112 protein-coding genes, 1 tRNA gene and 1 riboswitch (2 of these 114 running past the window's edge) are annotated in these 111,320 nt (G+C 65.8%); of the genes, 57 read left to right on the top strand and 56 right to left on the bottom strand.

The window, feature by feature from the left end; genetic code table 11:
- The 6 genes from J2T07_RS16115 to J2T07_RS16090 form a co-directional block, all read right to left on the bottom strand.
- Positions 1-730, bottom strand: the 5' portion of a protein-coding gene (locus J2T07_RS16115) for a hypothetical protein (RefSeq protein WP_306851205.1). The gene continues 416 nt to the left of window position 1, outside the view; 730 of the gene's 1,146 nt are visible here — the first part of the coding sequence; its start codon is at positions 728-730; the stop codon falls past the left edge of the window.
- A complete protein-coding gene (locus J2T07_RS16110) occupies positions 718-1,683 on the bottom strand; it encodes a hypothetical protein (protein WP_306851204.1) in 966 nt (321 codons plus the stop codon). Before J2T07_RS16110 ends, J2T07_RS16115 begins: the two co-directional genes overlap by 13 nt.
- Positions 1,680-2,804, bottom strand: a complete 1,125-nt coding sequence (locus J2T07_RS16105) for a hypothetical protein (RefSeq protein WP_306851203.1) — start codon at positions 2,802-2,804, stop codon at positions 1,680-1,682. Before J2T07_RS16105 ends, J2T07_RS16110 begins: the two co-directional genes overlap by 4 nt.
- Before the next feature lie 143 nt (positions 2,805-2,947).
- Complete coding sequence (locus J2T07_RS16100) at positions 2,948-3,667, bottom strand: pseudouridine synthase (protein ID WP_306851201.1); 720 nt, start codon at positions 3,665-3,667, stop codon at positions 2,948-2,950.
- 4 nt (positions 3,668-3,671) lie between these two features.
- Positions 3,672-4,445, bottom strand: coding sequence for an ABC transporter permease (locus tag J2T07_RS16095; protein ID WP_306851199.1), 774 nt, complete (start codon positions 4,443-4,445; stop codon positions 3,672-3,674).
- Positions 4,442-5,374 (bottom strand): ABC transporter ATP-binding protein, encoded by a 933-nt coding sequence (locus J2T07_RS16090; RefSeq protein WP_306851198.1) that lies wholly within the window; start codon positions 5,372-5,374, stop codon positions 4,442-4,444. Before J2T07_RS16090 ends, J2T07_RS16095 begins: the two co-directional genes overlap by 4 nt.
- Before the next feature lie 82 nt (positions 5,375-5,456).
- Here J2T07_RS16090 and J2T07_RS16085 point away from each other — a divergent pair, with 82 nt between their 5' ends.
- Positions 5,457-6,203: an FAD-binding oxidoreductase gene (locus tag J2T07_RS16085; protein ID WP_306851197.1), complete on the top strand. Its 747-nt coding sequence runs from the start codon at positions 5,457-5,459 to the stop codon at positions 6,201-6,203.
- 43 nt (positions 6,204-6,246) lie between these two features.
- Complete coding sequence (locus J2T07_RS16080; protein ID WP_306851196.1) at positions 6,247-7,527, top strand: flavohemoglobin expression-modulating QEGLA motif protein; 1,281 nt, start codon at positions 6,247-6,249, stop codon at positions 7,525-7,527.
- Positions 7,528-7,535: 8 nt separating this feature from the next.
- Here the strand turns inward: J2T07_RS16080 and J2T07_RS16075 are convergent, their stop codons facing one another.
- Positions 7,536-9,533, bottom strand: coding sequence for a reprolysin-like metallopeptidase (locus J2T07_RS16075; RefSeq protein ID WP_306851195.1), 1,998 nt, complete (start codon positions 9,531-9,533; stop codon positions 7,536-7,538).
- 95 nt (positions 9,534-9,628) lie between these two features.
- Positions 9,629-11,512 carry a reprolysin-like metallopeptidase gene (locus J2T07_RS16070; protein ID WP_306851193.1) on the bottom strand — a complete coding sequence of 628 codons (1,884 nt, stop codon included), beginning with the start codon at positions 11,510-11,512 and terminating at the stop codon, positions 9,629-9,631.
- 224 nt (positions 11,513-11,736) lie between these two features.
- Here J2T07_RS16070 and J2T07_RS16065 point away from each other — a divergent pair, with 224 nt between their 5' ends.
- The 3 genes from J2T07_RS16065 (at position 11,737) to J2T07_RS16055 (ending at position 17,540) form a co-directional block, all read left to right on the top strand.
- Complete coding sequence (locus J2T07_RS16065) at positions 11,737-14,037, top strand: NADP-dependent malic enzyme (protein ID WP_306851191.1); 2,301 nt, start codon at positions 11,737-11,739, stop codon at positions 14,035-14,037.
- A 354-nt stretch (positions 14,038-14,391) separates the two neighbouring features.
- Positions 14,392-17,085 (top strand): pyruvate dehydrogenase (acetyl-transferring), homodimeric type, encoded by a 2,694-nt coding sequence (gene aceE, locus J2T07_RS16060; RefSeq protein WP_306851189.1) that lies wholly within the window; start codon positions 14,392-14,394, stop codon positions 17,083-17,085.
- 122 nt (positions 17,086-17,207) lie between these two features.
- Complete coding sequence (locus tag J2T07_RS16055) at positions 17,208-17,540, top strand: DUF4377 domain-containing protein (protein ID WP_306851187.1); 333 nt, start codon at positions 17,208-17,210, stop codon at positions 17,538-17,540.
- Positions 17,541-17,661: 121 nt separating this feature from the next.
- On the opposite strand, the gene J2T07_RS16050 is transcribed toward J2T07_RS16055, so the two are convergent.
- The 4 genes from J2T07_RS16050 to J2T07_RS16035 all read right to left on the bottom strand — a co-directional run bounded on the left by J2T07_RS16050 (position 17,662) and on the right by J2T07_RS16035 (position 21,488).
- Entirely contained in the window at positions 17,662-17,991 is a 330-nt protein-coding gene (locus tag J2T07_RS16050) for a hypothetical protein (protein WP_306851185.1), read from the bottom strand.
- Between the two features lie 95 nt (positions 17,992-18,086).
- The gene (locus J2T07_RS16045; RefSeq protein WP_306851183.1) at positions 18,087-18,770 is read right to left on the bottom strand and encodes a glutathione S-transferase; all 684 of its coding nucleotides are present in this window, start codon (positions 18,768-18,770) and stop codon (positions 18,087-18,089) included.
- A gap of 92 nt (positions 18,771-18,862) precedes the next feature.
- The gene (locus J2T07_RS16040; protein ID WP_306851181.1) at positions 18,863-20,167 is read right to left on the bottom strand and encodes a thioredoxin family protein; all 1,305 of its coding nucleotides are present in this window, start codon (positions 20,165-20,167) and stop codon (positions 18,863-18,865) included.
- A 61-nt stretch (positions 20,168-20,228) separates the two neighbouring features.
- Positions 20,229-21,488 (bottom strand): MFS transporter, encoded by a 1,260-nt coding sequence (locus tag J2T07_RS16035; protein WP_306851178.1) that lies wholly within the window; start codon positions 21,486-21,488, stop codon positions 20,229-20,231.
- Positions 21,489-21,584: 96 nt separating this feature from the next.
- On the opposite strand from J2T07_RS16035, the gene J2T07_RS16030 reads away from it, so the two are divergent.
- Positions 21,585-22,298, top strand: a complete 714-nt coding sequence (locus J2T07_RS16030; protein WP_306851176.1) for a hypothetical protein — start codon at positions 21,585-21,587, stop codon at positions 22,296-22,298.
- Positions 22,299-22,300: 2 nt separating this feature from the next.
- On the opposite strand, the gene J2T07_RS16025 is transcribed toward J2T07_RS16030, so the two are convergent.
- Positions 22,301-23,122 (bottom strand): ferritin-like domain-containing protein, encoded by an 822-nt coding sequence (locus J2T07_RS16025; protein WP_306851174.1) that lies wholly within the window; start codon positions 23,120-23,122, stop codon positions 22,301-22,303.
- A gap of 72 nt (positions 23,123-23,194) precedes the next feature.
- A complete protein-coding gene (locus J2T07_RS16020; RefSeq protein WP_306851173.1) occupies positions 23,195-23,608 on the bottom strand; it encodes a universal stress protein in 414 nt (137 codons plus the stop codon).
- A 190-nt stretch (positions 23,609-23,798) separates the two neighbouring features.
- Here J2T07_RS16020 and J2T07_RS16015 point away from each other — a divergent pair, with 190 nt between their 5' ends.
- The 5 genes from J2T07_RS16015 to J2T07_RS15995 all read left to right on the top strand — a co-directional run bounded on the left by J2T07_RS16015 (position 23,799) and on the right by J2T07_RS15995 (position 26,762).
- Positions 23,799-24,248 (top strand): hypothetical protein, encoded by a 450-nt coding sequence (locus J2T07_RS16015; protein ID WP_306851171.1) that lies wholly within the window; start codon positions 23,799-23,801, stop codon positions 24,246-24,248.
- Positions 24,249-24,379: 131 nt separating this feature from the next.
- Positions 24,380-24,904: a peroxiredoxin gene (locus J2T07_RS16010; RefSeq protein ID WP_306851169.1), complete on the top strand. Its 525-nt coding sequence runs from the start codon at positions 24,380-24,382 to the stop codon at positions 24,902-24,904.
- Between the two features lie 2 nt (positions 24,905-24,906).
- Entirely contained in the window at positions 24,907-25,449 is a 543-nt protein-coding gene (locus J2T07_RS16005; protein WP_306851167.1) for a hypothetical protein, read from the top strand.
- A 58-nt stretch (positions 25,450-25,507) separates the two neighbouring features.
- Complete coding sequence (locus tag J2T07_RS16000; RefSeq protein ID WP_306851166.1) at positions 25,508-26,260, top strand: DUF2884 family protein; 753 nt, start codon at positions 25,508-25,510, stop codon at positions 26,258-26,260.
- 67 nt (positions 26,261-26,327) lie between these two features.
- A complete protein-coding gene (locus J2T07_RS15995) occupies positions 26,328-26,762 on the top strand; it encodes a PA2169 family four-helix-bundle protein (RefSeq protein ID WP_306851164.1) in 435 nt (144 codons plus the stop codon).
- Positions 26,763-26,774: 12 nt separating this feature from the next.
- Here J2T07_RS15995 and J2T07_RS15990 read toward each other — a convergent pair whose 3' ends face one another.
- Both J2T07_RS15990 and J2T07_RS15985 read right to left on the bottom strand, forming a co-directional pair.
- Complete coding sequence (locus J2T07_RS15990) at positions 26,775-26,996, bottom strand: hypothetical protein (protein WP_306851162.1); 222 nt, start codon at positions 26,994-26,996, stop codon at positions 26,775-26,777.
- Positions 26,997-27,088: 92 nt separating this feature from the next.
- On the bottom strand, positions 27,089-29,854 hold the full coding sequence (locus J2T07_RS15985; protein WP_306851160.1) for an ATP-binding protein: 2,766 nt from the start codon (positions 29,852-29,854) through the stop codon (positions 27,089-27,091).
- Between the two features lie 332 nt (positions 29,855-30,186).
- Between J2T07_RS15985 and J2T07_RS15980 the strand changes: the two genes are divergently transcribed.
- Positions 30,187-30,864 (top strand): response regulator, encoded by a 678-nt coding sequence (locus J2T07_RS15980; RefSeq protein ID WP_306851158.1) that lies wholly within the window; start codon positions 30,187-30,189, stop codon positions 30,862-30,864.
- 118 nt (positions 30,865-30,982) lie between these two features.
- A complete protein-coding gene (locus tag J2T07_RS15975; protein WP_306851156.1) occupies positions 30,983-31,810 on the top strand; it encodes a DUF2884 family protein in 828 nt (275 codons plus the stop codon).
- Between the two features lie 7 nt (positions 31,811-31,817).
- On the opposite strand, the gene J2T07_RS15970 is transcribed toward J2T07_RS15975, so the two are convergent.
- Together J2T07_RS15970 and J2T07_RS15965 are read right to left on the bottom strand one after the other, a co-directional pair.
- A complete protein-coding gene (locus tag J2T07_RS15970; RefSeq protein ID WP_306851154.1) occupies positions 31,818-32,768 on the bottom strand; it encodes a D-2-hydroxyacid dehydrogenase family protein in 951 nt (316 codons plus the stop codon).
- Between the two features lie 14 nt (positions 32,769-32,782).
- Positions 32,783-33,169 (bottom strand): VOC family protein, encoded by a 387-nt coding sequence (locus J2T07_RS15965; protein WP_306851261.1) that lies wholly within the window; start codon positions 33,167-33,169, stop codon positions 32,783-32,785.
- Positions 33,170-33,394: 225 nt separating this feature from the next.
- Here J2T07_RS15965 and J2T07_RS15960 point away from each other — a divergent pair, with 225 nt between their 5' ends.
- From J2T07_RS15960 to J2T07_RS15945, 4 genes are read left to right on the top strand one after another with little or no spacing between them, the layout of a single operon-like run.
- Positions 33,395-33,991 (top strand): anthranilate synthase component II, encoded by a 597-nt coding sequence (locus J2T07_RS15960; RefSeq protein WP_306851152.1) that lies wholly within the window; start codon positions 33,395-33,397, stop codon positions 33,989-33,991.
- A 16-nt stretch (positions 33,992-34,007) separates the two neighbouring features.
- Positions 34,008-35,039 (top strand): anthranilate phosphoribosyltransferase, encoded by a 1,032-nt coding sequence (trpD, locus tag J2T07_RS15955; RefSeq protein WP_306851150.1) that lies wholly within the window; start codon positions 34,008-34,010, stop codon positions 35,037-35,039.
- A 50-nt stretch (positions 35,040-35,089) separates the two neighbouring features.
- Positions 35,090-35,935 carry an indole-3-glycerol phosphate synthase TrpC gene (gene trpC, locus J2T07_RS15950; RefSeq protein ID WP_306851148.1) on the top strand — a complete coding sequence of 282 codons (846 nt, stop codon included), beginning with the start codon at positions 35,090-35,092 and terminating at the stop codon, positions 35,933-35,935.
- 4 nt (positions 35,936-35,939) lie between these two features.
- Positions 35,940-36,647, top strand: a complete 708-nt coding sequence (locus tag J2T07_RS15945; protein ID WP_306851147.1) for an HAD family hydrolase — start codon at positions 35,940-35,942, stop codon at positions 36,645-36,647.
- Here the strand turns inward: J2T07_RS15945 and J2T07_RS15940 are convergent.
- The gene (locus tag J2T07_RS15940; RefSeq protein ID WP_306851146.1) at positions 36,644-37,390 is read right to left on the bottom strand and encodes a sulfite exporter TauE/SafE family protein; all 747 of its coding nucleotides are present in this window, start codon (positions 37,388-37,390) and stop codon (positions 36,644-36,646) included. The genes J2T07_RS15945 and J2T07_RS15940 overlap by 4 nt on opposite strands.
- A gap of 138 nt (positions 37,391-37,528) precedes the next feature.
- Here J2T07_RS15940 and J2T07_RS15935 point away from each other — a divergent pair, with 138 nt between their 5' ends.
- Complete coding sequence (locus J2T07_RS15935) at positions 37,529-38,479, top strand: bifunctional helix-turn-helix transcriptional regulator/GNAT family N-acetyltransferase (protein ID WP_306851145.1); 951 nt, start codon at positions 37,529-37,531, stop codon at positions 38,477-38,479.
- 15 nt (positions 38,480-38,494) lie between these two features.
- On the opposite strand, the gene crp is transcribed toward J2T07_RS15935, so the two are convergent.
- Positions 38,495-39,190: a cAMP-activated global transcriptional regulator CRP gene (gene crp, locus J2T07_RS15930; protein ID WP_306851143.1), complete on the bottom strand. Its 696-nt coding sequence runs from the start codon at positions 39,188-39,190 to the stop codon at positions 38,495-38,497.
- A gap of 337 nt (positions 39,191-39,527) precedes the next feature.
- Between crp and speD the strand changes: the two genes are divergently transcribed.
- Positions 39,528-40,313: an adenosylmethionine decarboxylase gene (speD, locus tag J2T07_RS15925; RefSeq protein WP_089981013.1), complete on the top strand. Its 786-nt coding sequence runs from the start codon at positions 39,528-39,530 to the stop codon at positions 40,311-40,313.
- Positions 40,314-40,540: 227 nt separating this feature from the next.
- Here the strand turns inward: speD and coq7 are convergent, their stop codons facing one another.
- A complete protein-coding gene (coq7, locus tag J2T07_RS15920; protein ID WP_306851141.1) occupies positions 40,541-41,182 on the bottom strand; it encodes a 2-polyprenyl-3-methyl-6-methoxy-1,4-benzoquinone monooxygenase in 642 nt (213 codons plus the stop codon).
- Positions 41,183-41,448: 266 nt separating this feature from the next.
- Between coq7 and rplM the strand changes: the two genes are divergently transcribed.
- From rplM to J2T07_RS15900, 4 genes are all read left to right on the top strand, one after another.
- Positions 41,449-41,877: a 50S ribosomal protein L13 gene (rplM, locus tag J2T07_RS15915; RefSeq protein WP_306851138.1), complete on the top strand. Its 429-nt coding sequence runs from the start codon at positions 41,449-41,451 to the stop codon at positions 41,875-41,877.
- 9 nt (positions 41,878-41,886) lie between these two features.
- A complete protein-coding gene (gene rpsI / locus J2T07_RS15910) occupies positions 41,887-42,279 on the top strand; it encodes a 30S ribosomal protein S9 (RefSeq protein WP_306851136.1) in 393 nt (130 codons plus the stop codon).
- Positions 42,280-42,336: 57 nt separating this feature from the next.
- Positions 42,337-42,410, top strand: a tRNA-Gln gene (locus tag J2T07_RS15905).
- 213 nt (positions 42,411-42,623) lie between these two features.
- A complete protein-coding gene (locus tag J2T07_RS15900) occupies positions 42,624-43,112 on the top strand; it encodes a hypothetical protein (RefSeq protein WP_306851134.1) in 489 nt (162 codons plus the stop codon).
- Between the two features lie 54 nt (positions 43,113-43,166).
- On the opposite strand, the gene J2T07_RS15895 is transcribed toward J2T07_RS15900, so the two are convergent.
- Both J2T07_RS15895 and J2T07_RS15890 read right to left on the bottom strand, forming a co-directional pair.
- Complete coding sequence (locus J2T07_RS15895) at positions 43,167-43,541, bottom strand: hypothetical protein (protein ID WP_306851132.1); 375 nt, start codon at positions 43,539-43,541, stop codon at positions 43,167-43,169.
- Positions 43,542-43,550: 9 nt separating this feature from the next.
- Positions 43,551-46,832 carry a winged helix-turn-helix domain-containing protein gene (locus J2T07_RS15890; RefSeq protein WP_306851130.1) on the bottom strand — a complete coding sequence of 1,094 codons (3,282 nt, stop codon included), beginning with the start codon at positions 46,830-46,832 and terminating at the stop codon, positions 43,551-43,553.
- Positions 46,833-47,053: 221 nt separating this feature from the next.
- On the opposite strand from J2T07_RS15890, the gene J2T07_RS15885 reads away from it, so the two are divergent.
- Positions 47,054-47,701 (top strand): response regulator, encoded by a 648-nt coding sequence (locus tag J2T07_RS15885; protein ID WP_306851128.1) that lies wholly within the window; start codon positions 47,054-47,056, stop codon positions 47,699-47,701.
- A gap of 34 nt (positions 47,702-47,735) precedes the next feature.
- Here J2T07_RS15885 and J2T07_RS15880 read toward each other — a convergent pair whose 3' ends face one another.
- Positions 47,736-49,613: a hypothetical protein gene (locus J2T07_RS15880; RefSeq protein WP_306851126.1), complete on the bottom strand. Its 1,878-nt coding sequence runs from the start codon at positions 49,611-49,613 to the stop codon at positions 47,736-47,738.
- Between the two features lie 211 nt (positions 49,614-49,824).
- Here J2T07_RS15880 and J2T07_RS15875 point away from each other — a divergent pair, with 211 nt between their 5' ends.
- The 10 genes from J2T07_RS15875 (at position 49,825) to J2T07_RS15830 (ending at position 54,287) form a co-directional block, all read left to right on the top strand.
- On the top strand, positions 49,825-50,385 hold the full coding sequence (locus J2T07_RS15875; protein ID WP_306851124.1) for a glycoside hydrolase family 108 protein: 561 nt from the start codon (positions 49,825-49,827) through the stop codon (positions 50,383-50,385).
- A 3-nt stretch (positions 50,386-50,388) separates the two neighbouring features.
- On the top strand, positions 50,389-50,922 hold the full coding sequence (locus tag J2T07_RS15870) for a DUF2589 domain-containing protein (RefSeq protein WP_306851122.1): 534 nt from the start codon (positions 50,389-50,391) through the stop codon (positions 50,920-50,922).
- A 73-nt stretch (positions 50,923-50,995) separates the two neighbouring features.
- Positions 50,996-51,637, top strand: coding sequence for a DUF2589 domain-containing protein (locus J2T07_RS15865; RefSeq protein ID WP_306851120.1), 642 nt, complete (start codon positions 50,996-50,998; stop codon positions 51,635-51,637).
- A gap of 69 nt (positions 51,638-51,706) precedes the next feature.
- Positions 51,707-51,967, top strand: a complete 261-nt coding sequence (locus J2T07_RS15860) for a hypothetical protein (protein WP_306851118.1) — start codon at positions 51,707-51,709, stop codon at positions 51,965-51,967.
- Positions 51,968-51,976: 9 nt separating this feature from the next.
- Entirely contained in the window at positions 51,977-52,426 is a 450-nt protein-coding gene (locus J2T07_RS15855) for a hypothetical protein (protein ID WP_306851116.1), read from the top strand.
- The gene (locus J2T07_RS15850) at positions 52,423-52,587 is read left to right on the top strand and encodes a hypothetical protein (RefSeq protein WP_306851115.1); all 165 of its coding nucleotides are present in this window, start codon (positions 52,423-52,425) and stop codon (positions 52,585-52,587) included. The genes J2T07_RS15855 and J2T07_RS15850 overlap by 4 nt, the downstream gene beginning before the upstream one ends.
- A 13-nt stretch (positions 52,588-52,600) precedes the next feature.
- The gene (locus J2T07_RS15845) at positions 52,601-53,011 is read left to right on the top strand and encodes a hypothetical protein (protein ID WP_306851114.1); all 411 of its coding nucleotides are present in this window, start codon (positions 52,601-52,603) and stop codon (positions 53,009-53,011) included.
- Positions 53,012-53,020: 9 nt separating this feature from the next.
- Entirely contained in the window at positions 53,021-53,347 is a 327-nt protein-coding gene (locus J2T07_RS15840) for a hypothetical protein (protein ID WP_306851113.1), read from the top strand.
- Positions 53,344-53,640: a hypothetical protein gene (locus J2T07_RS15835; protein ID WP_306851111.1), complete on the top strand. Its 297-nt coding sequence runs from the start codon at positions 53,344-53,346 to the stop codon at positions 53,638-53,640. The genes J2T07_RS15840 and J2T07_RS15835 overlap by 4 nt, the downstream gene beginning before the upstream one ends.
- A 194-nt stretch (positions 53,641-53,834) precedes the next feature.
- Positions 53,835-54,287, top strand: coding sequence for a hypothetical protein (locus J2T07_RS15830; protein WP_306851108.1), 453 nt, complete (start codon positions 53,835-53,837; stop codon positions 54,285-54,287).
- A 50-nt stretch (positions 54,288-54,337) separates the two neighbouring features.
- Here J2T07_RS15830 and J2T07_RS15825 read toward each other — a convergent pair whose 3' ends face one another.
- The 3 genes from J2T07_RS15825 to J2T07_RS15815 form a co-directional block, all read right to left on the bottom strand.
- Positions 54,338-55,273, bottom strand: coding sequence for an MASE1 domain-containing protein (locus J2T07_RS15825; RefSeq protein WP_306851106.1), 936 nt, complete (start codon positions 55,271-55,273; stop codon positions 54,338-54,340).
- 204 nt (positions 55,274-55,477) lie between these two features.
- Positions 55,478-56,119, bottom strand: a complete 642-nt coding sequence (locus tag J2T07_RS15820; RefSeq protein ID WP_306851104.1) for a DUF1109 domain-containing protein — start codon at positions 56,117-56,119, stop codon at positions 55,478-55,480.
- Complete coding sequence (locus J2T07_RS15815; RefSeq protein ID WP_306851102.1) at positions 56,116-56,700, bottom strand: sigma-70 family RNA polymerase sigma factor; 585 nt, start codon at positions 56,698-56,700, stop codon at positions 56,116-56,118. Before J2T07_RS15815 ends, J2T07_RS15820 begins: the two co-directional genes overlap by 4 nt.
- A gap of 361 nt (positions 56,701-57,061) precedes the next feature.
- Between J2T07_RS15815 and J2T07_RS15810 the strand changes: the two genes are divergently transcribed.
- The 10 genes from J2T07_RS15810 (at position 57,062) to pnuC (ending at position 65,470) form a co-directional block, all read left to right on the top strand.
- Positions 57,062-57,340 (top strand): BufA1 family periplasmic bufferin-type metallophore, encoded by a 279-nt coding sequence (locus J2T07_RS15810; RefSeq protein WP_306851100.1) that lies wholly within the window; start codon positions 57,062-57,064, stop codon positions 57,338-57,340.
- A gap of 6 nt (positions 57,341-57,346) precedes the next feature.
- The gene (bufB, locus tag J2T07_RS15805; protein ID WP_306851098.1) at positions 57,347-58,183 is read left to right on the top strand and encodes an MNIO family bufferin maturase; all 837 of its coding nucleotides are present in this window, start codon (positions 57,347-57,349) and stop codon (positions 58,181-58,183) included.
- Positions 58,180-58,914 carry a DNA-binding domain-containing protein gene (locus J2T07_RS15800; RefSeq protein WP_306851096.1) on the top strand — a complete coding sequence of 245 codons (735 nt, stop codon included), beginning with the start codon at positions 58,180-58,182 and terminating at the stop codon, positions 58,912-58,914. Before bufB (J2T07_RS15805) ends, J2T07_RS15800 begins: the two co-directional genes overlap by 4 nt.
- Positions 58,915-58,923: 9 nt before the next feature.
- Complete coding sequence (locus J2T07_RS15795; protein ID WP_306851095.1) at positions 58,924-59,394, top strand: DoxX family protein; 471 nt, start codon at positions 58,924-58,926, stop codon at positions 59,392-59,394.
- Positions 59,395-59,483: 89 nt separating this feature from the next.
- The gene (bufA2, locus tag J2T07_RS15790) at positions 59,484-59,753 is read left to right on the top strand and encodes a BufA2 family periplasmic bufferin-type metallophore (protein WP_306851094.1); all 270 of its coding nucleotides are present in this window, start codon (positions 59,484-59,486) and stop codon (positions 59,751-59,753) included.
- Between the two features lie 59 nt (positions 59,754-59,812).
- Positions 59,813-60,655, top strand: a complete 843-nt coding sequence (bufB, locus tag J2T07_RS15785; RefSeq protein WP_306851093.1) for an MNIO family bufferin maturase — start codon at positions 59,813-59,815, stop codon at positions 60,653-60,655.
- On the top strand, positions 60,652-61,386 hold the full coding sequence (locus J2T07_RS15780; RefSeq protein WP_306851092.1) for a DNA-binding domain-containing protein: 735 nt from the start codon (positions 60,652-60,654) through the stop codon (positions 61,384-61,386). The genes bufB (J2T07_RS15785) and J2T07_RS15780 overlap by 4 nt, the downstream gene beginning before the upstream one ends.
- A gap of 20 nt (positions 61,387-61,406) precedes the next feature.
- Positions 61,407-62,540, top strand: a complete 1,134-nt coding sequence (locus J2T07_RS15775) for a phosphotransferase enzyme family protein (RefSeq protein ID WP_306851091.1) — start codon at positions 61,407-61,409, stop codon at positions 62,538-62,540.
- Between the two features lie 21 nt (positions 62,541-62,561).
- Positions 62,562-62,658, top strand: a riboswitch (TPP riboswitch).
- A 57-nt stretch (positions 62,659-62,715) separates the two neighbouring features.
- Complete coding sequence (locus J2T07_RS15770; protein ID WP_306851090.1) at positions 62,716-64,899, top strand: TonB-dependent siderophore receptor; 2,184 nt, start codon at positions 62,716-62,718, stop codon at positions 64,897-64,899.
- Positions 64,889-65,470, top strand: coding sequence for a nicotinamide riboside transporter PnuC (gene pnuC / locus J2T07_RS15765; protein ID WP_306851089.1), 582 nt, complete (start codon positions 64,889-64,891; stop codon positions 65,468-65,470). The genes J2T07_RS15770 and pnuC overlap by 11 nt, the downstream gene beginning before the upstream one ends.
- A 16-nt stretch (positions 65,471-65,486) precedes the next feature.
- Here the strand turns inward: pnuC and J2T07_RS15760 are convergent, their stop codons facing one another.
- Positions 65,487-66,401, bottom strand: a complete 915-nt coding sequence (locus tag J2T07_RS15760) for a LysR family transcriptional regulator (protein ID WP_306851088.1) — start codon at positions 66,399-66,401, stop codon at positions 65,487-65,489.
- A 106-nt stretch (positions 66,402-66,507) separates the two neighbouring features.
- Here J2T07_RS15760 and J2T07_RS15755 point away from each other — a divergent pair, with 106 nt between their 5' ends.
- Positions 66,508-67,566, top strand: a complete 1,059-nt coding sequence (locus tag J2T07_RS15755) for an aldo/keto reductase (RefSeq protein ID WP_306851087.1) — start codon at positions 66,508-66,510, stop codon at positions 67,564-67,566.
- Between the two features lie 208 nt (positions 67,567-67,774).
- On the opposite strand, the gene J2T07_RS15750 is transcribed toward J2T07_RS15755, so the two are convergent.
- The 6 genes from J2T07_RS15750 to J2T07_RS15725 form a co-directional block, all read right to left on the bottom strand.
- Entirely contained in the window at positions 67,775-68,695 is a 921-nt protein-coding gene (locus tag J2T07_RS15750) for a hypothetical protein (RefSeq protein WP_306851084.1), read from the bottom strand.
- A gap of 65 nt (positions 68,696-68,760) precedes the next feature.
- On the bottom strand, positions 68,761-69,843 hold the full coding sequence (locus tag J2T07_RS15745) for a DNA topoisomerase IB (RefSeq protein WP_306851082.1): 1,083 nt from the start codon (positions 69,841-69,843) through the stop codon (positions 68,761-68,763).
- Positions 69,844-69,891: 48 nt separating this feature from the next.
- Positions 69,892-71,061 (bottom strand): class I SAM-dependent rRNA methyltransferase, encoded by a 1,170-nt coding sequence (locus J2T07_RS15740; protein ID WP_306851080.1) that lies wholly within the window; start codon positions 71,059-71,061, stop codon positions 69,892-69,894.
- 19 nt (positions 71,062-71,080) lie between these two features.
- Entirely contained in the window at positions 71,081-71,524 is a 444-nt protein-coding gene (locus tag J2T07_RS15735) for a hypothetical protein (RefSeq protein ID WP_306851078.1), read from the bottom strand.
- Positions 71,525-71,541: 17 nt separating this feature from the next.
- On the bottom strand, positions 71,542-72,486 hold the full coding sequence (locus J2T07_RS15730; RefSeq protein WP_306851076.1) for a serine/threonine protein kinase: 945 nt from the start codon (positions 72,484-72,486) through the stop codon (positions 71,542-71,544).
- Entirely contained in the window at positions 72,483-72,935 is a 453-nt protein-coding gene (locus tag J2T07_RS15725) for a hotdog fold thioesterase (protein ID WP_306851074.1), read from the bottom strand. The genes J2T07_RS15730 and J2T07_RS15725 overlap by 4 nt, the downstream gene beginning before the upstream one ends.
- Between J2T07_RS15725 and J2T07_RS15720 the strand changes: the two genes are divergently transcribed.
- Complete coding sequence (locus tag J2T07_RS15720) at positions 72,928-74,040, top strand: 2Fe-2S iron-sulfur cluster-binding protein (protein ID WP_306851072.1); 1,113 nt, start codon at positions 72,928-72,930, stop codon at positions 74,038-74,040. The genes J2T07_RS15725 and J2T07_RS15720 overlap by 8 nt on opposite strands.
- Here J2T07_RS15720 and J2T07_RS15715 read toward each other — a convergent pair whose 3' ends face one another.
- From J2T07_RS15715 to J2T07_RS15705, 3 genes are read right to left on the bottom strand one after another with little or no spacing between them, the layout of a single operon-like run.
- Entirely contained in the window at positions 74,041-74,487 is a 447-nt protein-coding gene (locus J2T07_RS15715) for a rhodanese-like domain-containing protein (protein ID WP_306851070.1), read from the bottom strand.
- A gap of 46 nt (positions 74,488-74,533) precedes the next feature.
- A complete protein-coding gene (locus J2T07_RS15710; RefSeq protein ID WP_306851068.1) occupies positions 74,534-74,947 on the bottom strand; it encodes a hypothetical protein in 414 nt (137 codons plus the stop codon).
- 29 nt (positions 74,948-74,976) lie between these two features.
- Positions 74,977-75,420 (bottom strand): YiiD C-terminal domain-containing protein, encoded by a 444-nt coding sequence (locus J2T07_RS15705; protein WP_306851066.1) that lies wholly within the window; start codon positions 75,418-75,420, stop codon positions 74,977-74,979.
- Between the two features lie 144 nt (positions 75,421-75,564).
- On the opposite strand from J2T07_RS15705, the gene J2T07_RS15700 reads away from it, so the two are divergent.
- The 3 genes from J2T07_RS15700 to J2T07_RS15690 are packed head-to-tail and all read left to right on the top strand — an operon-like array spanning position 75,565 to position 78,771.
- Positions 75,565-76,335: a uroporphyrinogen-III synthase gene (locus J2T07_RS15700; protein ID WP_306851064.1), complete on the top strand. Its 771-nt coding sequence runs from the start codon at positions 75,565-75,567 to the stop codon at positions 76,333-76,335.
- Positions 76,336-76,381: 46 nt separating this feature from the next.
- Complete coding sequence (locus J2T07_RS15695; RefSeq protein ID WP_306851062.1) at positions 76,382-77,518, top strand: uroporphyrinogen-III C-methyltransferase; 1,137 nt, start codon at positions 76,382-76,384, stop codon at positions 77,516-77,518.
- Positions 77,515-78,771, top strand: coding sequence for a heme biosynthesis protein HemY (locus J2T07_RS15690; protein WP_306851060.1), 1,257 nt, complete (start codon positions 77,515-77,517; stop codon positions 78,769-78,771). The genes J2T07_RS15695 and J2T07_RS15690 overlap by 4 nt, the downstream gene beginning before the upstream one ends.
- On the opposite strand, the gene J2T07_RS15685 is transcribed toward J2T07_RS15690, so the two are convergent.
- The 6 genes from J2T07_RS15685 to polA form a co-directional block, all read right to left on the bottom strand.
- Entirely contained in the window at positions 78,772-79,959 is a 1,188-nt protein-coding gene (locus tag J2T07_RS15685; protein ID WP_306851058.1) for a M35 family metallo-endopeptidase, read from the bottom strand.
- A 231-nt stretch (positions 79,960-80,190) separates the two neighbouring features.
- Complete coding sequence (locus J2T07_RS15680; RefSeq protein ID WP_306851056.1) at positions 80,191-81,327, bottom strand: hypothetical protein; 1,137 nt, start codon at positions 81,325-81,327, stop codon at positions 80,191-80,193.
- Positions 81,324-83,039, bottom strand: a complete 1,716-nt coding sequence (locus tag J2T07_RS15675; RefSeq protein WP_306851054.1) for an Hsp70 family protein — start codon at positions 83,037-83,039, stop codon at positions 81,324-81,326. Before J2T07_RS15675 ends, J2T07_RS15680 begins: the two co-directional genes overlap by 4 nt.
- 49 nt (positions 83,040-83,088) lie before the next feature.
- Positions 83,089-85,296, bottom strand: a complete 2,208-nt coding sequence (gene uvrD, locus J2T07_RS15670; protein WP_306851052.1) for a DNA helicase II — start codon at positions 85,294-85,296, stop codon at positions 83,089-83,091.
- Positions 85,297-85,341: 45 nt separating this feature from the next.
- Positions 85,342-85,560 carry a hypothetical protein gene (locus J2T07_RS15665; protein WP_306851050.1) on the bottom strand — a complete coding sequence of 73 codons (219 nt, stop codon included), beginning with the start codon at positions 85,558-85,560 and terminating at the stop codon, positions 85,342-85,344.
- Between the two features lie 348 nt (positions 85,561-85,908).
- A complete protein-coding gene (gene polA / locus J2T07_RS15660) occupies positions 85,909-88,653 on the bottom strand; it encodes a DNA polymerase I (protein ID WP_306851048.1) in 2,745 nt (914 codons plus the stop codon).
- 84 nt (positions 88,654-88,737) lie between these two features.
- Here polA and J2T07_RS15655 point away from each other — a divergent pair, with 84 nt between their 5' ends.
- Positions 88,738-89,274 (top strand): DUF2782 domain-containing protein, encoded by a 537-nt coding sequence (locus J2T07_RS15655; protein WP_306851046.1) that lies wholly within the window; start codon positions 88,738-88,740, stop codon positions 89,272-89,274.
- A 121-nt stretch (positions 89,275-89,395) separates the two neighbouring features.
- On the opposite strand, the gene J2T07_RS15650 is transcribed toward J2T07_RS15655, so the two are convergent.
- Together J2T07_RS15650 and J2T07_RS15645 are read right to left on the bottom strand one after the other, a co-directional pair.
- Positions 89,396-90,094: a glutathione S-transferase gene (locus J2T07_RS15650; protein ID WP_306851044.1), complete on the bottom strand. Its 699-nt coding sequence runs from the start codon at positions 90,092-90,094 to the stop codon at positions 89,396-89,398.
- Positions 90,095-90,139: 45 nt separating this feature from the next.
- Positions 90,140-91,030, bottom strand: a complete 891-nt coding sequence (locus tag J2T07_RS15645; RefSeq protein ID WP_306851042.1) for a LysR family transcriptional regulator — start codon at positions 91,028-91,030, stop codon at positions 90,140-90,142.
- A 96-nt stretch (positions 91,031-91,126) separates the two neighbouring features.
- Here J2T07_RS15645 and J2T07_RS15640 point away from each other — a divergent pair, with 96 nt between their 5' ends.
- Positions 91,127-92,125, top strand: a complete 999-nt coding sequence (locus J2T07_RS15640) for a bile acid:sodium symporter family protein (RefSeq protein ID WP_306851040.1) — start codon at positions 91,127-91,129, stop codon at positions 92,123-92,125.
- 108 nt (positions 92,126-92,233) lie between these two features.
- On the opposite strand, the gene purH is transcribed toward J2T07_RS15640, so the two are convergent.
- From purH to J2T07_RS15625, 3 genes are all read right to left on the bottom strand, one after another.
- Positions 92,234-93,823 carry a bifunctional phosphoribosylaminoimidazolecarboxamide formyltransferase/IMP cyclohydrolase gene (gene purH, locus J2T07_RS15635; protein WP_306851038.1) on the bottom strand — a complete coding sequence of 530 codons (1,590 nt, stop codon included), beginning with the start codon at positions 93,821-93,823 and terminating at the stop codon, positions 92,234-92,236.
- A 71-nt stretch (positions 93,824-93,894) separates the two neighbouring features.
- A complete protein-coding gene (locus tag J2T07_RS15630; protein ID WP_306851037.1) occupies positions 93,895-94,128 on the bottom strand; it encodes a helix-turn-helix domain-containing protein in 234 nt (77 codons plus the stop codon).
- 225 nt (positions 94,129-94,353) lie between these two features.
- Positions 94,354-95,175, bottom strand: a complete 822-nt coding sequence (locus J2T07_RS15625) for a zinc-ribbon and DUF3426 domain-containing protein (protein WP_306851035.1) — start codon at positions 95,173-95,175, stop codon at positions 94,354-94,356.
- Positions 95,176-95,254: 79 nt separating this feature from the next.
- Here J2T07_RS15625 and prmA point away from each other — a divergent pair, with 79 nt between their 5' ends.
- Positions 95,255-96,154 carry a 50S ribosomal protein L11 methyltransferase gene (gene prmA, locus J2T07_RS15620; protein ID WP_306851033.1) on the top strand — a complete coding sequence of 300 codons (900 nt, stop codon included), beginning with the start codon at positions 95,255-95,257 and terminating at the stop codon, positions 96,152-96,154.
- Positions 96,155-96,311: 157 nt separating this feature from the next.
- Here the strand turns inward: prmA and accC are convergent, their stop codons facing one another.
- The 7 genes from accC to cutA all read right to left on the bottom strand — a co-directional run bounded on the left by accC (position 96,312) and on the right by cutA (position 102,688).
- Positions 96,312-97,673 carry an acetyl-CoA carboxylase biotin carboxylase subunit gene (gene accC, locus J2T07_RS15615; RefSeq protein WP_306851030.1) on the bottom strand — a complete coding sequence of 454 codons (1,362 nt, stop codon included), beginning with the start codon at positions 97,671-97,673 and terminating at the stop codon, positions 96,312-96,314.
- 11 nt (positions 97,674-97,684) lie between these two features.
- Complete coding sequence (gene accB / locus J2T07_RS15610) at positions 97,685-98,143, bottom strand: acetyl-CoA carboxylase biotin carboxyl carrier protein (RefSeq protein ID WP_306851028.1); 459 nt, start codon at positions 98,141-98,143, stop codon at positions 97,685-97,687.
- Positions 98,144-98,198: 55 nt separating this feature from the next.
- A complete protein-coding gene (gene aroQ, locus J2T07_RS15605) occupies positions 98,199-98,648 on the bottom strand; it encodes a type II 3-dehydroquinate dehydratase (protein ID WP_306851026.1) in 450 nt (149 codons plus the stop codon).
- A 324-nt stretch (positions 98,649-98,972) separates the two neighbouring features.
- The gene (locus tag J2T07_RS15600; RefSeq protein WP_306851025.1) at positions 98,973-99,527 is read right to left on the bottom strand and encodes a DUF1415 domain-containing protein; all 555 of its coding nucleotides are present in this window, start codon (positions 99,525-99,527) and stop codon (positions 98,973-98,975) included.
- 17 nt (positions 99,528-99,544) lie between these two features.
- On the bottom strand, positions 99,545-100,078 hold the full coding sequence (locus J2T07_RS15595) for a TlpA family protein disulfide reductase (RefSeq protein ID WP_306851024.1): 534 nt from the start codon (positions 100,076-100,078) through the stop codon (positions 99,545-99,547).
- The gene (locus J2T07_RS15590) at positions 100,075-102,294 is read right to left on the bottom strand and encodes a protein-disulfide reductase DsbD family protein (RefSeq protein WP_306851023.1); all 2,220 of its coding nucleotides are present in this window, start codon (positions 102,292-102,294) and stop codon (positions 100,075-100,077) included. The genes J2T07_RS15595 and J2T07_RS15590 overlap by 4 nt, the downstream gene beginning before the upstream one ends.
- A 70-nt stretch (positions 102,295-102,364) precedes the next feature.
- Positions 102,365-102,688 (bottom strand): divalent-cation tolerance protein CutA, encoded by a 324-nt coding sequence (gene cutA, locus J2T07_RS15585; RefSeq protein ID WP_306851022.1) that lies wholly within the window; start codon positions 102,686-102,688, stop codon positions 102,365-102,367.
- A gap of 185 nt (positions 102,689-102,873) precedes the next feature.
- Here cutA and J2T07_RS15580 point away from each other — a divergent pair, with 185 nt between their 5' ends.
- Both J2T07_RS15580 and groL read left to right on the top strand, forming a co-directional pair.
- Positions 102,874-103,167 carry a co-chaperone GroES gene (locus J2T07_RS15580; protein ID WP_036110126.1) on the top strand — a complete coding sequence of 98 codons (294 nt, stop codon included), beginning with the start codon at positions 102,874-102,876 and terminating at the stop codon, positions 103,165-103,167.
- Positions 103,168-103,228: 61 nt separating this feature from the next.
- Positions 103,229-104,872: a chaperonin GroEL gene (gene groL / locus J2T07_RS15575; RefSeq protein WP_306851021.1), complete on the top strand. Its 1,644-nt coding sequence runs from the start codon at positions 103,229-103,231 to the stop codon at positions 104,870-104,872.
- Between the two features lie 271 nt (positions 104,873-105,143).
- Here groL and J2T07_RS15570 read toward each other — a convergent pair whose 3' ends face one another.
- The gene (locus tag J2T07_RS15570; protein ID WP_306851020.1) at positions 105,144-107,036 is read right to left on the bottom strand and encodes an LTA synthase family protein; all 1,893 of its coding nucleotides are present in this window, start codon (positions 107,034-107,036) and stop codon (positions 105,144-105,146) included.
- Positions 107,037-107,214: 178 nt separating this feature from the next.
- Between J2T07_RS15570 and glnE the strand changes: the two genes are divergently transcribed.
- From glnE to J2T07_RS15555, 3 genes are all read left to right on the top strand, one after another.
- Complete coding sequence (glnE, locus tag J2T07_RS15565; protein ID WP_306851019.1) at positions 107,215-110,103, top strand: bifunctional [glutamate--ammonia ligase]-adenylyl-L-tyrosine phosphorylase/[glutamate--ammonia-ligase] adenylyltransferase; 2,889 nt, start codon at positions 107,215-107,217, stop codon at positions 110,101-110,103.
- A 49-nt stretch (positions 110,104-110,152) separates the two neighbouring features.
- Positions 110,153-111,085 carry a nucleoside hydrolase gene (locus tag J2T07_RS15560; protein WP_306851018.1) on the top strand — a complete coding sequence of 311 codons (933 nt, stop codon included), beginning with the start codon at positions 110,153-110,155 and terminating at the stop codon, positions 111,083-111,085.
- Between the two features lie 161 nt (positions 111,086-111,246).
- A protein-coding gene (locus J2T07_RS15555) for a type B 50S ribosomal protein L31 (RefSeq protein WP_306851017.1) crosses the window boundary here: on the top strand, positions 111,247-111,320 show its start. Its footprint extends 172 nt past the window's final position; the window shows 74 of its 246 coding nt (coding positions 1-74); its start codon is at positions 111,247-111,249; the stop codon falls past the right edge of the window.

Here is a 111,320-nt window from a genome sequence, read left to right as displayed (position 1 = left end):
ACGCCCTCAGCCCATGGGAGGCCTTCCCGCCCACGCGCCAATGAACGAGGCGCTGCTGGACGAGGGCTGACACATAGCCCAGGTCGTATTCGGTGACTTCATCGAAGTGGCGTGCCTGCATGATGCGCCCGAAGACATCGGGATCCACGTTCAACGCGACCCGTCGCTCTTCCGGCGTCTCCGCCAACTGGCGACGAAGGATCTGCAGGCCCACGGCGTAGCCAGCTCCCTTCGTGGAATGGCTGTATCCGGTCAGGTCGAGCACATGCCAGAAGATATCGGGATCGACATCGGCCTTCGTGGCGCTGGCCGAGGCGAAATCGTCGCGATACCCGGGTTTGATATCGATATCGATGCCGGGCCGGGCGCGCGTCATGCCAAGGTCCCACTGCATCACGGCGAGGGCCTGGTGGGAGGTGAGGGGGCCACCCGGGATACGCTCCAGAAGCCCGGCCCATTCCACGTCGTTCGTGAATGCGGGCTCGGCGATGAGGTCGCTGTAGGGCGATGCCGGCTCCACGAGCATCTGGCGGACGAATGCGGCATTGGAGTGCGCCAGGGCGTCGGCGGCACCAAGGCGCGCGATACGTTCACGCTGGAGATGTGACAGGACATCGACGTGGGCCGTCGTCGCCACGCACTCCATCGCGGCCAGGCACAGTGCCGCGATGAACGCCCTGCACAACCCCCTCCTCTGCGGGACGGATACGGGCCACATCATGGGACGCACGGATCGTGTTCCGGTTCATCGACGGCCAGTGCCTCCTGTTCGATCCTGTCCAGGTCGCCGAGCGCCGACCGTCGTTGCTCACGCATGACCGCGTGGTGCGAAGGATTGAGGATCGCCTTGGCATAGGCCTTCCGCATGGCGAGGAAGTTGCTCGACACCGCCCTGCTTCTTTGAATGGCGGTAGCCCCGTCACCAGCCACCGATCCCGTCCCCGGTTCGATCAATTGATAGATGGTTCCCTCGGCGTCGAAGAGCCGGGCAAACGTATCGATCACTTCGCGACACGATTCGCAGACGGTCTTGCTGACATAGCCGGTCACCCGGCCGCCCTTTGGCACGATTTTCTTCTCGATGTCGTCCTCGATGCGGCGCAGCGTCTTGAGCTCCGCGTCCCACGAGTGGTCCATGCTGTCGACGACGCTGGCTTCCAGGCGGGACGTGCTTTCCGGAAGCTTCCGAGCTCGCAGGTCGAGCCCGGTTTCAATGGGATAATATTTCGCCTCCGCGGCATCCATCGCTATGTCGTCGGCTTCGATGATACCGATGGCATCACCTGAATCTGTCGCCGAGGATTCGTTGCCGGAGGCGGAAGATGCGGACTTCTTGGACGCCCTGTCGAAAATCGTCTTCAGGGAATGACCACTGCGACCGTGGTAGACACGTGTCACCGTCTTGCCGGCTTTCTCATAGCTGTATTCGATGCGTGCGACCGTCGCGCCCTGGACCTTGCTTCTAAGCAGGGCGAAGGTCTTGCTCAAGGGGGGCGAGGGAGTGAAGTCGATGACGGCCTTTCCGAGTGCATCGGTAAAATCGTTGGCTTCCCGTTCGAGAAGCGCGGCGACATTGCCCTCGCCGGTTTCGATCGCGATGCTGCCGGCGCAGGTGGTCCAGGAAGAAAAGGCCAGGGCCGCCGCGACCAGGAACGATCTGGTGTGGATAGTGTTTTTCATCATCGGTCGATCCTGCAGGTAAGGCGGGTGGAACGGTTCGCTGCAAGCTCGGCATCGGCCTCGTCGAGGGCACCGATGCCGACGAGGTCTTCGGCGACGACAGCCTCGACGACTTCGATGAAGGAGACGACGTCGACCCACGCCAGGACACCGGCGATCAGGCGCATGATCGGCGAGGATGTCGTGTGGCCGCGGCGGTGGAGGATCGCCTCCTCCTGCCGCAGCTCGCGCCGGTACCATGCCTGGACGGCGCGGTCGGTGGCGGCGATGAAACACAGCGGTTGGTGGTATTCCATTTCCGCGGGATGCCTCGGCAGCCAAGGCAGTGGCCGATCTGCTGTGCAGAAGCCTTGCGCGTTGGCATAGCCTGCCTGGTCGGCATAGGCGGCGGCCGTGCGTGCGACACGATAGGCGGCAGGAAGCGCGTGGCGGCTGTCGGCATCCGTCACCGTGCCATTTCGACGTATTTCGTAGCGCAGGATGTCCTGCAAGTAGCGTTTGTCGTGTTCGGTTATCCGCCCTGGGTGGCTCTGCGCCATGTAGCGCTGAAGGACATCGGGCTTGATCGCCCGACGGCCATAATCCGCCGGGTCGTACGCCTTCATCTGGTCGCGGAGAATCTGCAACGCGACGGCGTATCCGGCGGCGATCGTCTTCATCGAGCCATTCATGTCTGCCGCTTGCCAGAAGATGTCGGGATCTATCCCGGCCTTGCGTGCGTTCGCCGCCACCTCGCGGCCGCGATAAGCGGCGATGGCCTGGTCGTCGATGAGGACGTCGACGCCCGGCAGGGCCTTGCTGAGGCCGGACTGCCATTTCAATGCGTCGAGTGCGGTGCGCGATAACGTGGCGGGATCACTTGGCAAGCCATCCAGGAAGAGGGTCCACCAGATTTCGTTGGTAATGGCGGGAGTCTCGCTGGGCTCGGCGTAGAACGAGGTGGGATCGTCGGCCAGCTGGCTGAGGAACGCATGCGTCGTATGGCCGAAGGCGCGTTCCGCCCCCAGGTGCTGGCTACGGAAACGAACCAGTTCCCGGTAGATATCGATGTCGCGGGAGTCGCCGGCGGTCGCGGCGATGGGAACGAGACCGGCGAGGAACGCCAGTCGGAGGTGTGACTTCATGTCGGGGGAGAGTCCTTGTCGAAACGCTGCTCGCCGTGGGGATCGGCGGTTGCAGTATCGGGCAAGGGTCCCGTGTCGTTATGTCGGTGGAAGCCGTAGGCCTGGGCGGGACTTGTACGTGTCTCGATCCCGGCCGCCGCCGATCACCATTGTGTGCGTTGCGGTAAAAGGCCGCGAAGTTCGACCTCGGTCAGGTTTCGCCACTGCCCCGGCTTCAGGTGGCCGAGCTTCACATTGATGACGCGCACACGGCGCAGCTGGGTCACGCGATAGCCGAACTCGGCGGCCATCAGCCGTATCTGCCGGTTGAGGCCCTGCGTGAGAATGATCGCGAAGCCGAACTTCGCGATCTTCCGGACCTTGCAGGGCCGGGTCATCTGGCCGTGGATACGCACGCCCTTGGCCATCCCCTTCAGGAATTCCTCGGTGACGGCTTTGTTGACCGCTACCAGGTACTCCTTCTCATGGTGATTCTCCGCGCGCAGGATCTCATTGACGATGTCGCCGTTGCTGGTCAGCAGGATCAGCCCTTCCGAATCCTTGTCGAGCCGCCCGATGGGAAAGATGCGCTGCGGATGATCGACGAAGTCGACGATGTTGCCGTCGACCGTGGTGTCCGTCGTGCAGGTGATTCCCACGGGTTTGTTCAAGGCGATATACACGCCGCGGCTCTTGACGGGGCTGGCGACGAGGGTGCGCGCCACCACCACTTCACCGTCCACCTTCACGACATCGCCATCGAGCGCCTTGGCGCCCATGCCGACGATCTCGTCGTTGATCGTGACGCGGCCGGCGACGAGCAGTTCGTCGGCCTCGCGGCGCGAACAGATTCCCGCTTCGCTGATGTACTTGTTGACCCGCATGCGCTTAGGAGCGCAGGCCCACGCCGCGGCTGAGCAGTCGCAGCGCGATCGCGGACAGGCCTACGACGAACACGAGCATCACCACGAAGGCCGTGACGATGGGTACGTCGCTGACGCCAAGCACGCCGAAGCGGAAGGCGTTGACCATGTACAGGATGGGGTTGACCAGCGAGATGCTGCGCCACGGTTCGCCGAGCAGGTCCACCGAGTAGAACACGCCGCCAAGGTAGGTCAGGGGTGTGAGCACGAAGGTCGGCACCAGGGCGATGTCGTCGAACTTCTTGGCGAACACGGCGTTGACGAAGCCGGCGAGCGAGAACACGGTGGCGCCCAGCACGACCGAGACGAAAGTGGTGATGGGATGGGCCACGTGCAGGTCGGTGAAGAACAGCGCTATGACCAGCACGAGGGCGCCGACGATGACGCCGCGGGTGACGGCACCGATCACGTAGCCGAGCAGGATCACCCAGTTGGGCATCGGCGATACCAGCATTTCCTCCACGAAGCGGCCGAACTTGGCACCGAAGAACGACGAGGAGATGTTGCCGTAGCTATTGGTGATGATGCTCATCATGACCAGGCCGGGCACGATGTATTGCATATAGGTGAAGCCATGCATCTGGCCGATGCGGCTGCCGATCAGCTTGCCGAAGATGACGAAGTACAGCGTCATCGTGATGGCTGGCGGAATCAGGGTCTGGGTCCAGATGCGCATGATGCGCATGATTTCGCGGCGGACGATGGTGCCCAGGGCGACGAGGTTGGCCGAGCCGCTCATGCCGCGTTCTCCCTGCCGTGCTCGACCAGACGGACGAACAGTTCCTCGAGGCGGTTGGTCTTGTTGCGCATGGAAGTGACGGTGACGCCGTGCGTCGACAGCGCGGCGAACAGGGAGTTGAGATCGTGCGCCCGGGACATTTCGGCTTCGATGGTGTGGTCGTCCATGCCGCGCAGCACGACGCCAGGCAGGACCGGAAGCGAGGTGGGTACGCTCGACACGTCGAGAACGAAGGTTTCCACATCGAGCGTGGCGAGCAGGCTCTTCATGGTGGTGTTCTGCACGATGCGTCCATGGTCGATGATCGCGATGTTGCGGCAAAGCTGTTCCGCTTCCTCGAGATAGTGCGTGGTGAGGATCACGGTCGTGCCGGCGGCGTTGATGCCGCTGACGAACTGCCACATCGAGCGGCGGATCTCGATATCGACGCCCGCCGTCGGCTCGTCGAGGATCAGCAGCTTCGGCTCGTTCATCATGGCGCGGGCGATCATCAGGCGGCGCTTCATACCGCCGGAAAGCATCCGCGCCTGGTGATGCGCCTTGTCCCACAGGCGGAGCTCCTTCAGGTACTTCTCTGCGCGGACCGACGCTTCGGCACGGCCGATGCCGTAGAACCCGGCCTGGTTCACGCAGATATCGAAGGGTTTCTCGAACTGGTTGAAATTGATCTCCTGGGGAACCAGGCCGATCAGCCGCATGGCCTCGCTGCGGTTCTTGTGGATGGACACCCCAAAGACCTCGGCATCGCCCGACGAGGCGTTCACGAGGGAGGAGAGGATGCCGATCAGGGTCGACTTGCCGGCGCCGTTGGGGCCGAGCAGGGCGAAGAAATCGCCCGGCTGGACGGTGAGGGAGATACCCTTGAGGGCTTCCACGCCGTTGCCGTAGGTCTTGCGTAAATCGTTGACGTGTAATGCGGGAGTGGTCATGGGCTGCGCCGGGATGACAAGCCGCCTATTATACCGGGCTTTGCCGGGCCGCCTCGTTCCCCGGCGTCAACAGAGACTTTCCATGGCCGAACAATTCCAGCTCCGCCTCGCCGACAGCTTCATGCTCGCGCCCACCGTGCGGCACCTGTCCTTCGAGCGGGTGGATGGCCAGCCGCTGGCCTTCGTACCGGGCCAGTTCCTGCAGGTGCACTTCCACTACGACGACGGCAAACCGACCAAACGCAGCTATTCGGTCGGTACGGTGGGCGACGGCAGCGGCCCGGTGGAGCGGATCGAGATTGCGGTGAGCTATGTCGATGGAGGCGCCGCGACCAAGCTGCTGGGCGAGCTGGAGCAGGGCGGCACGATCGATGCCAGCGGCCCGTACGGCCGTTTTTGCCTGATGGAGGCGGACCGGAACCAGCGCTATATCCTGATCGCGACCGGTACCGGCGTGACCCCGTACCGTGCCATGTTGCCCCAGATGGAGGCCCTGATGGCCAGCCGGGGCTGCCGGTTCATGCTCCTCTACGGTGCACGCAACGAAGGGGAGCTGCTTTATGGGGAGGAGTTCGAGGCCTTCGCCCGGACCCACGAGGGCTTCACCTTCCACCCGTGCCTGTCGCGCGGCGCCCGGCCGAATCCACGACCGCACGACCGCCTGGGCTATGTGCAGGACATGCTGGCCGAACTGGAGCCGTCCGGTGAAACCGACATCGCCTACCTCTGCGGCAATCCGAACATGGTCGATGCCGCATTCGCCGCCCTCAAGGAGCACGGACTGGCCGTCCAGCAGATCCGTCGCGAAAAATACATTTCGTCGCGTTGATCCGGTGCGGCCGGGCAGGTCGATCGGCCTATAATCCGGGCCCATGCATGCTCACGCCGCCCCATCCCACCTTTCGGCCGAGATGCGGCGCTACGCGGCGCTCGACCAGCGCCTTCTCGCCGCGGTCCGTGCCATTCGCATCCTGGCCACGATCTCCTGGCCCGCTTCGGTGGAAGAGCGCCTGATCGCGGAGTTCGGTGCCGGGCGCCTGTCGATCCCCGACATTCGCTACCGCCCGCCGGATCTCGGCGAAACCCGGGCGGAACTCGAGGCGATCGAGGCGGAGGTCGACGAGGACCATCCGATCGCCGAATACCTGCGGCGCACGGTTGAATCCTGGCGGATCGCCACCCTCATGCTGGACGCGGCCGGCACGAACGGCGTGACCGAAGCCTCCATTGCCCTCTACGGCAAGCCCGGGGACGCCATTCCGGGCAGCAACCGGAGCAACCTGGACGCCGCCCGGTACTTCGTGAACCTGGCGGACGAACTGGGTGCGGACCTGGACACGGAAGATGCAACCGGCAGCATTCCCGCCGAGGAATTGCGGCAGGACATGTCGGAGCGGCTGGATGCCTTCTTCGCTCCGGGTACCATTTCCGTGGAAGTCGATCCCGAGCTCACGGCGAAGGCCGCGGCGGGTGCCACGCGGATTCGTCTTCGTGGGGGCGTGCGTTTCACCGAATACGATCGCCATCAGTTGCTGGCGCACGAGGCCTTCGTTCATTCACTGACCGCGTTGAACGGACGCGAGCAACCGGTGCTCGCGTCGCTGGCGCGTACATCGCCACGAGTGACGGCGACGCAGGAAGGGCTGGCTGTCTTTGCCGAGTTGATGTCGGGAGCGATCGACATATCGCGATTGAAACGCATCAGCCTGCGCATCCTCGCTATCGACATGGCACTCAACGGTGCCGATTTCGTCGACGTGTTCCGCTACTTCCGCGATTGCGGGCAAAACGTGGCGGACAGTTTCCATTCGACGCAACGTGTCTTCCGTGGCGTGCCGCTCACGGGTGGATCGGCGTTCGCCAAGGACAATGTGTATCTGAGTGGCTTGCTCGCGGTGCACACGTTCTTCCGCTGGGCGCTGCGCCAGCGACGCCTGGATCTCCTGCGCAACCTGTTCGCAGGAAAGCTCGCGTTGCATGATGTCATGAGTCTCGAAGCGCACTTCGAAAGCGGAGACATCGTTGCACCGCGTTACCTGCCACCATGGATGCAACACGTGCACGGGCTCGCCGGAAAACTCGCTTTCTCGCTGTTCGTGAATCATATCCACATGGCTGGCGTCGAGGCCGAGGAAATCTCCCTCGGCCTTTGATGTCCGGACTAGCGGAGGGTGAGTTCGCCGGGAGACAGGGCGAAGAACCGGCCATCGGCGCAGCCTACGCGCAAGCGTGCGTGGCGTGACGTGGGCACGCTGTCGGGTACCGTGATGGTCGCACGGCCCTTGTTCGGGACCTCGTCCGCCAGCGATACATCCAGGAAGTTACGCCCTCCATCCAGAGAGAGGTCGATCTGCACCCGGCTGCACGAGACCGGGGCGCCGACGGTGCCGGCGACTTCCCATCGAACCTGCCGTGCCTTGCCACGTTGAAGAATGGCGCCCGCCTTCGGCAAGGTCACCTCGAACGGCTTGCCGGTATCGACGACGCGTACGGTGCGATCCGCGGAGACGACATGGGAGCGGAAATCCCGGTTGTCCCTGGCAGTCAGGCGGAAGCGGAGCTCGCGCGAGGTCTCGGGAAACGCGTCACCGCGTCCGACAGGTTCCTCGCCGAGCAGGACGGACATCGAAGGAAAGGTCTGCTCACCTTCCGTATGCGGCATTCGTGAGCGGAACAACGGCCCGGAGCCTGTATCCGCAAGGGTATCTTCCGTCTCCTGCATGTCGCCGAGGTCCGTTTGCTCGAAGGTGTAGGTCATACGCGCTGCCGGGTCGGCGAACCGGGCCAGCCCCGTGAGCCGGAACGGCGTGCGTGCAGGTACGACCAGCGGGCGGTGCCAGCCCTGGGTATCCAGCAAGGGCGCGGGCGACGTGTTCACGCGGGCCTTGGCACAAGCCCCCCCGGTACTTGCGAGCCATGACTGGACCTGATCGATGCTGGTGCCATGGAAGTACGGGTCGCTGCGCGGTTGGAGGTCGTGCGCGCCGCAAATGCCGGCGTATCCCATCACGGTCGAGCCGCTGCCAGGAGCGACGGCGCTGCCCTCGTCACGTGCATCCTTGTTGCAACCATTGAACGTATGCCTTGCGCCGAACTGGTGGCCGAGTTCGTGGGCGACGAAGTCCACGTGGAAGGCATCCTCGAAGGGGCGCGTGCTCCCCGTCATGCCCGCTGCCTTCGAGTGCTGGCGTTCCGCATGCTTCCCTGACCATGACTGGCAGGTATTGCCGATGGCCCCGGCCACCCCGGCGTCCCGTTGACCGTCCATGACATGCCCGACATCGAAGGCGTCCTTGCCGATCAGATCTTCGACGACCTTCACGTTGTGCAGTGCCATCTTCCAGTCGTTTCCGGCCACCTTGGAGAAGGGATCGGCATGGGCTTCGGTGAACACGAGCCGGTCGTTTCCCTCGGTGAGCACGAGGTGCACGCCGAGGTCGTTCTCGAAAATTTCGTTGATCCGGTTGACGGTGCGGACGATGCCGGCAAGCCCGTCTTCCACCGTGCCGCCCATGTGTTTCGTGTAGGAATGGGTGGCCGACATCGCGATGCGGAACGTACGCAGGACGGCGGTGGCGCTACCCCGGGCTGTGGCCGCCTGCGGCAAAGCTGCGGCGGCGTCGATCATGTCGTCATGCTCGTGTCTCTGGGTCGCTGGCGCGTCGGCACGTCGGAAGACGATATGCGACCGAGCCGACGAGCGCCCCGAATGCCTCCCCGCCGCTTCCGGCTGGACCATCCAGTCGCCCTCGCGGTCGCGGACCGAGGCGTATAGCCCGTCGGCTGTGATGTCGAGTCGTACCCGGCGGCCGTCGTCGTCGTGGCCCTTCAGGCTGCCAAGCGCGGGAAAACGCGCCGCGAGCCCGGGCGGCAGCACGGCGGAGTCTTCGAGTTCGAAGTCGGTCGTGCCGCCGCCCGGCAAGGGCAGTGCAACGACACGCCGGGCGGAGCCGCGCGATGCGCGGGTGCTCTCGGCCAGTGTGTGGGCGTCCAATGTGACACGCCGGAATTTCGCGGGCTGCATGGTTGCGTTGCGCGTGGTGCTGGCGGCGAGCGGTGTCGCGGCGTCGCTCCACAGTTCGCGCGCCAGGGCATCGTCGACGGCGACGGTAGCCAAGAGGGCGGTGATGGCGAGGGGTAGGGGGCGGTACTTGCGCATGGGGAATCCTTTCGGGGAGGCACTCGACGTCGTGGGGCGACTCATGAGACCTGATTGCCACCCCGCGATCTGTAGGCCGATTCCTGTCCGGCGCGTCAGTGGCTTGCGATACGCCGGATGGCGAAGGGCCGAGGCGAGACGGCGAAGAACGGGCGCCAGTCACAGCTCACCCGCAGGCGGGCTCGCTCGCTGGCTGCATCCGGCGGCAACGCGATCCATGCCTCACCATCGTTCGGTTCGTCGACGGCGAGTGCGGGCGTCAGCCATGTGCGGCCGTCGTCGAGCGAGAGATCGATCGATACGAAGTGGCAGGAAACCGGCGCCAGATCCGTGTCGGCGGCATCCCAGCGCAGGGCCATGGATCTCCCAGCGAATGCGGCTTGCGACGAGCCGTCGTCGAGTACCGCGAACGGCCTGCCGGTATCGACGACCAGCAGGCGCGTGTCGGCATGGGCGATCGTCGATGCTTCTCCGCCGTTGTCGCGAACCGTGAGGCGGAAGTTCAGCGAGCGCGTGGCTGTTGGATAGGCCTCGCCGGGTCCGGCCGGTTCGTCGCCGAGCACCACCGCCATCCTTGGGAACACCCTCCGTCCGGTCGGCATGGGTGGAAACGAACGGAAAAGAGGTCCGTCCTCGTGCCCTGCCAGCATGTCGCGGCGACCGATGGAGGCGTCCATCTGCTCCCACGCGTAGCTTAGTCGCAGGCCCTCCGTGACCGGCTCGACCCGCGCGTCCAGAACGAACGGTGTACGCGCGGGGATGACCGCTTGCCCGGCCAGCGAGGCCGGGTCGATCCACGCCGCGCTGGCGGGGTTGATCGACCGTAATGCACAGCTTCCCCCGCGCGATGCCAGCCAGTCCTGCATCTGCTCCAGGTTGGCCGCGTGGAAGTAACGGTCGGCGTGCGCCTGGAGCGGGCCGCCGTGCCCGCAGATGGACGGTGCGAAGCCCATCGCGGTGCTGCCGCTGCCCGGTTCGAACGCCCGGCCCTCGAGCGTGGTGTCGGGGCATCCGCCGGCCGTTGGCCAGGCGCCCAGCTGGCGGCCGAGGACATGGATCATGAAGCCGACGGCTTCGGAAATGGCGGTCTCGGGATGGGCGTGTCCGCTCCAGGCGGCCGCTTTGTGCGTGGCGAGGAAATCGGCGTCGCGTGCATCGCTGCAAGAGGTGCCGACGTGGCTTTCTCCGCCGGTGTAGTCGGTGAGGGCGTGGCCGATATCGTAGTTTCCCGCACCGATTTCCCGGTCGATCAGGTTGGCGGCCGCGGGACCGGGATCTTCGTGCCTGAACGGATCGCGGGACGGCTGGGGGCGGATCAGCCTGTCGTTGTCCGCGACCAGGGTGAAATGCACGCCCACGTCCGTCTCGAACACCTCGTTCGCCTGGTTCACCACGTGGACGATTTCCGCGAGGGCTCCCTTCGTCGTGCCGCCGAAATGGGCCGCGTAGCGGCTGCTGGCAGCCACCGCGATGCGGAAGTCGTAACGTATGCCGCCTCCACGCGAGGCGGAGCGATCCCCGGCGGCGTGACGTGGCAGGGAATGGGCGTCCGCAGCCGCGGTCGCGAACGAGGGTGCGACGGCACCATGTAGCGGCAATGCGCGCCACTCCGCCGCCGTGCGTGCGCGTGTCGTCCATTCATGTGGTCCGTCCCGCACGCTCATCCTCACGCCACCCGGGGAAAGGTCGAGCCGGACCGTCCTTCCATCGGCGTCGATGCCGCGAAAACTGCGCAAGCCGGGAAACTTCGCCGCCAACGCGGGCGGCAGTGTCTTCGAGTCGCGCACACGAAACAGGCCGTGCCGGCCGTCGCCCAGCGGGAGGTGTACGGACGTCGCCGTTTCGCCATCCATCGGCAGGCGAGCCAGCTGCTTCCTGAGGTCCGCAAGCGTCGAGACGTCCGCCACGGCCCGTCCGGCCGTGGGTATGCAAAGGACGGCACCTGCGAGCGCGGCGCGAACGAACGTGAGGCGAAGCATGGCGGTCCCTGCGTGGCGAAAGGTCACCGAGCGTACGCAGGCGCACGGCCGGGCAATGCAGGCAGGCATGCCGCTGATAGGTCGGAATCGGTATCACTGCTTGTCGCAATGCAACACACCGCTGACGGCGGAGACCGCATGGCGCGGTGCTAACATGAGCGCTTACGTCGCGGCGCCGCCGCCGCGTCCGCCTTCCTTTTTCCCGTTACGTCCCACAGGATCCCATGGCCATCTCCGAGGAACTGAGGCAAGCCGCTCTCGAATATCACCGCCTTCCCCGACCGGGCAAGATCAAGGTCACGCCGACCACCTCGCTGCTGACGCAGCGCGATCTCTCTCTCGCGTATTCGCCCGGCGTGGCCGCCGCGTGCGATGCCATCGTCGCCGATCCCGGCGAGGCCGCCGAACTCACGGCGCGGTCCAACCTTGTCGCGGTGATTTCCAATGGCACGGCGGTGCTGGGGCTCGGCAATATCGGCGCTCTGGCCAGCAAGCCGGTGATGGAAGGCAAGGGCGTGCTGTTCCAGAAGTTCGCCGGCATCGACGTGTTCGACATCGAGATCGACGAGGCGGATCCGGACAAGCTGGTGGAGATCATCGCCAGCCTCGAACCGACCTTCGGCGGCATCAACCTCGAGGACATCAAGGCGCCGGAGTGCTTCATCGTCGAGCGCAAGCTGCGCGAGCGGATGAAGATCCCGGTCTTCCACGACGACCAGCACGGCACCGCGATCATCGTGGGCGCCGCCGTCATCAACGCGCTGCTGGTCACCGGCAAGAAGATCGAGGACGTGAAGCTCGCCACCACCGGCATGGGCGCCGCGGGCATCTCCTGCGTCGACATGCTGGTGACGCTGGGCATGAGGAAGGAAAACATCCTCGCGTTCGATCGGGACGGCGTCCTGCACACCGGCCGTACGGACCTGGACCCGGACAAGCAGCGTTATGCGCGCGACACCGACAAGCGCACGCTGGCCGAGATCGTCGAGGGTGCCGACATCTTCCTGGGCCTGTCCGCCGGAGGCATCCTGAAGCCGGAGATGGTCGCGACGATGGCCGCGCGGCCGATCATCTTCGCGCTGGCCAATCCCAATCCGGAGATCCTCCCGGAAGACGCGAAGGCGGTGCGCCCGGATTGCATCATGGCGACGGGCCGGTCGGATTATCCGAACCAGGTCAACAACGCGCTGTGCTTCCCGTACCTGTTCCGTGGTGCGCTCGATGTCGGCGCCACGGTGATCAACGAGCAGATGAAGGTCGCCTGCGTGAAGGCGATCGCGGAGCTGGCGCGCCGCGAGGCTTCCGATGTGAGCGCACGCGCCTATGGCGGCAAGCCGCCGAGCTTCGGACCGGAATACCTTATCCCGCAGCCGTTCGACCCTCGCCTCCTGATCCAGTTGCCGCCGGCGATCGCCCGGGCCGCGATGGATTCCGGCGTGGCCGCGCGGCCCATCGAGGATTTTCCTGCCTACATCGAGAAACTGACCAGTTTCGTCTTTCGCACGGGCTTGTTGATGAAGCCGGTGTTCGACCGGGCCAAGGCCGATCCCAAACGCGTGGTGTACGCCGAGGGTGAGGAAGAGACCGTGCTGCGTGCCGTGCAGACGGTGGTGGACGAGGGCCTGGCCAGGCCGATCCTGGTGGGGCGGCCGGACGTCATCGAGCGCCGCATCGCGCGTGCGGGCCTGCGCCTGAAGCCGGGCGTGGACTTCGAGATGTGCAACATCCATTCCGATCCGCGATTCGAGGACTACTGGCGCCTCTATCACTCGATCATGGAACGCCAGGGCGTGACTCCCGCCTCCGCGAAGGCGGTGGTGCGTTCGCGGCCGACCGTGATCGCCGCGCTGATGGTCGAGCGCGGCGAAGCCGACGCGATGATCTGCGGGCTGGTGGGCACGTATCACAGCAAGCTCGAATACATCACCAACATCATCGGCCTGGACGACGGCATCGCCGAGGCGTCGGCGATGGCGGCCGTGGCGACGGAAAAGGGCACGTTCTTCTTCCTCGACACCTATGTGCAGGACGACCCCAGTGCCGAGCAGATCGCCGAGGCAACCCTGCAGGCGTCCATCCGCCTGAAGCTGTTCGGTATCCAACCGAAGATCGCCTTGCTTTCGCATTCGAACTTCGGTGGCCGCGAGACCCGCAGTGCCCGGAAGATGCGCGATGCGCTGAAAATCATCCGGGAAAAAGTCCCGCGACTGGAGGTCGAAGGCGAGATGCAGGCGGATGTCGCGCTGACACCGGAGCTGCGCGAGCGGATCTTCCCGAACTCGCGCCTGGAAGGTAAGGCCAACGTCTTCGTCTTTCCCAATCTCGACGCCGCCAATACCGCCTACAACATGGTCCGCGTGCTCTGCGACGGGGTGGTCATCGGCCCGATCCTGATGGGCGTGGCCAAGCCGGCCCACATCCTCACGCCGCAGGCCACGGTACGCCGGGTGGTCAACATGACCTCGGTGGCCTGTGTCGAGGCGCAGATCCGGGCGGGGAAGCCTCGGACTGTCGTAACTGATTGATCGGGCTGGATGCCGGTGGGTACGGTGGCGCTCCGGCCGGTCGGGCGGTCTTCGTGAGCCGGTGATGCCGGCGCTGCCGCGCTGTCGCCGACAGGGTCGGCTCCCACCAAGCACCGGTGAGCTGGGGGGCGTCCTCGGTTGAGTTTGGAAGTCCTGGTGGGAGCCGACCCTGTCGGCGATCCCGCGGCAGCGGGCCACTCGCCCAACCCCTGCCAAAATACGCCTTGCCACGATCCAAACCACCCATACCGCCGCGTATGCGGAAACCTTGAGTTATCATGGAAAGGTTTTCCCGCCACCCCAGCGGCCTTCTTCAGTCCCCATGAGCGCGCGTCACGCGCGAGCGGAGCATCCATGGACCAGATCGACGATATCCTTCACCAGGACCTCGACCCCACCGAAACCCGTGAATGGGTCGAGTCGCTCAACGCCGTCATCAACCACGATGGCACCGAGCGCGCGCATTACCTGCTGGAGCGCATGGTCGACTCCACCCGTCGCGCCGGCGGCTACCTGCCGTTCGACCCGACCACGGAGTACGTCAACACCATCCCGCCGCACATGGAAGCGCGCAGCCCGGGCGATGCCGCGATCGAATGGCGCATCCGCTCGCTGATCCGCTGGAACGCGCTGGCCACCGTCGTGCGCGCCAACCGCAAGCCCGGCGACCTCGGCGGCCACATCTCCAGCTTCGCCTCGTCGGCCACGCTGTACGACGTGGGTTTCAACCATTTCTGGCGCGCCCCGAGTGCCGACCACCCGGGCGACCTGGTGTTCCACCAGGGCCATTCGGCGCCGGGTGTCTACGCGCGCTCCTTCCTCGAAGGCCGTATCGGCGAAGACCAGCTCGACCTCTTCCGCATGGAAGTGGAAGGCAAGGGCCGCGGCCTCTCGTCCTATCCGCATCCCTACCTGATGCCGGATTACTGGCAGGTGCCGACCGTGTCGATGGGCCTCGGCCCCATCCAGGCGATCTACCAGGCGCAGTTCTGGAAGTACCTGGAACATCGCGGGCTGATCCCGAAGAGCGACCGCAAGATCTGGTGCTTCATGGGCGACGGCGAGTCGGACGAGCCGGAGTCGCTCGGCGCGATCTCGCTGGCCGGCCGCGAAGGCCTCGACAACCTCATCTTCGTCATCAACTGCAACCTGCAGCGCCTCGATGGCCCGGTCCGTGGCAACGGCAAGATCATCCAGGAACTGGAAGGCGTCTTCCGTGGTGCCGGCTGGAACGCGATCAAGGTCGTCTGGGGCAGCTACTGGGACCCGCTCCTGGCCCGCGACACCACCGGCAAGCTGCGCCAGCTGATGATGGAAACCGTCGACGGCGAATACCAGGCGTGCAAGGCCTTCGGCGGCGCGTACACGCGCGAGAAATTCTTCGGTAAATACCCGGAGACGGCCGCGCTGGTGGCCAACATGTCCGACGACGACATCTGGCGCCTGAACCGCGGCGGGCACGACCCGCACAAGGTCTATGCGGCCTACCACGCGGCGGTGAACACCAAGGGCATGCCGACCGTCGTCCTCGCCAAGACGGTGAAGGGTTATGGCATGGGCGCGGCTGGCGAGTCGCAGAACCCCGCGCATAACCAGAAGAAGATGGATACCGATTCGATTCGCGCGTTCCGCGATCGTTTCAACATCCCGGTGCCCGACGACAAGCTGGACGAAGTGCCTTACTACCATCCGGGCAAGGACTCGGAAGAAGTGCAGTACATGCTGGAGCGCCGCCGCGCGCTCGGCGGTTCCTTGCCGCAGCGCCGCCGCAAGGCCGACCAGTCGTTCAAGGCACCGGGCATCGAGGCTTTCGAGCAGATCACCAAGGGCACCGGCGATCGCGAGATCTCCACGACCATGGCCCTGGTCCGTGGCATGAACCTCATGCTGCGCGACAAGGAACTCGGTCCGCGTCTCGTCCCGATCGTGGCCGACGAAGCCCGTACGTTCGGCATGGAAGGCATGTTCCGCCAGATCGGTATCTATGCGCCGTTCGGCCAGAAGTATCGTCCGCAGGACGCCGACCAGCTGCTGTACTACCGCGAGGACCAGAAGGGCCAGGTGTTGCAGGAGGGCATCAGCGAAGCCGGCGGCATGAGCGCCTGGCTTGCCGCGGCCACCAGCTACAGCATCAGCAACGTGCCCATGCTGCCGTTCTTCATCTATTACTCGATGTTCGGTTTCCAACGCATCGGCGACTTGTGCTGGGCGGCGGGCGACATGCGTGCGCGCGGTTTCCTCATCGGTGGCACCTCGGGGCGCACCACGCTCAATGGTGAGGGCCTGCAGCACGAGGACGGGCATTCGCACCTGCTTTCCGGCGCCATCCCGAATGTCATTTCCTACGATCCGACCTTCTCCTACGAGCTGGCGGTGATCCTGCAGGACGGCACCCGCCGCATGATGCAGGAGCAGGAAGACGTCTACTACTACATCACCGTGATGAACGAAAACTATGCCCATCCCGACCTGCCCAAGGGCAGCGAGGAAGGCATCGTCAAGGGCATGTACCTGTTCAAGGACGGTGGCAAAGCGAAGAAGAACGAGCCGCGCGTGCAGCTGATGGGATCGGGCACGATCCTGCGCGAAGTGATCGCGGCCGCCGAATTGCTGGAAAAGGATTTCGGCGTGTCCTCGGATATCTGGTCGGTGCCGAGCTTCTCGGAGGTTCGCCGCGAAGGTTTCGACGCCGAGCGTTGGAACCGGCTGCATCCGGAAAGCCCGCAGCGCGTACCGTACGTCACCGGCTTGCTGGCGGACCGCCAGGGCCCCGCCATCGCCGCCACCGACTACGTCCGCGAGTTCGCCGACCAGATCCGCGCCTTCATGCCGGACGGCATGCGTTACACGGTGCTCGGCACCGACGGCTTCGGTCGCAGCGACACGCGGGCAAACCTGCGCAGCCACTTCGAGGTGGATCGCTACTGGATCGCACATGCGGCCCTCGCCGCCCTGGCGAAGGACGGCAAGGTCAACGCCAAGGACGTCAGCCGGGCCATCAAGGAATACAAGCTCGACATGGACAAGCCGAACCCGTTGACGGTCTGACCGCCAGCACGATGGAACGTGAACGAAGGCCGGAGCGATCCGGCCTTCGTCGTTTTCGCATCACACGGCATCGATGGGTATGCTGTTATCCATCGACCTGTCGACACCTGCGGATCCATGCCATGCGCCTAGCCTTCCTTGCCGCCATCGCCTTGAGCCTGACCGCATGCGCCACGGCGCCGGCGGATCACGGTTCGCGTTCCCGCCTGTTGTACATCGCAGCGACGAAGGCGCCGTGCACCAACGGCGTCATGAAGACCGAGTGCTTCCGGTACCGCGAAGAAGCCACGGACGCCTGGCAGCTGACCTACGTGCCGATCGAAGGCTTCGACTGGCAACCAGGCAACGAGTACTTGCTGAAGATCACCGAGGTGCACGCGAAGGAGGCCCCCGGGGATGCGTCACGCGTGACATGGCATGTGGACAAGGTGGTCGAGCAGCATCCGGTGAACTGAAGATGGCGGGTCCACCAAGCGGTTCCTCCACCGAGACGAAACGGGCTTTCTCACGAAGAAACGGCTCTCACAAAAAAAGCCGGGATCGCTCCCGGCCTTTTCCCACCCCGGGCGACAGGTGTCAATCGTCGTCGCGCAGCACGTGGCGGATCAGCAGGAAAGTGCCGATCGCCGCCGCGGCGATGCCGATGGTGAGGCCCGGGTTGCGGCGCACCTGCTTGCGCAGCTTGCGGTATTGGTAGGTTGCTTCGTCGGCAACATCTTCGGCCAGGTAGCGGATGCGCTGACCACTGATGCTGTTGCGTTTTGCGAACTTGTTCGTGACTCGGCGGCTGCGCTCGAGCAAGTCGTTGCCGACGCCCGAGGCCTCGTCGGCGTAGTGGCGGACGCGACCCGATACACCGTTGACGGCGCTCTCGACCTGACGCGCGAATTCGCGGTTTCTGCTCATCGGATGGCTCCCTCTAGGGCGTTGCTGTCGGTAAAGACTTTGCGGTTAGGCTCGTGAGCGTGGTGTAAACAGGCGGGCCAGGGTTGAGGAGGGATTCAGCCTGGCCGTGCCGGGACAAGATCGTAGTCACCGCCGCGTTCCAGGGCCTTGCGGTAGGCGGGGCGGGCGTGGATGCGTTCGAGGAATCCGTGCAGGCCCGGGCGGGTGGCGTCGAGCGCCGCGCGGCTGGAAGCGGCCTCGAGAGGGAAGCTCATCTGGATGTCGGCCGCGCTGAACTCGTTGCCCGCGAACCAGCCGGTCCTGCCGATTTCGTCCTCCAGGTAGTCGAGGTGAAGTTTGATCTGCGGGTCGACGAAAGCCTTCTGCGCACCGCGCGCCAGCATGCGCGCGATGGGCTTGGCGAAGAAGGGCACGGGAGCCGATTCCATGCGGATGAACACGAGCTTGAGTAGCAGCGGGGGCATGGCGGACCCCTCCGCGTAGTGCAGGAAATAGCTGTAGCGAAGCGCTTCGGGCGTACCGGCGGCAGGCCTGAGTTGTCCGCCACCGTAGCGTCCGACCAGGTATTCGACGATCGCGCCGGACTCGGCCAGGGTGATGTCACCATCCACCAGCACGGGGGATTTGCCGAGGGGATGGATGGCGCGGAGTTCTTTCGGGGCCAGCATCGTCTTCGGGTCGCGCTGGTAGCGCACGAGTTCGTACGGCAGGCCGAGTTCCTCGAGCAGCCAGAGCACGCGCTGCGACCGCGAGTTGTTGAGATGGTGGATGACGATCATGGCTGCTTCGGGTAGGGAAGGGTGCGCAGGTTAGCAGCGGGGATGCGATGTGGCTCAATGGGGTGCTTCGCGATGGGCGACCGGAGGACCGGTCAACCCGCCGCGGTCAACGCTTCCTGCAATTTCTTTGTCTGCTCGGGAAACGCCTTGCCCTCCGCCGCGACGGTGTCGGCAACGCGCTTGCGTGCTTCGTCGTCGCGATGCAGGGCACGGAGTGCTTTCACCTGATACGTCGCGACCGCGAAGCGGTTGGCGCCATATGCCTTCTTCGATGCCGCGTCGAGGTACGGAAGGCCCTCGGCGGGCTTGCCGCCCTCGACGAGGCGGCGGCCGTAGCGGTAGTTGTAGACGTAGTCGTCCGGATAGGCCGCGATCAGCTGCTTCTCGAAGGTATCCAGTTCGTCTCCCGCCTTCGCCCGGACCAGGTACACGCGCAGGTTGTCGGCCAGGTTACGGTCGCTCTTGAGGTCACCATGCAGCTTTTCGCGGCTGAGGTCGATCGCCCTGCGCAGCACGGCCTGTTCGGCGGCGTGGTCGCCAAGCGCCGCATCCAGGTCCGCCGCCGTCAGAACCGCGCTGCGCTGGTCGGCACAGGCTGGGGTGGCGGTGAATACCTGTGTGGCAAGGAATTGCTCGTAGGGAGCCCGTTGTGGCGCGAGCGCCGATTGCCGGGAATCCGGATGCTGCGATTCGGTGGCACCGATGAGGTCATCCAGCACGTAAGGACGCTCGCAGCCGATGTTGCCGGCGAGGACCCTGGTGGCGGCCTCGGCGATGCCCTTGTCGTCCTTGCGGTCCTTCGCCTGCAGCAGGAGCAGGCGTTGCTTGGCCAACGCCACGCGCTTGTCTTTGTCCGACACGTTGCGCACCATCGCCGGCAAGGTGTCGAACCAGGCCATGCCCTCGTTACCCTGGTAGCGCTGCTGGTAGGTATCCAGCACGTCGGCCACCGCGGCCATCGACCCCTTGGCCGCGTCTGACTTCTGCTTGGACAGGCGCGCATCGCCGGAAAGGAGGGCCGCGACCTCGGGATAGAACTTGTCACGGGGCCGTTCGGCGAGGATGCGTCCGAGTTCCTCGCCATCGGGCCCGATCGCCACGTAGGTCGGCAGGAAGTGGACGTTGAGCTTCTTCATCCATGCCTGGTCGGCGGGCTTGTCGGCGTCGGCTTCGTAGAACACGACCTTGCTTTCGAGGTCGTCCCATTCCTTGCCGTTGAGGACATGGCTGGCCATGTAGTAGCAGGAGTAGCACCACACGGCCTGGAAATCGATCAACACCGGCTTGTGCTCGCGTTTGCCCTGGGCAAGCGCGGCATCGAGACTGGCGGGTGTCTCATGCGCGGCGAAGGCCGGCGCGGCGAACATGACGAGGACGGCGACGAGCAAGCGCTTCATGGTGGATCCTCACCCTTTGGAGGTATAGACGTCCACCTAATAGCACGTTTCCGGCGCCATGTCAGATCGTTCCGCTGGCACCCTCGACCGGCTCCGGGTCCGATACCAGTCCCTGCCGGCGGCGCAGGCAAGGGAACCACCATATCCATAAGCCCACGACCACGAGCGTGCCGATGCCGCCGACCAAGGTCGCGTTCACCGCGCCCACGGCGGCCGCCAGCAGCCCGGACTCGAACTCGCCGAGCTGGTTGGAAGTGTTCACGAAGATGGCGTTGACCGCACTCACCCGTCCGCGCATGTCGTCCGGCGTCTCCAGTTGCACCAGCGCGCCACGGATCACCATGCTGACCATGTCGAAGGCCCCCAGGGCGAATAGCGCGACCACGGACAGCCAGAGGGTGGTGGAGAGCGCGAAGACGAGCGTGGCGACGCCGAAGCCCGCGACCGACCCGAACATGATCGGCCCGACCCGGCGTTCCAGGGAATGCCGGGCCAGCCATACCGACATCAACAACGCGCCGACCGCCGGCGCGGCGCGCAGGATGCCCAGGCCCCATGGGCCGGTGTGCAGGATGTCCTTGGCGAAGATCGGCAGCAGGGCCGTCGCACCACCGAGCAGCACGGCGAACAGGTCGAGCGAGATCACACCGAACACCGCCGGCCGGCGGCGGATGAAGTGCACCCCGGCGAACAGGGTCTTGAGGGTGGCGGGCTCGCGCCGCGGTGGCAGGTGGTCGTAGGCCAGGCGCGACATCAACGCCAGCGCCACGAGGTAGAGCAACGCGGAGACGCCGTAGACGGTGGCGGCGCCAGCCACGTAGAGCAAGCCACCGAGCGCAGGTCCGGCGATCATCGCTGCCTGCCCCGCCGAGGCATTGGCGGCCATCGCGCGGGGAAGCACGTGGGCGGGAACGAGCGCGGGCAGCATCGACTGAAGCGCGGGGAATTCGAAAGCCTTGGCGACGCTGACGACGAAGACCAGCGCAAGGATGCCCGTTTCGGTCAGGTGGCCGGCCAGGCTGAACCCGGCCAGCAAGGCGATGGCGATCCATTCGACCGCCTGGCATACCGTGACGATGCGGCGCCGATCGAACTGGTCGGCGATATGGCCCGCCGGAAGCGCCAGCAGCACCGACGGCACGAACTGCGCAAGGCCGATCAAGCCGAGATCGAACGCACGGTGGGTCAGCTCGTAGATCTGCCATCCGACGGCGACGGACATCATCTGGAAACCGAAGCTGGAGGCGTTCTTGGCGAACCAGAATTGCAGGAAGGCGCGATGGCGGAGGAGCGAGACCGCTTCCGTGGTTGGCGAAGGCATGGAGGATCCTTGGGGCGTCTCCCGCATTTTACGCCGCGCCTTGCCAGTGGCGGCATCGAGCGGCGAAGCTAGGGGCTTTCCAGCAGGAATCGCAAGATGATGCGCCGTATCGCCGTCCTCCTCGCCATGGCCGCCCTCGCCTCGGCGTGTTCCTCATCGCAGGACCAGCAGGCCGCCGGGCCGGTATCCAGCGCGAACGACCAGGCCGCGGAGGCCGGGAAGAAGCTGGAGACCTACCAGCAACTGCTGAAGCTGCACAACGATGGCCCGGCGGTACAACTGGGCCATGAAATCGTCGACAAGTACCCCGACACGCCCGCGGCGACCGAAGTGAAGAAGAGCCTCGACGAACTCGAGGCCAACTACAAGGCAGCCAGCGAGAAAGCCCGCCTCGCCGCGCTGTGGCTTTACCAGACCTCGCCCATGCAGGGTGGTACGCAGAGCACGGCCACTATCCAGTCCTCGCGGCCGACAGGCGAGCAGACGGTGCGCCTGATCCTTCGCCGGCATACCGACTGGGGGCAGAGTGTCTTCCTGTACGCCACGACCGGGAAGGGCTTCGTCTGCAAGGGCGATTGCTCGCTGAAGGCGACGTTCGACGGCAAGGCGAAGACGATCAAGGCGTTCCGGCCACCGACGGGTGAACCCGCGTTGCTGTTCCGTAACGACGCGCCGTTCCTCAAGGACCTGGCCCGGACCAAGCGGCTGACCATCGACGTGGTGACGATCAGCCGCGGCGAAACCACGCTTGTCTTCGAGACCGGCGGCTTCGATCCGGACAAATGGACACCGCTGCCGAAGAAGAAATAACCTCAGTGCAGGAACAGCTTCTCGGTGATCCGCGTCAGCGGCCACTCGAGCATCGAGTTCAGCCTCGGGGGCAGGTCCAGGGGGCGTAGCAGCATCTTCACCGTCATCTCGGCGGGAATGTGCCGCTTGAGCAGGCCTTCGGCGCGCGAGGTGACGCGGCGGAATTCCGCGTCGTCCTGGGCCTTGTCCGGATAGCGCACGTTGAAGACGTGGCGCAGCGCGATGTCGCTGTCCTCGTTCTTGATCTCGCGCAGTCGCTTGAGCAATGTACGAAACGTGCTCAGGCGGCCGATGCCGTCGCGCTCGCGATAGATGCGGAAGTGCTGGTAGAAGTGCTTGTAGTGGCGCACTTCGTCGCTCTTGATGTAGTTGGTCAGCTCGCGCAACACCGGTTCGTCGGTGACCTCGTTGAGCGCGCGGTACAAGCTTGCCGTACCCGTCTCCACGACGCAGCGCGCGGCCAGTTCCAGCCCACGGTTCGGCTCCAGTTCCTCCGACGTGCAGACCGAGCCGTAATGGGCGAAGAACGCCTTGAATCCCGCGTCCCAGTCGAAATCGGGCCATACGTGGCGCACATAGGCGGCCAGCGCGCGGCCATGCTGCATCTCCTCGTGCTCCCAATGGTCGCGCAGCCACCCTTGCAGTTCCTCGTCACCCGCGAAGTGGTCGACGAGGTTGTGCGTGTACAGGTCCGAGCCGCTTTCGACGAAGGACGAGCTGCACAGGAGCAGGAAAAGATCTTCGTTGTGCCTGACCTTCTCCACGTCGATGCGCGAGAGGTCCAGTTTTTCGAGCGTCCATGGCAAGGTGGCGGCGTAGCTCACTGCGGAATGTTCCTCGGTCACAGGTCTTGGTGCCCAGGGGCACAATGACGGGATTGTGACAAAGGCGGCGCGTCAACGCACCACGGTCACTGGCACATGCGCCTTGGCCAGGACATCGGTGGAGGTCGACCCGACCAGCCAGCGGGCGAGCGCGCCTCTTTCGGTATGGCCGATGACGATGTGGTCCACGCCGTGCCCGGCCACGAAGGAGAGCAGGGCATCGCCGGGGCTGCCGTGTACCAGCTCGACCTCCACGGGCACGCCGGCCGGTCGCCCGAGGGCAGCGATCTCCTCGCTCAGGCCGGCCAGGCGCTCTTCGCCGGCACCGGTCATCATCAAGGCCGAGGTGTCGGCCCCGTTGTCGAGCTGGATCACGGAGACCACGTGAACCTTCGCCCTGGCGCAGGCCGCCAGTTCCAGGGCGAAAAGGTAGGCGCGGCGGGCGGTTTCCGAACCGTCGTAGCCGACCAGGATGTTCTTGGGCATGGGTAATCCTCCATCGGACGGATACGGCTCGATATTAGGACCATGGCGACGTCCGGGGGAGCCAGTTCACGCACCGTCCATCTAGCCGGGCCATTCCTGAACGGCCGGTCGGGCGCTCCGTGTTTCTTCACATTCGTGAGTGGAGAATCCGCTTCGCAGTTCCCTGCCACCTATCAACGGAGAAACGAACATGATCAAGCGCATCACGGGTATGGCCGCCCTGGTTCTGGCGGCGGCAGGTGCTTTCACGGTTCAGCCGGCCCAGGCTGCCGAGGGCGGTACCAAGTGCCACATGACCTTCAGCACGAGCGGCTGGGCCGCGATCTATAAGCGTGCCGATGGCCAAGGCCATGTGCGCTGCGATAACGGTCAGTCGGCGACCGTGATGATCCACATCCGTGGTGGCGGTATCACGGCTGGCAAGTTCAGCATCGAGAACGGCAAGGGCGAGTTCACCAACGTCAAGAACATCAACGAGATCTTCGGCGACTACGCGACGGCCGGTGCCAACGCGGGCGCGGTGAAGAGCGCCGAAAGCCTGGCGATGACCAAGGGCGAGGTGTCCCTTGCCGTCACCGGTACCGGCCGGGGTTTCAACCTCGGCGTGGACGTCAGCAGGTTCGAGATCGCGCGGAAATAATCGCCGGCACCTCGTGGTCTTGAGGGCGCCCCACGGGGGCGCCCTTTTTTCTTGCGTTCCGGCATGGCCGGCGCAACCTTGGGACCCTCGCGAGTACACTCACTGCGATCCCCACCCACCGAGGTTCCTCCATGCGCCGCCTCCTCAGCCTCATCGCCATGTGCATCGTCTCCGCCGCCGCCTGGGCTTCCAGCCCCGTGGTGGGCGAGAAGGCACCCGACTTCCGCCTTCAGGACCAGAAGGGCGAATGGCACACGCTGCAAACCGAGCAGGGCAAGTGGCTCGTCCTGTATTTCTATCCCAAGGACTTCACCGCTGGCTGCACCACCGAGGTCTGCACCTTCCGTGACGACATCGCCAAGCTGCACAAGGCCGGCGCGGTGGTGCTGGGCGTGAGCCTGGACGACGTCAAGTCGCATGCGGAGTTCGCCGAGAAGTACCACGTGCCGTTCCCGCTGCTATCCGACCCGGACGGCGCCGTCGCCACGAAGTACGCCGTGCTTACCAGCCATGGCGATACCAAGTACGCCTTGCGCGAGACCTTCCTGATCGACCCGGCCGGCAAGATCGTCAAGGTCTACAAGGATGTCGACCCCGAGAAGAACTCGGGCCAGGTCCTGGCCGATCTCGCCGCGTTGAAGAAAGCGGGCGCCTGATCGTGTTCCACGCCGCCAAGGGTGCCAGGCACGCCCGTCCATTCGCGCCGTGGCGCATCGTGGTCTGGCTGGTGATGCTGCTCGCCGCCGCCGGCTTCGTGATCAATACCTATGCCTCGATCCTCTTCGCCCATGCGGTGGGCGCGGTGAGCGCCGAGGCGATCGCCGCGGGCGCGGGCGATCCGCGCATCGGCCTGCTATGGTCGCTCGCCTATGCGCTGGCGGCTTTCGTCGTGATGGCGTTGAGCCTCGGAACGCTGCGTTGGCGTGACTGGGGCCGGCGCGCGATGCGGGTCGTCGCCCTGCTGTTGCTGGTCTGGGCGGCCTACACCGCGTGGGTTTCGTTCGACCAGTGGAGCCAGCTCGGCACGGTCCTTTCCCAGGCCGGCCTGCCGGCGGATCTGCTGGCGGCGGGACAGAAGCACAGGACGATCCTGCTGATCGGCCTGGTGCTCAAGATCGTGTCGGTTCCCGTGCTGGCCTGGCTGTCGTGGATCCTTGGCAGCGTGCCGGTACGCCAGCAGTTCGCCCAGCCGGCGTTCTGATCGGTTCAGCCGGCATTCGTTCGCCGCCGGCTATCGAAGCCTTTTCCGGGAACCCGCCATGACATCACGCTTGCTCGTCTTCGCCATCGCCACCTGCCTTGCAGGTGGGGTGGCGGCCCAGGACCTGGGCACCACCTGCAAGGTGGCCAGCACCTATGACCTGACGGTGCGGCCGGACAGCCTCGTGTTCGAGCGCGCCGATGCGGCCCCGCGTAGCGTGCGCATGCAAGATGGCAGCCTGACGACCGATGGGCGGGCGGTATCCCTTCGACCGGATGAGCAGGATCGCGTCGCCCTGTTCGAACGTAATGTCCGGGCCTTGGTCCCGAAAGCCAAGGCGATCGCGAACGACGGTGTCGACCTCGCCGCGCGTGCGGTGCGGGACGAAGCCGCCACGGCCGCCCCGGGCGCGGTGGGCAGTGGCGAACTCGACCGGGTGTTGAATGCCCGGGTGGCGGACATCAAGCGGCGCATCGCCGCCAGCCAGAGCACGCGCGACTGGCAGGAGGACGCGATGCGCGCCTATGCGCAGGAGATCGTGTCCGATGTGGCGCCCATCCTTACCCAGGACGTCGGCGGCGAGGCCATGGCATTGGCGATGGACGGTGACTTGCAGGGAGCGGCGGCTCTGCGGGACCGTGTGGCGTCCGTATCCACGGGTGGCCAGGCCCGCGTGATGGCACGGCTCGAGGCGGCGCTCAAGCCACGCATCCAGGCGCTGTGTCCGTCGATCCGCCAACTGGGCGATCTGCAATCGGGTCTGCACGATGCAACCGGCAGGCCCTTGCTTTTGCTCGAACCAGGCGCCTGACCGCCGGCTGACCGGCGCCCGGCGCGTTTAAGGCCGGCTAAGTCCGACGGGACTAACGTGCTGCCCCATGGAACGCAACTCGACCCGTGTGGTAAACGGCCTGATCCGGCGAGTGATTGCAGACCGCGACCTCTATCGGCAGGCCGCACGTGGCGTTCGTGAGCCGGGGCTCAAGACCATCCTGGAGGAATCCGCCGCTTCCCTGACCGCCATCGCCACGGACCTGCAGGACGAAGTGTCCTCCGCAGGCGTGCGCCCGGCGACGGCAGGTGGGCCCATGAGCGGTGTGCGGCGGACGATGATGGAAGCTTCGGTGAAGCTGTCGCATGACCCCGATGTCACGTATATCCGAACGCTGGAGCAGATGGAGCGTCGTCTCCTGGATGCTTTCCTTCGCCTCGAGGCGAGTTCCGGAGACCGCGCGATGGTCGGCAGGCATATCGCGCGCCTGCGCCTGCTGCACCTCGACATGACCAACCTCGGCAGCGCCGCGGGGCGCTGACGCATCCAACGCCTACGCGGCGAGACGTATCTCGCGCAGGGTGCGGTGCAAGTGGATGTCGGCGGAAACGCGGACGGGGAATGCCGACATCAGCGTTTCGCGATCGGCGAAGAAGTTGGCGAAGGCGATCGCGTCCGCGGGATCGGAGCGCACGGCGATTTGCACACCCTCACGGAAGATGCCCCAGGTCTCACCTATGTCCGCGATGTGATACTCGATGGCGTGCTCGTTCATGCTTCGTCCTCCGACAGACGCCTGAAGGCGTACTGTGATCAGGATGACGAGGTCATCAGCGCGAGGCTATCGGACTAGTCTGAAAATTCGCACTAATTCTTGAGCATATCCTCAGTGCATTGGCACGCATCCAGTGTGGCCCGCAATCGGGAGGCATAGTCCTCTATCGCGGACGCAAGTTCGGGTAAACGATGCATGGCGGCAGCGCCGTGGATGCCGCGAAGCTCGTTTTCCAGGTCTTCCGCTAACGCGGCTTCAGCCGATGGGCCGAAAACGCGCATGCCGCCGAGGATGCGATGTACCCAATCCGCCGCGGCGGATGGGTCGCCGAGGGCGGCGAATCCCGCCATGTCTTCACGTACGGTCATCTCGAACCGGGCCACCATGAGCGGCAGCAAGGCGAGATCGCCATAGGTTTCCCGCCATGCATCCAGGTCGCATGGCGAGTGAGCGGAGTCATTCCCCTTGCCGGGCGAGAGCACCATGTCCAACTCGCCCAATCGCAGGGGCTTCGTTGCGAACCCGTCCATTCCCGAGGCGCGACAGCGGGCTTCCTCGCCGGGAAGCGCGTTCGCGGTGAGCGCCACGATGCGGAGAGACGACCCTTGCCTGCGTAGTGCGCGGGTAAGCGCATAGCCGTCCATCACCGGCATGTGCAGGTCGGTCAACAAGACATCGAACCGGCGCGAGGATGCGCGGGCGAGCGCCTCGGCGCCGTCCTCGACCAGCTCATAACGATGGCCGAGACGGGCCAGTTGTGCCGCGACCAGTTGCCGGTTGGTCGCGTTGTCCTCGGCCACGAGTACGTCGAGGGTCGTCTCTTTTGCTGGCGGCATGGCGACGGCCATCGCGCCGGCGGTCTCGTCACTGGCGTCATACCGTGATCGTTCCATGTCGAGCACGATCGACAGCCGCGTACCCTCGCCAGCCTCGCTCGACATGATGAGATCGCCGCCCATCAGTTCCACGAGACGCCGACTGATGGCCAGGCCGAGGCCGCTTCCGCCGAAGCGCCGTGTCGTCGATGGCTCCGCTTGCCTGAAGGGCGCGAACAATCGCACGATATCCTCCTGAGCGATGCCGATGCCCGTGTCGACCACGTCGATGCGAACCCTCTGCTTCATCTCCATGTCTTCCACGACATCGACGGTGATATCGATGCCACCCTGGACGGTGAACTTGATGGCGTTGCTGACGAGGTTGAGCAACACCTGGCGCAATCTCGCGGCGTCACCCATGACACCTTGCGCCAGGCGCGTATCGACGTGGATGTCCACCGAAAGGCCTTTTTTCCTCGTTTGCCGTGCATGCAGCGCCACGATGTCGTCGAGCAGCTGGCGAAGATCGAAGGCGGCATGCTCCGTCTCGACCGCGCCGGCTTCGATCCGCGAGAAATCGAGCACGTCGTCGAGTATTCGAAGAAGCGCTTCGGCCGACGACTCGGCGGTGCCGAGCAGGTGACGCTGGTTCTCTTGCAGTGATGTCTCGCCGAGCATTTCGAGCATGCCGATAAGCCCGTGCATCGGCGTGCGGATCTCGTGGCTCATGGTGGCGAGGAACCGGCTCTTCGCCGCGGTGGCCTCTTCAGCCACGTGCTTGGCATCGGCCAGCTGGGCGGCTTGTTCATGCCGGTCGGAGATGTCGATCCAGTAGCCGGTGAATTCCACCGCATCCGCCACCGGCCGTGGCAACGCATGCGATGCGATCCAGCGTTCGGGCGCGACGTCGCGAATGCGTATTTCCGCGTGGATCGGTGTGAGGGTATTCGCCGCCCTTGCGACCTCCGCCAGCAACGGTGCCTGGTCGCGTGGGTCGATCCGCGCGAACGCGCGGCGCTCGTCGTGAAGGAACGCATCCGCGGGAACACCGAAGATGGGTTCCGGGTTCCCGCCCACATGGATGAACTCGATGCGCCCGCCAGCGAAATAGCGGAAGCGGTAAAACACAGCAGGGATATGTCGGGTGATGTCGGCAAGCCGGTCCTCGCTCGACCGCCGCCGCCGTGTTTCGCGACGCAGGCGCATATACGCGTGGGATACGGCGAGAAGGAGGGCGAGCACCGCGGCGCCCGGCGGTCCCGCCTTGCGTGCGATTTCCTGCCAGGACCCTCCCCAGGTGTAGTGGGATCGTAACCAGGTATTGCGGATGGCCTGGGTACGATGCTCGGAGATCCGGGCGAGCGCCCTGTCGAGCAGCGGTATCAAGGGGGCGTAGCGTCGATCGACGGCGATCGCGAGTTCCGCGCGCTCGTCCGTGGGTGCCGCAAGTTTCAATCGCGCGGGATGGTCGCGGCGCATGAAGTATTCCGCGGTCGCAATGTCTCCCACATAGGCATCGGCCTGCCCCGATGCCACGGCACGCAGGCCTTCGGCCGCGTTGCGTACTTCGATGGGTTCGACCAAGGGCAGGTGATGTACCGCGTTGGCGACCGCGCCCTGGGCCAGGTTAGCCGCGACACGGTGCCCGCCCAGGTCGGCGGGCCCCGCGATGGTCGCCATGTCGTCACGTGTCACGATCATCACGGGAAACTCGATGTAGGGCTCGGTGAAATCGAAGTTCCTGCCCAACTCGTCGTTTCGAGGCGAGGCCGCGGGAAGGATATCGATGTCGCCGGCGGTGGCGCTGCGCACCGTTTCCCCCCAGTCCTGCGTGCGCACGGGTACATGGGCGACGCCAAGAGCGGCCAGGGCGTCGTCGAGGTAATCCATGGCAAGGCCGACGGGTGCCCCTCCCCGGTCCACCAGGGACAGTGGCGCCGACGTCGGATCGATGCCGACTCGCAGCACGGGCAGGTGCGCGAGCCAATCGCGCTCGGCGTCCGTCAGCGCGATTTCGTCGTGTTTTGCGAGTCCATCCACGCCCACGGCGATCTGTCGGCCGGTGGCTCGATCGGAAGCTCTGTCCGCGGCAGGAGCGATGTCGGCAAGCGCGGCTTGGAGGCGTCGGCCTCCATCAGCGCACCGTTGGGTTCGATCGTGAACCTGCGCGACCGCGGAAAGCGGTAAACAGGATGACATGCCGCGTGGCGGGCGCGGCGCCGGCTCCGCGTCGACCCTGTCGGCGAAGGCATCGCATGAGCAAACCGCGAACGGAATGATGACCAGGATTCTCAATAGCTGCATGGCGTTCCTTCGACCACGAGCGGATGTTTACTGTAATCTCCGCGATGGTACGACGAGTAACACATCTCATGGAGCGCGGCAGCAGTTATCCGCCGGCGAGGGAAAAAATGGTTCTGCGCACGATCATTGCCGACGATCATCCGGTGGTCCTGATGGGCACCCGCGCGGCGCTCGAAGCGGCGGGTGATATCGTCGTGGTCGGCGAAGCAGCCAATGGCGATCAACTCGTCGATCTGCTGGCCTCTCGTCCGTGCGATGTCATCGTTACCGATTTCTCCATGCCTGGAGGGCGTCACGGTGACGGGCTTTCGCTGATCGACCTGGTCCGGCGGCGTTATCCGCGGCTGCCGATCGTCGTGCTCACCATGGTGAACAACGCGGCGGTGCTGCAGACAATGCGGGTTCGTGGCGCGTTGGGTCTGTGCGACAAGCGTGCGCCACTCAAGGAAGTGGCGGTGGCGGTGCGCCATGCGGCGGCGGGGCGGCCCTATCTCAGCGAGACCATCCGACGCCAGTTCGACCAGGCCGGCGTACACAGCGCGACCGACATGACGCGGCTTTCGGCCCGGGAGATCGAGGTCGTGCGCCTGTATGTGAGCGGCATGTCCATTACCCAGATCGCCGAGCGTCTCAGTCGCAGCGTCAAGACGGTAAGCCGGCAAAAGCGCGACGCCATGCGCAAACTGGGCATCGATCATGACAGCCGGCTTTCCGAATATGCACGTGAAAGGGGTCTCTCTTCCTGACCCTGCTGGAAGTCAGGGTATGACCATTCGCCCATGTGGTGTCGCGCGAATCGGCTTAAACCTTGGACGTCCCGGGCGCATCCCACCCGGAGCCAACCGTTCCCCGGGGAGAAGAACCATGCGCCATTCACTGATTGCCGGCACCGTTGCCGTCGCGCTCGTCCTCGCCGCCCCGATGGGGCAGGCGAAAGGCCTCAATTTCGGCACCGATACCTGCAAGCACGACTATTCCACGGCCTACGATGTCGATGTCACCGCCAATGGCCTGTCCTTTCATCGCAAGGATGGCGTCCCGGCCCGGGTCTTCCTGCACGATGGCTCGCTACGGGTGGATGGCAAGGACATCGCGGTCTCCCGGAGCGACGCCGAGGCGTTGCGCCGTTACGAGGATGGCGTTCGCCGGCTCATGCCGCAGATCGCTTCCATCGCCCGCGATGGCGTGGATATCGGGTTCTCCGCGATGACATCGGTCACGCTGACGTTCGCCGAGGGTGACCAGCGCTCCCGGATGCTCGAGAAATTGAAGCGCAAGCAGGCCGAGGCATTGCGCGAGATCGACGAAGGCATCGGCTCCGGGCATTGGTCTTCGGATCGCATGACCGAGACGGTCGCCGGTTCGGTATCGGACTCGGTGGGTGAGCTGGTCGGCTCGGTCACGTCCAGCGCGGTGACCGCCGCCCTCTCGGGTGACTCAAGCAAGGTGGCGGCGCTCCAGGCGCGTGCCGAGTCGCTGGACAAGGCCATGGACCGGGAGATGGACAAGCGTTCGAAAGGCCTGGAGGCCCGCGCCAACGCCATCTGCCCGCAACTCAACGACCTCGCCGATCTCCAGCGTGGGTGGAACGTGCGCACGGCCGATGGCAAGCCACTCGAACTGATGACGATCAAGCCGAAGGACAGCCACGATCAAGACGAAAGCGAACCGAAGAAGGTCGCTTCATCCTGAACGATCCTCAGGCCGAGTGCCGGTCGAGCCAGTCCAGCACGTTGCGGACGGTGTCGCCGTGGAAAGTGCGGTACATCTCTTCCGTGACGTAGCCGATGTGTGGCGTCGCCAGCACATGGGGCAGGGTACGGAAGGGGTGTGCCGGCGGTAGCGGTTCCTCGTCGAAGACGTCGAGCGCCGCACCCGCCAGGCGGCCTTGGCTCAACGCATCGACCAGGGCGGCTTCGTCGACGATCGGGCCTCGCGAGCTGTTGATCAACCGGGCGCCGGGTTTCATCGTGGCGAGATCGTCCGCACCGATGATCCCCCGGGTACGTTCGCTCAGGCGGGTATGGATGGTGAGGAAGTCGGACCGGGCCAGGAGCTCCTGCTTCGTGACACGACGTACACCCAGCGCGTCGGCGGTTTCTTCGGCGAGGTTCTGGCTCCAGGCGATCACCTGCATGCCGAAGGCCTGGCCGATCCGCGCCACCTTCGAACCGATGCGTCCGAGGCCCAGGATGCCGAGGGTCTTTCCGCGCAATTCCACGCCCAGTCCCACCTGCCATGCCCCCGCGCGTACCGAGGCGGCCTCGTCCGCGATGCCGCGGGCCAGGCCGAGGATGGCGGCCCAGGTGAATTCGATGGTTGGCGTGGACGAGTAGTTCGTATGAACCACATCCACGCCACGCGCGGCGGCGGCCGCCTCGTCGATCGATGCGTTGCCGCGACCCGTGGACGCGATGAGGCGAAGGCGCGGCAGGGCGGCGATGAGATTCGCGGTCATCGGCGTGCGTTCGCGCATGACACAGATGACATCGTAGGGCGCCAGGCGCCGAACGAGGGCATCGTGGTCCGCCTCGTGATCGTGGAAGACGGTGATCTCGGCGCGACCTTCGAGGGGCGACCAGTCCGCACAACGCAAGGCGGCTTCCTGGTAGTCGTCGAGCACCGCGATACGGATCGTTGCATCGTTCATGGTTGTTTCCCGTGTCACGCTGGCTGGATAAGGTCCCAGCCATTGCCGTAGATGTCCTCGAAGACCGCGACCGTCCCGTAAGGTTCGTGCCTGGGTTCTTCGCGAAAACGTACGCCGTGCGCAAGCATGCGCGCATGGTCGCCGGCGAAATCGTCCGTCTGCAGGAACAGGAATACGCGGCCGCCACCTTGTTTGCCGATATGCGCCTTTTGCTCGTCATTTACCGCACGGGCCAGCAGCAAGTGCGTCCCGCGCGATCCGCGAGGCGCCACGGTGACCCAGCGCTTGCCGTCGCCCTGCGGCGAATCCTCGATCAGGTCGAAGCCGAGCGCGTCGACGAAGAAGGCGATCGCTTCGTCGTAGTCGCGGACGAGGAAAGTGACGGCACCCAGCGAGGGCATGGCGTTCTCCGGGAAAGGGGCGCCTAGGATGGCCTGCGCGGGAGATGCGGACAAGCGAGGCGCGTCCTGATCGCGGCCCACGCCCGGACGCTCCGGTCCCGAAGGTTCGAGCTCCGGGCTGTCCGTGCCGGCGGGTTCGTCGGATAATGGCCCGCTGGCTACCCAAACGCGGTATGCCGCAGCCATCCGATCCTTTAATGGGTGCTAAATCAATAGGATAAGCACGTGCTCCTGATGATCGACAACTACGACAGCTTCACCTTCAACCTCGTCCAGTACCTCGGCGAGTTGGGGCAGGAAGTGAAAGTCGTACGGAACGATGCCCTCACCATCGCGGACATCCGCGCACTGGCGCCATCGCGGATCATGATCTCGCCAGGGCCGGGTACGCCGGACGATTCGGGCGTGTCCATGGACATCCTGCGCGAGATGGCGGGCGAAGTGCCCATCTTCGGCGTCTGCCTCGGGCATCAGGCCATCGGCCAGGTATTCGGCGGCAAGGTGATTCGTGCACGGGAGATCATGCACGGCAAGACCTCGCCCGTCCGGCATCGCGGGCAGGGCGTGTTCGCCGGCCTGCCGAATCCGTTCGAGGCCACGCGATATCACTCCCTGGTGGTCGAGAAGGGGTCCGTGCCGGATTGCCTCGAAGTGACCGCCTGGACCGAGCGCGAGGACGGCTCGATCGACGAGATCATGGGCCTGCGCCATCGCACGCTCGATATCGAGGGCGTGCAGTTCCATCCGGAGTCGATCCTCACCCAGCATGGCCACGACCTGCTGCGCAACTTCCTCGGCATGCCGCTGCCGCTCGCCGCGTAAGAAGGATCAAAGCGCCATGCCGATGACTCCCTCCGAGGCGCTGCAGCGCACGATCGAGCACCGCGAGATCTTCCACGACGAGATGATCGAGCTGATGCACCAGATCATGCGTGGCGACGTCAGCCCGCTGATGACGGCAGCCATCCTCACCGGTCTGCGCGTGAAGAAGGAGACGGTCGGCGAGATCACCGGCGCCGCGCGGGTGATGCGCGATCTTTCGGCGAAGGTCGAGGCCGGTCCCCATCCCCATTTCCTCGATATCGTCGGCACCGGCGGTGACGGTGCATCGACGTTCAACATCTCCACGGCATCCATGTTCGTCGCCGCGGCCGCCGGGGCGCGAGTCGCCAAGCACGGTGGCCGCAGCGTCTCGTCCAAATCGGGCAGCGCCGACGTGCTCGAGGCCCTGGGCGCGCGCATCGACCTGCTTCCGGCACAGGTCGCGGTCTGCATGGAACAGACCGATATCGGTTTCATGTTCGCGCCCAACCATCATCCGGCGATGAAGGTGGTATCGCCCGTCCGTCGTGAAATGGGTGTCCGGACGATCTTCAACATCCTCGGGCCGCTGACCAACCCGGCGGGTGCCCCGAATATCCTCATGGGCGTGTTCCATCCCGACCTCGTCGGCATCCAGATCCGGGTGCTCCAGGCGTTGGGGGCCAGGCATGCCATGGTGGTATGGGGTCGCGACGGGATGGACGAGATTTCGCTGGGTGCCGCGACGATGGTGGGCGAGTTGCGCGATGGCGCCGTGCATGAGTACGAGATCGAGCCGGAAGATTTCGGCCTGTCGATGGCATCGAGCCGTAATCTCCGCGTGGAAGACTCGACGGAATCCATGGGGATGCTGCTGGATGCCATTTCGGGCACCCCTGGCGTCCCCCACGACATCGTCTGCCTGAACGCGGGTGCCGCGTTGTATACCGCCGATGTCACGCCTTCCATACAGTCCGGTATCGACCTTGCCCGCGCGACCATCGCAAGTGGCGCGGCTCGTGTAAAAATGGACGCGTTCGTGGCCGCGACACAACGGCTCGGCGCCTGATATCGTCGGGGCTCCCCGAAAGCCCCGGCCTTTCCCAAGGAAGTCCCTCGATGCCCGACATTCTCCATCGCATTCTCGACCGCAAGGTGCAAGAGATCGCCGAGCGCAGCCGTAAGCGCTCACTCGACGACCTTGCGGCACGCATCGCCGACCTCGAGGATACGCGTGGCTTCGTGGCCGCCATCGATGCGCGCCTGCACGATGGCAAGCCGGCGGTCATCGCCGAGATAAAGAAGGCCAGCCCGAGCAAGGGATTGATCCGTGCCGACTTCGATCCGGCGGCGATCGCGCGCAGCTACGAACGTGGAGGCGCCACCTGTCTTTCCGTGCTCACCGATGCCGATTTCTTCCAGGGCCACGAAGATTACGTCGGCCAGGCCCGCAAGGCCTGTTCGCTCCCCATCCTGCGCAAGGATTTCATCATCGACGAGTACCAGGTGTACGAGGCCCGCGTGATCGGTGCCGACTGCATCCTGTTGATCGTTTCCGCCTTCGCCGACAAGGGCGGTGAAGATGTGATCTACGACGAGAACCGGTTGACCGAGCTTTCCTTGCTCGCCGCCGAGCTCGATCTCGACGTACTCGTCGAGGTGCACAACGAGGAAGAACTCGAGGTGGCATTGAGCCTTCCCGCGCCCCTGATCGGTGTGAACAACCGCAACCTGCGCACCTTCGAGACCTCACTGGGCACGTCGCTGAAGCTCAACGACCGTGTCGGGCCGGATACGGCGATCGTCGCCGAATCGGGCATCCACACGACCGAAGATGTACGCAGACTGCGCGAGGCGGGCATTCATACCTTCCTCGTGGGCGAGGCCTTCATGCGCGCCGCCGATCCGGGCGCCGAATTGCAGAAGCTCTTCGGTACCCCGCCGCAACAACCGCACCGACACTGACGCGATGGACCAGGGGATAGCGACGGCGGTGGCCGACGACACCGCCGCCGATGCACGGCGTGTCGTGTTGTTCGATTTCGATGGCGTGATCGTCCGCCACCAGACACTGGAAATGTTCTTTCGCGAACGCCTTTCAGGCGCGGGGCGCTGGCGGTTGCTGCTGGCGCTTCCCATCGTGCCCCTGGTGCCCTTGCTGATAGGCAGCGTGCGAGGCAATCGTTTCCTCGGCCGCGTATTCCTGCGGGTGACCACGTTCGGCCGTCGCGAGGCCTCGTACCGGCGGATGATCGACGCCTATGCCCGAACCTACGCGCGGCGCCCCGGCGTGTTCTTTCGCGATGCGGTGGCGACCTTGCGCAGGCATGTCGATGCTGGCGACCGTGTGATCGTCGTCAGCGGCAACGACCGGCAGATGGTCGAGGCGATCCTTGACGAGGTGAACCTCGGCGGCCACGAACTGGTGGCCTCGCAGACGCGCGGTGGCCTGTTCGGCATGCGCTTCATCCGGCATAACGTGGATGGCGCCAAGGTGCGCGCACTTGAGCGGGAGGGCATTCCGCGCCCCTGGAGCATCGCCTACGGCGACTCGTTGTCGGACTTGCCCCTGCTCAAGGCAGCCGACTCGGCGAAACTGGTCAATCCCACGCCGAAGACCGCGAAGAAGGCCGGGCGCGCCTTGGGTGACAAACTGGAAATCCTGTACTGGTTCTAGCGCAGGACATAGTTACCCAGCTGGTAGAGGCTGATCCCGACGATGAGGCAACCCACGGCGATCATGACGTAGCGTGGTGGCAGGTGCCTCACCAGCCAGGCGGCCAGTGGCGCCGCGATCACCCCGCCCGTGAGCAGGCCCAGGACGATCGGCCAGTGCTGTATGCCCATGTGCGCGATCAGCGTAGTGGAAATCGCCACGGTGACGACGAACTCCGCCGCGTTCACGGTGCCGATGGTGTGCCGCACGGCACCGCCGCGCGCAAGCAGGGTGGAGGTGGTGATCGGTCCCCAACCCCCGCCGCCGATGGCGTCGAGCAAGCCGGCGACGAAACCCAGGATTCCCTTGTGGCGCACCCGGTGGTGGGAGACCACCTTGCCGGCCGCGCGCACCAGCACCACCACGCCCAGGATCAACAGGTACGCGTAGACAAAGGGCTTGATGGCGTCGCCAGGTACGCTGGCGAGGAACCACGCGCCGATCACCCCGCCGATCACGCCGGGAATGGCCAGCCGGCGGAACGACTTCCAGTCGACGTTGCCGAACAGCGCATGCGCACCGCCGGACACGCCGGTCGTGAAAATTTCAGCCGTATGGACGGTCGCGCTGGCCACGGCAGGCGGCAGGCCCAGCGCGAGCAGCACGGCGTTGGAAACGACACCGTAGGCCATGCCGAGCGCACCATCGACCAGTTGGGCGAGCAGGCCCACGCCGACGAAAATCAGGAATTGGGTCCAGTCCATGTACCGTCCACAGGATAGGTCGGAGTCCACCATATACGAGGTGGGTGCGATCCCGGCATGAAGAAAGGAGGGAACGCTTGCGTGCGGCATCGCGACGCCGCTAGCCTCGTTTTCCCAAACCTCCCCATTGGATCGGCGATGTACCTCTCTTCCCTGCGTGAGCTGGCGCTCGGCAGTCGTCTCAAGGCCTTGAGCGACCAGTTCTACCAGGCCGTGGACGAGGTCTACAAGGCGTGCGGCGCGGGTATCGAGTCGCGCTGGTTCCCGGTGCTGCGCTATTTGCGCGACGTCGGCCCCACGACGGTCACCGACATGGCGCTGGCGATTGGCCAGACCCATTCCGCCGTGAGCCAGCTCGCCGACCGCCTGGTCGACGCCGGCATGGTCGTGCGCCAGCGCGATCCGCAGGATGGCCGCCGCAGCGTGCTGGCCCTGACTGGCGCGGGCGAACGCGCGCTGGGTGCGCTGGGGCCGGTATGGCTGGCCATCCGGCGTGGCATGACCGAATCGCTGGGGCCGCGCGGCCTCGCGCTGCTCGAGGCGATCGACGGCTGCGAACAGGCTCTTATCGAACGTCCGCTGGTCGCGGCCATCCTTGAGCAGCGGGCCCGGTTGTCGCGCGCGGCCGTGGAAATCGTGCCCTTCGAACCGGGCCTGCGCGAGCACTTCCGTCGGCTCAACCAGCAATGGCTGGAGCGCTATTTCCGCGTGGAGGAGGTCGACAGCGCGTTGTTCGCCGATCCCGAAGGGCGGGTCGTCGACGCGGGAGGGGCGATTTTCTTCGCACTCTACGCGGGCGAGGTCGTGGGTACCTGCGCGCTCATTCGCGAAAGCGAAGGCGTCTATGAATTGTCCAAGATGGGCGTGGACGAGAACTACAGGGGCCTTGGCGCCGGTCGCAAGCTGCTCGATGAGGCGATCATCGAATACCACCGCCGCGGCGGCCGGGAGTTGTTCCTGGAGTCGAACAGTCGCCTGGACCGGGCGCTGGGCATGTACGAGCGGGCCGGCTTCGTCCGTCAGGCATCCGTCCGGCCCGGCTCGCATTACGAGCGGGCGGACGTCTACATGATCTATCGGGGCCCGTGAACGGGCCCCGGCGTCTTAGCGGGTGCCGCGGACCACGATGGTCTTGCCCGCGACGTCGATCATCCGCTCTTCCTCGAGTTGCTTGAGCACGCGGCCCACCATTTCACGGGAGCAACCGACGATGCGACTGACTTCCTGGCGGGAGATGCGTATCTGCGTCCCGTCGGGGTGGGTCATGGCGTCCGGTTCCTGGCAGAGATCGAGCAAGGTGCGGGACACCCGGTTCGTCACATCCATGAACGCCATCCGGCTTACCTGGCGAGAGGTGCGTAGCAGGCGATGGGTCAACTGCGAACCGATGGCGAACAGCAGTTTCGGGCATTCGGCGGCGAGCGGGCCTTCCAGGAGCTGGAAGAGCCGTTCATAACTGATCTCGGCCATTTCCACGGCCGTTCGCGTACGGACCAGCGACTCGCGCTGGGCCTGTTCCACGAAAAGCCCCATTTCACCGATGAACTGGCCGCGATTGATATAGGCCAGGATCAATTCCCGGCCTTCTTCGTCCTCGGTGCAGACGGCAAGCGAGCCGTCGACGACATAGTAGAGCGTGTTGGCCGGGTCTCCCGGCCGGATGATCGCCGTCTTCCCCGGATAGCGACGACGGTGGCAAGCATCCAGAAAGCGGCCCATGGAGGCCGGGTCGGGCGCGAAGCTCGAGGGAGCCTGCGACCGTTCGAACGCCTGTTGCAACAGATATTTGAGTTGAGCCACAGCAGATTCCGTTGAGCCTCAATGGCATGGCGTTCCCCTTCAGCGGTCAGCCGACGGATTTCCGTCAGGCGTCGCCGACTCGCCATGTCCCCCGGGGATTATTGCAGACATCCGGGCGCCAAAATCCACCATTTGGGGGGAGGGACGCGCCGCGTGTTCAAATCTTCGCCATCTTGCCCCATAATTTCACCCCCTCGGCGTCCAGACCCCTTGTCTCACGTCGTACACAAGCGCCGGGCAGACTACTCGTCTCGTTCGTCGTCTTTCATCGTTGCGGGGACCCTTGCTGCTAACCCGTGTCTGCTGCTGGCCGTTCCCCCGGCCTCGGAGAGTCGCTGTGGTCAAACCGCTTCCCCGCCTTCGCCTGCAAGGTTTCAACAACCTGACCAAGGCGCTGAGTTTCAACATCTACGATATCTGCTATGCCGTTTCCGAACAGCAGCGGCAGAACTATATCGAGTACATCGACGAGCAGTACGACGCCGATCGCCTGACCCAGATCCTGACGGACGTGGCTGAGATCATCGGCGCGAACATCCTGAACATCGCCCGCCAGGATTACGATCCCCAGGGCGCGTCGGTCACCATCCTCATTTCCGAGGAGCCGGTGGTCGAGAAGCTCGGCCGCGACACGATCTCGGGCGCCGTCGTGGCGCACATGGACAAGAGCCACATTACCGTCCATACGTACCCGGAAACCCATCCGCACAACGGTATCGCCACCTTCCGCGCCGATATCGACGTGGCCACCTGCGGCGTCATCTCGCCGCTGAAGGCCCTGAACTACCTGATCGACAGCTTCGAGTCGGACATCGTGATCGCCGATTACCGCGTGCGTGGCTTCACGCGCGACGTGAAGGGCAAGAAGCACTTCATGGATCACAAGATCAACTCGGTGCAGGACTACCTGGCCAAGCACATCCGCCAGAAATACGAGATGTTCGACGTGAACGTGTACCAGGAGAACATCTTCCACACGAAGATGCACATCAAGGACTTCGACCTCGACACCTACCTCTTCGAGGCCCAGGCCGACGACCTCTCGTTCAAGGAGCGCCAGCGCATCGAATCGCTGCTCCGCCGGGAGATCGAGGAACTCTTCCACGGCCGCAACCTGATGTGACGAAAAGACCCCGCGAAAGCGGGGTTTTTTCTTGGTGCGGGTGGAAGGACCGCTGTGGTGGGAAAGCTGCCGTGGAGGGAGGGCTGCTTTGGTGGGAGCCGACCTTGTCGGCGATCCCGCGGCAGCGGGCCAGGCTACGGCAGGCACCCATCGCCGACAGGAACGCGGCGCATCGCACACTTCCACTTGCAAGGAGGCGGTTTCGACGCCCGCTGCCGAGGCGCCGCTCAGATGCGATAGGCGACGGTCTTCATCACCGTGGACGCGGCGTGCATCAGGCGCGGCAGGGGCCACGGCAGGTCGATACCTCCGCGGGCCTGCGCGGCGTCGGCGTGGCGTATCTCATCGGCCTGCATCTGGCGGAGGATCGCGCGGGAGCGCTCGTCCTGCGGGGGCAGGCGCTCCAGGTGCTCGGCAAGGTGGGCCTCCACCTGGCGCTCGGTTTCGACGACGAAGCCCAGGCTGATCGGATCGCCGACGGCCGCCGCGGCCACGCCGATGGCGTAGCTGCCGGCGTACCACAGCGGGTTGAGCAGGCTGGGGCGGCTGTCGAGCTGCTTGAGGCGCTCGGCGCACCAGGCCAGGTGGTCGGTTTCCTCCTGTGCGGCATGCATCAGGTGCCCCCGTGTCTCTTCGGTCCGCGCGAGCGCCGCCTGGCCGACATAAAGGGCCTGGGCACAGACTTCACCCACATGGTTGATCCGCATCAGCCCGGCGGCATGGCGCCGCTCGGCGTCGTCCATGGGCGCATCCGGCACCGCGTCGCCCGGCGAGCGCCGGACGGGCTCCGGTGAGCCCGCGACGGCCTCCATGGCGCGTTCGAGGCCGGAAAGCAGGCGGTCGAGACGGTTCAGCGAGCGAACGGACATGGGGACTCCTGACGTACGGGGATGACACACGTTACAATGCCCGCCGCCCGATACCAGGTGAAGGCGCTGCGGCCGCTTGTCGCGGTCGCCTTCCCATCGACCGGGCAGGCTTGTGAAGCGGCCCGGTCATCATGTTATGATTGTCGGCCCAAAGCTCACGTGCAACGTGGGCTTGCGCGATGAGGGAAAAGTCCGCTATTCTCTCGCGCCTTTGCTTTCACCGATTCCGTGTTCCGTCTGTCCAGGCGGCAAACCAGGTATTTGAAATGAAAACGTTCACCGCCAAGCCGGAAAGCGTCAAGCGCGATTGGTTCGTGGTTGATGCCACGAACAAGACCCTGGGTCGCCTGTCGACCGAGGTAGCGCGTCGCCTCCGCGGCAAGCACAAGCCCGAGTTCACCCCGCACGTCGATACCGGCGACTACATCGTCGTGATCAACGCCGAGAAGGTGGCCGTGACCGGTGCCAAGCTGGACGACAAGATGTACCACCGCTTCACCGGCTACGTCGGCAACCTGAAGACCACGAGTCTCAAGGATCTGCTGGCCACGCATCCGGAGCGCGTGATCGAGATCGCCGTCAAGGGCATGCTGCCGAAGAACCCGCTGGGTCGCGCCATGTACCGCAAGCTCAAGGTGTACGGCGGCGCCGAGCACCCGCACACCGCACAGCAGCCGCAGGCGCTGGAAATCTAAGGAATCGACATGGCTATCCAGCAGAATTACGGTACCGGCCGCCGCAAGACCTCCGCCGCCCGCGTGTTCCTCCGCAAGGGCACCGGTGGCATCGTCGTCAACGGCAAGCCGCTCGAGCAGTTCTTCGGTCGTGAGACCTCGCGCATGATCGTGCGCCAGCCGCTCGAACTGACCGACAACGTCGAGAAGTTCGATATCATGGTGACGGTCGCCGGTGGCGGCATCACGGGTCAGGCCGGCGCCATCCGCCTCGGCATCGCCCGCGCCCTCGTCGAATACGACGAAGCGCTGAAGTCGCCGCTGCGCAAGGCTGGTTTCATGACTCGCGACGCCCGCGAAGTCGAGCGTAAGAAGGTCGGCCTCCATAAGGCCCGCCGCGCCACGCAGTTCTCGAAGCGCTAATACACGCGCTTCAAAGTTCGACGCACCAAGGTCAGAGCGCGTCGAATCCCGGTTTATTGGGAGATCGTCTAACGGTAGGACAACGGACTCTGACTCCGTTTATCTAGGTTCGAATCCTAGTCTCCCAGCCAAACTGAAAAGGGCCTTGAGAAATCAAGGCCCTTTTCTTTTGGTTTTTCGCGTCGCCTACGCGGTACGCCCTCGGCGTTGCGCGGTGGGACAGGTTCTCGCAAGCACCCATCGCCGACGGGGTCGGCTCCCACCGAATCAGCATTTACCCGATGTCGGCCGCGTGAGCCGCTGGTTACCTTGCCAGCACATCACCCGACAACGAGGTACGCCCCATGCTTCCCGATCTTCCGCGTCCCAAGCAGGCCACGATCTACGCCCTCGTCGGCGATCTGTGGGAAAACAACGGCAGCATCCAGTACGTGGCGCATGCGATCACCGCCGGCGGCAACGCGACACGGTTGCGCGATGTGATCGAAGGCTCGGGCAAGGGCCCGGCGAACCATCCGGATCAGCTCTACTGGGACCCGAAGCGGATTGCCAAGGTGGCGGGTGTCCAGCGCATCGAGATCGATTGCACGCTCATGCCGTGCGATGGCGAGTTCGATGGTTGTCTGTTTCGCGTGCCGGCCCTGGTCGCTGCCTGCGGCTACGCCAACGTTCCCCTTCGCATCTTCTCGCACCGTGACGAAGGCGCGGGTGGCGGCGGCAGCACGAAGCGGTATTTCCTTTGCAACACCGGGCAGAAGAACGCCGACTTGAAAGCTGCTTTCGCGCAACACGGTGGCTGGGGCTGGACGCCGTGGAATGGCACGTACGCGTGATGCGTTGAAGCACTAAAGCAAGATCCCCTGCCGAAACAGGGGATCTAAGGATCGTCAGGGCGTGGGATCGTTCGTGACCTGGGGGTCCAGGCCGATGTTCTGCTGCTTGTCCCGGTCCTTGACCACGACCAGTACGACGGTGAGCTGCTTCACCGTATTGGCGTGCAGCACGCGAATCGCGTTGCCGTTCTCGATGACTTCGACGCCGCTGAACTGGCTGCGCGCGTCGGTCGTGAAGAGGTCGGCCATCTGGAAACGGTCATGGTGCTTGCCCGACAGGCGGTAGACGATCTCGGTATTGCCTTCGGTCACGTGCACACGATCCGGGTCGAACATGTAGTTGTACTTGCGATCGCTGGTCTGGCCCTGGCCGGGTGGGGCGTCGGTGATGGTGAGCGATACGTCGATGATGGTGTTGGGACTGGGCACGCGTTTCTCCTAGGGTGAATGGACGAACGACTCGAACGCCGGCGCGCGATACTCCGCATGGCGCAGACGTTCCAGATAGATTTCCGCTTCCCCACCGCGTCCCAGCAACAGGAGGGCGCGGACGTACGGATCGAGTAACCGGGGATCGCTGCTGTGTGCCGCCTGCGCTTGCAGTTCGTCGATTGCCCGGCGCCAGTGCGCCGCCGCTTCCTCGCGAAATCCCAGGGCCATGGCGGCTTCGCCTTCGGCGATGCTCGCCGAAGCCGTCAACAAGCGAGTGGAGGAATTGGGTCTGGAGCCGGGCGCGGGCCGCAACAGGTTCGTTGCATCGACGGCGGCACGCAGTGCCTGCTTCGCGGCACCGCTGCGCAGGAGCACGATGCTCCGGTAAGTCCGGTTCAGTGCGAGCACGTTGCGCCAGTCGACGACCCCGCCGTCGATCGTGAGCAGGCTACGCAGTAGTCGCTCCCCCTCATCGAGCCAGTGCGCCGCTTGCGGAGCGTCGTCCATGGCGAGCGCGAGCCAGCCCTGTTGGGTCCGTGTCCACGCAAGATCGCGTTGCCAGCCGCGGTTGTCGGGAACGTCGCGAACGAGCGCGGCGAATGTCGTGGCGGAGGACGCGTAGCCATCCGCGGCATCGGTCACCTGACCAAGGTCGGCCTGGGCTCTCGCGACGTGAAGTTCCGCCAGCGCATGGCGATACAGCCAGCGATTCGTCGGTGGTCCGTTTTCGCGGGCCGCGAGGACGGCCCACCGTTCCATTTCCAGCATGCGAAGAGCCAGCCGCAGATCGCCCCGTTGCTGTTCGGCCATCGCCATCCAGCTCATCGTGTCCGCCAGTTCCAGCCACGTGGGCCGATCGGTGGGGCGCATGCCGAGAACGCGATGCTTGAACTGCGCGGACGTGCCGAAGTACGCCAGGGCTTCGTCCAGCCGGTCCGCGCGGAGCGCGGCGGAGCCGAGGCAATTGTTCGCATAGGACAGTTCAAGCCATGCGTCGGGATCGTCCGGCTCGAGGGCGGCGCGATGCGTCGCATCGTCGAGGTAGGCCAGCCACGCTTGCCGTGCATCGTCGGCGCGCCCGCGGCTGGATGCGATCTGCGCGCGCCAGAAATCGATCTTGCCTCGCTCGGCATATGCCGCGGGAGTATCAGGCGCGGTGGCAAAGAGATGGCGCAGGCTGGCGTTCGCGGCGAGAAAAGCCTGTCCGGCGGCATCGAGGTCACCACGGGCATAGCGGATCTCGCCGACTTGCCGTAACGCCCGCGCCTGGCGGAGCACCGCTTCGGGAACATCCGCCTGCCAATCGTGGCCAAGGACGACCATGGCCCTGCGCGTCACCTCGTCGAGCAGGTCGAGGCGCCCTAGTGCATCCAGCCGTTCGTACATGTCGCCGAGCATGAAGTCGAGTAGCCCTTCGGCATCCGCGCGTCGCGCCTCCGCATGGATTTCCGCTCGCCGTGCATCCACCGCCGCCAGCGAAGACAGGGCGGACAGGATGACGATGGCCGTGGACATGGCGGCAAAGGCCACCGTGCGAAGGCGCGCGTGCCGGAGCGACCGGCGCACGAATTCGCGCTGCCGCTCGGTGAGTGGTGGTTGCGCGCCGCGGTAAAGCAGCCGGGCATCCGCAAGAAGCTGCCCGCGTGGAAGCAGGTGTTCGCGTCGGCGGTCTTCGTCGAACCAGCGTCTGCTCATGGTGGCGATCCGCGAGCGTGAACGCAGCATGGCCCGGTGTTCGTCGATCCATGTCCCCACGCGTGGCCAGTGCCTCAGCAGCGCTTCATGGGCGACGGTAAAGCACGGTTCGTCATCCTCGAGCAGGCTCACCAGCAAGCGCGCGTCGACGAGCTCGTGCAGGAGGATGCGCTCGTCCTCATCGAGGTCCCGCCAACGCGCCACCCTTGCCGTGACCTCGTCGCCGTCGCTGGCGACGGCGACGAGCCTGTTCAGAATGCGTGGAAAAGCGGCGGTGGCAACCGGACCCAGTCCGTCCAGCACCTGTTCGGCCCGCAACCCGAGTGCGCCTTCCACGCCACCGAGCCGCCGGTACGCGGCGAAGGTCAATGTTCCGGTTGCATCGCGAGATTCGTAGAGCGCCTGTAGCGTGTATTGCAGCAGCGGCAGGCTTCCCACGCGCCGGCATGCCGTCTCGATCAACACGTCGTCCAGTTGCCGCTCGCTGGCACCATCGCGTTCGAAATGCAGGCCGGCGGCAAGCGCGGGCAGGCGGATCATCTGCGCCAACTCGCCCGGCCCGGGCGCGGCCAGATCGTACGAGGCGCCATCGCGCTTGAGCGCGAGGAGTTCCGGAAGCGCCATCAGCTGCGGATAGAAATCATTGCGGCAAAGTGCGAGGACCGCGACCTTTCCGCTACGGGCCAGCCGCCTCAGGGCGGATACGAGAGGCGTGGCGTCCGCCGTCGTCGACGCGCTGGTGACCAGTCCCTCCAGCGCGTCGACGACGAGCAGCAACACGTCACCCTCCGACGCGCCGCGGTCTTCGGATAGGCACAGCGCGATGCGCCGTATGACGAAGTCCATGTCGTCCTCGAGCGCGCGGGCGAGGGCCCGCCGCTCGGTATCCACGAAGAGTGGCCGGCCGCGAATTTCCCATCGGGTCATCGCCAGTGCCAGCGCCTCCACCGGGGTGAGACCGGGCGTCCGGCTCGCCATGGCCGACCAGGCGAGCGCACGAAGACCATCGTATCCGCCGTCGTTCAACAGGGCGGGGACGACGCCTGCATGGATCAACGACGACTTGCCGCAGCCGCTGGGACCGGCCACCAGTACGAACGCACAGCCGGCGCGGTGCTGGTGCACGATGGCCGCCAGCACGTCGGCGGTCGCGCGCGTGCGGCCGAAGAACACGTCGGCGTCCCCGCCACCGAAGGCGAGCAATCCCCGGTAGGGCGAACCGCCGTGCCAGCTTCGTGCCGCGATACCGGTGCTGCGCCCGTCGGCGAACGTCACGGCGGCGACGACCTGGTACCCGCGCTTGCGCACCGTGGCGATGTAGCGCGGCGCGCGCGCATCGTCGTGCAGGGCCTTGCGCAGCAGGGCGACGGTCTTGTGCACCGGGTTGTCGCCATAGAACGTGCCGCGCCAGCAGTCGGTGAGCAGTTGCTCGGCGCTGACCACCTTGCCGCCCGTTCCCGCGAGGTAGGTGAGCACGTCGATCAGTTTGGGTTCGAGCACCAGGCGCTCGTCGCGGCGTTCGATCGAGCGCTGCGCGGGCCGCACGGTCCAGTCGCCGAAGCTGAAAAAGACGGGATCTTGCGTGTGCTGCATGTCCCCATTCCCGCCGCCTGCGGATGCGGCGGCCACGGTAAGTCCCTGCTTCGACAGGGATGTACCAACCGTAAGGTTTCCGGAAGGACACGCGCATGCGCCAACCCCGAGCGTTCGCGCACCTTCCATCCGGATTCCCCCATGCATGGTCTTCCACTGTACGGTCGCCACGCCGGCCGCATTCTGTCATACGCCTCCCCACGCCACCACGGACCGTCGTTGTGACGCGCATCACGCTTGTGCTGGCCGACGAGCAGGTGCTCTTTCGCGAGGGCGTCGCGGCCTTGCTTGCCGCCGACGCGCGGTTCCACGTCATCGGAAGCGTTGGTGACGGGAGGGACTGCGTGCGCCTCGCCTTGCGCCATCCGCCGAACCTGCTGATCTTCGACTGCGCCATGCAAGGCCTGAGCGGCCTCGAGGCGGCGCGCCGGATCGCTCCCCGTTGTCCGGAAACGCGCATGCTCTGCCTGTCGGCGTATGAGGATTCACGCTGGGTGCGCGCCGCCTTCGATGCGGGTGCCCATGGCTATGTGTTGAAACGGAGCGGCTTCGAGGTCCTTCACGAGGCGATAGGGACGGTGTTGCGTTCGCGCTGCTTCGTAAGCTCCGACATCGCGCACCTGCTCGTTGGCAGGGGCCGTGGCGGGCCGGCGCTGGGCGAGCCGGCCGTGCTGAGTGCGCGCGAGCGGGAGATCACACAACTCTTCGCGGAAGGCTATGCCACGCGGGAGATCGCGGAGCGCCTGCACGTGAGTGTGAAGACGGTGGGGACACATCGCGAGCACATCATGGCGAAGCTCGGCCTTCACGGCATCGCGCAACTGACCCGCTACGCGATCCGCGAAGGGCTGACCACGCTCGATCCATGAGGGCCGCCGTCCATGCGGGCGACGGCCCGAAGGGTCATTTGCGCAAGGCGTGCGGCGTGTTCTCGCGCAACGCGACCAGGTTGGAGGCCTTGTAGAAGGCGCGATCGACGGCCGCATGGCCGAAGACCTCGTTTCGTGCATCCTGCAGCGTGCCCTGGCGTACGCCCTTCCATTTGCCCGGGCGCAGCCAGATCTTCACCTCGTCGGCGTCCAGGCCAAGCCCGGCGCGATCGGCCAGGGTGTCGACGAATTGGCGCAACGCCAGCGTCACGGCTTCCGCCGGCGCCTGGCCGGCGCCGCGCCATGCCTCGAGTGCGTGCCGGGCCGCCCGGCCGATGTCCTCCAGGTGTTCCTGTGACGGCGCCTCGACGAAGACATCGGACTTGCTGGCGGGAAGGCGTGCGCAATCCTTGAGCAGATCGGTCGCGATCTCGATGAAGAATGGATCGGGCACCACGATCTCGTCGCGGCCATGGACCAGGAAACCGTAGAGGTGCCGTGCGAAGGTCCTGCGTCCGGGCTCGTCGAACACCTTGTCCGAGACGAATCGCCACTCGGCCACGGCAGGCATGCCGCGATCGCCCTCGCCATCCAGCGGCAGGCCGAGCAGGCCCCAGCGCAGGAGGTCGACATAGTCCTTGCGCGTGAGCCGCTTCTCGCGCAGATCGCGCTGGAAAGCCTCGACCACGGCGGGCTCGATCAGCAACGGGTCGGCATTCACACGGGTGACGAAACCACGGGCCAGGACGGGTTCCATGCCGCGTTCGCCTGGCTCCACGAGGCCTCGGTGGAGCACGATGTCGCGTAGCGCACGCAGCACCCAGTAATCTTCCATGTTGCAGCCGGTGACGCCAGTCGCGGCGAAAGCCTTCTTCTGGTCCTCGCCGATGAACCACGACGAGGTGCCGCTCACCTCCGGCTTGATCTTGTCCCTCGCGTACCGTGCCACCAGTTCGGCGATGGCGCTGTCGAGCGCGACGCCGCGCGTCAGCCCTGCCTCCTCCTTGCGGCGGTAACGCTCGTCGACGTCGGCCCTGTCGATGACCAGGTGGGCGTGGTGATCGACGAACCACTGGGCAAGCGTGTCATCCGCGGGCATGGGGGGCAGATCCCGTCCCGCTTCTGGAGCGAAGTGGTACACGCCGCCCTGAGAGCACAACGCGATGGAGGGGGACGCTTCCCCATCGGCATACTCGAGTCCGACGTAGAGGCTGGCGCAGATAGGAGAGATCGAACCCGGCTTGCCGCTGGCGGACGCACCGCCCTGTGCGCCGAAGCAGCTCACGCGCAGCGGCCATTCATGCGTATCGCCGGCACGATGGGCCAGTTCGCTCGAAAGAGCGGAGATCATCTTCAGGAGGAAGATGATGTAGGGGGCCATGAGGCTCGGCTGCAAGCCCATCTCGGGCGCGCGGAACACGACGATGGGCGGCTCTTCCGACGACGCTTCGTCCAGGTCGAACCGTACCACCGAGAGCTGCGGCCCGGCGCCATCCAGGGGTACTTTCAGCTTCGCCTTGCTGCGTAGCGACTGCAGTTCATGCACGTCGATCATCCGGATGACGCGGCGGTTCGCCTCACGCAGCCGTGCCTCTCCTTCCTCGTCGCTGGCCAGGAACACCGAGATGACTCGGGCGAGGATGCTCTCGATGCGCGCGTCCGGTTCGGCGTGGGGGGGCGTGTCTTCCGCACCCGTGTGCGCATGTGCAATGCGCCTTATGGGTGCCGCGTAACGTTCCAGCGGCCATTCCAGCAGCGGGCCTCGTGGATCCACGAGGCCGCGTTCGATCAGCACGATGGGACGTCGCTTGCCCGCCTCCTTGCGCAATTCGACTTCCAGCAATCCATTCAGGACGGTGTTCACTTCCTCGTCCATGAAGCCCATGTAGACGTCGATCAGTTTATCGCTCATGGCATGTCTCGTTGGCACCGGCTCGTGCCGGCACGACAGCCTGCCGCCGTCACCGGCGATGACGGCATCGGGTGGATGCTGATTTTTCGCAGACGCGGAATCAGCCTTTTTGAAGGCCTTGAATCAGCGTTTCCCCGATGTCCGGCGTGTCGCGCCAAACCGATAGTGGTCCCCGCCGACGCCATGCCGCGTCGAACCGGAGAACACGCCGATGGCCGATTTCAATAGCTTCCTGCCGACCCTGCTCAAGCACGAGGGCGGTTACGTCAATGATCCGGCCGATCCCGGCGGTGCCACGAACAAGGGCATCACGATCGCCACCTTCAACCAGTGCGCGCAGCGCCTCCTCGGCATCGCGCCCTCGCTGGACGCACTGCGCGCCTTGACCGACCAGCAAGCCGGCGTGATCTACAAGGCGCTCTATTGGGATGCGATCCGCGGCGACAGGATCGCCCTGCAACCGCTGGCCGAGATCGTGTTCGACTTCCAGGTGAATGCCGGCGCGCAGTCCGCGAAGCTCCTGCAGCGCGTGCTCAACGATCTCGGCGCCCATCCGCCGCTGATCGTGGATGGTGCGATCGGGGCAGGCACGCTCGCCGCGCTCGACGCAGCCGACGCCTATGCGGTCTATGCACGCTTCAAGCAGGGCAGGGCGGATTACTACCGGGCACTCGTGCAGAAACGCCCCGCGCTCGGCAAGTTCCTCAAGGGCTGGCTGAACCGCGTCGCTTCCTTTCCCGACCTGACACCGCCGACGGCGGGGAGTGTGTGACGCATGGCCACGCAGACATCCCTCAACGACCTCATCGAAGCACTCGCCGGCGCGGTCATCGACGCCCAGGACCGTATCGAGCAACACCAGATGTCGCACCTGAGCGACTACTTCGATGAAGACAACCGGCCCAAGAGCGTCGTCATCCGCATGCCATCGCTGCAGCCAGGCGCGGGCGAGGGCGACGAGGACCTGTATCGCGCACCGATCCTTCCCCTGGTGTCCACCAACGTGTTGCGCATCAAGGACGTGGAGATCCGCTTCGACGCGGACCTGGGCAGCCTGATCGAAGACGCGGCGCCTTCGGCCGACGCGCCCGAAGCGCCCGCAGAAACACGTGGTTGGCGAGTGAGGCCGAGGCCGCCCAAACCCTACGTGCGCGTGGATACGGCCGTGGGCGCGAGCGATCGCAAGACCGGTGCCGTCCACGTCGTACTGCGCGTGGAGGGAAGCGAGCCCACCGACGGCGCGGCACGACTGATGAATCATCTCGCACAGACCCAGGGGGTCTTCCAGACGTTCAAGCCCGGCGACTGAAGAGGTCGTCCGTCACGAACCGTGGCGCGCATCCGGCGCGCCGCGTCATGCCAACTCGTAAAGGAGTAACGCCATGGCTGACGAACTCGTCAACATGTCCAGCCAGTTCAAGGGCCTGCCGATGGGGGACCTCATCGGGGCCCCGCTGAGCGCGGCTTGCGAAGCACAGGTCAAGCTTGCCCAGGCCACCGCCGATTTCATCAAGGTGATCGGCTTCCTGCCGCCCGCCGCCGCGAACGATCCCACCGGCGTCGGCGCCACGCGCACGGCATCGTTCAAGTTCAAGCGGCCGGTCGACAACCCGACGGGTACCGGTATCTCCGAGGAGGAAGTGGAACTCGAAGTGCCGTTGCTGGCGATCGTGAAGGTGCCCAACCTCAGCATCACCAACGTCGACATCACCTTCGACATGGAAGTGAAGTCGTCCTTCAGCCAGAAGGAGTCCGAGGACAAGAAGGCCGAGTTCGCGGCCGACATGTCGATCGGCTGGGGCATCTTCTCGGCCAAGGTCCACGTGGCCGGCTCCGTCGCCACGCACAAGGAGAACACGCGCACGTCGGACAACTCGGCGAAGTACCACGTCGCCGTCCATGCCGAGGACAAGGGAATGCCCGAAGGCCTGGCCCGCGTGATGGACATCCTTCAGACCGCTTGCGCCCCGCGCAAGATCGGTCCGCCGGTGGCCGTCACCGACGGCGGTACCACGGCGAAGTAAGCGCGTTGCTTGCAGCACGTCACCCTTCGCGGCGCCCTGGCCGGCGCCGCGATTCCACGGAGTCCACCCATGTTCGATCTCACCGATGTGAAGTTCATCAAGCGCGTGGTCGTCGGTAGCGACAATCCGAACCAGATGCGCTCGGAGGCGCAGGTCGAGGAAGCGCGCACGTTGTTGAATCGCTGCCTCACCGAATCGCCACGCGGCAGCATCGTCGGCATCGAGAAGAGCTTCACCATCCTGCAGATCGGCGAGCACCAGGTGGTTCTGCAATGGCTTTGCTATCACGTCGGCTTTCCACGCAAGCCCGGCTGGCTACAGGAACCCTAGGAGACGCCCATGGCCAGTTGCGGATTCGATACCTTGCTTTACGGCTTGCGCGAGGCAGTATGCGCCGCCGACGAGTCGCTCGGGGCGCGCCGCCAGGCTTTGCGCCGTGACGATGAAAAGCACGCGCTGCACGCGTGGGTTCCCGTTTCGCCGGCGGCGGATGCCGAGCTGGAACCGGTGGTCATTCCGCTGCGGATGTTCCGCGACAACCGCAGGCCGCATATCTCGGTGATGTCGATCGAGTTCGAGGGCCGGTTCCTGCTTCGGAGAGAGCGCGGGGTATCGAAGCCACGGCTTGTCATCGAGATAGGCAAGCCCCGGTTCCGTTGGTTCTCGCGGGGCGGCATGCACCATGTTCGTATTTCCTACCGCTCGGCCGATGCATGGCAGCCATGCGTCGAGGTCGACGGAAAGGTCGTCGATCTTCCGCCGCCGGCCATGGCGGGGAACGGATCGTGAAACGCCTGACCCGCTTGTACGTGCCCGCGCAGTGGGAGGCGGCCCTGGTGGCCGTCGTGGTGCCCTGCACCGGACGCAGGCGTGACATGGCCGTCATGGCCGCTGTTGTCTTCGCTGTCGTATCGGCGGCCGTCGCCGCCGCCTTTTTCTTCCATCCATGATTGGAGGTATCGCATGAATCGTTCAAGTCGGTTTGCCCTTCTGGCCACCATGCTGCTTGTCTCGTTCTCGGCAACGGTGGCGTCGGCGCAACAATCCGTACCCATCACTGGCACATGGCGCGGCGTGCTCACATCGAGCACGAAGAGCGTGGTGGCCGTGGATGCGCAGTTCGACGCGGCTGGTGTCAGCCTGCACTTCGACGAGCCCTACAACTGCCGTATCGCCGCCAGCCTCCTCGTCACGGAGGGATCCGCGACGCGCTACCGCTTCAAGCCGTCGACGAATGGGGGCGACTTCTGCACCCGCCTGTACCCGGGCGACCTCGTCGCGACGCCGGGAGCCAAACAGGTCTCCCTTTCCATTTCGACGAAGAACGCCACGACCTGGACCGGCGACCTGTCCGGTCCTTCCACCTCGCCCTAGGAGAACGCCATGGACCCCGTCTTGCTTACCCGTTTCTGGTTACTTCTCGCCGCCGTGGGTGGGGCGATTCTCCCGGTGGCGCTCAGCAATGAAGAGTCTCGCCGCCGCGCCCTGGTCCAGGTGGTTTGCGGCGCGCTGATGGCGATCTTCCTCGCCCCGGCGCTCGAGCGGCGGTTCATGCCCGATTCCCCGGCGGAGATACAGGCGGGCGTGTCGTTCCTGGTCGGCTGCTTCGGCCTCAAGCTCGCCGTGATCGCACAGCGGTTGATCGACAACCGCGGGGAGTCGCTGGCGAACCGTGTCATCGATCGCATCGCGGGAGGGGACGGCAAATGAATCTCGACCTGATGATCGTCAACCTCTGTTGCAGCCTGATCATGTCGCTGTGCGGATTCTGGTTGCTTACCGAGCGTTCGATGTCGCGTGCGGTGCGGATCGCCTGTGCGCTGGTCGCTTGCGGTGGCAGCGTCAATTCCCTGGGCATGATCGCGGCGCTAGGCCACTATGGCGGTTTCGCCTACGGCGACATCTGGCCGGGCGAGGCCATCGTCAACGTGGGTGCGGCGGCCCTGATGTTTCGCTGGACCTGGCTTTCACGCCGGCAACGAAAGAGTGTCGAGTCGAACTGACCCCGGTCCTGAACGAATGGCCGCTCCGGCTATTCAGGAACGCCCGAGGTATGCGCGAATTCGGCAGGTGCCCCATCGGCGCCCCGATCGATGGGGGAAAGTGGACTGATCGGCCATGGATTCGCCATGGTCGAGTCGCAGGATCTGCGCCATTCCAGGCGCAGACTTGTCTACCAGCCACGAGGACCACGACCATGCGTATCCATGCCCGTTCGTTGCTAGCTTCACTCATCACCCTCTCCGTCGCGCTCGGCACGGGCGCGGTCCAGGCACAAACCTCCCTCTCGGGGCTGGGCCAGGCCTGGCCGAATGCCACCGACGTCAGCACCAGCCCGAATTACCACGTGTACGTCTTCCAGCGTGGCAGCACTCACTACGTCCAGGTCAACGACGCCAACGGCACGGTGCGCGGTGCGTTCGCACGCACGGCGTATAGCCTGGTCGGTTTGCCGATCGGCGTGGATGCCACTCGCCTTGCCACGCCGGACGAGCCGCTGCCGGTGCCGGCGAGCACGACGGGTGAGACCGTCTACGACGACGGCACGGTGAAGTTGTTCGTGGCGCCCCAGGCCGACGGTACGACGCAGATGATGATGGTCGGAAGCGAGTGCAAGAATCCTGTCGAATGCACGACACGAGGTCCGTGACGTATGAGAGACACGTGCTTCGCTGAGGGCGGGTAATCGTTAGTTTACCCTCAGCGATGCCCGGGTCTTGCCATGGCTTCAAGGTGGGTTGCCGCCATGCGGCGGGCTACGCGTATGCCGAACAGCAGCGACGTCGAGATGACGAAGGCAAGGACTACCTGAGCCTGAATCATCGCCGGATTCTGCAATTGGAACGAGGTCGATGCCATGGCGATGCTGGCGAGCATTCCACCGATAGCCGCGCCGTGCCAGCCGTGTCGCCATGTCAGGACAACGACCGGGACGGACATGGCGATACGCGCACACTGCAAGGCTCCATCGGTGGCTTGCGAGGCCGCGATCATCAGCAGGGCAAGTGACGGGATCACGATTAACAGCGCATCGCGCGTCAATGAACTGCGCCATACCGCTCGCCAGGCGACGACGCCTCCTGGTTGCGCGGCCAGGCGTTCGCGCAAGGCGACGATGGTCGGCGTCAGTGTCAGAGCGCCAAGATAAGATCCCAGTGCCCAGGCAAGAAAGATGGGCAAAGTCGGCGACGGCGCGGGAGAGCCGTCATCCATGACTACTGTCGCAAGCACCAGTGAGTTGTCCGTCGCAGTGACCATGGCGCAAACCAACGTTGCGAGCATGATCATCCCCATGTTGATTTGCCCGTTGGGGCGCAACAACGTGGTACGGCTTCGTAGCCAAGCGACCGCTGGCATGCAGACGAGGATCGGTGGGATGGATGCGAGAATCGCCCAGAGCGTCCCGTATAGTGACGCATGAAGGATGGCCATCTCGGCAATAGGGAGCGCCTCTCCAACGGCGAGCGCGGGCCAATAGCGTTTTGGCGCCATGAGCAGGCACGCCAGACGCAATCCCGCGGTCAGCGTCCAATGCGAAAACGAAAAATACCGGGTCAGCTCATAACACGCCGCATAGGCTCCTGCGACGGCGACATATCGCCCCCAGGCAAACGGATCCCTGTTTGTTCCGCCCACGTTATGCCCCTCGCCTCACTTGTCCGGACCGGGTCTGGCCAATCGATGACGAGGCACTTCATCCACTGACCGCTGTTGCCGTGGCGCGGGAAACGGGCTGGCCCGGTTCGCGACGGCACGGCTAGTTTGAAGCTATAACGGCCTGTCCGCCATCGACTGGAGCCCGTTTCGGACGATTTGCCGATTAAGGGCCCCGATTGAGGGTTACCAGCGTAGCGCCCGCGGCCCTGCCAGGGTACCCAGGGCGGCAGGGATGAGCATGCCCAGGAGGTACCAGGTGGACCAGAACGGGGGCGCCATTTCCGGGCAATGCAGGCAATACGCGACCGTTCCCGTGGCCCCCGCCAACAGTCCGACGGCGGCCCCGGCCAGCCGGGGCCGTACCGGCGCCATGCCGCGCACGGCCCAGAGCATGGCGACGAAGGCCGGCATCGCCAGGACGGCGATCAGGATGGGGCACACCCGCCAGGTATGGCCAAGGATCAGGGGCAGGTGCGTGCCGGGAGCGGCATGGGCGAGCACCCAGGCCATCGCGACCCAACCCAGCGCGACCGGCGTGGCGAGCACCGCCCAGGCCCCTCCCACCCGGACGCCCGGTCGGGCGAGTCGTGACGTGACCCACAGTGCCGCCGCGGCGATGGCGCTCGCATAGACCAGCCTGAACCAGAATGTCGGCACCCGGGCCGCCTCGGCGATATCGGGGCGGACCCCCAGCAGGAGGATCATCAGGAGCAGTGCGCCACCCAGCCCGGCGACCCAGGCAAGCGCGAAACGCCGGGCGGGTCCCCGGCGGTCGACGGCGGGGGCCCGGCTGGCCAGCAAGGTGACGAGGTCGTCGGTTTTCATGACCGGCTCCGGATGCGCGCGGCCAATGCTTTCAGCCCACGGTGGACCCCCACCTTCACCGCCGACTCGGACATGCCGCAGCGCCGTGCCGCTTCGGACACCGAGAGGCCTTGCAGCTTCACCAGCACGATGGGCAGGCGGTGGCGGTCGGGCAGGGCCTCCAGCAGGACCCCGACATCGCGCCGCGCGTCGGCCGGCTCGACGTCCGAGGCGATGAACAGGCCGCCGTCGTCGTCGAAGGGCTCGTTCAAGGCCTCGCGTCGCGAATGGGCCCGAAAGAAGTCCATCAGCTTGTAACGGGCGATCGCGTGGACCCAGGCGGTCAATGGCTGCTCCGTGCGGTACGTGTGCCGCGCATTGTGCACGGCGAGCAAGGTCTCCTGGAGGATGTCCTCGACGTCCGCCCGGGCATGGGGAAGGCGGCGCCGCAGGTAGGCGCGCAGATGTCCGGACAGGCCGTCGAGGAACTGGCGATAGCGCGCCGCGTCTCCGGCCAGCCCGGCGATGAAGCATGCGCGCAATTCGGCCTCGGCCGCTGGCGTGCCGATCGCGTCTTGCCTTTCGGCGATGCTGGCGATCATCTCCCGGCGTTCCATCGACAGGGATTCAGCCGTGTTGGGTGGGGCATCGCAAGAGCCTCGACGGGAGGGGGCGCGGCGCCGGGAGGGTGCCGGGAAGGCTAGGGACCAGGACGGCGCGCGGGTGTGCATGTCACGTTATTCGCGGCCAGGCGCACTTCGGTTACAGCTGAAAAATGGCGGGAGAGGACATGGTGGGAGCCGACCCTGTCGGCGATCCCGCGGCAGCGGGCCAGATCGACGCAAGTATGCGTCGCCGACAGGGTCGGTTCCCACCAGAAAGAAAATCGCTGTAACCCTTCGGGGCTCGGACGCGAACTCCCCCTCGACCCGGACATCGTGTCCGCCATCGAAGGAGCATCGCATGAACCGTCACGCCGCCTCGCTTGCCCTCACCCTTGCCGCCCTCGTCGCCGGTGTCGCCCATGCCGACGGGAGCCAGGACACCCGGAAATCCGCCGTCGAGAAATGCTGGGGCGTGGCCAAGGCAGGACAGAACGACTGCGCCGCCGGCCCGGGCACGACCTGCGCGGGCACGGCGAAGGCCGATTACCAGAAAAACGCCTGGAAAAACGTCCCCGCTGGCACGTGCACGTCGATCAAGACGCCTCACGGCATGGGTTCGCTGACCAAGGTGGGCTGAGCCGCCATGCGTCCGCCGCTCGCCGCCGGCCTCGGTTTCAAGCCGCGCCACTTCGATGAGGCGCTGCGCTGCGTCTCCCCGGGGATGTGGTTCGAGGTCCATCCGGAGAACTACATGGGCGACGGCGGGCCGCGCCTGGCGATGCTGGACGCCCTGGCGGACCGTCACCCGCTGTCGTTGCACGGGGTGTCGCTTTCGCTCGCGGCGGTGGCGCCGCCCGATACCGGTCATCTGCGCCGGTTGCGGCGACTCGCGGATCGTGTCCGGCCCGTGCTCGTCTCCGAGCACCTGGCCTGGTCGGGATGGGGCGGACGCTACATGCCCGACCTGCTGCCTTTCCCACGCACCCGGGAGGCGCTGGCATGCATCGCCGCGAACATCCTGCGCACCCAGGACGCGCTGGGGTGCGGCATCTCGATCGAGAACCCGGCCCACTACCTCGTGCTCGATGGCCACGACTGGAACGAGACCGACTTCCTGGCAGAACTCGTCCACCGGACGGGCTGTGGGTTGCTGCTCGACGTCAACAACGTGCATGTCAGTGCGAACAACATCGGCATCGATGCCCTCGCCTACGTGCAAGCCTTCCCGCTGCACGCCGTCACCGAGATACATCTGGCCGGGCATGGCGTGGACGAGGACGCGCCGGGGACCCTGTTGATCGACTCGCACGATGCGCCAGTGGGCGAGCCCGTCTGGGAGCTCTACCGTCATGTGCTGTCGCGAGGCGGACCACGTCCGACCTTGATCGAGCGCGACGGCAACCTGCCATCGTTCGACGTACTCCTCCAGGAATGCGCGCGGGCGGGAACGCTGCTCGCAGCACCGGGGCAGGCGGCATGAGCCGCCTGGCGGATTTCCAGGCGGCGTTCGTGGAAGCGCTCCATGACGACGCGTCGACATTCCTCCCCGCTCACCAGCGTTCTTTCGCCGTTTATCGCCATACCGTGATGCGAGCCTGTCTCGATGCGCTGGAGGCGAATTTCCCTTCCGTGCTGTGCCTGGTCGGACGCGACTGGTTTCGTGCCGCCGCGGCGATCCACGCCACACGTTCGCCGCCACGCGATGTGCGGCTGGCTTGTTATGGAGAAGGCTTTCCCGGGTTTCTGGAATCATTCGAGCCCGCGGCGGAATGGCCTTACCTGGCGGACGTGGCTCGCCTGGACCGGCTCTGGAACGAAAGCCTCGATGCCGCCGACGCGGAGCCATGCGACGTCGACCATCTCGTGGGACTGGCGCCGTCCGTGCTGGGGGCCATGCGCCTGCGTGTCCACCCGGCGACGCGATGGCTGGCTTCGCCTTTTCCCGTGCTGTCGATCTGGCAGCCAAGCAGGGATGGTGTCGGGGTCGACGGCGCGCTGGCCTGGCGGTCCGAATGCGCAATCGCCGTGCGCGTGGCCGGCGAGGTCAGCGTGCTTCCCGCATCACCCGCCGAACTCACGCTGCTCGATGCGTGCCGGCGGGGCGCCACGCTGGGCGAGGCGGCCGCCGCCGTCGCCAGCGCGCATCCGGACGCGTCCATCGAATTCACTTTTTCCGGGCTGTTGCGGTCCGGCGCTTTCGCCCATTCCTGAGGACTTGCCATGGCTTCGACCACCATCACCGCCACCGCGCGCCGATCGCCGCGCACGCGCTGGAACGCACTCGCCGACCGCGTCGAACGATGGGTCGGGCACGACGTCCTCGCCGTCGTCGCGAGGCTTTCCATCGCCGCGGTCTTCTTTCAATCGGGCCGCACGAAGGTGGAAGGCTTGCTCACCATCACCGAGGGTACGTACGAGTTGTTCCGCAGCGAGTACAGGATCCCGCTGATCCCGCCCGAGATCGCGGCGCACCTGTCGGCGGGCATCGAGACCTTCGTGCCGATCCTGCTCGTGCTGGGCCTGGCCACCCGTCTTTCCGCGTTCGTCCTCCTGGGGATGACCACGGTGATCGAGGTATTCGTCTATCCCGACGCCTGGCCGACCCATTTATCCTGGGCGGCGATCCAGTTGTATCTCGTCGCCCGCGGCGGCGGTCGTCTTTCTGTCGACCGTGCCCTTGGCATCCGCTGAAAAAAAGCGTATCCAGCTGTAACCGGATGTACCGGTGCGGCGAATTCGTCCATGCCATCCCGGCATTCCTTTCCGTACGGAGAACGACCATGCATACCGCCACCCACAGCATCGCCGCTGCCGCCGCCATCTTCGCCGTATCGGCCGCCGCGATCTCGGCGCCGGCCCACGCCGCCGAACAGGCCGCCGGCAAGACGGTACATTGCTACGGCATCAACAGCTGCAAGGGCACGTCCGACTGCAAGTCGGGCAACCACGAGTGCAAGGGCCAGAACGATTGCAAGGGCCAGGGCTTCAAGGCCGTGTCCGTGCAGGAGTGCACGGCTCAGGGTGGCAGCACCACGCCGCCGGCGAAGTAAGGATCCTGGATCATCCCCGGCCGCTCCGGCGGCCGGGTATCTCGTTCGCGGAGCGTGTCATGTCCCACCCATCGCCGATCCCGTTCCATGGATTCGGACTCGGCTTGCGCATTCCGCACTACACCGATTTCCTCGAGGCGCCGCAGCCCATCGATTTTCTCGAGGTGATCTCGGAAAACTTCATGGTCGACGGCGGCAAGCCGCTCGACGTGCTCATGCGCGTTCGCGAGGGTTATCCTGTCGCCCTGCATGGCGTGTCGATGAACATCGGTTCGTCCGACGGCGTCGACAGCCATTATCTGCGCCGCCTGCGTCGACTGGCGGAGCGTGTCGATCCGCTATGGGTTTCGGACCATCTTTGCTGGACGGGTATCGACGGCCACAATTCGCACGACCTGCTTCCGTTGCCCTATACCGGCGAAGCGCTCGATCTCGTCGCCGATAACGTCCATGCCGCGCAAGATGCGTTGGGACGCGCCCTGGTACTCGAGAATCCATCGACCTATCTCGCCTTTCCCGAGACGGCCATGGGCGAGGCGGCCTTCCTCCGCGAACTCTGCGCCCGTACCGGTTGCTTCCTGCTTCTGGACGTGAACAACATCTACGTCAGCGCGACGAACCACGGCTTCGATCCGGACGACTGGCTCGAACGTCTTCCGCTGGATCGCGTGCGACAGGTCCACCTCGCTGGGCACAGCCGGGGGCGCGATATGCTCGTGGATACGCATGACGCACCCGTACCCGACCCCGTATGGGCTTTGTATGCGCGTTTCATCGAGCGGCTCGGCGACGTCGCCGTGATGATCGAGCGTGACGACAGCATCCCGCCACTCCCCGAACTGCTGGCGGAAGTCGCTCATGCGCGTGATCTCGCCGATGCCGCTCGCCAGCATGTCGCATGAACCTGCGTGACCGTCAACGCGCCTTCGCGTCCGCGCTTTTCACGGGCACCGTTCCCGAGGGTGTCGATCCCCGTGGCATGGCGGTCCATGCCAACAACTACCGTAGCCAACTCGTGGCGTGCCTGCGCGACTCCTATGAGAAGACCGCGCTCTGGCTGGGCGATGGCGTCTTCGATGCGGCGGCATCGCGCTACGTCGAGCGGCACGTGCCTTCGTCGTGGACACTGGATGCCTATGGCGAATCGTTCATCCCGTTCCTCGAACAGGCCTATCCCGCGGATGACGAAGTCGCCGAACTCGCGTGGCTGGACTGGCATCTGCGTCGCGCGTTCTCGGGCCCGGACGCCGACACCATCGGAGTGGGCGACCTTGCCGCCGACGATTGGGATCGCGTGGAGATCGACTTCGTGCCGACCTTGCGTTTCCGCCCCGTGCGAAGCAACGCCGTCGCCATCTGGCGCGCGATCGCCGATGGCGTATCCCCTCCGGCGCCCGTCGCCGTGGAGCAGGGCGTGGGCGCGCGCGTGTGGCGCAACGGTCTTTCGCCCCAGTTCGCCAGCATGACGGCGGATGAGTCGGCATGCCTCGACCTGGCCCTTACCGGGGCCAGCTTCGGCGAACTCTGCGACTACCTCGGCCGTACACATGACCAGGAACGCACCACGCGCATCGCCGGCGGCTGCCTTGGCGCATGGACGGCAGAAGGCATGATCCGCGGGCTGCGCCGCTGAGACATCGCTACACTGCACCGATGATCGACGACGCACACCTCGCCCATGGGCTCGCGGGCGACCACCTGGAGCCGGACTGGCCGCCACTGACAGCGGAAGAAGTGGCTGTCGTCGTCGCGCGGATTGCGGCGCTCGGCTCACTGGTTTCCATCGACTGGCGTAGCCCGCGGCCGCTCTCCGCGGCCGCGATGGCGACGACATCGTCGGGCCGGGTGTTCGTGAAACGACATCACCGGAGCGTGCGCGATGCGCATGCGTTGGCCGATGAGCACCGGTTCGCCGATTTCCTGCGGACGCACGGCATCCCGGTGCCACGCATTCTCCGCGATGGTTGGGGTACGTCCGTGTTCATCGAGGGTGATTGGGTCTTCGAGTTGCACGAGCCCGCACGCGGCGTGGATGTCTACCGCGATGCGTTCTCGTGGTCGCCGATCGGCGGGGTGCGCCACGCCCGTGCCGCTGGCGCCATGCTCGCGCGCCTGCACGACGTCGCGGAGGGCTTCCACGCGCGGCAACGCGGCACGCATATCCTCGTTGCGCGCGCGGAGATCCTCGCCTCGCCGGACCCGCTCGCGACGATCGCATCGCAGCTGCCCGCGCGGCCCGCTTTGGCCGCGTACCTCGGCGAGCGCGACTGGCGGGGAGAGATCGCCGCGGCGATCGCACCGTGGCACGCCCATGCGGCAACCGCCTTGGCGACGCAGCCACCCCTCTGGACCCATGGCGACTGGCATGTTTCCAACCTCTGCTGGAGCGGGACGGACGACGACGCCCACATCACCGACGTGCTGGATTTCGGTCTCTCGGCGGTCACTTTCGCCTTGTTCGACCTCGCCACCGCCATCGAACGCAACGCGATCGCCTGGCTGGAGATCGGGCGAGGGGATATCGCCCGTCACGACCTCGCGCTGGCGATCGTCGAGGGATACCGCTCCGTCAGGGCGCTGGATGTGGGCCAGCTCCAGGTGCTGGCGAACCTCCTGCCCATCGTGCACCTGGATTTCGCCCTGTCCGAGGTGGAGTATTTCGAAGGGATCACCCACCGCCGCGACCACGCCGACGTGGCTTACCACACCTTCCTGCGTGGCCACGCCGCCTGGTTCGCCGGCGCACACGGGGAGGCCCTGCTCGCGGCCATTCGCGGCATCGCCTGACGTTTCGTGGTTCAATAGGCGTTCTAGAAGCGGGGGTGCCCGGCGAATGCCGGGCTGAGAGAGTCCCTTGGAACCTGACCCGGTTAGTACCGGCGTAGGGAGCTTGCAGAGCCATGGAATCCCCACGGGGTGACATGGCTCGCCGTCGCTTCGTCCGTGAACCCCGAAGACGACGATGACCCTCACCCGTACCCCGCTCGCCCTGGCCCTGCTGTCCCTTGTCACCGTGGCACACGCCACGGACGATGCCGCGTCGCGACCGCAGCAGGCGCGCACGCTGCCCTCCGTGGACGTCCATGCGACCACCGCCAGCGGGTACCGCGCCGCCGATTCCCAGCTCGATACCTTCGGCAGCTTCGGCAGTGCGCCCTTGCACGACACCCCGGCGGCGATCACCGTCATCACCCGGGCGCAGATCGACGACCGCCAGCCGCGCTCGCTCAGCGAGCTGGTACGCGGCGACGCCGCCATCAACGACAACTACGCACCGGCGGGCTACTACCAGGATGTTTCCATCCGCGGCTTCCCGCTGGATCTCGCCACCGGTTTCCGTTTCAACGGCATGATCATGTCCGCGGAGCAGCTGCTGGCGCTCGAGGGCAAGGATCGTGTCGAGGTGCTGAAGGGCCTGGGTGGACTCGAGGCCGGCGTCGTCGAGCCGGGCGGCCTGGTCAACTACGTGAGCAAGCGCCCGGCGGACGTCCATACGGTCACCGTCGGTACCGATTCGCACGGGTCCAACTACGAGGCGCTGGACCTCGGTACGTGGTTCTCGCCATCGTTCGGCCTGCGCGTGAACGCGGCGAACGAGAAGACGCATCCCTACATCGAACATGCCGATGGCCGTCGCAGCTTCATCTCGATCGCCGCCGACTGGAAGATCACGGACAAGGCCACGGTGCTGCTGGATACCGATTACCAGACGAGCGGACAGCGTTCCGCCTCCGGCTATCAGTTGCTGGGCGGCACGGTCATTCCCCCGCATCCCAGCCGTACCGAGCTGCTCGGCTATCAGTCGTGGCAGCGTCCGGTCGGCATCCATTCGAGCAACACCACGCTGCGCTTCAACTACCGCTTCGACGACAACTGGAACGCACAGGTTTCGGCGGGTCATAGCCATACCGTGATCGATGACAACGTCGCCTTCGCGTACGGTTGCTTCTACGCGGCCTCCTGCGCTTCGGGCGCCACGCCAGGATATTTCTTCGCACCCAACGGCGATTACGACGTCTACGACTATCGCAGCCCGGATGACACGCGGCAGAACGACGAGTTGCGCGGCGTGCTCACCGGCACGTTCACCACGGGCACCGTGGATCACGAGGTCAACCTCGGCGCCTCGGCTTTCCGCCGCACGGTCGACCAGCGCCCCTATGTCTACGACTACGTGGGCACCGCCAACATCGACGACCGGGTCGTGCCCGCTTTCGACCCCTCGCCGAACCAGCCCGGCCCTTCCGCGCGTCGCCTGACCAGCTGGCAGCGCACGCTGTTCGCGATCGATCGCGTCCATCTCGGCGAGGCATGGCAGGTGCTCGCGGGTGCGCGCTTGGTCCGCCTGGACGAGCGGGCGTACGACGATGCCGGGGCGCTCGAACGTACGACGCGGATGACCAAGACGTTGCCGCAGGCGGCGGTCCTCTGGCAGCCGAACGCGCCACTCACGACCTATGTCAGCTATGGCGAAGGCCTGTCGCTCGGCCGCGAGGCGCCCTATTGGACGTCGAACGGCGGCACGACCCTCGCGCCGTTGCACTCGCGCCAGGTCGAGGCCGGCGTGAAGTATGCGGTCGACGACGCGCTCGACCTGCAAGCGGCCATCTACCGCATTCGCCAGTCGTACCAGTTCGCGCGTCCCGACGACACGGCGGAAGGCTTTACCTTCGTGCAGCAGGGCCAGGAGGTGCACACGGGCCTGGAACTCAACGCGGCCGGCCGCATCACCGACAACCTTCGCGTGACCGCCAGCGCGAACATCATCCGTGCCCGCGCCGAACATACGGACACGCCTGCCTACGAGGGTCACCAGGTGGTGAACGTGCCGCGCTGGCGCACGGCCGTCTACGCCGACTACAGCCTCCCGTTCGCACCGGGACTCGCTATCCTCGGTGGCTGGCGCTACGCGGGCACCAACGTCGCCACGCCGGATGGTGCCACGCGCGTCCCCGCCTACCACGTGTTCGACGCGGGACTCCGCTTCGCCACGAGCATTCGCGGCCACGCGACGACGTTGCGGCTCAACGTCGACAACGTGTTCAACCACTTCTACTGGCGCGACACCGGCACCTCGGGAGGCGACAGCTATCTCTTCCCCGGCATGCCCCGGCTGGCCCGCCTGTCGATGACCTATGAACTTTGAGCTATCCCTGTTCGAACTGTTCGCCGCGCTGGTCAGCGCGGCGGGCGTGTGGCTGACCGCCCGCCGCAGTCCCTGGTGCTGGCCGGTGGGATTGGTGTCGGTGGTCGCGTACGCATGGATCTTCGTCGACGCGAAACTCTATTCCGACACCATCCTGCAAGCGATCTTCGCCGTGCTGATCCTGTATGGCTGGCATCGCTGGCTGCGCAACCTCGACGGCAGCGGCCATGTTCGCGTGGCCGCGCTGGAAACCCGCAGCGCGATGGTGCACCTGACCGTCGGTGCGGCGGCGGCATTGGCGCTGGGTTATGCGATGCATCGCTATACCGACGCCTCGCTGCCCTGGCTCGACGCCGCGCTTACCGCGTTCAGCCTCGTCGCCCAATGGTGGCAGGCACGGCGCCACGCGGCGGCATGGTGGTTGTGGATCGCCGTGGACGTGATCTACGTGGGTGAGTACGCCTATAAATCCTTGCCGATCACGGCCGTGCTCTACGCGGGATTCGTCTTCCTCGCCGCCGTCGGGTTGCGTGCGTGGCGACAGGGTGCCGCGGCCCCGCAGGGAGCATGAGTCGCGGCAAACCCTGCTAGGGCACGCCGGCCTGACGCACCAGTACATCCAGGAACGCCTGCACGACAACGCTGGGCGCTTCGTCGCCCCGTGCGCGGTAGCCGACGACGATCTCCCAGCACGGCTCCTCGTCCTCGACGATGTCGGCGCAGGCGACGGGTCGCGCATGGCGGTCGTCGCGACGATTCTTCGCGATCGATTCGGGTACCAATGCGATACCAAGGCCCTGGGCGGCGAGTTCGAGCAGCATGCCCATGTCGTTCACCTCGAAGCCGATGCGCCGGTCGAGGCCCGCCTTGGCGAACGAGGCATCGATCAACTGGCGCATGCCCCAGTCGGCGCGCAGGTCGACATGGCTCTCGCGCGCGAGGTCGGCGAGGGTGACATCGTGCGCACCCGCGAGACGATGCTTCGGTGGGCAAACCGCCACCAGGCCTTCGCAGACCAGGAGTTTCGTGGTCACCTCGGCCACCGGCAGGACGGGTGGCTGGGTGAAGGCGATATCCAGGCGTCCTTCGCGGACCTCGTCGAGCAGGTCCGCCGAGCCGTCGAAACGCAGTTCGATGTCGATGCCGCCGAAGGCGTCACGAAAGCGGCCGAGCGTCACCGGCAGGTCGATGAACGGAGCGAGGCTCTGGATGGCGCCGATGCGCAGGCGGCCACGCGCAAGGCCGTGCACCTGGGTCACCGCCAGGCGGGCGGCGCGCGCGGCATCGAGCACGCGGTGCGCTTCCTCGAGCAGGACACCGCCGGCGGCGGTCAGGGCGACGCTGCGCGTGGTGCGAACGAACAACGGTCCGCCCAGTTCATCTTCCAGGGCGCGGATGGTTTGCGACAAACCCGACTGGACGACGTTGAGGCGTTGGGCCGCGCGTGTGAAATGGCGCTCTTCAGCCACGGCCACGAAGTACTCGAGTTGCTTGAGGTCCATGCGATTAAGTTTACTTGATGCTTAATTCAATCAGAATTTTCCATTTTACAGATGAATGGGCCCGAGGCTACCGTGGACCGGTTCCCTACCCACAGGACTCCCCCCTATGAAGTATCGACTGCTTGGCCGCTCCGGCCTCAAGGTCTCCACCATCACGATGGGCACGATGACGTTCGGCGGAGAGGGCAAGTTCGCCTCGGTCGGCAACACCGGCGTCGAGGAGGCTCGTCGGCTGATCGACCTGTGCATCGACGCTGGCGTCAACCTGATCGACACGGCCGATGTGTACTCCGACGGTCGCTCCGAGGAAATCATCGGCGAGGTGCTCGGAGGCAAGCGGCCCAAGGACGTTTTGATCGCGACCAAGGCGCGCTTCCCCATGGGGGACGGCCCCAACAACGCGGGCCTTTCACGTTACCACCTGATTCGCGAGGCGGAGGCCAGCCTCAAGCGCCTGCGCACCGACGTGATCGACTTGTACCAGGTGCACCAATGGGACGGACTGACGCCACTGGAGGAAACGCTCGAGGCGCTCGATACGCTCGTCCGCCAGGGCAAGGTGCGCTATCTGGGCTGCTCGAACTATTCCGCGTGGCACCTGATGAAGGCGCTGGGCGTCAGTGAGCGCGAGCATCGCCAGCGTTTCGTCAGCCAGCAGATCCATTACACGCTCGAGGCACGCGAGGCGGAGTACGAACTGTTGCCGATCTCGATCGACCAGGGCCTGGGCGTGCTCGTGTGGAGTCCACTCGCCGGCGGCCTGCTCTCCGGCAAGCATCGCCGCGATGCGAAGGCGCCGGAAGGGACGCGTCAGCTGGCTGGCTGGACCGAGCCGCCGGTCCGCGACGAGGAGCGCCTGTGGCGCATTGTCGACGTGCTGGTGTCCATCGCGGAGGCGCGTGGTGTGTCCGGAGCGCAGGTGGCGCTCGCCTGGTTGCTGGAGCGGCCGGCGGTGACCTCCCTGGTGATCGGCGGACGCACCGAGGCGCAGTTCAAGGACAATCTCGCCGCCGCCGATCTCACGCTCACCGCCGAGGAACGCCTGCGCCTGGACGAGGTGAGCGCTCCGCCAGTGCTGTATCCCTACTGGCACCAATTGAGGACGGCGTCGGATCGCCTGGGGGCCGCCGACATGCCCTTGCTTGGACCGCATCTGGCGAAGTGACGGGCAAGTTGTCCGCTCGCGGCGATCGGATGTGTACGGCAAATTGGTCGAAATTTTCAGAAAACTTCCATGTGCCGGGCAGGCGGACTACTTCATCATGCATGGGTCGCCGCAGGCCGGAACGGCTGGCTCAAGGACTTGAGCCCTGTACTGGCCAGTGAACGGCAACGGCCGGGGCGTGGGACGCGCCCCGGCCGTTCTTCGCCCGCTATGGCCTCGCGGAGGCGCCCCAGTCGTCGGGACCGAAGGCCAGGTGCAGCACCGCCTTCGTGTCGTCCTGCAAGGGCGGGTTGTAATCCAGTGTCGTGCAACCCGCGGCCAGCTGCCGCTTGACCGCCAGGGTCATGGCTTTCGCCATCTGGCTGGCATAGGCCGGCGTTCCCTTCTGATCCCCCCCGATCGCCACGCGGTAGCCATCCGCGCTGACGCCGCCCTGGAAATCGGGCGGAGCCGACTGCCCGGGTGCCAGGGAAACCACATCCATCCGCTTTCCGCAGGTGCCCACGCTGACGATGTCCACGCCGCCCAGCAGGCTGCCGATGAAACGATCCGCGCTGTCTACCAGGGAATCCACGGCGTCCACCGTCGTGGTGAGGCGGATCTTCACGAAGTACATCTTCCGATAGAAGAGGTAAGTGCGGGAGGTGAGCATGTCCTGCTGCGCATCGAACACGATCGGCAGGAAACGGCCTTCCAGCTTCTTGCCCCCCGAAAGGCGCGCCGTATACGCGGCTTCGTCGCCCCACCACACGTTCCGATAGATCTGCTGGCGCTCGGCATAGGCCACCGATTCGCGAAAGTCCTCGGCGGCCCGGTGCAGCATCGTGGCGTCGTCGCCTTCACCCGCCGGGTAGATGAAGACGTCGGCGATGATCCAGTCGGCCTTGTCGATGTGGTAGCGCAATGAAACGCCGGCCGCGATGTCCCCTTCGTCCGCATAGTTCTTCACGGCCGCGAGGGTCGCATCGGCCAATCGCTTGGGCGCGATGATCCAGGTGTCGTCGATGACACCACGATGGCCTCCTGCATCGGGCACCGCGAACGGCGGGTTGCCCGGCACCTCCTGCGCACCGCTACCCATGCTGGCCATCAGGCCGACCACTACGGGAATCACCTTCCACCGCGACATCGTCACAACAACCCCTGGATAATCGAACGCGAACCCCGTGCGCGCACTATAGCCATCCATTCGTCTCAACGGGAGCGGTTCGCGACACGAAGTCGTCGACGCAGAAAAGCGAGGGTCAAGGTTTCCAATTTCCGCGGAAAACGCAGCGCCGCTTCGGGGATGCGGCGGTGCAGTTCACCCTCCAGCCAGCCGGAGAAAACCTCCGGATGAATGTACGAGGCGCGGCAGACCGCCGGAGTGTTACCTAGTACGGTTGCGACCTGCTTGACCGCGCGTGCGAGGATCGCCTTCAGCACACGCTCCCCGGCATCCCCGGGGAGCGTGGTCGCGCCGAGCACGGCCACGGCTTGCACGGTACCGCCCCAGGTGCGGAAGTCTTTCGCGGTGAATTCGCCACCCATGACGTCGCGCAGGTAGTCGTTCACCATGCCCGAATCCACCGGCTGGCAGTTGCCCTCGTCGTCCACGTACTGGAACAGACGCTGTCCAGGCAATTCCTGTACGCGCCGCACGACCTTCACCAGGCGGCGGTCGTCGAGGTCGACATCACGCCAGAGCCCGCTCTTGCCACGGAAATGGAACGTGATGCGACCCCTGCGCACGGCGACGTGGCGCGAGCGCAGCGTGGTCAATCCGTACGAGCTGTTCTGCTTCGCGTAGCTGTCGTTACCCACCCGGATCATCGTTTCCTCGAGCAGGCTCACGACCAGGGCGAGCACCTTGTCGCGCGTCAGGCCGGGCAGACTGAGATCCTTGCGTAAACGCCGTCGCAACTTCGGCAACGCCTCGCCAAACTCCAGGATTCGCTCGAACTTTCCACGGTCCCGCGTGCTGCGCCAACGTGGGTGATAGCGGTACTGCTTGCGGCCGCGTGCGTCACGCCCGGTGGCTTGCAGGTGACCACGTTCGTTCGCGCAGATCCACACGCTCGTATAGGCGGGCGGGATGGCGAGCGAGCGGATGCGCTGGAGTACCGATGGTTCGGTGACCGGCTTGCCTTCGGCGTCCAGGTATCGGAACGAGCGGCCCCGCTTGCACCGGCTGATGCCTGGATCGCCATCGCACACATAAACGAGGCCCGCCGCTTTCGCGTGGGCCCGTTCGACATCTGCCACCACGAGGGCGTCGGCCGGATGTTTCCTGGACATGGCCGGCACTATGGTCCGGCCGCCGATCAAGGCCGGGTGAACGTACCGTCAGCCGACGCGGCAGAACACCGCCTTGAGGTAGCGGTTCTCCGGTACGTTGCTCGCCACGGGATGGTCCGGACCAGCGCCGGCGATGTGCAGCACCTGGATATCGCGGCCGGCGTTCAGCGCCACGCGACGGATCATCTCGAGGAAATCGTCCTCGCCGACCAGGCCCGTGCAGGAGCAGGTGAGCAGGACGCCGCCGGGTGCCAGTACATCCAGCGCGGTGCGGTTCATCGCGAAGTATTTCTTCAGCGCGTTCACGACCTGGTTGCGGTCACGGGTGAGCTTGGGCGGATCGAGGACGATGGCGTCCCAGGTGTCGCCACGGGCGATCGCCGCGCGCAGCCATTCGAAGACATCGCCCTGCTCGAAGCGAGCCTCGACGCCATTCATGCGTGCGTTCTCGCGAGCCACCTCGAGGATGGCGGCGTCGGCATCCACGCCCGTCGCTTCCAGGGCGCCGGCCTTCATCGCATGCACCGCGAAGCCACCGGCGTTGCAGCACAGGTCGAGCACGCGGCGGCCGCGGGCAAGCCCGGCGAAGCGGTGACGGTTGTCGCGCTGGTCGGCGAAAAAGCCCGTCTTGTGACCCAGGCCCGGAGCGGCGTGGAATGCCAGTCCGTGTTCGTGCACGTCCACGGCCGACGGCGCGTCGTTCGAGCGCACGTCGAAGGATTCCTGGCGTTGCACGTGCTGCTCGGCGAACCAGTGCAACGACGATCCGGGGAAGTGGCGCAGCAGTTCGGCGTGGATCGTTTCGCGGAAGCGCCACATGCCGGCGGCGAAGTACTCGACCACGAGGTGACCGGCGTAGCGGTCCACCACCAGGCCGGACAGCCCGTCGCCCTCGCTGTGCACGACACGCCATGCGTCGCTCACCTCGTCCAGTCGAAGCAGTTCGCGGCGCAGTTCCACGGCGCGGGCGATACGGGCCGCGATCCAGCCCTCGTCGATGGCCTGGCCCGGGTCCGTGGTCAGGAGGCGCAGGGCCACGCGGGCATGGCCGTTCCAGAAGCCGCGCCCGACGAAGCGCCCCTTGGCATCCAGCACATCCACCACGGTGCCCGGCGGCAGGCGTTCCCCGGGCTTGGCGATCTGTGCCGACCAGACCCAGGGGTGGCCCGGGACGCGGTCGGATTTGAGGTGAATGGTGGGGACGGCTGGATTGTTCATCGGTGAATGATACCGGGGCTCAACGGCCGAAGCGCAGGACGAGCCAGGAAACCAGGGCGAGCAGGTTGATCCCGATGTGCGCGGCCGAGGGCCCGGCGATGGCCAGCAGCCATCCATGTTCGGCGATGGCCCAGTCGAAACCGAGGCGCGGCGAGCGCTGCAGCGTCATCGACAGGTTGGCGAAGGCGCCGCTGGAGAGTGCATAGCTGAAGAAGGGCGTGGCCAGCAGGGGAGCCTGGAGGAACTGCGCCCAGATCGACATGGATGTGCCGCGTCCGTCATTGCTCGCCAGGAGCACCCCGGCGACGAGGATGAAACCGAACAGCAGCACGCCGAGCACGGCCACGATCGCGTCCATCCCGACCACTCGCGCACCCAGCAGCCGGTCGAACTGATGGACCAGGCCGAAGAGTCCACCGGCGATCTCGAACACCGCGATGATACGAATGAAGAAGGAATGCATTGAGGCTCCTGATTGTGTCAAAGGTCGTCGGCGATCTCGTGCAGGTCGGCGATGTGCTGTTCCCACCAGCGTGCCTCGGCCGCGAAGGGAAAGGCCGCCGGGAACGCCGGATCGTGCCAGCGCTCCGCTATCCAGCCGGCGTAATGTACCTGCCGCATCGCCCGTAGCACGGGCACCAGGGCGAGCTCCGTGGGGTCGAAGTCGCGAAATTGCCCATAGCCCTCGAGCAGCGCGTCCATCATCGCCTCGTCGCCGGCGAGCATCCACAGATCCTGCACCGCCGGGCCCATGCGTGCGTCGTCGAGATCCACGAAGTGCGGGCCGGCGTCGGTCCACAGGACGTTGCCCGGATGGCAGTCGCCGTGCAGGCGGATGGAACGCAAGGGACCGATGGCGTCGATGCGGCCAGCCACGGCCTCGTCGACGCGCCTGGCCGCATGGCGATAAGCGTCGAAGAGGTGCGCGGGCAGCAGGTCCGAGCCCAGCGCTGCCCGCACCGGCGCCTCGATCATGGTCGGGCGGTCGAGCGTGGCGCGCGCATGGAAGCGTTCGCGGGCGCCGACGGCGTGCATCCTTCCCAGCAACCGGCCCAGCCATTCCAGTTGATCGGGCGACTCCAGTGACGGCGCGCGGCCACCGCGCCGCGGGTACAGCGCGTAGCGATACCCTTCTTGCCGGAGCAGGCTGCGCCCGTTGAAGACGAGCGGCGCCACGACGGGCAATTCCGCCGCGGCGAGCTCCAGGGCAAAGGCGTGTTCCTCCTCGATCGCCGCATCGGTCCAGCGGCCCGGCCGGTAGAACTTGGCGACGACGAAACCGCCATCTTCGAGGCCGACCTGGAACACGCGGTTCTCGTAGCTGTTCAGCGTGAGCAAGCGGCCGTCGCTCCACGAACCCGCCGCGTCCACCGCGGCGAGCACGACATCCGGCGACAGCGCGGCATACGGAGCGGCATCGCTCACGTGCGCAGGTTTCCCGGGGCGCCGCCCGGTGAGGGAATCACCGCCATGGTGAGCCGTGAGAGACAGACCAGCTTGCCGCTTTCTTCTTCGATGCGGATTTCCCACACCTGGGTGGTGCGGCCCAGGTGAACGGCCTTGGCGGTGCCGGTGACGATACCGCCACGCACGCCGCGGATATGGTTCGCGTTGATATCCAGGCCTACCGCCAGCTCTTTTTCCACGTCGAGCGTGAGCAGGGCGGCCGAGCTTCCGAGCGTCTCGGCCAGCACGACCGATGCACCGCCGTGGAGAAGCCCGAACGGCTGCTGCGTGCGATGGTCCACCGGCATGCTGCCGCGCAGCCAGTCGTCACCGAATGCGGTGAAATGGATGTCGAGGGTTTCCATCATCGTGCCACGGCTCCAGCCGTTGATCCGGGCGAGGTCGATGGGTTGCTTCCAGATGGCCATGTTCCGCGTGATCCTGTGGGGCAAGCCGCCATTGTCCTACAATGCGCAGGTGCCCACCGTAACCCTGACATCGTCCGGCAAGCGATTCGAAGCCGCCGCGGACGAGACCGTCCTCGAAGCCGCCCAGCGCGCGGGAATCGCCCTCCCGTATTCGTGCCGCAGCGGTGTCTGCGGCAGTTGCAAAGCCACCCTGGTGGAAGGCGAGTGCAGCTACCCGCGCAATCCGCCGGTGGCCTTGTCGGCGTCGGCGCGCCAGCACCGGGCCATCCTGTTGTGCCAGGCGGTGCCCTGCGGCGATATCGCCATCCAGGCGCGTGAAATCGCTTCGGTGGAAGATATTCCGCATCGTCGCCTGGAGGTCGTGGTGGTGGAGCGCCGGGCCTTGGCTCCGGACGTCGTGGGCGTGTGGTTGCAACCCACGGACAACGAGCGGCTCAACTGGCTGCCGGGCCAATACCTCGATGTGATCCTCGAGGATGGCAAGCATCGTCCGTTCTCGATCGCGAGCGGCCCGCGCGCGGACGGCCGCATCGAACTCCATGTGCGCCATGTTCCCGGTGGTGGATTCACCTCATGGGTGTACGAATCGCTGCGCGTGGGCGACCGCCTGACCATCGAGGCTCCGCTGGGCACTTTCGTGCCCCGTGAGGATTCCGAACGGCCGATGCTTCTGGTGGCCGGCGGCACGGGCTTCGCTCCAGTGAAGGCGATCGTCGAGCACTTCATCGCGCTCGGCACGCGGCGGCCGATGTATGTCTATTGGGGTGCACGCACCGTCGCCGACCTCTACCTCATCGATCTGGCACGGCGCTGGACCGAGGAGTTGTCCACGATCACGTTCATTCCGGTGCTTTCGGACCCGCAGGCGGCACGGATGAGCGGCCTGCGCGAAGGGCTGATCCATGAAGCCGTGCTGGAGGATCATCCCGACCTCGCCGACTTCGATCTGTACATGAGTGGCCCGCCGCCGATGATCGCGGCGGGGCGTCAGCTGTTCGTCGAGGCGAACCTGCCGGAGGACCGGCTCTATTTCGACTCGTTCGATGTGGCGCCCGACGTGCTGGATGCGATATTGCGCGGCAGGGCCGGCATCCACGGGCTCTGATTATTTCTTGCCCTTCACCACGGGCAGCTGCGCGGTCTGCCAGGCGTAGGTGCCGCCGTCGAGCACGAACACCTTGGTGAAGCCGGCCTTGATCAGGCGGTTGGCGGCCTTGCCCACGCCGCGGCCGTCCTTGTCGACCAGCACCACCGGCAACTCCTTCGCTTTCGAAAGATCCTTCTGGGTTTCCGGGTCGAACTGGCTCATCGCCACGTTCTTCGCGCCGGGGATGTGCGCCTTCTCGAAATCGGCGCTGGCCGAGAGGTCGACGATCAGCGGCGTGTCGCGGTTGATCAGCTGGGTGAGGCCGGCCGGTGTCAGGCTCTTCCACTTGCGCAACAGACGACCGACTTCGCCCGCGACCAGGGCGATCAGGATCACCACGAAAAGCGCCACCAGCGCGGTGTGGTTGCTCACGAAGGCGGGCAACTTCTGCAGTACGTCGTTCATCGTGTCTTTTCGCGTCCCAGGGGGATAAACAGCCGATTATATCGGCTTAGCGTGGCGAGAAGTCCGGCAGGCCGGTCATCAGCCGCCACTTGTTCTTTTCGCGGTCGTAATGCCAGCGCTGGCGGTCGACGATGCTGCGCTCGGCCTGGGTATTGATGTTCACCACGCTGATCTGGACCACCTGAACCACATCGTCGTCGCCATCGGGCCGCGGGCCAGCGCCCTCGTCGTAACCGGTGACCCGCAGTTGCTGGAGGCGTCCCTGCTCGACGGAGCTGATGGGGTGTTCCTCGGCGTAGTCCTTGTCGATGAAGGTCTGCGCCTGGGTGAAGTCGCCCCAGCGGATCGCCGAGGCGTAGCCCATGAGGGTCCGGTTGAGGGCCTCGCTGCGCTTGTCGGAGGCGCAGCCCGCGAGGGCCATGAGGGTAAGGACGAGGGCGGACAGGGCGAACGGGCGCATGGTGGCTTCCTTCGGGGCGTCGGGCGGCATTATGCCCGCCGTTTGGCCACGAAACGCGCATCCAGGCTGGCCAGGGGTTTGCCGTCGGCGCCCGGTACCACGCAGGTGAAGTCCGCCCGGGCGCGGCCACGGGCATCGAGGGTGGCGAAGAAGGGGGTCCAGCTGGCGCCGGGCGCGAGGCTGGCTTCCGCGCGCAGGTCGTCCCATACCGGGGCGAGGTAGCGCACGGTCGAGTCGGCCACGAAGACGTCGCAATCGTCGCCGCGCTGGCGCAGCCGCGCCTCGACCAGGGCCCAGCAGGCGATGGTCATGAGGCTGGACAGGCTGCCGCCGAAGGCACATCCCTTGTCGTTGATGTTGGGCTCCAGCGGCGCGGTCATGGTCAGGCGGTCGCCGTCGAAGGCGGCGATACGCAGGTCCATGGCGCGGGCCAGGGGAATGCCGTCGAGGATGAATCGCTCGAGATCGGCCAAGGCAGCTTGAATCGTGGTCATAAGCGGCGAAGTTTACGAGGCGCGGCGATCCGTTCGCATCCGTATGGCTTGCCCCAACCTTCGGCATTGGTGGTCGCGCCCCCACCTTCCTATGCTGACCTGTCACTCGCAGGATGCCTTGAAGTGAGCCGCTCCCTTCCCCTTCGTAACGTCACCGTCGTCATCACCCGTCCCGCCGGCACCGCCGGCCCCCTGGCCCGTCGCGTGCGCAAGCTCGGCGGCATTCCCGTGAGCGTCCCGGGTTTGTCGTTGCGCGCCACGGAGGACGCCGCGGCCGTCGATGCCGCCTTGCGTCGCGCGTTGGAGGGCGACGTGCTCGTATTCACCAGCCCGGCCGCCGTGCGCTTCGCGGCCGATGTCCTGCCGCTGGCCACCCGCGCGGCCGTGATCGCCGTGGGCCGTGGCACGGCACGTGCGCTGAAGACGGCGAGCGTCGCCGAGGTGCGTTTCCCCGAAACGTCTCAGGATAGCGAGGGCGTACTCGGGCTCCCGGAACTGGCCGCCGTCGCAGGCAAGCGCGTGGCCCTGGTCGGCGCGCCCGGCGGCAGGGGCCTGATCCGCGAGCAACTCGCCCAGCGCGGGGCGCTGATCGAGGAAATCCATGTCTATCATCGCGTGGCCCCCCGTATCGACCGGCGCCATATCGACCCCTTGCTCAAGCTGGGACGCCGCTCGGCGGTACTGCTTTCCAGCGCCGAAGCCCTCGATCACCTGCACCGGGCCCTGATCGCTCCGGCCTGGCGGAGGCTGGTCCAGGCCGTGGCGGTCGTCAGTAGCGAGCGCTTGCGCGAGATCGCGATACAGGCGGGATTCGAGCGCGTCGCCGTGGCCCACTCGGCCCTTCCGACCGATTTGCTTCAGGCCGCCAGCGAGGTCTCGTTCACCCGCCGTTGAGGGAGGTGTTCCATGCGTTGGCGTATGGCCTGCTAGCATGCCCGGCATGACGAACGAGACCTCTCCGACCGATACCGCCCCGGCGACGCCGGCCCCGGCCACCACGCCGCCGTCCGCTCGCGCAACGAGGCCACCCGATGCCGCGCCCCGTCGCGGTGGTGGCGCGCTGGCCGTGTCCATCCTGTTCTCGTTGGCGGCGCTTGGCGCAGCCGGTTACACCGCATGGACGGTCTGGAACCTGCGCCAGGACGTCGGCGCGGCCAACGGCCTGCGCGGGCAGGTCGATACATTGCAAGCGGTCGTCGAGGGATTGCGTGACGACAACGCCACGCTCCGCCGCCGGATCAGCGATGCCGACGGTGTCAACCGATCCGCGCGCGAAGAAATGCTTGGCGTCTCCGAACGCACGCGTAACCTGGAAGACGCGGTCGCCAATCTGAGCGAGCGCAGCCTCAGCGGTCACGATGCCATGTTGCTGGACGAGGCGGAATCGCTGCTGCGCATGGCCAAGGAACGTTTCGCGCTGTTCGGCGACGCCAGCGGGGCCTTGTCCGCCTACGATCTCGCCGACCAGACGCTGGCCGCGGTGAACGACAGCGCGTTTGCCGCCGTGAGGCAGAACGTGGGCGCCGAGCGCGAAGCACTGGCCGCCGTGGCGCCCGTCGCGCGCGCGAACGACCTCGCGGCGCTGGCCGACCTGCGCGCGCAGTTGCCGGGCCTGCCCTTGAAGAGCTCCGATGCGAAGACAGCCGACAACCCGCAACGCGACTTCTGGCAGCGAGCCGGCGACGCCCTCGGCAGCATCGTGAAGGTCAGCCATGACGATGGCACGCCCCTGGGACTGGCCGACGACAGGATCGCCCGCGAATTGGCTGCGCTGGATGTCGCTCACGCGGAAGCCGCCGTGCTCGCCTACGACGATGTCAACCGGCAGGCCGCGTTGAAACGCGTCGATGCCGTGCTCGCCGCGCGTTTCGATACGTCCTCTCCCGCGGTGCAGGCGGCGCGTTCGCGTGTGGCGGCGCTGCTGACCAGCCAGGCGAAGGGCGCCGAACCGAAGCTCGGCGCTGCGCTGACCGAGTTGCGCAACCTTCGCTCCGTGCACGCGCTGAAAGGTGGCGCACCCACGGCGGCTCCCGCGCATGCGGGGTCGGCCGCGACGCCGCACGAGGGCACGCCATGAAGCTCTGGCGCTGGATCGTCGGCCTGATCCTCGTCGCGGCGATCGCGGCATTCGCGTGGCATTGGGTCGCCGACGACCCCGGCTACGTCCTCATCCACCTGCGCGGGACGAACGTGCAGATGACCGTGGTGACGGCGGTGGTGCTCCTGCTGCTCGCCTGGGCGGCGGTCTCGGTGCTGGTCGCCCTGATCCGCTGGCCGTTCGGTGCGATGACCCGGCGTCATCGCCGGCTGAGCCGGCAGCGTCTCGCCGACGGCCTCGTATCGTTGATCGAGGGGCGCCATGGCGAAGCGGAACGCGACCTCAGCCGGGCGGCCCGCTATCCGTCGGTACGCGGTCCGGCGTTGCTCGCCGCGGCCGAAGCCGCCGAACGCCACGGCGAATCGGCGCGCGCACTGGAAACGCTCGACCAGGCCGCGCAGGAGGCGCCGCGGGCCGCGCGCGTCATGCGCGCGCGTCTGTTGCGCCGTACGGGCCGGCCGAGCGAGGCCGCCACCTTGCTGGCGCCCGAGGCCAACAGCGGCGGCCTGACGCCCGCCGGCTGGATCGAATTCGCGGAGGCTTCGCTCGAGGCCGGTGATCCGCGCAACGCCCTGCGTGCCCTCGAACCGCTGCAAAAGAGCGGTGAACTGGGCTCGCGTGCCTATGCGGAGATCGAGTCGCGTGTCGTCGCGGCCTATGTGCGCGGCGTTCCCGATGGTGCCTCGCTGACCACGTTGTGGTCGCAATTGCCGAAGGGCCAGCGCCGCCTGCCCGCCGCCGTGGACGCCTACGCGCGACAAGCCGCGCGGTTCGGCCAGACCATGGCCGCGATGGACGAGATAGAAACCGCACTGCGTCGCGAATGGTCGCCGTCGCTTGTCGCCACGTACGGAAGCATGGGCGCGGAAGACCTGGAACAGCGCCTGCGGCGCGCCGAAAGCTGGATCGATACGCATCCCAACGACGCCGTGCTACTCACCGCCGTCGCGCGCATGTGCGTGCGCGTGCGCCTTTGGGGCAAGGCCAAGCCGTACCTCGAACGCGCACTGGCGATCGAACCGAATGCGGCAGCGTGGGAAGCCCTGGGCGACGTCTACGTCGGTGAAGACCATCCCGAGCTCGCGCAACGCTGCTACCGCAACGCCCTGGCGCTCGCCCGTGGGGAAGCGACCGAGGCGTTGCCGGATGAGTTGCGCAGCCGTCGCATCGACACGCGTGTCACCGCGGTGGAAGAGCGCGACCAGCATGGCGTGCCGCGCTTGTCGCCCTGATCATTGATTGGCAGCACCAACGAAGTACATCAGGTTGTCTGCATTTTTGACGGCATTCGCTCGGTTGGATGTCGTCAACTCGTGCGCTCCATTCCGGCCGTACACATAATCCGCCGTCTCCCCACCCCGGTAATCCACGAAATGTGAGACTTCATGGATTATGGTCAGTCGTTGACTGTCATACGCGCCATCGCTCACAGGGAGTTCGAAGAACCGATCGCAAAGATGAATGATGTTCTTTGGTTCGGTTTGCGTCCATGCTGCCGTATTCCACGGATATGTGCTCGGGCAGCCACAAAGATACGCTTCGCCTCCCAATCGGAGGCCGACGGAATTGAGCGACTTCATCATGAGATAGTCGTCGTCTTTCCGCCAGTAATCGGTATAGGAAGGTCGTGAAAGATATGGTTCCGCCTGATTCCTCGCCGCGCCGAACCAGTAGTCGTAAACGTTATCTTGCTTCAATCGGCCCGAATAGGTCGTATTGCCAAGGTCATCCTTACCAAGTTCGACGAAGTAAAGATTTTCAATGCGCGTGCGCGCTCTGCTTACCCAGACATGGGCGTCGAGCGTGGCTGCGGAGATCGCAGAGTATTGCTCGCTGGTGCATTCCTTTGCGGGGTCCGGCTCGTCTCGATGTGTCCGGGTGCTTTGTTTCCTGGGTATATACGTGAACGTCATCGTGTTACTTGGTTCGATCAAGCGATTGTCCTTGAGCTGACCTCGCCCACCTTCTTCCTGGCTGTAGCCATAGGCATATGGTTGTTCATAGCTCAGCTGGTATTGGGTGCCAGGCAGAAGCATGTAATCCGCCGTGAGATCGACCTCGTGCGAAAGTGTTTCGCCGGGTGCCAGGCGCCCGTAATAGCTATCCCCATCCTCTGGCAATACCCGAACATAGCGGCCAATGAACTTTGCTGCGTCACCCCGCTCGTCGACCACCTTGAAGACATTGTTCATGAGGTGATTTTCGGGCGTGTACAGGGGCGTGTGAACCTTTGGTAGATAGATCGTCGACTTACCGTTGTTCTTCAGCGTGACCGAGATGGTTCCGTCGCCTCCCATGGGAGGTCTGCTGGCATCTGTAAGCGAAACTTCCAGTTCGCGGTTTTCTTCTCGCCCACCGGCAAATGCATGACCAGCGAAGACCAGCGATCCCGCGAGCAGCGTCAACAACCGTCTTGTCATCCCTATCTCCTGTGCTCCATTGATTCGCCGACATTAACGAATCGCTTGCGATTGGCAACACAAGATTGCCAAAGTCGCAGGTTGTCTGGCTGTCCTGTCCAACCCTCGTGATGCTGTCGGAATTTTTCCCTGAGACAAATCGGATATGCCCGCGTGCCTAACCAGGTGAGCGCTCGGCTGTGAACCTCTGTGTGGCCACGTGGGTCTGTTGCAATAACGGCCTAAGGGAAATCAGTGCGGCATTACATCCGTATCGGGCAAGCTCGGAGATGAGCTCGTTTGTGCGTGCCAGCGTCCGGCTTGTTGGCAGCGACGAGCGCGAGTCTTCAGTGCGTCGACCTCATCAGGTTGCTTGCCAGCGAATGCATCCGGTTTGTCCAATTCCTTGTAGAGCTCCATGCATCGATGCGGTGTGTCTCCTGAGGGGGATGCACCGAGGAATGATGCAAGCGGCAAGGACGGTGAGTGGAGTAAGTCATTTACCGCAATACGCGCGAGACCGACGACACCTATCGCTGCGAGGAGGACCGCTGCGCACCATCCCATTCGTCGGTAGCTGCGCTTAGGCACAGCGGAGGACCGAGCATCGAATTCCATACGCCACGCCTGAAGCGTTTCGCTAGATAGGTGGAGGCTGAGCCACGCAGGAAAGCGTTCGTTGAGCTTCGCGATCTCCGGCCAGTGTCGCACCAACGCACTGTCGAAGCGCGCCTCGGCGCGTGCGAAGAGTTCCAGCCAGGCCCGTTGCCGATCCACCGCGAGCGATAGCCATGCTTCGCGCTGGGAAAGCACGCCTTCGATCCACCGGCCTCGTTGCCCCAACGCCGCCAGGTGTCCTACCTCGTCCCAGTGAAAACGTGTTTCGGCGGCGGCGAACACCTCGGCCCGGTGCGCGATCCGTTGAAGTCCGACAAGGTCGATCAGGTGTTCCTCGAACTGGCCGGGCGCATCGATGTACTGCGTACGCAATTCCGCGAGGATATCGTCGAGCATGCGCGGTATGCCCTCGGCACGGCGTGCGCCGACGTCGGCGGCGAATCGCCACGCGAGCGTCACCGTGTAATCGACCGGGAGGACAGGAGATTCCTCCGGTGATGGCTTGTCTTCCTTGTCCACCGCGCCAGCCATCGCGCCGCTGGCAGCGACCGCGGGTCCGCCGGCGGGCGCTTCGCCGTTCGTCGCCGCCGTGGTGTCCATCTGCTCGCACCACGTACGCGCGGCTTCGTAGGCGCGGCGAAGATGCTGGAATGCATCGGGATCGATTGCCGGGTCGATTTTTCGGACCGCCGCCGCGTACGCACGGCGCACCGCGATCTCATCCGCGTGCGCGGGAAGCCCGAGGACGTCCAGGTGCCAGGGCGGTGTCATGCTCGGTTCGCCGGATCCAGCGCGAATCGATCGTCGTGTTCGATCGCCCGCAAGGCCTCGCGGAATACCACGGCTTCGCGTGCGACAAGCCGCTGGTCCTGGGTGGCAAGCACCTGCTCGAAGCGAAGGACGATGCGGCCAAGCCGCTCGCGGAGCTCGCCTGGGAGTTGCTCGTGGAGACGCTCCGCACGGGCGAGCAGGGTGCGGTATTCGAGTGTGTCACGCGGATGTATCTTGAGGGCCGACAGCGCCTGCAGTCGCTGTGCGATCTCCTCCGCAGGCATGTGTGCCTCGCCACTTTCGATCACCAGCCGCTTCACCTCGCCGCTGGCGACGACCGTCATCGCGACTTCCAGGAGACCATCGACGTCGTAGGTGAATCGAACGTCCACGCCATCGCCATGACCCGGGACGATGGGGATCGTGAGTTCGCCAAGCGCGATGTTGTCGCGGACCATGCGCGATTCGCCCTGGTAGACGCCGATGCGAATCTGCTTTTGCTCGGGTGTCGCCGGCGAAAAGCGCTCGACGCGACTGGTGGGAACGACGGTATTGCGTTGGATCACCGGCGCGAAGAACCCTGGTGCCTGTGACCCGTTGTCGTGCTGGCGCACGACCTCGGTGCCGAGCGTGTACGGACAGACGTCCGTCATCACCATCTCGTCGAGCGCCTTGTCCTTCATCTTCAGCCCTGCCTGCACCGCGGCACCCATGGCGACCACTTCGTCCGGGTTGTGACCTACGGCGGGGAAGCGGCCGAACATGCGCGTGGCGAGTGCGCGGATCATGGGCATGCGCGTGGCGCCGCCGGCCAGCACCACGCTGTCGAGATCCGCGGCGCGGATGCGGGCGTCGCGCATGGCGCGCTCGATCGGGCGCCAGAGGCGGTTGAGCAGCGGTTGGCTCAGCTTCTCGAATGCCTCGGCGTCGATCTCTACCCGGGTCGGACGATCCTCGTAACGAACATCCAGGGAGGCGACGCCACGGGCGCTCAGTTCCCGCTTGGCCCGTTCGGCGCTGGCCGCCAGCCGCCGCATGAAGCGGGGATCGTCACGCGCCGCTTCAGGCACCCCATTCGCGAAGGCGAGATCGGCGATCAGCGTGGTGAAGTCCTCGCCGCCGAGCATGTTGTCGCCGGCGCTGGCGCGCACCTCCATGACACCCTCGAACATTTCGAGGATGGATACATCGAATGTGCCGCCGCCGAGGTCGAAAACCAGGAATTGCGTCTCGCTACGGGCATCATGCAGCCCATAGGCGAGTGCGGCGGCGGTCGGCTCGTTGAGCAGGCGTTCCACCCTGAGACCGGCGAGTTCGCCGGCCAACCGCGTCGCCTTGCGTTGCGCGTCCGAAAAATAGGCGGGCACGGTCACGATGGCCCCGGTGACCGGCTCGCCGAGGAAAGCCTCGGCATCCGCCTTGAGCGAACGAAGAACCAGGGCGGAAAGCTCTTCCGCGCGATAATCGCGGTCGCCCAGGCGCATGCTGCGAGAGTTGCCCATGTAACGCTTGAACAGCGAGGCGGTCTGTTGCGGATGGGCCTGCAGGCGTTCCCGCGCGGCTTCCCCGACGAGGATGCTGCCATCCTCGTCGACACCGACGCACGACGGCGTCAGCATGCCGCCGAGCGCGTTGGGAATCAGGCGCGGGGCACCATCCAGCCACGCCGCGACGAGGCTGTGGGTCGTGCCCAGATCGATGCCCACGATCATGCGGTTCCCTTTCCCCTTCTTCCGCGCCGGCTGTACGGCGGGAAGCCCCTTACAACGCGGTCAGATTCGCGTAAGCGTAAACCAGCCACTTGCTCCCGGCATCCTCGAAATTCACCTGCACGCGCATGTGCGAGCCGGCGCCTTCGGCGCTGACGATGGTTCCTTCCCCGAACTTCGGGTGGCTGACCCGCTGCCCGAGGCGAATCGGCGAGGCCTCTTCCACGGCCGAAGACGCGTAGCGGTCGGCATAGGCCGGGCGCGAAACCTGGACGCGCGGGCGTAGCTCGTCGATCAGGTCGGGAGGGATCTCACCGAGGAAGCGAGAGGGCCGGGCCAACATCTCGGTGCCGTGCATGCGGCGCGATTCCGCATGGGAAAGGTAGAGCCGCTCCCGGGCACGCGTGATGCCTACGTAGGCCAGGCGCCGCTCTTCCTCCAGGCGGTTGTCTTCCTCCGTGGAGCGCTGGCTCGGAAACAGGCCTTCTTCCATGCCGACCAGGAAGACCACGGGGAACTCCAGGCCTTTTGCCGAATGCAGTGTCATCAGCTGCACGCAATCGTCCCAGGCCTCGCCCTGGCCTTCGCCGGCTTCCAGCGCGGCATGCGACAGAAAAGCGGAGAGTTCGTTGAGCCCGGCGTCGACGTCTTCCGGGGTCATCTCGAAGCGGCTGGCCACGTTGACCAGCTCGTCCAGGTTCTCCACGCGCGCTTCGCCGTTGCCGCGCTTGTCGTTCTCGTAGAAGTCGCGCAGGCCGGTATGGATGATGGCGTGCTCGATCTGTTCGGCAAGGCCGAGCGCGCTTGGCGCGTCGTTCCCTTCGCCGCCTTCGCCGTGGCCGCCGAAGGTGCGTGCGAGGTTGTCGATCAGGCCGATGAAGGCCTTCACCGCGTTCTTCGCACGGCCCGCCATCGAGCCGATGGAAGCCTCGGTGAGCGACGCCTCCCACATGGAGCTGCCGTCGGTGCGTGCGCGCCGGCGCAATTCGTCGAGCGTGCGGTCGCCGATGCCGCGCGGCGGCGTGTTCACGGCGCGTTCGAAGGCGGCGTCGTCGTGGCGGTTCGATGCGAGGCGAAGGTAGGCGAGGGCATCCTTGATTTCGGCGCGTTCGAAGAAGCGAAGGCCGCCATAGACACGATAAGGCAGGTCGCGCTGGATCAACTGTTCTTCGAAGTTGCGCGACTGGGCGTTGGAGCGGTAAAGGATGGCGCAGTCGCGTGCATTGCCGTGTTCGGCGATGTACTCGCGGATGCGCTCGATGACGAAGCGTGCCTCGTCCTGCTCGTTGTACGCGGCATACAGGGCGATGCGATCACCTTCGCCGCCATCGGTCCACAGCTGTTTGCCGAGGCGGCCCCCATTGCGTGCGATGACCGCGTTGGCGGCCTTCAGGATCGTCGAGGTGGAGCGGTAGTTCTGCTCCAGGCGGATCGTCTTCGCTCCGGGGAAATCGTGCAGGAATTGCTGCACGTTCTCCACCTTGGCGCCGCGCCAGCCATAGATCGCCTGGTCGTCGTCGCCGACCACGAAGGCTTGCCCGGTACTACCGGCCAGCACGCGTATCCACGCGTACTGCAGGGTGTTGGTGTCCTGGAACTCGTCGATCAGCAGGTAGCGCCAGCGGTCCTGGTAGTGCTTGAGGACTTGCGGGTCCTTCAGCCACAGCTCGTGTGCACGCAGCAGGAGCTCGGCGAAATCCACCAACCCGGCCCGCTGGCATTGCTGTTCGTAGGCCTTGTAGATCTCCACGAAGGCACGGGTCACCGGGTGGTCGCGGTGCTCGATCGCGTCGGGCCGCTTGCCTTCGTCCTTCCAGTTGTTGATTTGCCACGACGCCTGGCGTGGCGGAAAGCGCGCCTCGTCCAGGCCCATGCCGGCGATCACGCGCTTTATCAGCCGTTGCTGGTCGTCGGAATCGAGGATCTGGAAACCCTCGACCAGGCCGGCCTCGCGCCAGTGACGGCGCAGCAGCCGGTGCGCGATGCCGTGGAAGGTGCCCACCGTGAGGCCTTGCGTGCCGCCGGGAATGATCCCGTCCAGGCGGGTGCGCATCTCGCCGGCGGCCTTGTTGGTGAACGTGACGGCGAGGATCGCCCACGGCGGCACCCGGTCCACCTGGGTGAGCCAGCCGATGCGGTTGGTCAGTACCCGGGTCTTGCCCGAGCCGGCGCCGGCGAGGATCAGGTAGTGGCCGGGCGGGGCGCTGACGGCCTCACGCTGGGCGTCGTTGAGGGAGTCGAGAAGGTGGGAAACATCCATCCCCCCATTGTAGCGGTTGGGGGCCGCCCCGGCCCCCGTGCCGCGTCAACGCTTCTGCGCGATCCCCGCCACGGCGACGATACCGCCGATGACGATGCCCGCGATCCCTACCCATTGCGGAATGGCCTTGTCGTGCGTGGCTTCGATCTTGGCCGAACCGATGGACGCGACCGTGTCGGTCTTGCTGTAGCTGCCGTTGCCCAGGGTCACCCAGAGGCCTAGGCCGACCAGGATGACGCCGACGATGATGAGACCTGCGCGCATATGCGTTCCCCTCCCTTGTTCGATGTGGCCGAGAGGATGCGGGTGTGAATGTGCAGGCTTTGTCTTTCGCAAAAAAAACCCCGAGAGCCAGGGGAGCTCTCGGGGCCGGTGGACGGTCGGACCCAGGGGAAGATCGGACCGTCCGCAGGGTGACTCCAGGGAGGTGGAGTCCACCGATGGGACGCCGTTGCGTGCGTCCGAAGATATAGACGTCCGGGAACGGTCGAAGTTGCAACGCGGGGCGAAAAAAAGTCAGCCGGCGTTCATAAGGCCAATAATCAGTGAGTTGGCGCACCCTCACCTGAACGACTATACGGAAATCTTACGTTTGGATGGCTATTCGCCGGGTCAATGGGCTTCGTCCCAGTTGGCGCCGACGCCGATGTCGACCTGCAGGGGCACGCTGAGCGTGGCGGCACCGGTCATGTGCTTCTCGATACCCGCGCGGACCTCGTCCACCACGTCCGCGCGGACCTCGAAGACCAGTTCATCGTGTACCTGCATGAGCAGGCGTACGTCGTCCCGGGGCTCGATCCAGGCAGCCACGGCGATCATGGCCCGCTTGATGATGTCGGCTGCCGTGCCCTGCATCGGCGCATTGATCGCCGCGCGCTCGGCGCCGGCGCGGAAGGCCTGGTTGCGCGAGTTGAGGTTCTCGAGGTACAGGCGCCGGCCGAACAGGGTCTGCACGTAGCCATCGCGGTGGGCCTGCTCGCGCGTGGCGTCCATGAAGGCGCGCACGCCGGGATAGCGCGAGAAATAACGCCCCATGTAATCGGAGGCCTCGCCGCGGTCGACGCCGAGCTGGCGGGCAAGGCCGAACGAGCTCATTCCATACATCAGGCCGAAGTTGATCGCCTTGGCCGCGCGACGCTGGTTCGTGGTGACCTCGGCAGGCGGCACGCCGAATACTTCCGCCGCCGTCGCACGGTGCACGTCGCCGCCTTCCTGGAAGGCGCGGAGGAGTCCCTCGTCGTTGGACAGGTGGGCCATGATGCGCAATTCGATCTGCGAGTAGTCGGCCGCGAGGATGCGCCATCCCTCCGGTGCGACGAACGCCTGGCGGATGCGCCGGCCCTCCTCGGTGCGCACGGGGATGTTCTGCAGGTTCGGGTCGGAAGAGCTGATGCGGCCCGTGGCCACGGCGCCCTGGTGATAACTGGTATGCACGCGCCCCGTGCGTGGATTGACAATGCCGGCGAGCTTGTCGGTATAGGTCGAGCGCAATTTCGCGAGGCCGCGGTATTCGAGGATCAGGCGCGGCAGTTCGTGCGTATCGGCGATGGCCTCCAGCGCCTCCTCGTTCGTCGACGGCTGGCCGGTCGGTGTCTTGATCTTCGCCGCCAGCCCCAGTTCGTCGAACAGCACGGCCTGCAGCTGCTTCGGCGAATCGAGGTTGAAGTCGTGGCCGGCCGAGGCATAGGCCTGCTTCTGCAGTTCGACCATGCGCTTGCCGAGCTGCTGGCTTTGCTTGCGCAGCTCGTTCGCGTCGATCAGCACGCCTATGCGTTCCATCTTGGCCAGGACGGGCACGAGCGGAATCTCGATGTCCTCGTATACGGCCCGCAGCGATGGCTCGGCCTCGAGTTTCGGCCACAGGGCGTGGTGCAGGCGAAGCGTGATATCCGCATCCTCGGCCGCGTAGCGGCAGGCGGTGTCGCAGTCCACCTGTGAGAAAGAGATTTGCTTGGCGCCCTTGCCCGCGACGTGCTCGTACTTGATCGTCGTGTAGCCGAGGTAGCGCGAGGCCAGGGAATCCATGTCGTGACGCGTCGCGGTGGCGTTGTACACGTACGACTCAAGCATCGTATCGTGCTTCAGGCCGCGTAACGCGATGCCGTAGTGCGACAGGATGTTGATGTCGTACTTGCCATGTTGTCCGACCTTCGGCCTTGACGGGTCTTCGAAGATCGGTTTCAGCGCGCCGAGCACGTGTTCGCGCGACAGCTGCGCCGGCGCACCCGGATAATCGTGTGCCAGTGGAATATAGGCAGCCTTGCCTGGTTCGACCGCCAGTGACAAACCGACGATGTCCGCCTGCATCGCGTCGATGCTGGTGGTCTCGGTATCGAAGGCGATCAGTGGCGCGGTCTCGAGCTTTTCCAGCCACGCCGCCAGGCGTGCCTCGGTCATGACCAGCTCGTACTCACCCTCGGCGCCGAGCGCGGCGTCGGGTGCCGTGGCGGGCGCGGCGACGGCCGCCGGTGTGGCGGCTTGCACCGTGATGGCGGCCACGGCCGTGTCCGTGGCGGCTGCGTCCAACTCCTTCAGTGCCGCCTTGAAGTCATAGCGTGTATAGAGTTCGCGCAGTGCCTCGACGTCGCGGTCGCGCATGCGCAGGTCGGCAGGGCCATGCTCCAGCGGTACGTCCGTGCGGATCGTGACCAGTTCTCGCGATAGCGGCAGGCGCGGGATCGCCGCCCGCAGGTTTTCGCCGACCTTGCCGCCGATCTTGTCCGCGTTGGCGAGCAGTTGATCCAGGTCCTTGTACTCCGCCAGCCACTTCGCCGCCGTCTTCGGGCCGCATTTCTCCACGCCCGGCACGTTGTCGATGCTGTCGCCCATGAGGGTGAGGTAATCGACGATCTGTTCCGGCCGCACGCTGAACTTCTCGATGACGCCGTCGATGTCCATCGTGGTGTTGGTCATCGTGTTGATCAGCACGATGTGCGCACCGACCAGCTGGGCGAAATCCTTGTCGCCGGTGGAGATGATCGTATCGATCCCCTGGCTCGCGGCCTGGCTGGCGAGAGTGCCGATCACGTCGTCGGCCTCGACGCCGGGTACGCAAAGGATCGGGAATCCCAGGGCGGCCACGATCTTCATCATCGGGTCGACCTGTGCACGCAGGTCGTCCGGCATGGACGGCCGGTTCGCCTTGTATGCGGGGTAGAGGTCGTCGCGGAACGTACGTCCGGGGGCGTCGCAGACGAAGGCGACATAGTCGGAACCCGCCTTCATCGTCGTGCGAAGCATGTTGACGATGCCGAACAGCGCGCCGGTGGGCTCGCCGTAGGTGTTGGTCAGGGGCGGCAGCGCGTGGAACGCGCGGTACAGGTACGAGGACCCGTCGATGAGCGTGAGCGTAGGCATTTTCCGATTCTCGCATGGTCGCCCGTTCACGTGGCCGGAGGGGTGGGAATTGCTATCCTCGCAGTCCCTTATGGAGAGATTCCCATGAACCGCTCGCACGCTCTCGCTGCCGCGCTTGCCCTGGTACTGGCGCTCCCTGCCGTTGCGCAGAACGCCCAGGATTCGTCGTCGTTCAAGCCGGCCCCGCCTCCGCCAGGCCTGAACGATCCGGGCGTCAAGGCGGGCGAGCCGGACCGGTCGGGCCTGAAGCCGATCGAGAGGCCGGTGCCTTACGACGCGGCCCAGGACGGCAAGACCACGCCGGCCACGTCGGACGCCGATGGTGGCTCGCGTTCCGCCGTGGCGCTGCCCTCCATGCAGGACAACGGTGCGGTCGACGCCCGGGGCCAGCAGGCACCGCAGGTCACCGTGCGCCAGCAGGGCGACGATCGCGTCGAGGAATACCGCACGGGTGGCAAGTTGTTCATGGTCGTGGTGACGCCGAAGAACGGCGTGCCGCAGACCTACATGGCCGATCCGGACGGGAAACTCCATCACGATCCGAAAAACGGGCCGGTGAATCCGGTTTATTACAAGGTCTACGAATGGGGCCAGGCTCCGAAGCCGGCCGGCTCGGACTGAGGCAGGCGGGCGAGACGGGATAGCGCCGGGGTAGGGCAGCGGACAGGGGTCCGCTCCCACCCAGGCACGCCCCCCGGGTGGGAATGGCTTGGGTGGGGGCGGACCCTGTCCGCGATCAGACTCACCCATCCAGCTCCGGGTAATGCCGGAAGATGCCGTTCGTGTTGAACGGCACGCGCCGTTCCGATGCGAGATAGGCAGCGATATTCGGACGGTCCGCCACGCGCCTGGCCAGCTCCCGCAACAGCGGCAGGTTCTGCCTCGCCATCGTCTTCGGAAAGGCGTAGTCCAACCCGGCCATCACCTGGAACAACGACAGGTCCACATAGGAATGCTCGCGCAGCGGATGTTTTCCGCCACCGCGTTCCAGCACCTGTTCGAAGTAACCGAGGAATTTCGGAATCCTCGACTCGCAAAAATCCTTCGCCCGCCGCTTCGCCTCGGCACGCTGGTCCTCGTAATACTGCTCCGTCGATATCGGATGGTGGGTATCGTGCACCTCGGCCACGAGATCGGTGATGGTCAGTTGCAATTGGTGGGCGTAAAGACGCCGCGACTCGCTCTCCGGTGCCAGTCCGTGTCGCGGTCCGAGGTACTGGAGGATGTTCGCCACCTGGGCGATCACCAGCCGCCCCGATGTCAGGAACGGGGGCGCGAAGGGCAGGGCACCTTCCTGGTTCCCCTCGAGGAACGCCGTCATGACCTCGTCGCCCTCTTCGCGGGCAACGTCGGTGTAGGCCGCACCGGCGTCTTCCAGGCACAGGCGCACGAATTCGCCCCGGCCTTGCAGGCCTGTCCAGTAATACAGCCGGTAGCTCATCGCCGGTCTCCCGCGGTCAAAGCCCGCATGATGAAACGGCGACCTTCAAGCCAGCGTGAGCGCGATATCCCGCAACGTGTTCCATACGGTCTGCGCCGGGGGCGAAAGCGAGCGCGCACGGCGCCTCAGCAGGGTGACCTCGCGATCCACCGACGGCGCCAGCGATCGTGCGACCAGGCCGGGACGCAAGGCGTCCAGCGACAGCGCAGGCGTGACGGTGACGCCGATACCCGCCTCGACCATGCGAAACGCCGTATGCGGATGGCCCACTTCGAGCACTACGTGCATGGCGATCTCCCGTGTGGCGAACGCGGTGTCGATCAGTCGCCGGCTACCCGAGGCGTGGTCGAGCAGGATGAGCGGTTCGCGCGCCAGCGATTTCCACGGCACGCTCGTCTTCGCGGCGAACGGATGATCGAGGCGGCAGACCAGCCGGAACGGATCGCGCAGGATCGTTTCCGCGTCGAACTCCTCCACCGTGGCGGGCTCGACCGTGAGACCGAAGTCGACTTCGCCACCGCGCACCGCATCCAGTACCTGCGCCTGGGTCTGGTCGCGCAGCAGGATCTCCAGCGACGGATGCTCGAGGGCGCAGCGGGCGATGCAGGCGGGCAGGAGACCCGCGGAGAGCGTCGGCACGGCCGCGACGCGCACTCTGCCACGCAACGGGTCCGCTTGCGTCCGTGCATGCGCGAGCACGCCGTCGAGTTCGTCCAGTACGCGGGATACCGCCTGTTCCAGGTAGCGGCCCGCCTCCGTGGATACGACCTCTCGCGTGCTGCGGTCAAACAGGCGTACGTCCAGTTCCGTTTCCAGGTCGGCGATCAGGCGGCTCACCGCCGGCTGGGTCAGGTGCAGGGATTCCGCCGCACGGCGGAAGTGTCGATGGCCGGCCACGGCAAGGAAGGCGCGAAGCTGTCGCAGTGAGACATTCATAAGATAAATGTATCACCGGATCAGATAAAACGAATTGTCTTATGGAAGTCGGGGCGGTGAAATACGTTCACCCCCCTTCTCACGCCAGCCTCCGCCATGCGCCGCTTCCTCCCCGATGGATTCACGCTTTCCCTGGTCGCCACGGTGGTGCTGGCCAGCATGTTGCCGTGCCGCGGGAGCGCCGCCGGCGTCTTCGAAGTGGTCACCGATGTCGCCATCGGCCTCCTTTTCTTTCTGCATGGCGCGAAGCTGTCCCGCGAGGCGGTGGTCGCGGGGATGACCAACTGGCGGCTGCATCTCACCGTCCTCGCCAGCACCTTCCTGCTGTTCCCCTTGCTCGGCATCGTGCTGAAGCCGGTGCTTTCGCCGCTCGTGTCGCCGGACCTCTACCTCGGCATCCTGTTCCTGTGCACCTTGCCGTCGACGGTGCAGTCGTCGATCGCCTTCACGTCCATCGCGCGCGGCAACGTGCCGGCGGCCATCGTCTCCGCGTCCGCGTCGAGCCTGCTGGGCATCTTCATCACGCCCTTGCTGGTCGGCGTGGTGATCGCGGGTACGGGGCAGGGCGGGCTCTCCTTGCATGCGGTCGGCGCGATCGTGGTGCAGCTGTTCGTCCCGTTCGTCGCCGGACAGATCGCGCAACGCTGGATCGGCGGTTGGGTGCGCAAGCATGCCACCCTGCTCACCTTCGTCGATCGAGGCTCCATTCTGCTGGTGGTGTATACCGCCTTCAGCGCAGCGGTGTTGCAGGGCTTGTGGCATCAGTTGCCCATGCCGGTGCTGGCGGGACTGGTGGTGGTGAACGCGGCACTGCTGACCTGTGCGCTGCTCATCACACGCTATGGTGCGCGCGCGCTCGGTTTCACCAAGGAGGATGAGATCACGATCGTCTTCTGCGGCTCGAAGAAAAGCCTGGCCGCAGGCGTCCCTATGGCGAAAGTGTTGTTCGCCGGACATCCGCTCGGCCTGATCGTGCTGCCGATCATGCTGTTCCATCAGATACAGCTGATGGCCTGCGCGGTGCTGGCCCGGCGGTATGCGTTGCGCAGGGACGGGGTTCCTGCGGCGATTGTCGCTGGCGGTGTGAGGCGGTGAGGCTGGCTTGAATCGCCGACAGGGTCGGCTCCCATCAGGGCGAGGCTTTCCCCAAGGTGAGGTTGGACCTTTGCTCTGGTGGGAGCCGACCCTGTCGGCGATGCTTCGTCAGTGGCGGAAGTGGCGAACGCCCGTGAACACCATCGCCATGTCGTGCTCGTCGGCGGCGGCGATGACCTCGCTGTCGCGCATGGAGCCGCCGGGCTGGATCACCGCCCGGATGCCGGCCGCGGCGGCCGCGTCGATGCCGTCGCGGAACGGGAAGAACGCGTCCGAGGCCATCGCGCTTCCCGGCACCACGAGACCGGCTTCCTCGGCCTTGATGCCAGCGATCTTCGCGCTGACGACGCGGCTCATCTGGCCGGCGCCGATACCGATCGTGCGGTTGTCCTTGGCGTAGACGATCGCGTTGGACTTCACCATCTTGGCCACGCGCCAGGCGAACAGCAGGTCGTCGAGTTCGCCGGGCGTGGGCTGGCGCTTGCTAACGACCTTCAGCTCGTCCCGCTGGACCTGTCGATGATCGGCCGTCTGCACGAGCAGGCCGGAGCCTACGCGCTTCACGTCGTGCGTGTTGCGGCCGTCGCCCGGCGGGATTTCCAGCACGCGCACATTGGCCTTCTTCGCCGCTTCGTCGACCGCCCCCGCATCCACCCGGGGCGCGATCAGCACTTCGACGAACTGGCGCTTCAGGATGGTCCTTGCCGTTTCCGCGTCGAGCGGACGGTTGAAGGCGATGATGCCGCCGAAGGCCGAGGTCGGGTCGGTGGCATAGGCCAGTTCGTAGGCTGCCAGCGGGTCGGCCGCCACGGCAACGCCGCAAGGGTTCGCGTGCTTCACGATCACGCAAGCCGGTGCGTCGAACTGGCGTACGCATTCCCAGGCGGCGTCGGCATCGGCGATGTTGTTGTACGACAGCTCCTTGCCCTGCAACTGGCGGAACGTAGCGAGCGTGCCGGGCGCGGGATGGAGGTCGCGGTAGAACGCGCCGGCCTGGTGTGGATTCTCACCGTAACGCAGGTCCATCACCTTGATGAAGCGGCCATTCGACTGTTCGGGAAACTCCGCGCGCCGGGCGACCGCGGTGTGCGTATCGTCGAGCGTGATACCGGAGAGGTAATCGCTGATGGCGGCATCGTAGTTCGACACGCGGTTGAACGCGGCGACGGAAAGCCGGAAACGCGTGGCGCGCGAGAGTCCACCCTTCTGCTCGATCTCCGCCAGCGCCTCCTCGTATTGCGCCGGATCGGTCAGCACGCCGACATCGTTCCAGTTCTTGGCGGCGGCGCGGAGCATGGCCGGACCGCCGATGTCGATGTTCTCGATGGCGTCTTCCAGCGTGCACGCCGGATCGGCGACCGTGCGCTCGAAGGGATAAAGATTGAGCACGAGCAGGTCGATCGGAACGATGCCGTGTTCCGCCATGACCGCGTCGTCAGTGCCGCGGCGACCGAGCAAGCCACCATGGACGCGCGGATGCAGCGTCTTCACCCGCCCATCCATGATCTCGGGAAAGCCGGTCAGGTCGCCCACGTCGCGCACGGGGATGCCGGCGTCGCGAAGCGCCCTGGCCGAGCCGCCGGTGGAAAGTATTTCGACGTTCGCGGCGGCGAGGCGGCGAGCCAGCCCGGTCAGGCCCTGCTTGTCGGAAACGCTGACGAGCGCGCGGCGGACGGGAACGAGATCGGGCGTGGGCATGGGCACTTCCGGGTAGGAAAGCGCGTCATTATAGCCGCCCGGACGTCCATGCGGTCCCGGCGGTATGCCGGTCAGGAAATTCCGTGGGCGGCGAGCTTCTTGCGCAGGGTGGCGCGGTTGATGCCGAGTGCGGCGGCGGCGCGGCTCTGGTTGCCTTCGTGGAAGGAAAGCACTTCCCGGAGCAGGGGGCCTTCGACTTCCCGGATCACGAGGGCGTGCAGGCCTTCGCCGAACTCGGTATCACCGATATCGGCGAGATAGCGACGAACCGTACGGCTGACACATTCGCTGAGAGCGCTCTGCATGGAGGTTTCGTTGGCGGCCTCGCCGGCAGACAGTCTCACAGCGTTCAAGGCATTCCCCTCTCGCGGGCCGGAGCATGGATCCCCGGTCGGTTCTTATCGGTATGGTGCTTCTTGGGCTGCGACCCACACACCTCGTCGGGGTGATGGAAAGTCGCGAAGGGAACCGAGTGTACTCGCCCCGGGGAGCGAAGTGCAGGCTTGCAAAAAGAAATTTTTTCGAACGCTTCACTCGAAGCTGAATGCGAAAGCCACGGCTCGCTGGCCCGGGTCTTGCACCTCGAACACCATGGCCGTCGTCACCCCGCTGGCGAGACCGCGTGAACGCGCCGACGCATCGCCCACATAATCCTCGGGTTGGAAACGGCGCATGGCGAGGCGCCGGCCGCTGGCATCCGAGAGAACGATGGTGACCACCGGATACGGCTGCGCGAACGATGCATCGTTTCGCACGCTGGCGGTGATAAGCAAGCCGTCGGTGACGGATGGATGCTGCTCGACATCGCGTGCGAGCAAGCGCAGGCGGGACGGGTCGGATACGAGAGGCAAATGGCAGCCGATCATCGCGCACCCCGTCTCCAGGATGGGGCCGATGGTGGCGTCCGCGATGAGGACGTCCCGCTTGGCCCATGCCAGCTGTGCCCCGAGCCCGAGGATCAGCACGGTGCAGACACTGGCCCAAGCGGCGGTGTGCCATGACCGGCGCTTCCGCTTCGCGAATCGCGGCGTGAACGTCAGCTGTGAAAAATCTTCCCCTGTTTCCGCGTCGGCGATATCGTCTTCCACGAGAGGGCTTGCCTCGAGGCCGTCGGAAGCCACCTCGGCCGCCGGACGCGGCCGGAACACAGCCACCTCGGCGGTCGGAGGCTCACGATCCAGTGCGTGTTCCGCCAGCCTCGTGAACGGCTCCGGCGGCAGCTGTTCGGCGAGCGTGCCCAGGGCGTTGAAGACAACGTCGCAATGGCTGCAACGCACGCAGCCGCAGGCATGGACCAGAAGCTCGGCTTCCAGCTTATAGACGGTGAGGCACTCGGGGCACTGCGTATACATAACGCCCGATCATAACGGCCGCGCCGTGCCCGTGCGCGCCCGGTAGAATAAGGGACCCGCCCACTGCACTGGCCCCACGATGCCCTGGCTCGAACTTTCCCTCACGATCCGCGCCGCGGAACAGCCGCGTGTCGAAGCGACGCTGGAAGACCTCGGCGCGCTGTCCATCACGCTGCAGGATGCCGACGCGGAAACGCCCGACGAGGAAGCCATCTTCGAACCCGGAGTGGGCGAGATCCCGTTGTGGAACCAGATCGTGCTAAACGCGCTGTTCGACGCCGGTGCCGACAAGCGCGGCCTGACCGCTGCCATCGCCGACGACCTGCCCTTCGTCGAACCCGCCCACATCACCTGGCGCGAGGTGGAGGACCAGGACTGGGAGCGGGCGTGGATGGACCAGTTCAAGCCGATGCCGTTCGGCCGCCGGTTGTGGGTCTATCCGTGGAACATCGAGCCGCCGGCGGATGGCGGGATCGTCGTGGTGCGGCTCGATCCGGGCCTCGCCTTCGGCACGGGAACGCACCCGACCACGGCGATGTGCCTGGAATGGCTCGATGGCCAGCAGATGGCCGGCAAGTTCGTCCTCGACTACGGTTGCGGCTCGGGCATTCTCGCCATCGCCGCGCTGAAGCTGGGCGCGGCACGCGCCGTGGGCGTCGACAACGATCCCCAGGCCTTGCTCGCTTCGCGTGACAACGCCGAACGTAACGGCGTCCATGGCGATCTGGACGTCTATCTGCCGGGCGAGGCGCCTGTCGAGCAAGCCGACGTGCTCGTGGCGAATATCCTCGCCGGTCCCCTCGGCGAGCTTGCCCCGACTTTCGCCGCGGCCGTGAAGCCCGGGGCACCGTTCGCGCTCTCGGGCATCCTCTCCGGGCAGCACGAGGAATTGCTCACGCGTTACGCGGAATGGTTCGACGAGCTGGAGGTACGCACGCTCGAGGATTGGGTACGCATCAGCGGCCGACGCAAGGCCTGACGCTCTGGTGGGGGCCGATACTGTCGGCGATCCCGCGGCAGCGGGCCAGGTTACGGCAAGCACTATCGCCGGCAGGGTCGGCTCCCACCAGAGCCAACCTCGAGGACCGTTTCAAAAGAGCCCATAAAAAAATCCCGCCATGTGGCGGGATTTTTCGTTACGCCGATGGCGTCTCTTTCTGCTCGGCCATCCGTTTTTCCAGGTAGTGGATGTTCTGCCCACCCAGCTGGAAACCGACGTCGGCCATGATCCGCTGCTGTAGCGGGATATTGCATTTCACGCCTTCGATCACCGTTTCGGTCAGGGCCATCCGCATGCGCGCGATGGCCGTGGCGCGGTCCGGGCCATGGACGATGATCTTGCCAATCATCGAATCGTAGTTCGGCGGGATGCGGTAGCCGTCGTACAGGTGCGTGTCGACGCGTACGCCGGGGCCACCGGGGGCTTCGAATCGCTTCACCGTGCCGGGGCTCGGCATGAAGGTGTCGGGATCCTCGGCGTTGATGCGGCATTCGATCGCGTGGCCGTTGAGGACGACGTCCTCCTGGCGGATCGACAGCTTTTCGCCACCGGCGATCAGCAGCTGCTCGCGGACGAGGTCGATACCGGTCACCAGTTCCGTCACCGGGTGCTCCACCTGGATGCGGGTATTCATCTCGATGAAGTAGAAGCGGCCGTTCTCGAACAGGAACTCGAACGTGCCCGCGCCGCGATAGCCGATGCGGATGCAGGCATCGACGCAGACCTTGCCGATCTGCTCGCGCAGTTCCGGCGTGATGCCCGGTGCGGGTGCCTCTTCCACCACCTTCTGGTGGCGGCGCTGCATCGAGCAGTCGCGTTCACCGAGGTGGATGGCGTTGCCCTGGCCATCGGCGAGCACCTGGATTTCCACGTGACGCGGGTTTTCCAGGAACTTCTCCATGTAGACCTGATCGTTGCTGAAAGCCGCCTTGGCTTCCTGCTTGGTCATGACGATGGAGTTCGCCAGGTGGGCCTCGGTGCGCACGACGCGCATGCCGCGACCGCCACCGCCACCGGCCGCCTTGATGATGACCGGATAACCGATCTCGCGTGCGATGCGGATGTTCTCGTCGGTGTCGTCGCCCAGCGGTCCACCGGAGCCGGGCACGCAGGGTACGCCGGCGGCCTTCATGGCGCGGATCGCCTCCACCTTGTCGCCCATCAGGCGGATGACGTCGGCGGTGGGGCCGATGAAGACGAAGCCGGATTGCTCGACCTGTTCGGCGAAATTCGCGTTCTCGGAGAGGAATCCGTATCCCGGATGGATCGCACCCGCGTCGGTGATCTCCGCGGCGGCGATGATCCGCGGAATGTTGAGGTAGCTGTCTGCCGAGGGACCCGGTCCGATGCATACCGATTCGTCGGCCAGGCCGACGTGCTTGAGGTTGCGATCGACGGTGGAGTGCACCGCGACCGTCTTGATGCCGAGCGCGTGGCACGCGCGCAGCACCCGCAGCGCGATCTCGCCGCGATTGGCAATAACGACCTTCTCGAGCATGAGTCGGGGCCTCAGGCGATGACGAACATCGGTTCGTCGAATTCCACCGGCTGGCCGTTCTCGACCAGGATGGCGACGACGGTACCGGATACGTCGGCCTCGATCTGGTTGAACATCTTCATCGCTTCGATGATGCCCAGGGTCTCGCCGGCCTTGACCTGCTGGCCGACGCTGGCGAACGCGGGGGCACCCGGCGTGGAGGCGGCGTAGAAGGTGCCGACCATCGGCGCCTTGACCACGTGGCCGGGCGGTAGGCCCGGCTCCGCGGGCGGCGCGGCGGGGGCGGCGGCAGGTGCGACAGCGATCGGAGCGGCGACGGGAGCGGGCGCCGCCATCATCTGCGGGGCGGCGGCGGTGCCCTTGGGCACTCGTGAAAGACGCACCACTTCCTCGCCTTCCTTGATTTCCAGCTCGGCGAGGTTCGATTCCTCGAGCAGGTCGATGAGCTTCTTGATCTTGCGCAGGTCCATGGGACAAACCTTCTGGTGGTGGATGCGGACGCACATGGCGTCCCGCGAATGGGAATCAGGCGGCGGGGATGTCCAGCCGGAGCAGTGCGGCCTCGAGCGCCAGCCGGTAGCTGTCGCCGCCGAAGCCGCAGATCACGCCGGCGGCGATGTCCGACACATACGAGTGGTGCCGGAACGGCTCGCGCGCGTGCGGATTGGACAGGTGGATCTCGATGAACGGGATGGCCACGCCGGCGAGCGCATCGCGTAGGGCGACCGATGTGTGCGTGAAAGCCGCGGGATTGATGAGGATCCAGGCCGTGCCCTCGTCGCGGGCCTGGTGGATCCGCCCGATCAGTTCGTGCTCGGCGTTGGACTGGAACCAGCCCAGGTCGTGCCCGGCGGCCTGCGCCCGGGCTTGCAGCGACGTGTTGATGTCAGCGAGCGTTTCATGCCCGTAGACCGAAGGCTCGCGAACGCCGAGGAGATTGAGGTTGGGTCCGTGCAGGACGAGGATCCTGGCCACTGTTCACCTGTGCCGTGGGTCCGGGGCTCCGGAACGCCGCGAAGTGTGCGCCTGTCGCTCACCCTTGTCCAGTTCGGTGAAGTTCGACGTAGTTCGCTGGAGATCGTGACTTTCCAGACGCTCGCGTATGTTGGGAATCGCCGACAGGGTCGGCTCCCACAAGGGGTGTGCATGCTGCTACCAAGTGTGGGAGCCGACCTTGTCGGCGATCCCGCGGCAGCGGGCCGGTTTGAGGCAAGCACCCGTCGCCGCTGAAGCGGCTCCCACAGGTCGAGCGGCGGTGACTGCCCCGGTGGGAGCCGACCCTGTCGGCGATTCCCCGCTTCACCGCTGGGCAAACAACGCCCGCCAGCCCTCGATCCCCAACCGGTCCAACGTCTCCATGTTCGCCTCGAAGATCTTCGAGGCCTCCGGGAAGGCCGCCACCGCGCGGTCGATGCTCGTCTCGCGCAGCAGGTGCAGCGTGGGGTAAGGCGAGCGATTGGTGTAGTTGGTGATGTCGTCGGGAGCGGTACCTTCGAACTGGAAGGCGGGATGGAAACTGGCCACCTGGATGTCACCCTCCAGTTCGAGGTCGTTCACCGTCTCATCCGCCACTTCGAGGAATTCGTTGTAGTCGAGGAAATCGTCGAGCACGTGGGGATGGATCAACAAGGTGGTGTCCACCACCTCCGGATCGGTGTCGCGAAGAAATTCCAGCTCACGGACCAGGTCCGCGTGCAACTGCAGCGGTTGCGTGGCATCGCTGACCACATAACGGATCTGTCCCTTCTTGTGCACCGCCTTGGCGAAGGGGCACAGGTTGAGGCCGATGACCGCGCGTTCGAGCCAGAGGCGCGTCGCCTCGATCACCTGGTCGGGTGGGAGCATGGGATCCATGGGAGAGCCTCCGTGGTTCAGGGCGCGAGCCAGGCGTCGAGTTCCGCCTGGCTGAACGTGCCGAGCTTGCGCCGCAGGATACGCCCGTCCTCGCCGATGAGGACGCTATAGGGCAGCACCCGGCGGGTGTTGCCGAAGGACAGCGAGCCGCCCGGGGCGTCGCTGTCGGCGAGCACCACCGGATACTCCACCGGCTGGGCTGCGAGATAGGCACGCACGGCGCCTGCCGTGTCCTCGGCCACGCCGAGGATGGCGACGTTGCGTGCCTTGTAGCGTCCCGCGTTCTCGCTCAATAGCGGCATTTCCCGGCGGCATGGGGCGCACCAGGTGGCCCAGAAGTTGATGAGCAGGCGCTTGCCATGCCAATCGGAAAGCTGGCGCGGCTTGCCTTCCACGGTGAGGAAGGTGGCCGGCGTCGGGATCTCGCCGATATCCGCCACCGTGACACCTTGCGGCGGTGGCGGGTTCAGGCGGCGATGCTCGAGGTACAGCCCCGTGGCCGCGGCGGCGATCGCCAGTACCACGATCCAGAAGGTCGGGCCGCGGCTCATGGACGCGCGGCGGCCTCGAGCGCTTTCTCGACGCTGTCGTAGGTGAGCACCGTGGACAGCTTGCGGCCATCGCCGCCGCCCTTCGGGTAGACCACGTAGAGCGGAACGCCTACCGAGTGGTACTGCTCGAGGAAGGCCGCGATGGTCGCGTTCACGTCGGTCCAGTCGCCCTTCATGTAGACGGTGCCGGTGCGGGCGAGCAGGGACTTGAAGGCATCGGTATCGAGCACCGCCTTCTCGTTCGCCTTGCAGGTGATGCACCAGTCGGCGGTCATGTCGACCAGGACCGGTGTTCCCGCGCCACGCAGTTCGGCCAGCTTTTCCGGGGAATACGGGACCGAGCCATCGGCGGCGACACGCAAGGCGTCGCCCTGCGCCGGCAGGCCGTGCACGGTCCACAGCGCTGCGGCGGCACCGACCATCAGTACGCCCGTAAACACCCAGGACAAGCGTCCTCCACGGCTGCGTCCGTACCACCACAGCGCCATGGCCAGCAGCACGCCGCCTGCGAGCACGAGGGCGGTCGCGTCGGCGCCGCGCTGCTTGGTCAGTACCCATAGCAGCCAGACGGCCGTGAGGTACATCGGGAACGCCAGCAACTGCTTGAGGGTCTCCATCCACCGGCCCGGGCGTGGCAACAGCCGTGCGATCGCCGGCACGAATCCGATCAGCAGGAAGGGCAGGGCAAGGCCGAGGCCGAGCGCCAGGAAGATCAGGAAGGCCACGCCCAGGGGCGCGGCGAAGGCGAAGGCGATCGCGGAACCCATGAAGGGTGCGGTGCAAGGGCTGGCCACGACCACGGCCAGCACGCCGGTGAAGAAGTCACCCGAGGGGCCCGACCGTGCGGCGAGGCCGCTGCCCACGTTGCCGAGGGAACCCCCGATCTCGAACACGCCCGACATCGACAGGCCCACGGCCAGCATCACGTAGACGAGCAGGCCGATCGCCAGCGGCTGCTGGAATTGCGCGCCCCACTGGATGCCGTGGCCCGCTGCGCGGATGCCGACGATGACCAGACCCAGGACGGCGAAGGCGGCCAGCACGCCGGCCGTGTACCAGAGCGCATGCTTGCGTGCGGCGCCCGGGCTTTCCCCGCTTTCGAGCACGGTGATGGCTTTCAGCGACAACACCGGCAACACGCACGGCATGAGGTTCAGCACCAGGCCGCCGAGCAAGGCGAGGCCGATGGCCGCAATGAAGCCGACGGGCGCGTCACCGCCGGGCGCCAGGCCGGGCGGTGGCGGCGTCGGTGCGACATCCACTGGCGCGGCGGCGGGCTGTCCCTCGGACGGGGCGCCGACGGACGCCGTGCCCGCGCCCAGGTCGACCGTGATGTGCCGTGTCATGACCGGATAGCAGATGCCGTTCTCCAGGCAACCCTGGTAGGCCACATCGATCGCCACCGCCGTGGCGCCCGCGGCGCCGTTCAGCGGCACCGGCAGTTCGACCTGGTCGAAATAGACGATGGTGTCGCCGAAGTGTTCGTCGTGATGGGCGGTGCCGCTGGGCCAGTCGGGTTCTCCCGCGGTTACCCCGGCGGGCGATGACACGGCGATCTGTGTCTTGTCGCGATACAGGTAGTAGTCCTTGGGCATGGTCCAGCGAAGCAGCAGGCTGCCGTGGTCCTTGACCAGCGCCTCGAAGCGGAACGCCTGGTCGGCGGGAAGTGCCTGCGCCTCGCCACCCGGGGCCGCGGACGGAGCGCCCAGCAGGGCCGCGCCGTTGGCGGCGGGCGCCGCGGCGACAGGGATGGTCGACGCACCGCCGATGGTGAGCTTCAGGTGCTCGGTATTCGGCGGGTAGCAGATCTTCGGCTCCACCTCATGGCAGCCCTGGTACTGGACATCGAGGGCAAGGGTCTTCGTCGCGGCATCGGCGAGCGTGTACGGCACGCTGGCCTCCACGTCGCCGTGGTAGATCTCCACGTCGCCGAGGTATTCGTCGTGCTTCTTCAGACCATCGGGAAGCGCCGCCTCGCCCAGCGTGACCGCCGTGGGCTCCGCCGCCTTGATCTTGATCCGGCCCCGGTAGAGGTAATAGTCCGGCGCGATCCGCCAGTGCAGCTTCACCATGCCGGGCTGGCTGGCATCGGAAGTGAGGTGGAACGCCTGGGTGACCGGCAGCAGGTCGTCGTCACCCTGGGCGAGCGCCGGCAGGGCGGCGAGCAAGGCGAGGCCGGCGGCCAGGTTCCGCACGAGGCGGGCGAACGACGTCATGATGACTCCGGGGATCGGTGCGGCGACGAACCGCGGGGGGCGTCGATCATTATGACCGGGCATGCCCTTGTTAGCTTGCATCGACGCTGGCTTCCAGCCAGGCGAGGTAGGGCGCGTGGCCTTCTACCAGCGGCAGGGCCACGACCTCCGGCACCTCGTAGGGGTGGTGCTCGACGACGAAGGCCTCGACCGCCGCGAAGGCCTCGCGGGTGGTCTTCACCAGCAGGAGGTCCTCGGCGTCGGTGACTACCTCGCCCTTCCAGCGGTAGGTGGACCGCATCCCCGGCAGGTGGTTCACGCAAGCGGCAAGGCCGGCCTGGACGAGACCATGGGCGAGGGCGGCGGCGGGTTCGCCGGCGGGACAGGCGACAAGGATGGCGATGGGTTCGGACATGGGTCGATTGTGGTCTTTTTTGTACCCGGGGCCTTGAACGGTTTCGCACAGGCGCCATCTGTCGATCACCCCGAGGCTCTTCCGATTCGTGGAGAGCTTTGGCTAAAATTCTGGCACTCACCCGTGGCAAGTGCTAACAGGGTGGACCAATTTCGTTATCCGTCAATCACATGGTTGGAGAAGTCATGAGCAAACTGCGCCCGCTGCACGATCGCGTCATCGTCAAGCGTCTCGAGGAAGAGCGTGTTTCCGCCGGTGGCATCGTCATCCCTGACAGCGCCACCGAGAAGCCCACCCGCGGCAAGGTCATCGCCGCCGGTACCGGCCTCCTCCTGGCCAGCGGCCAGCTCCGCCCGATGGGCGTGAAGGAAGGCGACGTCGTCCTGTTCGGCAAGTACGCCGGCCAGGAGATCAAGGTCGACGGCGAAGAGCTGGTCTTCCTGAAGGAAGACGACATCGTGGCGGTCCTGGAAGGCTGAGCCCCCGCTCGCCCCGTTCCTCCCGGTTATCCCAAACAACTGATCTCAAGGATTCATTCTCATGGCATCTAAAGAAGTCCGCTTCGGCGAAGACGTCCGCGCACGCATGCTGAAGGGCGTCAACACGCTCGCCAACGCCGTCAAGGTCACCCTCGGCCCGAAGGGCCGCAACGTCGTGCTCGAGAAGAGCTTCGGCGCGCCGACCGTCACCAAGGACGGCGTCTCGGTCGCCAAGGAAATCGAACTCGCCGACAAGTACGAGAACATCGGCGCCCAGATCGTCAAGGAAGCCGCCTCGAAGACCTCCGACGTGGCCGGTGACGGCACCACGACGGCCACCGTCCTCGCCCAGGCGTTCATCCAGGAAGGCCTCAAGGCCGTTGCCGCCGGCATCAACCCGATGGACCTCAAGCGCGGCATCGACCAGGCCGTCACGGCCGCCGTCGGTGAGCTGAAGAAGCTTTCCAACCCGACCGCCGACGACAAGGCGATCGCCCAGGTCGGCACGATCTCGGCCAACTCCGACTCGAACATCGGCGACATCATCGCCACCGCGATGGGCAAGGTCGGCAAGGAAGGCGTGATCACGGTCGAGGAAGGCTCGGGCCTCGAGAACGAGCTCGACGTCGTCGAGGGCATGCAGTTCGATCGCGGCTACCTCTCGCCGTACTTCATCAACAACCAGCAGTCGCAGCAGGTTGAACTGGACGACCCGTTCATCCTCATCCACGACAAGAAGATCTCGAACGTCCGTGAGCTCCTGCCGGTGCTCGAGGCCGTCGCCAAGGCCGCCAAGCCGCTGCTGATCGTCGCCGAGGAAGTCGAGGGCGAAGCCCTGGCCACCCTCGTCGTCAACACGATCCGCGGCATCGTCAAGGTCGCCGCCGTCAAGGCGCCGGGCTTCGGCGATCGTCGCAAGGCCATCCTGGAAGACATCGCCATCCTCACCAACGGCGTGGTCATCTCCGAGGAAGTGGGCCTGCAGCTCGACAAGGCCACGATCAACGACCTCGGCCGCGCCAAGCGTGTCGTGATCACCAAGGAAAACACCACGATCATCGACGGTGCCGGCGAAGCCGAGCGCATCCAGTCGCGCATCGGCCAGATCAAGGCGCAGATCGAAGAGACCTCCTCGGACTACGACCGCGAGAAGCTGCAGGAGCGTGTGGCCAAGCTCGCCGGTGGTGTCGCCGTGATCAAGGTCGGCGCCGCGACGGAAGTCGAGATGAAGGAAAAGAAGGCCCGCGTCGAAGACGCCCTGCACGCCACGCGTGCGGCCGTCGAGGAAGGCGTGGTCCCGGGTGGCGGCGTCGCCCTGATCCGTGCGCTGAAGGCCCTCGAAGGCCTGAAGGGCAAGAACCCGGACCAGGACCTCGGCATCGCGATCACCCGTCGCACGCTGGAAGCCCCGCTGCGCGCCATCGTCACCAACGCTGGCGAAGAGGCTTCGGTCATCGTCAACCAGGTGAAGGACGGCCAGGGTAACTTCGGTTACAACGCCGCCACCGGCGAATTCGGCGACATGATCGCGTTCGGCATCCTGGACCCGACCAAGGTCACCCGTTCGGCGCTGCAGTTCGCCGCCTCGGTGGCCGGCTCGATCATCACGACCGAAGCGGCCGTGACCGAGCTGCCGAAGAAGGACGACGGCCACGGCCACGGTGCCCCCGGCGGCATGGGTGGCATGGGCGGCATGGACTTCTAAGTCCGCGCCTCTCTGGCCCGTCACGAAGAGCCCCGCGAAAGCGGGGCTTTTCTTTTGCGGGCTCGGTGAGGACCGGCTCTGGTGGGAGCCGACCCTGTCGGCGATGGGTGCTCGCCGTAACCTGGCCCGCCGCCGCTGGATCGCCGACGAGGTCGGTTCCCGCCACCGCGCGGCGGCGCTGCCCGCCCCCCTACTCAATACGAGGTGGTCGCCGAGGTAGCCGTCGTGTCCGGCATCGCCGATGTGGCATCCGGAACGCCCACGTAGTGGATTACTGCTGCGCGCCGGACGCCGCGCTTTCTTCCTCGGTACCTGGCTGGCGCGCCAGTGCTGCCGCATCGGGCAGTGCATATTGCGCGACCAGCGGCTCCAACTTGTGCTTCATCCGCAGCATCGCCACGTTACCCATGGATACATCCGTATATTTCTGCAGGGTATCCTCGGCCGGGGTGGGTGCGTCCGGTGCGTGCGTGAGCGCGGCGAGGCGCGGAGCGACGACCTGGGTGAGCGCGAAATACGGATCGTCGTGCACGCCCGCCTGCTCCAGCAGCTTGCCGGGCAGCATCCATGACGCCAGATCCGCCTTCTCCGGCGCGGGACCATCGCCGTGTGCGTCGATGAGGATGTAGGGCACGGTCTGGTTGAACATGCCGCCACCGTCGACGAAACCGAGTTTGTCGTACGTTTCGGTGAGTGCGGGCAGGTGGTCGCCATAGAACAGGAGCAGCGTCGGCCGCTCGCGTTGCTTGAGCAGCTCGGCAAGACGGCCTAGTTCGGCGTCGGCATGGCGCATGTGATAGATGTAGTTGCGCAATTGCAACTTCGCGTCGTCACTGATGCCATCGGGGACGGAAATGGCGTCGCGCTCGCGCGTGTCGATATTCACGCTCTTGTCGTATGGACCGTGGGCTTCCATGCTGATCGCGAAGACGAAGCGCGGTGGGCCGGAATCCTTCAGCTGGCTCATGATCTCATCGGTCATGGCGCTGTCGGCCATGTACTCGCCGTCCTTGTGGAAGTCCTTGGGAAAGTCCGGCTGTGAAACAAACCGGTCGAAGCCCAACGACCTGAAGGCCGTGTTCCGGTTCCAGAACGAGGCATCGTTGCCGTGCACGGCGATGGTTTCATATCCATGGGAACGCAGCGTGCGCACCATGCCTGGCACGACGCCGGAATGCATCTGCAGGTACGGAAACTGCATCGTCGGGAAATAACGCAGGGATAGACCGGTGAGCACTTCGAATTCGGTACGGATCGTGCCGCCGCCGAACGTCGGGACATGCAGGCGCCCCGTGCTCGCATGCTCCGCGAGACGATGCAGGTTCGGTGCGAAGTCCTCGTTTTCGAGGCCGCGAATCGCGCTCGGATCGAAGAACGATTCACTCTGCACGACGACGATGTCGGGCGTCTGCCGTCCATGGGTCGCCGCCACCGCCATGTGCTCGCGCAGGGCGGGCCCGGTGTCCGCGAGGAAGCGCCCGGCTTCGGCCGGATCGGCCTTGGTCTTCTTGCCTGCATCCTGAAGGCGGAACTGCACGATCGTCGTCACCACGCCGTTGTAGCCGGCGTTCGCCGCCGCGGACCAGGGTTGCAGGCCCAGGCGGTCCTTGTCGTAGATGGTCGACCACGCGGGAACGCCTGCGAACAGGGTCCCTATCAGCGCCACCAGCGTCACACCCGCGACGAGGCGGCGACCCTTCGTGCGCCGCGCAAAAAGGGGCGGTTCGTAACGGGCGATGAGGACGATGAGCGCGAGCGTGCCCAGGATGGCCAGGTAGGGCAGCGGATCGGCGGGCAGGTAACCGCCGAGCAGATGCAGTCCACCGTTCTTCAACTGGCCGACCATCCGGAAGTCGGCGGGTAGCAGTGGCGCACCCAGGTTCTTCATCTTGATGGCGCTGACCACGAGCACGGCGCCCTGCGCCATGAAGGCGAGGCCGAACGACAGCCACGCCCGCCGCGTGAGCACCAGCAACAGCGAAGCGAGCAACAGGCCGGGGAAGGCGTTGGCGAACAGGTGCCACGGCCGGGCAGCCCATTCGGCGCTGGATACGCCCGGGTTGCCATCCAGGAAGCCGGTGTAGAGAACGAACGCCACGGCGAGGCAGAGCGGCAACGCCACCCGGGCTATCACGTCACGCCAACGCTTTGAATCGAAAGTCATAACGTCCTCTTGTCACGCCCCTGTAGCAAGGGGGTACGGACTGTAACGCAGCGGACATGAACCGGTTGTCAGGCGGGGGCGCACGTAATTCTTGCGGGTCCCCGCCGGGTCATGAGACGAATCGCAACCCCGTGCCGGGAAGCGCGTTGTGCCGCGGCTAGGGCACAATGACCGCCTCATGAATGCATCCACGACGGCTCCGCGCGAAAGCCCTGAACTGCGCGCATTGATCGATACCCGTTATGCCGACGTGATGGCGGCATGCCGTGCCGCGCGCATCCCGTTGTACGACGATGCCGGCGTGGCCGAGCGAATCCGGCGGACCTTGCTCGCCTCGGACTTCGCCTTCGATATCCTGCGTCGCCAGCCCGAGTTGCTTGCGCCTGCCGGGCTGGAACGACTGCGGGCCAATGCAGATGCGGGAACGCGTGGCGCCACGCTGGAGTTGCCGGCGGACGAGGATCGTTGCATGTCGGTGCTGCGCCGTTTCCGGCACGCGGAAGCGGTCCGCCTCGTGTTCCGCGACGTGAACGGGTTGGACGACCTGGACGAAACGCTTTCGTCGACCAGTGCGCTTTATGAAACCTTGCTCGAGGTTGCCCTGCGCTGGTCGGAAAGCGCCATGCATGCGCGCTACGGACAGCCGCGCGACGCGAACGGCGTCGCGCAACGCACGGTGGTGCTCGGCTTCGGTAAGCTCGGCGGCAACGAGCTGAATTTTTCCTCGGACATCGATCTGGTGCTGGCGTATGCCTCGGGCGGAGAAACCGATGGAGCGCGGCCGCTGGACAACGGCGAGTATTTCATTCGCGAAACGCGCCAACTGGTGCGTCTGCTGGCCGAGCCCACGCTGGATGGCATCTGTGCACGCGTGGACCTGCGCCTGCGCCCGTTCGGCAATGCGGGGCGGCTGTCGCTGCCCTTCGCGGCGATGGAACAGTACTACCAGCGGGAAGGCCGCGATTGGGAACGCTATGCCTGGATCAAGGCGCGGCCGGTGGCCGGCGATCGCGTCGCCGGCCGCGAACTGCAGGACATGCTCCGGCCGTTCGTTTATCGCCGTTATCTCGATTACACGGCGTTCGCCGGCCTGCGTGAGATGAAGGCGCTGATCGACGCGGAGGTCGCGCGCAAGGATCTCGCCGGCAACCTGAAGCTCGGCCCCGGCGGCATTCGTGAAATCGAGTTCGTGGTGCAACTGACCCAGATGATCCGTGGCGGTCGCGACCCGGCCTTGCGCGTGCGTGGCCTGCTGCCCGCATTGCGGGCCTGCGAGGCGCGCGGTTACATCCCCTCGGCTCGGGCGAAGTTGTTGCGCTCTGCCTACGTGTTCTTGCGCCGCCTGGAGAACCGCGTGCAGATGTTGCGCGATGCGCAGACTCACGATATTCCCGACGATGCGTTGTCGCGCGAACGTCTGGCCCTTGGCTTGGGCTACGCCCATTGGGACGATCTGGCGCTCGACCTGGTCCGGCACCGCGACGCCGTGTCCGGCGAGTTCGCCGCCGTGCTCGTTCCCGAGGCTGGCGGCACGGCGACGGCTCCCATCGCCGACGTCACGCTTTGGCAGGCGGCGCGGGGGGAGACACTCGATGCCGCCATGATGGAGGCGTCGGGTTTCGTCCCTGGCGAGGAAGCGGCCAACGAGCTGGTTAAATTGCCGCGCACGGCGGCGGTCCGCTCGATGTCGGCGCGTTCGTCCGAACGCATCGAGCGCCTGATGCCCCATTTGATCGGCGCAGCCCGTGGCAGCGTGGCGCCCGTGGCCAGCCTCTTGCGCTTGTTGCGTCTGGTCCAGGCCGTTGCGCGTCGTTCGTCCTATCTTGCCCTGCTCGACGAACAGCCGAATGCACGGCGGCGTGTCGCCAGCGTGTTTGCGGACAGTGCTTTCCTCGCGGAGCGTGTGATCGCGCAACCGCTGCTGCTGGACGACGTGCTCGATCCGCGCATCGACCAATTGCCGCTGAAACGGGCGGACATCTCGGCCGAGATCGCACGGACCCTCGGTGCGCTGGACGAGCGCGACGCAGAGCACGAGCTGGAGCGCATCAACGAATTCCGTTCGAGCATCGCCTTTCGGCTGGGACTGGCCTTCAACGACGGCCGGTCGGATGCCACCGCGACGGCGCGGCGGCTCGCCGGGCTGGCGGAGGCGGTGGTCGCGGCCATCCTCGCCCTGGCGACGCGCGAACTTACGGCACAGCATGGCCGCCTGCCGGGCGAGGGCAGCGGGTTCGCCGTGCTCGGCTATGGCAGCCTCGGCGGCGAGGAACTGGGTTTCGCCTCTGACCTGGACCTGGTCTTCGTCTACGATGGCCAGCGTGCGAATACGATGAGCGACGGACCCCGGCCGGTAGACGGCACGCGTTGGTACCAGCGCCTGGCGCAGCGGGTGATGCACTGGCTGAGCGTTCAGACCCACGCAGGCAGGTTGTACGACGTGGACACGCGCCTGCGGCCGGACGGATCGAAGGGGCTGCTGGTCGCCAGTGTCGATGCGTTCGAGGCGTACCAGCGGGACCGCGCGTGGACCTGGGAACACCAGGCGCTGTTGCGCGCCCGCCCGGTGGCTGGTGACACGCGGCTTGGCGCCGCCCTCGCGGGCGTCCGGCGCGAGATCCTTGGCGCCCCCCGCGACGCCGCGCGCGTTCGTGCCGAGGTGGGCGCCATGCGTGCACGCTGGCGCGGCGAGCGCGACCGCTCCGACACGGCCCACGTCGACCTGAAGCAGGGCGTCGGTGCTCTCATCGACATCGAATTCATCCTGCAGGGCATGGTCCTCGGGTACGCGGCCACGCATCCGTCGGTGCTCGACACGCATGCCAGCAGCACGTTGATCGACGTGCTGCGCGAGGCGGGGCTGTTCACCCAGGCCCAGGCCGACACGCTGCATCTGGCGCATGCTGACCTCCTGCAGATGGGGCTCGCCTGCACGCTCGACCTGCGTCCGCGCATCGCCGCGCGCACGCCGGCCCTGGATGCGCTGTGCGCCGGGGTGGAGCAGGTCGCGGCCGAGCTGGGCTTCGATTTCTCCGGTCGTAGCGAGGCGGCGGCGCAGGGTGCCTGAATCCGATGCACGGCGTTATGCTGTCCGGCCGTTCAATGACACGATCCCGATGACCCGAACCCCGTTGCTGATCGACACCGACCCCGGCGTGGACGACGCGCTGGCCATCCTGATGGCGCACGAGCACGCCGATGTCACCGCGTTGACGGTGGCCGCGGGCAATGTCGGGCTCGACCACACGGTGCGCAACGCGCGCACGCTGATGCAACTGATCGGCGCGGCGACACCGGTGCATCCCGGTTGTCCGTCGCCGCTGGTCCGCGCTCCGGACGAGGACGCGGCCTTCGTCCACGGCGCCGACGGTTTCGGCGACGTCGGCTTCGCCGAGCCCTCGCATCCTGCGCAGGCCGAGCACGCCGCGCTCGCGCTGATCCGCCTGACCCGCGAGCGCCCGGGCGAACTGACGCTCGTGGCGCTCGGGCCGCTGACCAACCTCGCCCTGGCCATCCGTCTCGACCCGGCGTTCCCGTCGCGCGTGAAGCGCCTGGTCGTCATGGGGGGCGCTGTCACCGGTCACGGGAACACGGGCAAGGTCCCCGCCGAATTCAACATCGGTTTCGATCCCGAGGCGGCCCATGTGGTGTTCGAGGCATTCGAGATGTTCGACCTCGTGGACTGGGAGGCCACGGTGCGCCATGCCTTCGCGGACGAGGTCTACGAGGGATGGATCGCCTCTGGCGATAGCCGGGCGGCATTTTTCGAGAAGATCTTCGGCACCGCGCGCCGCTTCAACGCCGAGCACGAGCGCACCGGCTTCATCGCGGCGGACGCCCTGGCGATGGCCGTGGCGCTCGACCCGGCCATGGTCGTCCGCGCCGAGACCCGCCACGTGGCGATCGAACTCGATGGCCGGCTGACCCGTGGCGCCACGGTGGTCGACTGGCACCGGCGACTCGGCGGCCGGGCCAACGCCAGGATCGTGCTGGAAGTGGACCAGGACCGCTTTCGCGAGTTGATCGCCGGGGCGTTGGGCGCCCACTGAGTCGCCCCTCATTGGACTGCTTGTCCTGATGGCGGCCCTGGCCCTGGTGGGAGCCATGTTGAGCGGCTCCCACGGGTGCCAACCTGGGCGAGGCTTGCCGTGGCCGACTCCGCTGGTTACAATGCCGCTCTTTTCACCCCGCTATTTCTCAGGTTCAAGCCATGAAAGAGAACATCCATCCGAAGTACCAGCCGGTGGTCTTCCAGGACCTGTCGTCGGATTTCGCGTTCCTGAC

Origin of the sequence: Luteibacter jiangsuensis, from assembly GCF_030812295.1 — a bacterium.
GTDB lineage: Bacteria > Pseudomonadota > Gammaproteobacteria > Xanthomonadales > Rhodanobacteraceae > Luteibacter > Luteibacter jiangsuensis_A.
Note: the sequence above shows the minus strand (reverse complement) of the source record. Positions and strands in the feature narration are given on the sequence as shown.

Excerpts from the sequence above, each read along its gene's own strand:
- bufA2 (WP_306851094.1), top strand. The coding sequence starts at position 59,484 with ATGCATACCGCCACCCACAGCATCGCCGCTGCCGCCGCCATCTTCGCC.
- rplM (WP_306851138.1), top strand. The coding sequence starts at position 41,449 with ATGAAAACGTTCACCGCCAAGCCGGAAAGCGTCAAGCGCGATTGGTTC.
- J2T07_RS15645 (WP_306851042.1), bottom strand. The coding sequence starts at position 91,030 with ATGAATGTCTCACTGCGACAGCTTCGCGCCTTCCTTGCCGTGGCCGGC.
- J2T07_RS15675 (WP_306851054.1), bottom strand. The coding sequence starts at position 83,039 with ATGATCGTGGGCATCGATCTGGGCACGACCCACAGCCTCGTCGCGGCG.
- J2T07_RS15745 (WP_306851082.1), bottom strand. The coding sequence starts at position 69,843 with ATGTCCAGGAAACATCCGGCCGACGCCCTCGTGGTGGCAGATGTCGAA.
- J2T07_RS16055 (WP_306851187.1), top strand. The coding sequence starts at position 17,208 with ATGCGCCTAGCCTTCCTTGCCGCCATCGCCTTGAGCCTGACCGCATGC.
- pnuC (WP_306851089.1), top strand. The coding sequence starts at position 64,889 with ATGAACTTTGAGCTATCCCTGTTCGAACTGTTCGCCGCGCTGGTCAGC.
- J2T07_RS15625 (WP_306851035.1), bottom strand. The coding sequence starts at position 95,175 with ATGTATACGCAGTGCCCCGAGTGCCTCACCGTCTATAAGCTGGAAGCC.
- J2T07_RS15815 (WP_306851102.1), bottom strand. The coding sequence starts at position 56,700 with ATGATCGCCAGCATCGCCGAAAGGCAAGACGCGATCGGCACGCCAGCG.
- J2T07_RS15865 (WP_306851120.1), top strand. The coding sequence starts at position 50,996 with ATGGCTGACGAACTCGTCAACATGTCCAGCCAGTTCAAGGGCCTGCCG.
- J2T07_RS15560 (WP_306851018.1), top strand. The coding sequence starts at position 110,153 with ATGACCCGAACCCCGTTGCTGATCGACACCGACCCCGGCGTGGACGAC.
- J2T07_RS16020 (WP_306851173.1), bottom strand. The coding sequence starts at position 23,608 with ATGCCCAAGAACATCCTGGTCGGCTACGACGGTTCGGAAACCGCCCGC.
- J2T07_RS16065 (WP_306851191.1), top strand. The coding sequence starts at position 11,737 with ATGGCCATCTCCGAGGAACTGAGGCAAGCCGCTCTCGAATATCACCGC.
- J2T07_RS16090 (WP_306851198.1), bottom strand. The coding sequence starts at position 5,374 with ATGACCACTCCCGCATTACACGTCAACGATTTACGCAAGACCTACGGC.
- J2T07_RS15820 (WP_306851104.1), bottom strand. The coding sequence starts at position 56,119 with ATGAAAACCGACGACCTCGTCACCTTGCTGGCCAGCCGGGCCCCCGCC.
- purH (WP_306851038.1), bottom strand. The coding sequence starts at position 93,823 with ATGCCCACGCCCGATCTCGTTCCCGTCCGCCGCGCGCTCGTCAGCGTT.
- J2T07_RS16080 (WP_306851196.1), top strand. The coding sequence starts at position 6,247 with ATGCATGCTCACGCCGCCCCATCCCACCTTTCGGCCGAGATGCGGCGC.
- J2T07_RS15835 (WP_306851111.1), top strand. The coding sequence starts at position 53,344 with ATGAATCTCGACCTGATGATCGTCAACCTCTGTTGCAGCCTGATCATG.
- J2T07_RS16035 (WP_306851178.1), bottom strand. The coding sequence starts at position 21,488 with ATGCCTTCGCCAACCACGGAAGCGGTCTCGCTCCTCCGCCATCGCGCC.
- bufB (WP_306851098.1), top strand. The coding sequence starts at position 57,347 with ATGCGTCCGCCGCTCGCCGCCGGCCTCGGTTTCAAGCCGCGCCACTTC.
- J2T07_RS15650 (WP_306851044.1), bottom strand. The coding sequence starts at position 90,094 with ATGAGCTACCGGCTGTATTACTGGACAGGCCTGCAAGGCCGGGGCGAA.
- J2T07_RS15725 (WP_306851074.1), bottom strand. The coding sequence starts at position 72,935 with ATGGCCATCTGGAAGCAACCCATCGACCTCGCCCGGATCAACGGCTGG.
- J2T07_RS15640 (WP_306851040.1), top strand. The coding sequence starts at position 91,127 with ATGCGCCGCTTCCTCCCCGATGGATTCACGCTTTCCCTGGTCGCCACG.
- J2T07_RS15890 (WP_306851130.1), bottom strand. The coding sequence starts at position 46,832 with ATGCAGCACACGCAAGATCCCGTCTTTTTCAGCTTCGGCGACTGGACC.
- J2T07_RS16100 (WP_306851201.1), bottom strand. The coding sequence starts at position 3,667 with ATGCGGGTCAACAAGTACATCAGCGAAGCGGGAATCTGTTCGCGCCGC.
- J2T07_RS15975 (WP_306851156.1), top strand. The coding sequence starts at position 30,983 with ATGCGCCATTCACTGATTGCCGGCACCGTTGCCGTCGCGCTCGTCCTC.
- groL (WP_306851021.1), top strand. The coding sequence starts at position 103,229 with ATGGCATCTAAAGAAGTCCGCTTCGGCGAAGACGTCCGCGCACGCATG.
- J2T07_RS15590 (WP_306851023.1), bottom strand. The coding sequence starts at position 102,294 with ATGACGTCGTTCGCCCGCCTCGTGCGGAACCTGGCCGCCGGCCTCGCC.
- J2T07_RS15690 (WP_306851060.1), top strand. The coding sequence starts at position 77,515 with ATGAAGCTCTGGCGCTGGATCGTCGGCCTGATCCTCGTCGCGGCGATC.
- J2T07_RS15755 (WP_306851087.1), top strand. The coding sequence starts at position 66,508 with ATGAAGTATCGACTGCTTGGCCGCTCCGGCCTCAAGGTCTCCACCATC.
- J2T07_RS15980 (WP_306851158.1), top strand. The coding sequence starts at position 30,187 with ATGGAGCGCGGCAGCAGTTATCCGCCGGCGAGGGAAAAAATGGTTCTG.
- coq7 (WP_306851141.1), bottom strand. The coding sequence starts at position 41,182 with ATGTCCGTTCGCTCGCTGAACCGTCTCGACCGCCTGCTTTCCGGCCTC.
- J2T07_RS15770 (WP_306851090.1), top strand. The coding sequence starts at position 62,716 with ATGACCCTCACCCGTACCCCGCTCGCCCTGGCCCTGCTGTCCCTTGTC.
- accB (WP_306851028.1), bottom strand. The coding sequence starts at position 98,143 with ATGGACCTGCGCAAGATCAAGAAGCTCATCGACCTGCTCGAGGAATCG.
- J2T07_RS15900 (WP_306851134.1), top strand. The coding sequence starts at position 42,624 with ATGCTTCCCGATCTTCCGCGTCCCAAGCAGGCCACGATCTACGCCCTC.
- cutA (WP_306851022.1), bottom strand. The coding sequence starts at position 102,688 with ATGTCCGAACCCATCGCCATCCTTGTCGCCTGTCCCGCCGGCGAACCC.
- J2T07_RS15655 (WP_306851046.1), top strand. The coding sequence starts at position 88,738 with ATGAACCGCTCGCACGCTCTCGCTGCCGCGCTTGCCCTGGTACTGGCG.
- J2T07_RS15795 (WP_306851095.1), top strand. The coding sequence starts at position 58,924 with ATGGCTTCGACCACCATCACCGCCACCGCGCGCCGATCGCCGCGCACG.
- J2T07_RS16085 (WP_306851197.1), top strand. The coding sequence starts at position 5,457 with ATGGCCGAACAATTCCAGCTCCGCCTCGCCGACAGCTTCATGCTCGCG.
- J2T07_RS16070 (WP_306851193.1), bottom strand. The coding sequence starts at position 11,512 with ATGCTTCGCCTCACGTTCGTTCGCGCCGCGCTCGCAGGTGCCGTCCTT.
- J2T07_RS15970 (WP_306851154.1), bottom strand. The coding sequence starts at position 32,768 with ATGAACGATGCAACGATCCGTATCGCGGTGCTCGACGACTACCAGGAA.
- trpD (WP_306851150.1), top strand. The coding sequence starts at position 34,008 with ATGCCGATGACTCCCTCCGAGGCGCTGCAGCGCACGATCGAGCACCGC.
- polA (WP_306851048.1), bottom strand. The coding sequence starts at position 88,653 with ATGCCTACGCTCACGCTCATCGACGGGTCCTCGTACCTGTACCGCGCG.
- glnE (WP_306851019.1), top strand. The coding sequence starts at position 107,215 with ATGAATGCATCCACGACGGCTCCGCGCGAAAGCCCTGAACTGCGCGCA.
- J2T07_RS15880 (WP_306851126.1), bottom strand. The coding sequence starts at position 49,613 with ATGAGCGATAAACTGATCGACGTCTACATGGGCTTCATGGACGAGGAA.
- J2T07_RS15845 (WP_306851114.1), top strand. The coding sequence starts at position 52,601 with ATGAATCGTTCAAGTCGGTTTGCCCTTCTGGCCACCATGCTGCTTGTC.
- J2T07_RS15990 (WP_306851162.1), bottom strand. The coding sequence starts at position 26,996 with ATGAACGAGCACGCCATCGAGTATCACATCGCGGACATAGGTGAGACC.
- J2T07_RS15735 (WP_306851078.1), bottom strand. The coding sequence starts at position 71,524 with ATGCATTCCTTCTTCATTCGTATCATCGCGGTGTTCGAGATCGCCGGT.
- J2T07_RS15680 (WP_306851056.1), bottom strand. The coding sequence starts at position 81,327 with ATGACACCGCCCTGGCACCTGGACGTCCTCGGGCTTCCCGCGCACGCG.
- J2T07_RS15710 (WP_306851068.1), bottom strand. The coding sequence starts at position 74,947 with ATGCGCCCGTTCGCCCTGTCCGCCCTCGTCCTTACCCTCATGGCCCTC.
- bufB (WP_306851093.1), top strand. The coding sequence starts at position 59,813 with ATGTCCCACCCATCGCCGATCCCGTTCCATGGATTCGGACTCGGCTTG.
- J2T07_RS16105 (WP_306851203.1), bottom strand. The coding sequence starts at position 2,804 with ATGAAGTCACACCTCCGACTGGCGTTCCTCGCCGGTCTCGTTCCCATC.
- J2T07_RS16050 (WP_306851185.1), bottom strand. The coding sequence starts at position 17,991 with ATGAGCAGAAACCGCGAATTCGCGCGTCAGGTCGAGAGCGCCGTCAAC.
- J2T07_RS15940 (WP_306851146.1), bottom strand. The coding sequence starts at position 37,390 with ATGGACTGGACCCAATTCCTGATTTTCGTCGGCGTGGGCCTGCTCGCC.
- rpsI (WP_306851136.1), top strand. The coding sequence starts at position 41,887 with ATGGCTATCCAGCAGAATTACGGTACCGGCCGCCGCAAGACCTCCGCC.
- J2T07_RS16030 (WP_306851176.1), top strand. The coding sequence starts at position 21,585 with ATGATGCGCCGTATCGCCGTCCTCCTCGCCATGGCCGCCCTCGCCTCG.
- J2T07_RS15875 (WP_306851124.1), top strand. The coding sequence starts at position 49,825 with ATGGCCGATTTCAATAGCTTCCTGCCGACCCTGCTCAAGCACGAGGGC.
- J2T07_RS15740 (WP_306851080.1), bottom strand. The coding sequence starts at position 71,061 with ATGAACAATCCAGCCGTCCCCACCATTCACCTCAAATCCGACCGCGTC.
- J2T07_RS15780 (WP_306851092.1), top strand. The coding sequence starts at position 60,652 with ATGAACCTGCGTGACCGTCAACGCGCCTTCGCGTCCGCGCTTTTCACG.
- prmA (WP_306851033.1), top strand. The coding sequence starts at position 95,255 with ATGCCCTGGCTCGAACTTTCCCTCACGATCCGCGCCGCGGAACAGCCG.
- J2T07_RS16010 (WP_306851169.1), top strand. The coding sequence starts at position 24,380 with ATGCGCCGCCTCCTCAGCCTCATCGCCATGTGCATCGTCTCCGCCGCC.
- J2T07_RS15775 (WP_306851091.1), top strand. The coding sequence starts at position 61,407 with ATGATCGACGACGCACACCTCGCCCATGGGCTCGCGGGCGACCACCTG.
- J2T07_RS15570 (WP_306851020.1), bottom strand. The coding sequence starts at position 107,036 with ATGACTTTCGATTCAAAGCGTTGGCGTGACGTGATAGCCCGGGTGGCG.
- J2T07_RS15665 (WP_306851050.1), bottom strand. The coding sequence starts at position 85,560 with ATGCGCGCAGGTCTCATCATCGTCGGCGTCATCCTGGTCGGCCTAGGC.
- J2T07_RS15860 (WP_306851118.1), top strand. The coding sequence starts at position 51,707 with ATGTTCGATCTCACCGATGTGAAGTTCATCAAGCGCGTGGTCGTCGGT.
- J2T07_RS15870 (WP_306851122.1), top strand. The coding sequence starts at position 50,389 with ATGGCCACGCAGACATCCCTCAACGACCTCATCGAAGCACTCGCCGGC.
- J2T07_RS15630 (WP_306851037.1), bottom strand. The coding sequence starts at position 94,128 with ATGCAGAGCGCTCTCAGCGAATGTGTCAGCCGTACGGTTCGTCGCTAT.
- J2T07_RS16045 (WP_306851183.1), bottom strand. The coding sequence starts at position 18,770 with ATGATCGTCATCCACCATCTCAACAACTCGCGGTCGCAGCGCGTGCTC.
- accC (WP_306851030.1), bottom strand. The coding sequence starts at position 97,673 with ATGCTCGAGAAGGTCGTTATTGCCAATCGCGGCGAGATCGCGCTGCGG.
- J2T07_RS15935 (WP_306851145.1), top strand. The coding sequence starts at position 37,529 with ATGTACCTCTCTTCCCTGCGTGAGCTGGCGCTCGGCAGTCGTCTCAAG.
- J2T07_RS16000 (WP_306851166.1), top strand. The coding sequence starts at position 25,508 with ATGACATCACGCTTGCTCGTCTTCGCCATCGCCACCTGCCTTGCAGGT.
- J2T07_RS15595 (WP_306851024.1), bottom strand. The coding sequence starts at position 100,078 with ATGAGCCGCGGCCCGACCTTCTGGATCGTGGTACTGGCGATCGCCGCC.
- trpC (WP_306851148.1), top strand. The coding sequence starts at position 35,090 with ATGCCCGACATTCTCCATCGCATTCTCGACCGCAAGGTGCAAGAGATC.
- J2T07_RS15840 (WP_306851113.1), top strand. The coding sequence starts at position 53,021 with ATGGACCCCGTCTTGCTTACCCGTTTCTGGTTACTTCTCGCCGCCGTG.
- J2T07_RS16110 (WP_306851204.1), bottom strand. The coding sequence starts at position 1,683 with ATGATGAAAAACACTATCCACACCAGATCGTTCCTGGTCGCGGCGGCC.
- J2T07_RS16015 (WP_306851171.1), top strand. The coding sequence starts at position 23,799 with ATGATCAAGCGCATCACGGGTATGGCCGCCCTGGTTCTGGCGGCGGCA.
- J2T07_RS16075 (WP_306851195.1), bottom strand. The coding sequence starts at position 9,533 with ATGCGCAAGTACCGCCCCCTACCCCTCGCCATCACCGCCCTCTTGGCT.
- J2T07_RS15995 (WP_306851164.1), top strand. The coding sequence starts at position 26,328 with ATGGAACGCAACTCGACCCGTGTGGTAAACGGCCTGATCCGGCGAGTG.
- J2T07_RS15695 (WP_306851062.1), top strand. The coding sequence starts at position 76,382 with ATGACGAACGAGACCTCTCCGACCGATACCGCCCCGGCGACGCCGGCC.
- aceE (WP_306851189.1), top strand. The coding sequence starts at position 14,392 with ATGGACCAGATCGACGATATCCTTCACCAGGACCTCGACCCCACCGAA.
- uvrD (WP_306851052.1), bottom strand. The coding sequence starts at position 85,296 with ATGGATGTTTCCCACCTTCTCGACTCCCTCAACGACGCCCAGCGTGAG.
- J2T07_RS15720 (WP_306851072.1), top strand. The coding sequence starts at position 72,928 with ATGGCCATGTTCCGCGTGATCCTGTGGGGCAAGCCGCCATTGTCCTAC.
- J2T07_RS16040 (WP_306851181.1), bottom strand. The coding sequence starts at position 20,167 with ATGAAGCGCTTGCTCGTCGCCGTCCTCGTCATGTTCGCCGCGCCGGCC.
- J2T07_RS15760 (WP_306851088.1), bottom strand. The coding sequence starts at position 66,401 with ATGGACCTCAAGCAACTCGAGTACTTCGTGGCCGTGGCTGAAGAGCGC.
- J2T07_RS15830 (WP_306851108.1), top strand. The coding sequence starts at position 53,835 with ATGCGTATCCATGCCCGTTCGTTGCTAGCTTCACTCATCACCCTCTCC.
- J2T07_RS15800 (WP_306851096.1), top strand. The coding sequence starts at position 58,180 with ATGAGCCGCCTGGCGGATTTCCAGGCGGCGTTCGTGGAAGCGCTCCAT.
- J2T07_RS15810 (WP_306851100.1), top strand. The coding sequence starts at position 57,062 with ATGAACCGTCACGCCGCCTCGCTTGCCCTCACCCTTGCCGCCCTCGTC.
- J2T07_RS15580 (WP_036110126.1), top strand. The coding sequence starts at position 102,874 with ATGAGCAAACTGCGCCCGCTGCACGATCGCGTCATCGTCAAGCGTCTC.
- J2T07_RS15965 (WP_306851261.1), bottom strand. The coding sequence starts at position 33,169 with ATGCCCTCGCTGGGTGCCGTCACTTTCCTCGTCCGCGACTACGACGAA.
- J2T07_RS15945 (WP_306851147.1), top strand. The coding sequence starts at position 35,940 with ATGGACCAGGGGATAGCGACGGCGGTGGCCGACGACACCGCCGCCGAT.
- J2T07_RS15685 (WP_306851058.1), bottom strand. The coding sequence starts at position 79,959 with ATGACAAGACGGTTGTTGACGCTGCTCGCGGGATCGCTGGTCTTCGCT.
- J2T07_RS16095 (WP_306851199.1), bottom strand. The coding sequence starts at position 4,445 with ATGAGCGGCTCGGCCAACCTCGTCGCCCTGGGCACCATCGTCCGCCGC.
- J2T07_RS15855 (WP_306851116.1), top strand. The coding sequence starts at position 51,977 with ATGGCCAGTTGCGGATTCGATACCTTGCTTTACGGCTTGCGCGAGGCA.
- J2T07_RS15600 (WP_306851025.1), bottom strand. The coding sequence starts at position 99,527 with ATGGATCCCATGCTCCCACCCGACCAGGTGATCGAGGCGACGCGCCTC.
- J2T07_RS15715 (WP_306851070.1), bottom strand. The coding sequence starts at position 74,487 with ATGAACGACGTACTGCAGAAGTTGCCCGCCTTCGTGAGCAACCACACC.
- J2T07_RS15750 (WP_306851084.1), bottom strand. The coding sequence starts at position 68,695 with ATGTCGCGGTGGAAGGTGATTCCCGTAGTGGTCGGCCTGATGGCCAGC.